Source organism: Streptomyces sp. NPDC004134, from assembly GCF_042874195.1.
GTDB lineage: Bacteria > Actinomycetota > Actinomycetes > Streptomycetales > Streptomycetaceae > Streptomyces.
Map to the genome: position 1 here is coordinate 227560 of NZ_JBIAMS010000005.1, position 111189 is coordinate 338748.

At 72.7% G+C, this 111189-nt stretch carries 102 protein-coding genes, 2 pseudogenes and 1 riboswitch (1 of these 105 only partly in view); of the genes and pseudogenes, 49 read left to right on the plus strand and 55 right to left on the minus strand.

What is annotated here, in order from left to right; all coding sequences use genetic code 11:
* Window positions 1-117: 117 nt before the first annotated feature.
* From ACFYVJ_RS09770 to hisC, 5 genes and pseudogenes are all read right to left on the minus strand, one after another.
* Window positions 118-1866: a GAF domain-containing protein gene (locus ACFYVJ_RS09770; RefSeq protein ID WP_388888291.1), complete on the minus strand. Its 1749-nt coding sequence runs from the start codon at window positions 1864-1866 to the stop codon at window positions 118-120.
* A complete protein-coding gene (gene cydD, locus ACFYVJ_RS09775) occupies window positions 1863-5747 on the minus strand; it encodes a thiol reductant ABC exporter subunit CydD (protein WP_388888294.1) in 3885 nt (1294 codons plus the stop codon). The genes ACFYVJ_RS09770 and cydD overlap by 4 nt, the downstream gene beginning before the upstream one ends.
* Window positions 5748-5928: 181 nt before the next feature.
* Window positions 5929-6930: pseudogene (cydB, locus tag ACFYVJ_RS09780) on the minus strand (cytochrome d ubiquinol oxidase subunit II); the annotation flags it as partial.
* A gap of 16 nt (window positions 6931-6946) precedes the next feature.
* Window positions 6947-8470, minus strand: coding sequence for a cytochrome ubiquinol oxidase subunit I (locus tag ACFYVJ_RS09785; RefSeq protein ID WP_388888296.1), 1524 nt, complete (start codon window positions 8468-8470; stop codon window positions 6947-6949).
* A 412-nt stretch (window positions 8471-8882) separates the two neighbouring features.
* The gene (gene hisC, locus ACFYVJ_RS09790; protein ID WP_388888594.1) at window positions 8883-9983 is read right to left on the minus strand and encodes a histidinol-phosphate transaminase; all 1101 of its coding nucleotides are present in this window, start codon (window positions 9981-9983) and stop codon (window positions 8883-8885) included.
* A 503-nt stretch (window positions 9984-10486) separates the two neighbouring features.
* On the opposite strand from hisC, the gene ACFYVJ_RS09795 reads away from it, so the two are divergent.
* From ACFYVJ_RS09795 to ACFYVJ_RS09810, 4 genes are all read left to right on the plus strand, one after another.
* On the plus strand, window positions 10487-11581 hold the full coding sequence (locus ACFYVJ_RS09795) for a LacI family DNA-binding transcriptional regulator (RefSeq protein WP_388888299.1): 1095 nt from the start codon (window positions 10487-10489) through the stop codon (window positions 11579-11581).
* Window positions 11582-12071: 490 nt separating this feature from the next.
* The gene (locus ACFYVJ_RS09800) at window positions 12072-13076 is read left to right on the plus strand and encodes a metallophosphoesterase (protein WP_199850484.1); all 1005 of its coding nucleotides are present in this window, start codon (window positions 12072-12074) and stop codon (window positions 13074-13076) included.
* A 176-nt stretch (window positions 13077-13252) separates the two neighbouring features.
* Window positions 13253-14149: a hypothetical protein gene (locus tag ACFYVJ_RS09805; RefSeq protein ID WP_388888302.1), complete on the plus strand. Its 897-nt coding sequence runs from the start codon at window positions 13253-13255 to the stop codon at window positions 14147-14149.
* Between the two features lie 100 nt (window positions 14150-14249).
* Window positions 14250-14882, plus strand: coding sequence for an HAD family hydrolase (locus ACFYVJ_RS09810; RefSeq protein ID WP_388888304.1), 633 nt, complete (start codon window positions 14250-14252; stop codon window positions 14880-14882).
* Between the two features lie 21 nt (window positions 14883-14903).
* On the opposite strand, the gene ACFYVJ_RS09815 is transcribed toward ACFYVJ_RS09810, so the two are convergent.
* The 6 genes from ACFYVJ_RS09815 to ACFYVJ_RS09840 form a co-directional block, all read right to left on the minus strand.
* A complete protein-coding gene (locus ACFYVJ_RS09815) occupies window positions 14904-15377 on the minus strand; it encodes an NUDIX domain-containing protein (protein WP_388888307.1) in 474 nt (157 codons plus the stop codon).
* 166 nt (window positions 15378-15543) lie between these two features.
* A complete protein-coding gene (locus tag ACFYVJ_RS09820) occupies window positions 15544-16275 on the minus strand; it encodes a WGxxGxxG family protein (protein ID WP_388888309.1) in 732 nt (243 codons plus the stop codon).
* A 153-nt stretch (window positions 16276-16428) separates the two neighbouring features.
* Window positions 16429-17601 carry a cystathionine gamma-lyase gene (locus ACFYVJ_RS09825; RefSeq protein ID WP_388888312.1) on the minus strand — a complete coding sequence of 391 codons (1173 nt, stop codon included), beginning with the start codon at window positions 17599-17601 and terminating at the stop codon, window positions 16429-16431.
* Window positions 17598-18617, minus strand: coding sequence for a fructosamine kinase family protein (locus tag ACFYVJ_RS09830; RefSeq protein WP_388888315.1), 1020 nt, complete (start codon window positions 18615-18617; stop codon window positions 17598-17600). The genes ACFYVJ_RS09825 and ACFYVJ_RS09830 overlap by 4 nt, the downstream gene beginning before the upstream one ends.
* A complete protein-coding gene (locus ACFYVJ_RS09835) occupies window positions 18614-19135 on the minus strand; it encodes a low molecular weight protein-tyrosine-phosphatase (RefSeq protein ID WP_388888317.1) in 522 nt (173 codons plus the stop codon). Before ACFYVJ_RS09835 ends, ACFYVJ_RS09830 begins: the two co-directional genes overlap by 4 nt.
* Before the next feature lie 101 nt (window positions 19136-19236).
* A complete protein-coding gene (locus ACFYVJ_RS09840; protein WP_388888319.1) occupies window positions 19237-19611 on the minus strand; it encodes a phage holin family protein in 375 nt (124 codons plus the stop codon).
* A gap of 56 nt (window positions 19612-19667) precedes the next feature.
* Between ACFYVJ_RS09840 and ACFYVJ_RS09845 the strand changes: the two genes are divergently transcribed.
* A complete protein-coding gene (locus ACFYVJ_RS09845; protein WP_101423481.1) occupies window positions 19668-19985 on the plus strand; it encodes a cupin domain-containing protein in 318 nt (105 codons plus the stop codon).
* 137 nt (window positions 19986-20122) lie between these two features.
* Window positions 20123-20335: a DUF5326 family protein gene (locus ACFYVJ_RS09850; RefSeq protein WP_047020110.1), complete on the plus strand. Its 213-nt coding sequence runs from the start codon at window positions 20123-20125 to the stop codon at window positions 20333-20335.
* A gap of 25 nt (window positions 20336-20360) precedes the next feature.
* Here ACFYVJ_RS09850 and ACFYVJ_RS09855 read toward each other — a convergent pair whose 3' ends face one another.
* Window positions 20361-21905: a YibE/F family protein gene (locus ACFYVJ_RS09855; protein ID WP_388888321.1), complete on the minus strand. Its 1545-nt coding sequence runs from the start codon at window positions 21903-21905 to the stop codon at window positions 20361-20363.
* Between the two features lie 73 nt (window positions 21906-21978).
* A riboswitch (TPP riboswitch) is annotated at window positions 21979-22110 on the plus strand.
* Here ACFYVJ_RS09855 and thiC point away from each other — a divergent pair.
* From thiC to ACFYVJ_RS09880, 5 genes are all read left to right on the plus strand, one after another.
* Window positions 22103-23902: a phosphomethylpyrimidine synthase ThiC gene (gene thiC, locus ACFYVJ_RS09860; protein ID WP_388888324.1), complete on the plus strand. Its 1800-nt coding sequence runs from the start codon at window positions 22103-22105 to the stop codon at window positions 23900-23902. It overlaps the preceding riboswitch by 8 nt.
* Window positions 23903-24068: 166 nt before the next feature.
* On the plus strand, window positions 24069-27125 hold the full coding sequence (locus tag ACFYVJ_RS09865; RefSeq protein ID WP_388888327.1) for an NACHT domain-containing protein: 3057 nt from the start codon (window positions 24069-24071) through the stop codon (window positions 27123-27125).
* A 216-nt stretch (window positions 27126-27341) separates the two neighbouring features.
* A complete protein-coding gene (locus ACFYVJ_RS09870) occupies window positions 27342-28811 on the plus strand; it encodes a serine/threonine-protein kinase (RefSeq protein ID WP_388888597.1) in 1470 nt (489 codons plus the stop codon).
* A complete protein-coding gene (locus tag ACFYVJ_RS09875) occupies window positions 28808-29164 on the plus strand; it encodes a hypothetical protein (RefSeq protein WP_388888329.1) in 357 nt (118 codons plus the stop codon). The genes ACFYVJ_RS09870 and ACFYVJ_RS09875 overlap by 4 nt, the downstream gene beginning before the upstream one ends.
* Window positions 29146-30489 carry a protein kinase gene (locus ACFYVJ_RS09880; RefSeq protein WP_388888332.1) on the plus strand — a complete coding sequence of 448 codons (1344 nt, stop codon included), beginning with the start codon at window positions 29146-29148 and terminating at the stop codon, window positions 30487-30489. Before ACFYVJ_RS09875 ends, ACFYVJ_RS09880 begins: the two co-directional genes overlap by 19 nt.
* A gap of 53 nt (window positions 30490-30542) precedes the next feature.
* On the opposite strand, the gene ACFYVJ_RS09885 is transcribed toward ACFYVJ_RS09880, so the two are convergent.
* Window positions 30543-31118: a DUF4240 domain-containing protein gene (locus ACFYVJ_RS09885; protein ID WP_388888335.1), complete on the minus strand. Its 576-nt coding sequence runs from the start codon at window positions 31116-31118 to the stop codon at window positions 30543-30545.
* Window positions 31119-31448: 330 nt separating this feature from the next.
* On the opposite strand from ACFYVJ_RS09885, the gene ACFYVJ_RS09890 reads away from it, so the two are divergent.
* A complete protein-coding gene (locus tag ACFYVJ_RS09890; RefSeq protein ID WP_388888337.1) occupies window positions 31449-32207 on the plus strand; it encodes a GNAT family N-acetyltransferase in 759 nt (252 codons plus the stop codon).
* Between the two features lie 39 nt (window positions 32208-32246).
* On the opposite strand, the gene ACFYVJ_RS09895 is transcribed toward ACFYVJ_RS09890, so the two are convergent.
* Both ACFYVJ_RS09895 and ACFYVJ_RS09900 read right to left on the minus strand, forming a co-directional pair.
* Window positions 32247-33002 carry a hypothetical protein gene (locus tag ACFYVJ_RS09895; RefSeq protein ID WP_388888340.1) on the minus strand — a complete coding sequence of 252 codons (756 nt, stop codon included), beginning with the start codon at window positions 33000-33002 and terminating at the stop codon, window positions 32247-32249.
* Window positions 33003-33227: 225 nt separating this feature from the next.
* The gene (locus ACFYVJ_RS09900) at window positions 33228-33845 is read right to left on the minus strand and encodes a Repetin (RefSeq protein ID WP_388888343.1); all 618 of its coding nucleotides are present in this window, start codon (window positions 33843-33845) and stop codon (window positions 33228-33230) included.
* Between the two features lie 309 nt (window positions 33846-34154).
* On the opposite strand from ACFYVJ_RS09900, the gene ACFYVJ_RS09905 reads away from it, so the two are divergent.
* Window positions 34155-35708 carry a VWA domain-containing protein gene (locus ACFYVJ_RS09905; protein ID WP_388888346.1) on the plus strand — a complete coding sequence of 518 codons (1554 nt, stop codon included), beginning with the start codon at window positions 34155-34157 and terminating at the stop codon, window positions 35706-35708.
* 194 nt (window positions 35709-35902) lie between these two features.
* On the opposite strand, the gene ACFYVJ_RS09910 is transcribed toward ACFYVJ_RS09905, so the two are convergent.
* Window positions 35903-36829: an alpha/beta fold hydrolase gene (locus tag ACFYVJ_RS09910; protein ID WP_388888349.1), complete on the minus strand. Its 927-nt coding sequence runs from the start codon at window positions 36827-36829 to the stop codon at window positions 35903-35905.
* Between the two features lie 102 nt (window positions 36830-36931).
* On the opposite strand from ACFYVJ_RS09910, the gene ACFYVJ_RS09915 reads away from it, so the two are divergent.
* The gene (locus ACFYVJ_RS09915) at window positions 36932-37597 is read left to right on the plus strand and encodes a winged helix-turn-helix transcriptional regulator (protein ID WP_388888352.1); all 666 of its coding nucleotides are present in this window, start codon (window positions 36932-36934) and stop codon (window positions 37595-37597) included.
* A gap of 109 nt (window positions 37598-37706) precedes the next feature.
* Here the strand turns inward: ACFYVJ_RS09915 and ACFYVJ_RS09920 are convergent, their stop codons facing one another.
* A complete protein-coding gene (locus ACFYVJ_RS09920; protein ID WP_388888355.1) occupies window positions 37707-38180 on the minus strand; it encodes a MarR family winged helix-turn-helix transcriptional regulator in 474 nt (157 codons plus the stop codon).
* Between the two features lie 69 nt (window positions 38181-38249).
* Here ACFYVJ_RS09920 and ACFYVJ_RS09925 point away from each other — a divergent pair, with 69 nt between their 5' ends.
* Window positions 38250-38627: a cupin domain-containing protein gene (locus tag ACFYVJ_RS09925; protein ID WP_388888357.1), complete on the plus strand. Its 378-nt coding sequence runs from the start codon at window positions 38250-38252 to the stop codon at window positions 38625-38627.
* On the opposite strand, the gene ACFYVJ_RS09930 is transcribed toward ACFYVJ_RS09925, so the two are convergent.
* Window positions 38584-39903: an MFS transporter gene (locus ACFYVJ_RS09930; RefSeq protein ID WP_388888360.1), complete on the minus strand. Its 1320-nt coding sequence runs from the start codon at window positions 39901-39903 to the stop codon at window positions 38584-38586. The two genes, ACFYVJ_RS09925 and ACFYVJ_RS09930, sit on opposite strands and share 44 nt — an antisense overlap.
* Before the next feature lie 166 nt (window positions 39904-40069).
* On the opposite strand from ACFYVJ_RS09930, the gene ACFYVJ_RS09935 reads away from it, so the two are divergent.
* From ACFYVJ_RS09935 to ACFYVJ_RS09945, 3 genes are all read left to right on the plus strand, one after another.
* Complete coding sequence (locus tag ACFYVJ_RS09935) at window positions 40070-40531, plus strand: MarR family winged helix-turn-helix transcriptional regulator (RefSeq protein WP_388888363.1); 462 nt, start codon at window positions 40070-40072, stop codon at window positions 40529-40531.
* Between the two features lie 89 nt (window positions 40532-40620).
* Window positions 40621-41073, plus strand: coding sequence for a GNAT family N-acetyltransferase (locus ACFYVJ_RS09940; RefSeq protein WP_388888365.1), 453 nt, complete (start codon window positions 40621-40623; stop codon window positions 41071-41073).
* A gap of 163 nt (window positions 41074-41236) precedes the next feature.
* On the plus strand, window positions 41237-42391 hold the full coding sequence (locus ACFYVJ_RS09945; RefSeq protein ID WP_388888368.1) for a winged helix DNA-binding domain-containing protein: 1155 nt from the start codon (window positions 41237-41239) through the stop codon (window positions 42389-42391).
* A 3-nt stretch (window positions 42392-42394) separates the two neighbouring features.
* Here ACFYVJ_RS09945 and ACFYVJ_RS09950 read toward each other — a convergent pair whose 3' ends face one another.
* The gene (locus ACFYVJ_RS09950) at window positions 42395-43765 is read right to left on the minus strand and encodes a serine hydrolase domain-containing protein (RefSeq protein ID WP_388888372.1); all 1371 of its coding nucleotides are present in this window, start codon (window positions 43763-43765) and stop codon (window positions 42395-42397) included.
* 10 nt (window positions 43766-43775) lie between these two features.
* Window positions 43776-44897 (minus strand): DMT family transporter, encoded by a 1122-nt coding sequence (locus tag ACFYVJ_RS09955; protein WP_388888375.1) that lies wholly within the window; start codon window positions 44895-44897, stop codon window positions 43776-43778.
* A gap of 73 nt (window positions 44898-44970) precedes the next feature.
* On the opposite strand from ACFYVJ_RS09955, the gene ACFYVJ_RS09960 reads away from it, so the two are divergent.
* Together ACFYVJ_RS09960 and ACFYVJ_RS09965 are read left to right on the plus strand one after the other, a co-directional pair.
* On the plus strand, window positions 44971-45936 hold the full coding sequence (locus ACFYVJ_RS09960) for a LysR family transcriptional regulator (protein ID WP_388888378.1): 966 nt from the start codon (window positions 44971-44973) through the stop codon (window positions 45934-45936).
* A gap of 64 nt (window positions 45937-46000) precedes the next feature.
* Window positions 46001-46558: a GNAT family N-acetyltransferase gene (locus tag ACFYVJ_RS09965; RefSeq protein WP_388888381.1), complete on the plus strand. Its 558-nt coding sequence runs from the start codon at window positions 46001-46003 to the stop codon at window positions 46556-46558.
* A gap of 3 nt (window positions 46559-46561) precedes the next feature.
* On the opposite strand, the gene ACFYVJ_RS09970 is transcribed toward ACFYVJ_RS09965, so the two are convergent.
* The 3 genes from ACFYVJ_RS09970 to ACFYVJ_RS09980 all read right to left on the minus strand — a co-directional run bounded on the left by ACFYVJ_RS09970 (window position 46562) and on the right by ACFYVJ_RS09980 (window position 49285).
* Window positions 46562-47269 carry an HAD family hydrolase gene (locus ACFYVJ_RS09970; RefSeq protein ID WP_388888384.1) on the minus strand — a complete coding sequence of 236 codons (708 nt, stop codon included), beginning with the start codon at window positions 47267-47269 and terminating at the stop codon, window positions 46562-46564.
* 70 nt (window positions 47270-47339) lie between these two features.
* A complete protein-coding gene (locus ACFYVJ_RS09975; protein WP_388888387.1) occupies window positions 47340-48032 on the minus strand; it encodes a response regulator in 693 nt (230 codons plus the stop codon).
* On the minus strand, window positions 48029-49285 hold the full coding sequence (locus ACFYVJ_RS09980; RefSeq protein WP_388888389.1) for a sensor histidine kinase: 1257 nt from the start codon (window positions 49283-49285) through the stop codon (window positions 48029-48031). Before ACFYVJ_RS09980 ends, ACFYVJ_RS09975 begins: the two co-directional genes overlap by 4 nt.
* Window positions 49286-49428: 143 nt before the next feature.
* Between ACFYVJ_RS09980 and ACFYVJ_RS09985 the strand changes: the two genes are divergently transcribed.
* The 3 genes from ACFYVJ_RS09985 to ACFYVJ_RS09995 all read left to right on the plus strand — a co-directional run bounded on the left by ACFYVJ_RS09985 (window position 49429) and on the right by ACFYVJ_RS09995 (window position 52896).
* Window positions 49429-50370, plus strand: coding sequence for an ABC transporter ATP-binding protein (locus ACFYVJ_RS09985; RefSeq protein ID WP_388888392.1), 942 nt, complete (start codon window positions 49429-49431; stop codon window positions 50368-50370).
* A 107-nt stretch (window positions 50371-50477) separates the two neighbouring features.
* Window positions 50478-52061, plus strand: coding sequence for an ABC transporter permease subunit (locus tag ACFYVJ_RS09990; RefSeq protein ID WP_388888395.1), 1584 nt, complete (start codon window positions 50478-50480; stop codon window positions 52059-52061).
* Complete coding sequence (locus tag ACFYVJ_RS09995) at window positions 52054-52896, plus strand: ABC transporter permease subunit (protein ID WP_388888398.1); 843 nt, start codon at window positions 52054-52056, stop codon at window positions 52894-52896. The genes ACFYVJ_RS09990 and ACFYVJ_RS09995 overlap by 8 nt, the downstream gene beginning before the upstream one ends.
* Before the next feature lie 192 nt (window positions 52897-53088).
* Here ACFYVJ_RS09995 and ACFYVJ_RS10000 read toward each other — a convergent pair whose 3' ends face one another.
* The 5 genes from ACFYVJ_RS10000 to ACFYVJ_RS10020 all read right to left on the minus strand — a co-directional run bounded on the left by ACFYVJ_RS10000 (window position 53089) and on the right by ACFYVJ_RS10020 (window position 58145).
* On the minus strand, window positions 53089-53991 hold the full coding sequence (locus ACFYVJ_RS10000) for an alpha/beta fold hydrolase (protein WP_388888401.1): 903 nt from the start codon (window positions 53989-53991) through the stop codon (window positions 53089-53091).
* 34 nt (window positions 53992-54025) lie between these two features.
* Window positions 54026-55663, minus strand: coding sequence for a PLP-dependent aminotransferase family protein (locus ACFYVJ_RS10005; RefSeq protein ID WP_388888404.1), 1638 nt, complete (start codon window positions 55661-55663; stop codon window positions 54026-54028).
* A 116-nt stretch (window positions 55664-55779) separates the two neighbouring features.
* A complete protein-coding gene (locus ACFYVJ_RS10010) occupies window positions 55780-56523 on the minus strand; it encodes a B3/4 domain-containing protein (protein ID WP_388888407.1) in 744 nt (247 codons plus the stop codon).
* A gap of 2 nt (window positions 56524-56525) precedes the next feature.
* Window positions 56526-57137, minus strand: coding sequence for a LysE family translocator (locus ACFYVJ_RS10015; protein WP_388888409.1), 612 nt, complete (start codon window positions 57135-57137; stop codon window positions 56526-56528).
* Between the two features lie 93 nt (window positions 57138-57230).
* Window positions 57231-58145: a LysR family transcriptional regulator gene (locus ACFYVJ_RS10020; RefSeq protein ID WP_388888411.1), complete on the minus strand. Its 915-nt coding sequence runs from the start codon at window positions 58143-58145 to the stop codon at window positions 57231-57233.
* Window positions 58146-58319: 174 nt separating this feature from the next.
* On the opposite strand from ACFYVJ_RS10020, the gene ACFYVJ_RS10025 reads away from it, so the two are divergent.
* Window positions 58320-59075: a sulfite exporter TauE/SafE family protein gene (locus ACFYVJ_RS10025; protein WP_388888600.1), complete on the plus strand. Its 756-nt coding sequence runs from the start codon at window positions 58320-58322 to the stop codon at window positions 59073-59075.
* Window positions 59076-59132: 57 nt separating this feature from the next.
* On the opposite strand, the gene ACFYVJ_RS10030 is transcribed toward ACFYVJ_RS10025, so the two are convergent.
* The 9 genes from ACFYVJ_RS10030 to ACFYVJ_RS10070 all read right to left on the minus strand — a co-directional run bounded on the left by ACFYVJ_RS10030 (window position 59133) and on the right by ACFYVJ_RS10070 (window position 69706).
* Window positions 59133-59942: an HAD family hydrolase gene (locus ACFYVJ_RS10030; protein ID WP_388888414.1), complete on the minus strand. Its 810-nt coding sequence runs from the start codon at window positions 59940-59942 to the stop codon at window positions 59133-59135.
* A gap of 82 nt (window positions 59943-60024) precedes the next feature.
* Complete coding sequence (serS, locus tag ACFYVJ_RS10035; RefSeq protein WP_388888417.1) at window positions 60025-61314, minus strand: serine--tRNA ligase; 1290 nt, start codon at window positions 61312-61314, stop codon at window positions 60025-60027.
* A gap of 518 nt (window positions 61315-61832) precedes the next feature.
* A complete protein-coding gene (gene pheA, locus ACFYVJ_RS10040) occupies window positions 61833-62768 on the minus strand; it encodes a prephenate dehydratase (protein WP_388888420.1) in 936 nt (311 codons plus the stop codon).
* A 221-nt stretch (window positions 62769-62989) separates the two neighbouring features.
* The gene (gene efeB, locus ACFYVJ_RS10045) at window positions 62990-64285 is read right to left on the minus strand and encodes an iron uptake transporter deferrochelatase/peroxidase subunit (RefSeq protein ID WP_388888423.1); all 1296 of its coding nucleotides are present in this window, start codon (window positions 64283-64285) and stop codon (window positions 62990-62992) included.
* Complete coding sequence (locus tag ACFYVJ_RS10050) at window positions 64282-66549, minus strand: copper resistance CopC/CopD family protein (protein ID WP_388888426.1); 2268 nt, start codon at window positions 66547-66549, stop codon at window positions 64282-64284. The genes efeB and ACFYVJ_RS10050 overlap by 4 nt, the downstream gene beginning before the upstream one ends.
* Before the next feature lie 10 nt (window positions 66550-66559).
* Window positions 66560-67099 carry a copper chaperone PCu(A)C gene (locus ACFYVJ_RS10055; protein WP_388888427.1) on the minus strand — a complete coding sequence of 180 codons (540 nt, stop codon included), beginning with the start codon at window positions 67097-67099 and terminating at the stop codon, window positions 66560-66562.
* Entirely contained in the window at window positions 67096-67761 is a 666-nt protein-coding gene (locus ACFYVJ_RS10060) for an SCO family protein (RefSeq protein WP_388888430.1), read from the minus strand. Before ACFYVJ_RS10060 ends, ACFYVJ_RS10055 begins: the two co-directional genes overlap by 4 nt.
* A gap of 91 nt (window positions 67762-67852) precedes the next feature.
* Window positions 67853-68632, minus strand: a complete 780-nt coding sequence (locus tag ACFYVJ_RS10065; RefSeq protein WP_388888602.1) for a YcnI family protein — start codon at window positions 68630-68632, stop codon at window positions 67853-67855.
* 171 nt (window positions 68633-68803) lie between these two features.
* Window positions 68804-69706: a hypothetical protein gene (locus tag ACFYVJ_RS10070; RefSeq protein WP_388888605.1), complete on the minus strand. Its 903-nt coding sequence runs from the start codon at window positions 69704-69706 to the stop codon at window positions 68804-68806.
* A 133-nt stretch (window positions 69707-69839) separates the two neighbouring features.
* Here ACFYVJ_RS10070 and ACFYVJ_RS10075 point away from each other — a divergent pair, with 133 nt between their 5' ends.
* Window positions 69840-70295: an ATP-binding protein gene (locus ACFYVJ_RS10075; RefSeq protein WP_388888433.1), complete on the plus strand. Its 456-nt coding sequence runs from the start codon at window positions 69840-69842 to the stop codon at window positions 70293-70295.
* Between the two features lie 22 nt (window positions 70296-70317).
* Here the strand turns inward: ACFYVJ_RS10075 and ACFYVJ_RS10080 are convergent, their stop codons facing one another.
* A complete protein-coding gene (locus ACFYVJ_RS10080; RefSeq protein WP_388888436.1) occupies window positions 70318-70977 on the minus strand; it encodes a hypothetical protein in 660 nt (219 codons plus the stop codon).
* 261 nt (window positions 70978-71238) lie between these two features.
* Between ACFYVJ_RS10080 and ACFYVJ_RS10085 the strand changes: the two genes are divergently transcribed.
* The 3 genes from ACFYVJ_RS10085 to ACFYVJ_RS10095 all read left to right on the plus strand — a co-directional run bounded on the left by ACFYVJ_RS10085 (window position 71239) and on the right by ACFYVJ_RS10095 (window position 74909).
* Window positions 71239-71979, plus strand: a complete 741-nt coding sequence (locus tag ACFYVJ_RS10085; RefSeq protein ID WP_388888439.1) for a hypothetical protein — start codon at window positions 71239-71241, stop codon at window positions 71977-71979.
* An 81-nt stretch (window positions 71980-72060) separates the two neighbouring features.
* Window positions 72061-73419, plus strand: a complete 1359-nt coding sequence (locus ACFYVJ_RS10090; RefSeq protein WP_388888442.1) for a P1 family peptidase — start codon at window positions 72061-72063, stop codon at window positions 73417-73419.
* Window positions 73420-73526: 107 nt separating this feature from the next.
* The gene (locus ACFYVJ_RS10095; protein WP_388888445.1) at window positions 73527-74909 is read left to right on the plus strand and encodes a glutamate decarboxylase; all 1383 of its coding nucleotides are present in this window, start codon (window positions 73527-73529) and stop codon (window positions 74907-74909) included.
* 156 nt (window positions 74910-75065) lie between these two features.
* On the opposite strand, the gene ACFYVJ_RS10100 is transcribed toward ACFYVJ_RS10095, so the two are convergent.
* From ACFYVJ_RS10100 to ACFYVJ_RS10110, 3 genes are all read right to left on the minus strand, one after another.
* Window positions 75066-76172, minus strand: a complete 1107-nt coding sequence (locus ACFYVJ_RS10100) for a DUF3533 domain-containing protein (RefSeq protein ID WP_388888448.1) — start codon at window positions 76170-76172, stop codon at window positions 75066-75068.
* Window positions 76173-76238: 66 nt separating this feature from the next.
* Complete coding sequence (locus ACFYVJ_RS10105; protein ID WP_388888451.1) at window positions 76239-77342, minus strand: calcium:proton antiporter; 1104 nt, start codon at window positions 77340-77342, stop codon at window positions 76239-76241.
* Between the two features lie 130 nt (window positions 77343-77472).
* The gene (locus ACFYVJ_RS10110) at window positions 77473-78414 is read right to left on the minus strand and encodes an AraC family transcriptional regulator (protein ID WP_388888454.1); all 942 of its coding nucleotides are present in this window, start codon (window positions 78412-78414) and stop codon (window positions 77473-77475) included.
* 81 nt (window positions 78415-78495) lie between these two features.
* Between ACFYVJ_RS10110 and ACFYVJ_RS10115 the strand changes: the two genes are divergently transcribed.
* Together ACFYVJ_RS10115 and ACFYVJ_RS10120 are read left to right on the plus strand one after the other, a co-directional pair.
* Window positions 78496-79329, plus strand: coding sequence for an NAD(P)H-binding protein (locus ACFYVJ_RS10115; protein ID WP_388888457.1), 834 nt, complete (start codon window positions 78496-78498; stop codon window positions 79327-79329).
* Window positions 79322-79837 carry a DUF1772 domain-containing protein gene (locus ACFYVJ_RS10120; protein WP_388888459.1) on the plus strand — a complete coding sequence of 172 codons (516 nt, stop codon included), beginning with the start codon at window positions 79322-79324 and terminating at the stop codon, window positions 79835-79837. The genes ACFYVJ_RS10115 and ACFYVJ_RS10120 overlap by 8 nt, the downstream gene beginning before the upstream one ends.
* A 349-nt stretch (window positions 79838-80186) precedes the next feature.
* Here ACFYVJ_RS10120 and ACFYVJ_RS10125 read toward each other — a convergent pair whose 3' ends face one another.
* On the minus strand, window positions 80187-80753 hold the full coding sequence (locus tag ACFYVJ_RS10125; protein WP_388888462.1) for a PepSY domain-containing protein: 567 nt from the start codon (window positions 80751-80753) through the stop codon (window positions 80187-80189).
* Between the two features lie 130 nt (window positions 80754-80883).
* Here ACFYVJ_RS10125 and ACFYVJ_RS10130 point away from each other — a divergent pair, with 130 nt between their 5' ends.
* Window positions 80884-81570 (plus strand): response regulator transcription factor, encoded by a 687-nt coding sequence (locus ACFYVJ_RS10130; protein WP_388888465.1) that lies wholly within the window; start codon window positions 80884-80886, stop codon window positions 81568-81570.
* A 553-nt stretch (window positions 81571-82123) separates the two neighbouring features.
* Window positions 82124-83233 (plus strand): annotated as a pseudogene (locus tag ACFYVJ_RS10135) (sensor histidine kinase); the annotation flags it as partial.
* A 256-nt stretch (window positions 83234-83489) separates the two neighbouring features.
* Here ACFYVJ_RS10135 and ACFYVJ_RS10140 read toward each other — a convergent pair.
* Window positions 83490-85073, minus strand: a complete 1584-nt coding sequence (locus ACFYVJ_RS10140) for an aminopeptidase P family protein (protein WP_388888468.1) — start codon at window positions 85071-85073, stop codon at window positions 83490-83492.
* Window positions 85074-85221: 148 nt separating this feature from the next.
* Complete coding sequence (locus ACFYVJ_RS10145) at window positions 85222-87177, minus strand: SpoIIE family protein phosphatase (protein ID WP_388888471.1); 1956 nt, start codon at window positions 87175-87177, stop codon at window positions 85222-85224.
* A 534-nt stretch (window positions 87178-87711) separates the two neighbouring features.
* Here ACFYVJ_RS10145 and ACFYVJ_RS10150 point away from each other — a divergent pair.
* The gene (locus ACFYVJ_RS10150; protein WP_388888473.1) at window positions 87712-88428 is read left to right on the plus strand and encodes a bifunctional DNA primase/polymerase; all 717 of its coding nucleotides are present in this window, start codon (window positions 87712-87714) and stop codon (window positions 88426-88428) included.
* A gap of 332 nt (window positions 88429-88760) precedes the next feature.
* On the opposite strand, the gene ACFYVJ_RS10155 is transcribed toward ACFYVJ_RS10150, so the two are convergent.
* The 3 genes from ACFYVJ_RS10155 to ACFYVJ_RS10165 form a co-directional block, all read right to left on the minus strand.
* Window positions 88761-89738 (minus strand): DUF5926 family protein, encoded by a 978-nt coding sequence (locus ACFYVJ_RS10155; RefSeq protein WP_388888476.1) that lies wholly within the window; start codon window positions 89736-89738, stop codon window positions 88761-88763.
* Between the two features lie 313 nt (window positions 89739-90051).
* Window positions 90052-90642 carry an ATP-binding protein gene (locus ACFYVJ_RS10160; protein WP_388888478.1) on the minus strand — a complete coding sequence of 197 codons (591 nt, stop codon included), beginning with the start codon at window positions 90640-90642 and terminating at the stop codon, window positions 90052-90054.
* Between the two features lie 134 nt (window positions 90643-90776).
* The gene (locus ACFYVJ_RS10165; protein WP_388888480.1) at window positions 90777-91721 is read right to left on the minus strand and encodes a glycerophosphodiester phosphodiesterase family protein; all 945 of its coding nucleotides are present in this window, start codon (window positions 91719-91721) and stop codon (window positions 90777-90779) included.
* A 196-nt stretch (window positions 91722-91917) separates the two neighbouring features.
* Between ACFYVJ_RS10165 and ACFYVJ_RS10170 the strand changes: the two genes are divergently transcribed.
* Window positions 91918-93555 carry a S1C family serine protease gene (locus ACFYVJ_RS10170; RefSeq protein ID WP_388888482.1) on the plus strand — a complete coding sequence of 546 codons (1638 nt, stop codon included), beginning with the start codon at window positions 91918-91920 and terminating at the stop codon, window positions 93553-93555.
* Window positions 93556-94004: 449 nt separating this feature from the next.
* Here the strand turns inward: ACFYVJ_RS10170 and ACFYVJ_RS10175 are convergent, their stop codons facing one another.
* Entirely contained in the window at window positions 94005-94262 is a 258-nt protein-coding gene (locus ACFYVJ_RS10175) for a hypothetical protein (protein ID WP_101423540.1), read from the minus strand.
* A gap of 334 nt (window positions 94263-94596) precedes the next feature.
* Here ACFYVJ_RS10175 and ACFYVJ_RS10180 point away from each other — a divergent pair, with 334 nt between their 5' ends.
* Window positions 94597-95577, plus strand: coding sequence for an aminoglycoside phosphotransferase family protein (locus tag ACFYVJ_RS10180; protein ID WP_388888485.1), 981 nt, complete (start codon window positions 94597-94599; stop codon window positions 95575-95577).
* Window positions 95578-95601: 24 nt separating this feature from the next.
* Window positions 95602-96057 (plus strand): GNAT family N-acetyltransferase, encoded by a 456-nt coding sequence (locus tag ACFYVJ_RS10185; protein ID WP_388888487.1) that lies wholly within the window; start codon window positions 95602-95604, stop codon window positions 96055-96057.
* A gap of 6 nt (window positions 96058-96063) precedes the next feature.
* Here the strand turns inward: ACFYVJ_RS10185 and ACFYVJ_RS10190 are convergent, their stop codons facing one another.
* The gene (locus tag ACFYVJ_RS10190) at window positions 96064-96540 is read right to left on the minus strand and encodes an ArsI/CadI family heavy metal resistance metalloenzyme (RefSeq protein ID WP_388888490.1); all 477 of its coding nucleotides are present in this window, start codon (window positions 96538-96540) and stop codon (window positions 96064-96066) included.
* Between the two features lie 80 nt (window positions 96541-96620).
* Here ACFYVJ_RS10190 and ACFYVJ_RS10195 point away from each other — a divergent pair, with 80 nt between their 5' ends.
* The 3 genes from ACFYVJ_RS10195 to ACFYVJ_RS10205 all read left to right on the plus strand — a co-directional run bounded on the left by ACFYVJ_RS10195 (window position 96621) and on the right by ACFYVJ_RS10205 (window position 97660).
* Complete coding sequence (locus tag ACFYVJ_RS10195) at window positions 96621-96995, plus strand: ArsR/SmtB family transcription factor (RefSeq protein WP_388888494.1); 375 nt, start codon at window positions 96621-96623, stop codon at window positions 96993-96995.
* A gap of 28 nt (window positions 96996-97023) precedes the next feature.
* Entirely contained in the window at window positions 97024-97464 is a 441-nt protein-coding gene (locus tag ACFYVJ_RS10200; protein ID WP_388888497.1) for a phosphotyrosine protein phosphatase, read from the plus strand.
* 67 nt (window positions 97465-97531) lie between these two features.
* Entirely contained in the window at window positions 97532-97660 is a 129-nt protein-coding gene (locus ACFYVJ_RS10205) for a hypothetical protein (RefSeq protein WP_388888608.1), read from the plus strand.
* 499 nt (window positions 97661-98159) lie between these two features.
* On the opposite strand, the gene ACFYVJ_RS10210 is transcribed toward ACFYVJ_RS10205, so the two are convergent.
* The 4 genes from ACFYVJ_RS10210 to ACFYVJ_RS10225 form a co-directional block, all read right to left on the minus strand.
* Window positions 98160-99464, minus strand: coding sequence for a restriction endonuclease (locus tag ACFYVJ_RS10210; protein ID WP_388888500.1), 1305 nt, complete (start codon window positions 99462-99464; stop codon window positions 98160-98162).
* A gap of 142 nt (window positions 99465-99606) precedes the next feature.
* A complete protein-coding gene (locus tag ACFYVJ_RS10215; RefSeq protein ID WP_388888503.1) occupies window positions 99607-100239 on the minus strand; it encodes an HNH endonuclease in 633 nt (210 codons plus the stop codon).
* Between the two features lie 395 nt (window positions 100240-100634).
* Window positions 100635-101792: a DNA cytosine methyltransferase gene (locus tag ACFYVJ_RS10220; RefSeq protein WP_388888506.1), complete on the minus strand. Its 1158-nt coding sequence runs from the start codon at window positions 101790-101792 to the stop codon at window positions 100635-100637.
* A 63-nt stretch (window positions 101793-101855) separates the two neighbouring features.
* On the minus strand, window positions 101856-102860 hold the full coding sequence (locus tag ACFYVJ_RS10225) for a NaeI family type II restriction endonuclease (RefSeq protein ID WP_388888508.1): 1005 nt from the start codon (window positions 102858-102860) through the stop codon (window positions 101856-101858).
* A 644-nt stretch (window positions 102861-103504) separates the two neighbouring features.
* Between ACFYVJ_RS10225 and ACFYVJ_RS10230 the strand changes: the two genes are divergently transcribed.
* The 4 genes from ACFYVJ_RS10230 (at window position 103505) to ACFYVJ_RS10245 (ending at window position 106986) form a co-directional block, all read left to right on the plus strand.
* Window positions 103505-104161, plus strand: coding sequence for a hypothetical protein (locus tag ACFYVJ_RS10230; RefSeq protein ID WP_388888511.1), 657 nt, complete (start codon window positions 103505-103507; stop codon window positions 104159-104161).
* A gap of 333 nt (window positions 104162-104494) precedes the next feature.
* The gene (locus ACFYVJ_RS10235; RefSeq protein WP_388888610.1) at window positions 104495-105349 is read left to right on the plus strand and encodes an ImmA/IrrE family metallo-endopeptidase; all 855 of its coding nucleotides are present in this window, start codon (window positions 104495-104497) and stop codon (window positions 105347-105349) included.
* Between the two features lie 606 nt (window positions 105350-105955).
* Window positions 105956-106405 (plus strand): winged helix-turn-helix domain-containing protein, encoded by a 450-nt coding sequence (locus ACFYVJ_RS10240; protein WP_388888514.1) that lies wholly within the window; start codon window positions 105956-105958, stop codon window positions 106403-106405.
* 2 nt (window positions 106406-106407) lie between these two features.
* Window positions 106408-106986 carry an HD domain-containing protein gene (locus ACFYVJ_RS10245; protein ID WP_388888517.1) on the plus strand — a complete coding sequence of 193 codons (579 nt, stop codon included), beginning with the start codon at window positions 106408-106410 and terminating at the stop codon, window positions 106984-106986.
* On the opposite strand, the gene ACFYVJ_RS10250 is transcribed toward ACFYVJ_RS10245, so the two are convergent.
* Together ACFYVJ_RS10250 and ACFYVJ_RS10255 are read right to left on the minus strand one after the other, a co-directional pair.
* Complete coding sequence (locus ACFYVJ_RS10250; RefSeq protein WP_388888520.1) at window positions 106974-107447, minus strand: NUDIX domain-containing protein; 474 nt, start codon at window positions 107445-107447, stop codon at window positions 106974-106976. The genes ACFYVJ_RS10245 and ACFYVJ_RS10250 overlap by 13 nt on opposite strands.
* Window positions 107447-108214 carry a helix-turn-helix domain-containing protein gene (locus tag ACFYVJ_RS10255; protein ID WP_388888523.1) on the minus strand — a complete coding sequence of 256 codons (768 nt, stop codon included), beginning with the start codon at window positions 108212-108214 and terminating at the stop codon, window positions 107447-107449. The genes ACFYVJ_RS10250 and ACFYVJ_RS10255 overlap by 1 nt, the downstream gene beginning before the upstream one ends.
* A 514-nt stretch (window positions 108215-108728) precedes the next feature.
* Between ACFYVJ_RS10255 and ACFYVJ_RS10260 the strand changes: the two genes are divergently transcribed.
* From ACFYVJ_RS10260 to ACFYVJ_RS10285, 6 genes are all read left to right on the plus strand, one after another.
* Complete coding sequence (locus tag ACFYVJ_RS10260; protein ID WP_388888526.1) at window positions 108729-109181, plus strand: protein kilB; 453 nt, start codon at window positions 108729-108731, stop codon at window positions 109179-109181.
* Between the two features lie 69 nt (window positions 109182-109250).
* Window positions 109251-109445: a hypothetical protein gene (locus ACFYVJ_RS10265; protein WP_388888529.1), complete on the plus strand. Its 195-nt coding sequence runs from the start codon at window positions 109251-109253 to the stop codon at window positions 109443-109445.
* Window positions 109446-109590: 145 nt separating this feature from the next.
* A complete protein-coding gene (locus tag ACFYVJ_RS10270) occupies window positions 109591-109884 on the plus strand; it encodes a hypothetical protein (RefSeq protein ID WP_388888531.1) in 294 nt (97 codons plus the stop codon).
* 38 nt (window positions 109885-109922) lie between these two features.
* Window positions 109923-110858: a hypothetical protein gene (locus ACFYVJ_RS10275; RefSeq protein ID WP_388888534.1), complete on the plus strand. Its 936-nt coding sequence runs from the start codon at window positions 109923-109925 to the stop codon at window positions 110856-110858.
* Complete coding sequence (locus ACFYVJ_RS10280; protein ID WP_388888537.1) at window positions 110779-111114, plus strand: hypothetical protein; 336 nt, start codon at window positions 110779-110781, stop codon at window positions 111112-111114. The genes ACFYVJ_RS10275 and ACFYVJ_RS10280 overlap by 80 nt, the downstream gene beginning before the upstream one ends.
* A 17-nt stretch (window positions 111115-111131) precedes the next feature.
* On the plus strand, window positions 111132-111189 hold the 5' portion of the coding sequence (locus tag ACFYVJ_RS10285; protein ID WP_388888539.1) for a hypothetical protein. It continues 1019 nt past the right edge of the window; only the first 58 of its 1077 coding nucleotides appear in the window; the start codon lies at window positions 111132-111134; its stop codon lies beyond the right edge, outside the window.

Here is a 111189-nt window from a genome sequence, read left to right on the forward strand (position 1 = left end):
AGTGATCCGTACGGTGAGCACCTGCACCGACCGCCGCTCCACACCGAGAGCACCGCTCTCCCCCGAGGGCACCGCTCTCGTCCGTGAACGGTGCTCCGTGTCCGGAGCACCCGTCCCCTACGCCGCGGCCGCCCCCGGCGCCCCAGGACCGCCGCCCGCCTCGCCCGCCGGGGCCGTCAGCGGGACCTCCCAGATCAGGGACGTCCCCCCGCCGCAGTCCCCCAGCCCCGGCCCGTACGTCGCCTGCCCGCCCAGTTCCTCCGCCCGGCGCTCGATGTTCCGCAGCCCGCTCCGCCGCCCGTCCGCGTCCGGTGGCAACCCCCGCCCGTCGTCCGCCACCGTCAGCCGCACCGCGTCCCGCCCGTCCGGCAGCTCCGCCGTCGCGTCGACCACCACCCCCACCTGCCCCGCCCCTGCGTGCCGCGACGCGTTCGACAGCCCCTCCCGCAGCGCCGCCAGCAGATGCCGCGCGGTCGGCTCGTCCACCCGCTCGTCCACCGCCCCCACGAAGCTCGTCGACGGCTGGAACCCCAGCGGCGCCGCCGCCGTCGCGACCTCCCGCAGCACCAGTGCCCGCAGCCCCGTAGGCGCCTGCGCCGGCTCCTGCTGCAGCGCGTAGATCGTGCCGCGGATCTCCTCGATCGTCAGCTCCAGCGCGTCGACCGCCGCGTCGATCCGCTGCCGTACCTCCGGCGCCCGCTCCAGCCGCTTCGCCCCCTGCAACTGCATGCCCGTCGCGAACAGCCGCTGGATCACCAGGTCGTGCAGGTCCCGCGCGATCCGGTCGCGGTCCTCGTACACCGCCAGCCGCTCCCGGTCCCGCTGCACCTCCGACAGCATCAGCGCCAGCGCCGCCTGCCCCGCGAACTGCGTCGCCGACTGCTTCTCCGACTCCCGGTACAGCCGGGCCCCCGGCGCCCGCGGCAGCGACAGCGCACCGAGCACCTTCTTCCCGCTCCGCAGCGGCAGCATCATGCACGGCCCGAAGCGTTCCGCGCCGTCGCTCACCGCCCGCGGGTCGGCGGCGGCGTCGTCGAGGAAGACCTCCTTGCCGGCGAGCAGCGCCCGCACCGTCGGGCTGTACGACGGCAGCACCCGCCCCACCAGGTCGTCCACCCCCTCCCCGGCCACCGCCACGACCTCCAGCCACTCCGGCCCGGCACCCCTGTCCGCAGCACCGGCACCACCCCGGCCGGCCGCACCGCCCGCACCACCCCCTCTCCCCGCGCCCCCCGTCACCTCGCCCCCCGACCGCGGCAGCAGCACCACGCCCGCCACCGCGTCCGCGAGCCCCCGCGCCTGCTCCGCGATCACCCCGAGCGCGTCCCGCGCGTCCGCGCTCGACAGCAGCGCGGTCGTCACGGCGTGCGCCCCGTCGATCCACCGCTCCCGCTGCCGCGTCTCCAGGTGCAGCCGCGCGTTGCCGATCGCGATGCCCGCCTCGGTGGCGATGATCCGGACGAGGTGCAGGTCGTCGTCCAGGAACCGGCCGCCGCCCTGCTTCTCCGACAGCACCAGGTCGCCGAAGTAGCGCCCGTCCACGTCGATCGGCACCGTCAGCGTCGTCCCCGGCGCGTCCGGGATCGCGTCGAGCCGTGCCCGGTCCACCTCGTCCACGCCGTACGACGCGAACTCGTCGAGATCACCGCTCTGCTCGTCGATCACCACGATCGACGCGTACCGCGCTCCCGCCAGCTCCGCCGCCGTCTGCGCGATCACGTCGAGCGTGGGGTGGAGCTGCAGCCCCGTGCCGATGGACCGCATGGCGGCCAGCAACTGCGTCACGCGCTCGGCCAGCTCGCTGGAGACCCCCTGGAGCCCGCGGGTGGCGCGGGCGGCGGCGTCCATGGAGTCGGCAGCGGTCATGTCCCGAGGGTAATAAGCGGCTCTCGGTGGGGAAAGTCGGGATTGTCGGTTACGCGGGGTGCGACCGGCGTGCCGCGGCCGTCCGCGGTCGCGTACGGGTACGGAGACGGGTGCGCCCGCTCCCGTAGCAGCGTGCGCCGGAACGGGCCGTCCGCCTCCGCCAGCTCCGCGTACGTCCCGCGCTGCACCACCCGGCCCCGCTCCAGCACCACGATCTCGTCCACCGCCTCCAGCCCCGTCAGCCGGTGCGTGATCAGCACCGTCGTCCGGCCCTCGGTGGCGGCGAGGAGGTCGGCGGTCAGGGCGTCGGCGGTGGGCAGGTCGAGGTGCTCGGCGGGCTCGTCGAGGACGAGCACGGGGAAGTCGGCGAGGAGCGCGCGGGCCAGGGCGAGGCGCTGGCGCTGGCCGCCGGAGAGCCGGGCGCCGTGTTCGCCGACCGGGGTGTCGAGGCCGAGCGGCAGGGTCTCGACCCAGTCGAGGAGGCGGGCGGCGGCGAGGGCTGCGCGCAGGACATCGTCGGTGGCGTCGTCGTCGGGGTTACCGCCCGTGCCGTTCGGGCTCGGGGGGAGGGCGAGGCGCAGGTTCTCGCGCAGGGTGCTGTCGAAGAGGTGGGCGTCCTGGGCGCAGAGGCCGACGAGGCGGCGTACGGCGTCGGGGTCGCAGGCGAGGGCGTCGGCGGTGCTCTCGTCGGGGAGCAGTGCACTCGCGGGAGAGCGGTGCTCTGCGGAGCGGTGCTCCGAAGCGAGAGCGGTGCTCTCCGCCTCTCCGCCCAGCCGGTACGCACCCGCCACCGGATCCAGGAACCGCAGCAGCACGTGCGCCAGCGTCGTCTTCCCCGAACCCGACGCACCCACCACCGCGACCCGCCGCCCCCGCGTCAGCGTCAGGTCCACCCCGTCCAGCGCGAGCCCGGCCTGCCCCGGATGCCGCGCCGACACCCCCGTCAGCGCCACCGGGTACGGATCCGCCGGCGGCCGGCCCGTACCCTCCGCGGCCGGCGGCGGCGCGTCCAGGATCTCGTCCACGCGCGCCGCGCTCCGGCGCACCCGGGCCCGCTGCTGCAGCGCCAGCGGCATCCCGTTCACCGCCTCGAACGCCGCGAGCGTCCCCAGCACCACCACCCCCAGCCACACACCGGGCAGCCGCCCCTCGTACACCGCCTGCGCCCCGGCAGCCGCCGCCCCCGCCACCGTCAGCCCGCAGATCAGCGCCGACAGCCCCGCGCCCAGCGCGAGCGCCGCGGCGCTGCGGGCGGCGATACGGGTCAGCCGGCGGTCGGCGTCGCGGAGTGCGGCGAGACGGCGGGGCAGGGCGCCGGCGACGGCGAGTTCCGCCGTGCCGGTGAGGACGTCGACGACCTCCGTCGCGAGCGCCGCCCGCGCCGGCGCGAGCCGGGCCTCCGTCCGCCGGGCCGTCGCCACGGCCAGCAGCGGCACCCCGACGCCCCCCGCCAGCAGCCCGGCCGCGAGCACGGCGCCCGCCTCGGGCAGCAGCACGGCCGCCATCCCCACGGACCCCGCGCCGACCAGCGCGGCGGCGGAGACCGGCAGCAGCCAGCGCAGGTAGCGGTCCTGCAACGTGTCGGTGTCCGCGACGAGCCGGGTCAGCAGGTCGCCGCGGCGGTGCGGGGCGAGGCCGGCGGGGGCGAGGCGTTCGAGCCGGGTGTACACGGCGACGCGGAGGTCCGCGAGGATCCGTAGCACGGCGTCGTGGGAGACGAGGCGCTCGGCGTAGCGGAAGACGGCGCGCCCGATGCCGAACGCGCGGGTGGCGGTCACCGCGACCATGAGGTAGAGCACCGGCGGCTGTTCGGATGCCCGGGAGATCAACCACCCCGAGACGCCCATGAGTCCCACGGCCGACGCCAGCGCCAGGGCACCGAGCAGCGCCGCGAGCGCCAGCCGCCCGCGGGCGGTGGTGGTACGGAGCGCGCTGCCGCCCCGGGGCGCCCCCTCCGGCTCGTACGAGCCGCTGCCTTCCGCGTACGCTCCCTCGCCGCCCCGCTCCGGTACGGAACGGGCCGCCGGCGCCGCCGCCCCGGCCCGTACCGTGTGCGTCCCGGCGGCCACCGGCGTACGGCCCTCCCCCAGCCGTACCACCCGGTCCGCCACCTCCAGCAGCGCCGGGCGGTGCGCCACGAGCAGCACGGTGCGGCCGCGGGCCAGCCGGGCGATCGCGGCGGTCACGGCGGCCTCGGTGTCGCCGTCGAGGGCGGCGGTCGGTTCGTCGAGGAGGACCACGGGCCGGTCGGCGAGGAACGCCCGTGCGAGCGCGACCCGTTGCCGCTGACCGGCGGAAAGGCCCGCGCCGCCCTCGCCGAGGACGGCGGCCGGGTCGAGGTCGCCGGCGGCGGCGTCGCTGAGTGCCCGCGCGACGTCGGCGTCGGTGGCGTCGGGGCGGGGGAGGCGGACGTTGTCGGCGATGGTGCCGGCGAAGAGCGCGGGCCGCTGCGGTACCCAGGCGACCTGCGCGTGCCAGCTCGGCAGGTCCAGTTCGGCGAGGTCGCGCCCGCCGACGAGGACCCGGCCGGACGCGGGCGGTACGAGGCCCAGGAGCGCGGCCAGCAGCGTCGACTTGCCGCCGCCGGAGGGCCCGGTGAGCGCCACGGTCTCGCCGGGGCGGAGGGCGAGGTCCGTACGCGGAAGGGAGTCCTCGGCCCGGCCCTCGTGCCGTACGACGAGACCGTCGAGGACGAGGTCGGCCCGGCGGGCGTCGGGGCAGGCGTCCGGGCGGGCGCTGTCGGTGGGGGCGCCTACCCTTGGGCGGGCGTGCGGGGTTGGGGTTGCGGTCGCGCTCGCAGTTGCGCTCGCGGTCGCGGTTGCGGCGGTCCGGGTTTCGCCGGGCTCGCCCCGTTCCAGGATCGCGAAGACCCTGTCCGCCGCCGCCAGGCCCTCCGCCGCCGCGTGGTAGTGCGTGCCGACCTGGCGCAGCGGCAGATACGCCTCCGGGGCCAGGATGAGCACGACCAGGCCGGTGTACAGGTCCAGTTCGCCGTGGACCAGCCGCATGCCGATGGTGACCGCGACCAGCGCCACCGAGATCGTCGCCAGCAACTCCAGCGCGAACGACGACAGGAAGGCGATCCGCAGCGTGCGCATCGTGGCGCGCCGGTAGTCGGCGGTGATGGTGCGGATGTTGTCGGCCTGCGCCTTCGCGCGGCCGAAGACCTTCAGCGTCGGCAGGCCCGAGACGACGTCGAGGAAGTGGGCGGAGAGCCGCGAGAGTGTGCGCCACTGGCGGTCGGTGGCGGCCTGGGTGGCCCAGCCGATGAGCACCATGAAGACCGGGATCAGCGGCAGGGTGCCGGCGATGATCGCGGCGGAGACCCAGTCGTCGGTGACGATGCGCGCGAGCACGGCGGCGGGGACGACGACGGCGAGGCCGAGTTGGGGCAGGTAGCGGGCGAAGTAGGCGTCCAGGGCGTCGATGCCGCGGGTCGCGAGTGCGGCGAGTTCGCCGGTACGGAGTTCGCCCCCGGCGGCGCCGTCCGCTTCCTGCGGCTCCGGGCCGTCCGTACCCCGCTTTGCGGGGTCGGCGGCGCCCGGTCCCTGCGGCGTACGGGAGCCTCCGATCCGTACCGCCTCCGTCAGCAGCCGCATCCGCAGCTCCGACTTGACCGCCGCGCTCGACCGGTGCGCGGCCAGCTCCGTCAGCCAGCTCACCACCGCCCGCCCCACGGCGACCGCCGCGAGCAGCAGCAGCGGCGTGCGCAGGTCGGCGGCCGACAGGCCGTCCTCGAAGGCGCCGACGACGATCTCCGCCATCAGCACCGCCTGCGCGATGACCAGCCCCGCACCGGCCGCGCCCAGCGCGACCGTGGCGAGCAGGAACAGCCGGGTGGCGCGGGCGTAGCGGGCCAGGCGCGGGTCGACGGGCTTCATCTCACCGGCCCGCCCCGCCGGTTCCCGTACCGCCCGTTCCCGTACCGCCCGTTCCCGTGCCGCCGGTCTCCGTGCCGTCCGAACCGGCAGGACCGTCCGCGCCCGCACCGCCCGCTCCGCCCGCACCGCCCGCTCCGCCCGCACCGCCCGCACCGCCCGCACCGCCCGCGGCGACCGCCGCGTGCGCCTCCGGTGCGATGTGCTGCGTGCCGATGCGCTTGCGGAACACCCAGTACGTCCACCCCTGGTACATCAGCACCACCGGTGTCGCGATCCCCGCGCACCACGTCATGATCTTCAACGTGTACGGCGTCGACGAGGCGTTCTCCGCCGTCAGGCTCCAAGCCGGGTTCAGGCTCGACGGCATCACGTCCGGGTACAGCGCCAGGAACAGCGTCGCGACCGTGGCCACGATGGTCACCCCGGAGTAGAGGAACGACCATCCCTCCCGGCCCGCCGCCACCGCGCCGATCGCGCAGAACAGCGCCGCCACCGCCACGATCAGCGTCACCAGGCTCCGCCCGTCGCCGGTGTCCGCCTGGAGCCACAGCAGGAAGCCGAGCGCCAGCGCGGCCGTCGCCGTACCGAGGACGGTGGCCAGCCGGCGCGCCCGCATCCGGATGTCGCCCACGGTCTTCAGCGCCGTGAACACCGCGCCGTGGAAGGTGAAGAGGAAGAGTGTCACCAGCCCGCCGAGCAGCGCGAAGGGGTTGAGCAGGTCGAAGACGTCGCCCACGTACTCCTTGTCGGGGCCGATCTGCACCCCGCGCACGATGTTGGCGAACGCCACGCCCCACAGGAACGCGGGCAGCAGGGAGGCCCAGAAGATGGCGAGTTCCCAGTTGCGCTGCCAGTGCTCCTCGGGGCGCTTGGCCCGGTACTCGAAGGCCACGCCGCGGACGATGAGGCAGACGAGGATGAGGAGAAGGGGCAGGTAGAAGCCGGAGAAGAGGGTGGCGTACCAGTCGGGGAAGGCGGCGAAGGTGGCGCCGCCCGCGGTGAGCAGCCAGACCTCGTTGCCGTCCCAGACGGGGCCGATGGTGTTGATGAGCACGCGCCGTTCGGCGCGGTCGCGGGCCAGCACCCGGGTGAGCACGCCGACGCCGAAGTCGAAGCCCTCCAGGAAGAAGTAGCCGGTCCACAGGACGGCGATCAGGACGAACCAGACGGTGTGCAGTTCCATGACGTGATCTCCCCCCTCAGTACGAGAAGGCCATGGGCCGGTCGGAGTCTTCGTGGTGGTGGCCGCCGATCTTCGTCGGCGGATTGCGGTCGGAGTCGGTGAGTTCGGGGGGTCCCGCCTTCACGTACTTGATCATCAGCTTGGCCTCGATGACGGCGAGGGCCGCGTACAGGAGGGTGTAGACGCTCAGCGAGGTGATGACCTCGCCCTGCGAGACGCCGGGGGAGACGGCGGAGGAGGTGGGCAGGACGCCGTAGACGACCCAGGGCTGGCGGCCCATCTCGGTGAAGATCCAGCCCCAGCAGTTGGCGATCAGGGGGAAGAGGAGGGTGTAGAGGGCGAGGCGCCAGTACCAGTTGCCGAGGCGGGGGCCGAGCTCGCGGTCCTTGGTGAGGGCGAGTCTGGGGACGTCGTCCTCGCCGGTACGGAGCCGGCCGGAGAGCCAGAAGCGGCGGCGGGTGAGCCAGAGTCCGAGGGCGCCAAGGGCGAGGGAGGACATCCCGAAGCCGATCATCCAGCGGAAACTCCAGTATGCGACGGGGATGTTGGGCCGGTAGTCGCCGAGGCCGAACTTGTCGTCGTACTTGTCCCTCAGCTCCTCGTTGGTGGGGTTGATGCCGGGGACCTCGTCGGAGAAGTTGTCGTGGGCGAGGAACGACAGCACGCCGGGGACCTCTATGGCGACCCTGTTGTGGCCCTTCTCGACGTCGCCGATGGCGAAGAGCGAGAAGGGCGCGGGCCCCTCGGTCTCCCACAGGGCCTCGGCGGAGGCCATCTTCATCGGCTGCTGCTCGTACATGATCTTGCCGAGCCGGTCGCCGGTGACCGCGGTCAGCAGCCCGGCGACGACCATCGTCATCAGGCCCAGCCGCAGCGAGCTGCGCATGACGGCGACGTGCCGGCCGCGCATGAGGTGGTACGCGGCGATGCCGACGACGAACGCGCCGCCGGTGAGGAAGGCCGCGGTGATGGTGTGGGAGAACTGCGCGACGGCGGTGTTCTGGGTGAGTACGTGCCAGAAGTCGGTCAGCTCGGCGCGGCCGGACTCCTCGTTTATGCGGTAGCCGACCGGGTGCTGCATCCAGGAGTTGGCGGCGAGGATGAAGTAGGCGGAGAGCACGGTGCCGACCGCGACCATCCAGATGCAGGCGAGGTGGATCTTCTGCGGCAGGCGGTCCCAGCCGAAGATCCAGAGGCCGATGAAGGTGGACTCGAAGAAGAAGGCGATCAGGGCTTCGAAGGCGAGGGGGGCGCCGAAGACGTCGCCGACGAAGCGGGAGTAGTCGGACCAGTTCATGCCGAACTGGAACTCCTGGAGGATGCCGGTCACCACGCCCATGGCGATGTTGATGAGGAAGAGCTTGCCCCAGAACTTCGTCGCCCTGAGGTACTTCTCGTTGCCGGTGCGCACCCAGGCCGTCTGCAGTCCGGCGACGAGGGAGGAGAGGGAGATCGTCAGGGGGACGAAGAGGAAGTGGTAGACGGTGGTGATGCCGAACTGCCAGCGCGCCAGGGTCTCCGGGGCGAGTGCCAGATCCACGAGGGCTCCTCTCCGCGATCACGGGCACGGCTCTGACGATGATCCATGCGCCGGTCGGCCGGGTGCGGCCGTGGCGACATGGCATACGGGGGTAAACCCCTACGAACAGCGCCGCTCGTGAATGCGTTCACATTCACAAGCCTCAGTGTGGCACAGCGGTTCTCCGGTCCTTCAGGGGGGTCCCCTACGTCTGGTTTCAGCAGGTCTAGGGGGTGATGCGAGGAGGGTGCGAGAGCAGTGCTCGCACGAGAGAGCGGTGCTCTGCGGGCGGTCTGGGTGCGGGGTGCGGGGGCGGTGCTCCGTACGGACATCACTGCTCGCGCGGGCGAGCGCCGCTCCGCTCCCACCCGGGCGGCCCCCGCCCCCGCCCAGGCGGCCGCCCGCCTCGCAGCCCCGCCTTCCAGCCCCCGCCCTACAGCTCCTTGCGGAACTCCTCCGCCACCGCCAGCAGGATGTCGTTCGCCTCGCGTTCGCCCACCGACGCCCGGACCCCGTCGCCCGCGAACGGCCGTACCACCGCGCCCGCCGCCTCGCACGCCGCCGCGAAGTCCATGCTCCGCTCCCCCAGCCGCAGCCAGACGAAGTTCGCGTGCGTCTCCGGCACCGTCCAGCCCTGCGCCAGCAGCCCCTCCCGCACCCGCGTGCGCTCCCCGACCAGCGCCTCCACCCGCTCCAGCAGCGCGTCCTCGCTCCGCAGCGACGCGATCGCCGCCTCCTGCGCGATCTGGCTCACCCCGAACGGCACCGCCGTCTTCCGCAGCGCCGCCGCCACCGGCTCGTGCGCCACCGCGAAGCCGACCCGCAGGCCCGCCAGCCCGTACGCCTTGCTGAAGGTGCGCAGCACGCACACGTTCGGCCGGTCCCGGTAGACCTCCAGCCCGTCCGGGATGCCCCCGTCCACGCCGTCGTCCCGGACGAACTGGCAGTACGCCTCGTCCAGCACCACCAGCACGTCCTCCGGCACCCGGTCGAGGAAGCGCTCCAGCTCCCCGCGGCGCACCGCCGTGCCCGTCGGGTTGTTCGGCGTGCAGACGAAGATCAGCCGGGTGGCGTCCGTCACCGCGTCCGCCATCGCGTCCAGGTCGTGCCGCTCCTCCGCCGTCAGCGGAACCTGCACCGACCGCGCGCCCGAGATCTGCGTGATGATCGGGTACGCCTCGAACGACCGCCAGGCGTAGATCACCTCGTCCCCGGGACCGGCCGTCGCCTGCAGCAACTGCTGTGCCACGCCCACGGAACCGGTGCCCGTGGCGATGTGCTCGGGCGGCACGCCGAGGCGTTCGGCGAGTTCCGCGGTGAGCGCGGCGCACGCCATGTCGGGGTAGCGGTTGAAGCTCCCGGCCGCCGCGACCGCCGCCTCCAGCACGCCGGGCAGCGGCGGGTAGGGGTTCTCGTTCGAGGAGAGCTTGTACGCCGCCGCCCCCGGCCCCGCACCCGGGCCCCCGGATCCCGGCCGCGCCGCCGCCGGCTTCCCCGGCTTGTACGTCGGAATGCCCGCCAGCGCGGCCCGCAGCCTGGGCGCCGCAGCAGCCCCGCCGGCCGCACCGGCCTCCGGAGTCTCAGCGGCCTCAGCAGCCCTGGGAGTCTTGTCGTTCGTCACCGCGGTCCTCCTCGACCGAGCCCGTACCCTGCCGTTACGCGCCGTTCCCGCCGGCCCGTTCCGCACGCCGCGGACGGGGCCGCACCCGCAGGGGGCGCATCCACCCTGGCGCGCACGGGTGGCGGACGCCATGGCGCGCATCACCCGTGAAGGTGACTGAGACCTCTTCGAGACCTTCGTACCATGGCAGGTGCCACCCAGCTTGCGCCATGGACCGATGGCCGACAATGGTGCAACCACTTGGCATTCCATGGTCGTTTGACCGTTGCGCTCCTGCAGAATCGTGCCTGTCAGTTACGGTTCGGATTCTCCCGCAATCGAGCCATCCGAGCCCTACTATCAGCTCGCGATGACAAGCCTGCCTGACTACGCGGCTTGCACGGGGGACCACGTACGTGCTTGAAGAAAGAAGGCGCATGACCGGCTCGATCCAACCGCAAGTGAGCCGGCCGCCCAGCCGCAAGCTGGCGCGGGCGGGCATCCGGGATGTCGCCGCCGCCGCGGGCGTCTCGATCACCACCGTCTCCGACGCGCTGAACGGGAAGGGACGGCTGCCGGAAGCGACCCGCCGGCACGTCCGGGAGGTCGCCGACCGCCTCGGCTACCGGCCGTCGGCAGCCGCCCGCGCGTTGCGCACCGGCAAGTCCGGACTCATCGGCTTAACGGTGACGACCTACGGGGAAGAACCGTTCACCTTCACGGAGTTCGCGTACTTCGCCGAGATGGCCCGCGCCGCGACCTCGGCCGCCCTCGCCCGCGGGTACGCGCTGGTGATCCTCCCCGCGACCTCGCGGCACGACGTGTGGTCCAACGTGGCCCTCGACGGCACGGTGGTCATCGACCCGGCGGAGGGCGACCCCGTCGTCAGCGAGATCGTCCGGCAGGGCATCCCCGTCGTCAGCGACGGCCGCCCCGGCGGCTCCCTGCCCGTCACCGCCTGGGTCGACAACGACCACCAGGCCGCCGTCCTCGACCTGCTCGACCACCTCGCCGAGGCCGGCGCCCGCCGCATCGGGCTGCTCACCGGCACCAGCACGGACACCTACACCCGGCTGTCCACCACCGCGTACCTCACCTGGTGCGAGCGCGTCGGGCAGGATCCGGTGTACGAGTCCTACCCCGCCCACGACCCCCGCGCGGGCGCCGTCGCCGCCGACCGGCTGCTCGCCCGCCCGGACCGCCCGGACGCCGTCTACGGCCTCTTCGACCCCAACGGCACCGACCTCCTCGCCGCCACCCGCCGCTACGGCCTGCGGGTGCCCGACGACCTGATGCTCGTCTGCTGCAGCGAGTCCCCGGGCTACGCCTCCACCGACCCGCCCATCACCACGCTGTCCCTGAAGCCGCGCCGTATCGGCACGGCGGTGGTCCAGCTCCTGATCGACGCCATCGAGGGAGTCGACGCGGGCCGGCCCATCGAGCAGGTCATACCGACGGATCTGATCGTGCGGGAGTCCTCGCAGCGCCGCCCGCCGCGCACGGTCGTCAGCGCCCCGCGCCGCCCGGCGTAGCGGAGCGCCCGGGCCGCGCGGAGGACGTACGCGACGGCCGTACGACCCGGCTCACCCCCGGGTTCGTACGGCCCCCCGCATCGCCGCCGCCGGACCCACGCCGTACGCCCCCTTCGCCACGCGCTGCGGCACGCCCCGGGCAACGCCCCCTTCACCGCGCGCCGGGGGCCGCCCCGCCGCGCTCGCCCCGTCACGGACCCGACCGCGCCCGCGTGCCGTACGGCAACTGAGGACCTCGCGCGGACCCCGCCCCCGTCCTTCCCGCGCCGGTCGTGCCCCGTTTGCCCGGTTCTGGTGGTCCGGCGGGCGCCGTCTTCCGCAGCCGGAGCCAATTGGCGGCCCCTGGTACCGCACAAGGCGCGACAGGCATTTCTATGATGGGCGCACGCACATCGCGGATCTCCTCCACCAGCACGGGGGAGCGGCACCTGGTCCCACGGCGGCCGGGTCGCGTCCCGGTGGCAGAACGGCTAGGCGGTGGAGGGGTTCGATGCAACAGGGGGCCGGTCAGACGCCGGGGCTGCGGACCACGGCTGGGGTGCCCGCCGGGGCGGCGCCTCCCGTCCCCGCGGCACCGGCCGCCGGTGACGCCTTCGGGCACGCCGACGACGGGTACACCCCGACCCAGGCCGACCTGCCGGTGATCAGGCGCGGCGAGAGCGGCGGCTACGGCCCGCTGTACGTCGTCGGCGACGTCCACGGCTATCTCGACGAGCTGCGCGCCGCCCTGCGCGCCCAGGGCATCATCGACGAGGCCGACCGCTGGATCGCCGGGAACACCCGCGTGTGGTTCCTCGGCGACTTCACCGACCGCGGCCCCGACGGCATCGGCGTCATCGACCTCGTCATGCGGCTGTCCGCCGAGGCCGCGGCCGCCGGCGGCTACTGCAAGGCGCTCATGGGCAACCACGAGCTGCTGCTGCTCGGCGCCAAGCGCTTCGGCGACACGCCGGTCAACTCCGGCGCCGGCACCGCCTCCTTCCAGGCCGCCTGGCTCCTCAACGGCGGCCAGCGCACCGACATGGAGCGGCTGGAGGACGTCCACCTCCAGTGGATGGCCCGGCTCGACGCCATCCACGAGGAGGACGACCACCTCCTGGTGCACTCCGACACCACCGCGTACCTCGACTACGGCGACTCCATCGAGGGCGTCAACGACACCATCCACGACATCCTCGCCCGCTCGGACGCGGACGAGGTATGGGATCTCTTCCGCAAGTTCACCAAGCGTTTCGCCTTCCGTGACGAGGAGACGGGACCCTCGGCGGTACGGGAACTGCTGGGCCGGTACGGCGGCGAGCGGCTGGTGCACGGACACAGCCCGATCCCGTATCTGCTCGGGGAAGTGCCCAGCGAGGACACCGACCCCGAGGAGCGCGGCGCCTCCGTGCAGGGGCCGCACATCTACGCAGACGACCTGGCCATCGCCATGGACGGGGGGGTCACCATGGCCGGAAAACTGCTTGTCGTGCGACTTCCGCTGGTCGGGCGGTAGCGCGCGTCCGCCCGGCGTGCTCTAATACGGAACCTCCTTTTCTGAAAAGACACTTATCCGCCATACGCGAAGCGCTCTACCATCGGTAATAGGCTCTGCCGCCCAGGGCCTAGCGCCGCAGGCACGCTCCGTCCCCGTTTGCCTTGTTGCCTGCCCATCCGGGGGAGCACAAGCACATGACCAGTGCGTCGCATCTGCTGACCGAGGACCGCCCGGAGTTCGAGCGGCTCCTCGATACCGCGCTGCACAATGCCGAGTTCACGGTCGGTGCCGGCCGCGGACGGCCCCTCAACCCCGAGCAGCTCCGCACCCGGGCCCTCGGCGCCACGGCCGAGATTTCCGCGAGCGCGTCGGCCGAATATGCGCGGTATGTAGAGCTGCGCACGGAGTTGCGCCGCCCCTCGGCGGGCGGCGGGACGCTGGGCGGTCCCGACGGAATCCGCTTCTCCGGCGCGCGGGGCGGCGCCCAGGGCGACAACTCCAGTGCGGGGGTGGCCGCGGCGGCGGCGGTGCTGGTGCCCGTGCTGGCCGGTACGGCGGCGGTGATCTTCCTTCTCGTCGGCTATCTGCTGCACTTGATGAACCCCGAGCCGTCCGTGGCCTCCTCGATGCGCCAGGCGGGCTGGATCTTCGCGATCCTCGCGGCCGCCGCCATCGTCATCTCGATGGTCGCGCTGCTGCTGACGGCGGTGCGCAACGGCTCGACGTCCATCAGGGCGGCGGCCAGCCGGGATCTGACCGAGCAGGTCGACCGCGCCCGCGAGGAGTGGCGCGCGGCGCTGCTCGAACGCGGCATCCAGCCCTTCATCGAGCAGGCGCTCGCCGGCGGCGCCGAGGGCGGCGGTCCCGACGCCGGCGGCCCGGACGCGGGGCCCGAGGGCGGTGGCCCCGGGGGCGGCGGGGCGTACCCCGCGGTGCGTACCGACCCGACCGTCACCCGCACCCCGCGGCTGGGCTACTCCCGCCCGGCGTTCTCCAGCCCCGACGACGGCCAGTCGAAGGACGGACCGAGCTATTCGAGCCCCGACTTCACCAGCCCCGACTACGGCGGCCCCGAACATGACCCGGACTGACCCCGGCCGGCCCGGGTGACGGCGCGGTTCTCCGTGCGGCTCCGGGTGCGGTGCGAGTAATCGTTTGTCCGCGGGCATGCGCACGTCCTAGCCTCACGCCATGTCCCGGCTGCACATCTTCGACATGGACGGCACCCTGCTGCACGGCTCCTCCGCGAACATCGAGATGGCGCGGCAACTGGACCTGGTCGCGGAGTTCCAGGCGCTGGACGCGGCGTTCGGCGCCGGCGAGATCGACACGTACGACTACGCGGAGCACGCCCACGGCATGTGGAGCAGCCTCACGCCCGAGATCCTGGGCCGCGCGTTCGCGGGCGCCCCGTGGCTCGCGGGGATCCGCGAGGTGTGGGCGGACATCACCGACCGCGGGGAGCACTGCGCGGTGATCTCCCTGGCGCCCGGGTTCTTCGTCGAACGGCTGCTGGAGTGGGGGGTGCACGCGGCGCACGGGTCGCGGTTCCCGGCGCTGCCGTTCCGCGAGCCGGTCGACATGGCGGGCATCCTGGGTCCGCCCGACAAGGTGCGGATCGCGGATCTGCTCTGCGCGGAGTACGGGTTGACGCGGGCGGACTGCGTCGCGTACGGGGACTCGATGTCGGACACCGACCTCTTCGCGGTGGTGCCGCGGTCGGTCGCCGTCAACGCCGACCACCATGTGAGCGGCCTCGCCTCGCACGCGTACAGCGGCCGGGACCTGCGGGAGGCGTACGCGCTGACGCGTACCGGCGGATGACGCGCCGCCGAGCCACGGGGCCTAGCCGAAGTCGTCGGCGAGGACGGCGAGGACGCCCTCGATGTTCGTGCGCAGATAGGCGCGCAGGCTCGGCGGTACGACGTCGACGGAGTCGACTCCTTCGCGGGTGAAGGGGATGCGCACCGTCTCGTACTCGCCGCAGGGCTCGTCGACTTCGGGGCCGTGGCGCCGGGCCGGGTCCATGGACGCCAGCCGGCAGGCGAAGAAGTGCTGGACCTTCACTCCCCGTCCGTCCTCGGGGACGGTGTCGACGAAGACGGGGACGACACCGGTGACGCGGGCGCCCAGCTCCTCGTCGACCTCGCGGTGCAGCGCGGCGACGACGGAGTCGTCGGCGGGCTCGACGCCGCCGCCGGGGGTGATCCAGTAGGGCTCGCGGCCCGGCTTGGTGCGCTTGATGAGCAGCATCTCGTCGCCGTCCAGAAGGACGGCGCGGGCGGTGCGCTTGACCACGGGCCGGTGGGACACGGTCATGGGATGTATGTGGCACGCGGGGCGGCGGTCGAAACCCGCGGCCGCCGGCGGAACGCGGCGGAGCGGTGCGTACGGCGGGAGCACCCCCGTCCCGCCGCGCCGGGCGCGCGCGGGGCGCGGGGGCGCGACGGGACGGGCGGGATCCGGCGGTGGGGCGCCTGGGCGGTCACCGCCGCTTGTCGTCGTCGCCGGGCATGGGCTCGTCCTTGCCGAAGACGCGGTGCGTGGTGCCGCTCTGTTCGGTGCCGGGCTTGCTCTCGTGCGCGGTGCCGCCGGTGATGTCGCTGTGCGTGGTGCGGCCGGGGTCGGGCGAGGGGGACGTACGGGACGCGCCGCCGGATTCGCCGCCCTTCATGCCGGACGAACCCGAAGTGCCGGACGTGTCACCGGACATGCCGGGCTTGTCGCCGTGCATCCCGTGCCTGCCGTGCTTGTCCCCGTGCTTGCCGTGCTCGCCATGCTTGCCGTGCTCGCCATGCTTGCCGTGCTTGCCGTGCTTGCCGTGCATCTCCTGCTCGCCGCCGGGCATGTCCTCGCCGGACTTGTTGCGCATCCGGCCGGCGTCCTTGCCGTGGCCGCGGGCGTGCCCGTGGGTGTCGTGCTCCATGCCGTACTCGCGGCGCGTGCCCGTCGTCTGGGCGGCGCGGTTGGAGACGTCGCCGCGGCGGCTGCCCGTGCCGGACTTCTTCGCCAGACCGGCGAGGCCGAGCAGGCCGGCCAGACCCAGCAGGCCCCAGTTGCTCGCGCTGTCGCCCTTCGGGCCGCGCGGGCCCTGATCCTGCTGGACCGTGGTCTGGGGGTTGTCCGCCGGGGTGGCGGCGGGCTGCGCGCTCGCGCCGGTCAGGGGAGCCAGGGCGATGATCCCGGCCGCGCCCAGTGTTGCGGCGATCTTACGCATGGTGTGATCTCCCTTGAGAGCTGTGCCGACGGGCGTCTCGACGCGGCTCTCGATCCGCGTGCCCGCGGCTCCCCCACACACCATGAACACACGCATTGCCGATTTACGCGAGTTTTATCCTTTTTGCCAGGCTTTTCCGGGGCGGGTGCGGCGTCAGCGGCCGAGCGCGTACGCGAGCGCTGCACGCAGGTCGGATACGAGGTCCGCGGTGTCCTCGACGCCCGCGGAGAACCTGACGAAGCCCTCCGGCACCGCGTCCCCGCCCCACCGCCCGCGCCGCTCCGCGGTCGAGCGCACGCCGCCGAAGCTCGTCGCCTCGTCGACCAGCCGCGCCGCGCCCAGGAACCGCTCCGCCGCCGCCCGGTCCGGCAGCGTGAACGCCACCACGCACCCGTACCGCCCGGCGCGCATCTGGCGCGCGGCGAGCGCGTGCGCGGGGTCGGACGGCAGACCGGGGTGGCGTACGTCCCGTACCCCCGGCGTCGCGCGCAGCGCCTCGGCCACGGCGAGGGCGTTCGCCGCCTGGCGCGCGGTACGCAGCTCCAGCGTCGCCAGCGAACGGTGCGCGAGCCACGCCTCCATCGGCCCGGGGATGGCGCCGGCGGTCTTCCGCCAGGTGCGCAGCCGGCGGGCGAGCGCGGGGTCGCGGGTGACGGCGTAGCCGAGGAGGACGTCGCCGTGGCCGGTGAGCGCCTTGGTGCCGCTGGCGACGGACAGGTCGGCGCCGAGTTCCAGAGGGCGCTGGCCGAGGGGGGTGGGCAGGGTGTTGTCGACGGCGACGAGCGCGCCCGCCGCGTGCGCGGCGGCGGCGAGGCGGCGAATGTCGCAGACGTCGAGGCCGGGGTTGGAGGGGGTCTCCAGCCACAGCAGGCGGGCGCCGTCGAGGTGCTCGGCCTGGGCGTCGCCGGCGGTGGGGGCGGTGCGCACGTCGGTGCCGTGCTCCTGGAGGAGGGCGCGGAGGCCGCCGGGGACGAGGTTGTAGCCGTCGGTGGGGAGGACGACGTGGCCGCGGGGCGCACCCCCGTCCTGCGGCGGTCCGGGGACGGCCATGAGGACGGCGGTGATCGCGGCCATGCCGGAGGCGAAGGCGACGGCCTCGGCGGGGACGCCGGGGGACTCCAGCTCGGCGAGGGCGGCTTCGAGGCGCGTCCAGGTGGGGTTGGCGTCGCGGCCGTAGTCGTAGGGGGCGGCGGTGATGTCGCCGGGGAGGTGGTAGTGGGCGGCGAAGACGGGGCCGGGGAGGGCGGGTTCGTACGGCTCGGGGGCGGGGAGGCCGGCGCGTACGACGCGGGTGGCGTCGGCGTGGGGAATGGCGTCCGGTGTCATCGGCCGGCTCCTTTCAGGGCCGCGCGCGCCGCGGCTCCGCACTGCGCGCCGTAGCCGGCGCCGAACAGCGCGGCGTGCACGAGCAGATGGTGGAGTTGGTACAGCGGCACCCGGCCGGGCCGGCCGGGCAGCGGGCGTACCTCCTCGTACGCCGCGAGCAGCCGCCCGAGCTGGGGGCAGCCGAACAGTTCCAGGAACGCGAGGTCCACCTCGGGGTGGCCGCCCTGCGCGGCGGGGTCGATGAGGTACGCGCGATCGCCCGCCGACCACTGCACGTTGCCGGACCACAGGTCGCCGTGGATGACGGCGGGCGGCTGCGGCGGGCCCGTGACCTCGTCGATCGCGTCGCAGAGGCGCTCGACGGCGCGGGTGTCGGCGGGCGTGAGGGCGCCGTTGTCAGTGGCGAGGCGTAGAAAGGGAAGCAGCCGGTGCCCGGCGTAGAAGGCGGGCCAGTCAGCGGGGGAGGCAGGCGCATGTCCGGTGTGCTCGGGGGGTGGTTCCGGAGCCGGATCCGGGGTGCCGGGGGTGTCCAGGGTGCCGGGCGGGCCCGGTGTGGCCGGTGCGCCAGGTGCGCCCGGGGACGGCAGCGGGAGCGAGCCGATGTAGGCGGGCCAGGGGGTGCCGAAGGCGGCGGCGGGGGTGGCGTGCAGCGCGGCGAGGTCGCGGCCGAGCCGCTCGGCCTGCGCGGGGGTCGCGGGCCCTGGCTCGATCCACTCCAGCAGGATCATTCCGGGCTCCTCGCCGAGCACGGCGGGGACGGGGACGGTGCCGGTGCCCGCGAGGAGGCGCAGGCCGTGCGCCTCGGCGGCGAAGAAGGCGGCGGGCGCGCCGGCGAGGGTCTTGGCGAAGACGCGGCGGCCGTCGGCGAGTTCGAGGCGGTGCGCGGCGGAGATGTCCCCGCCGCCGACGGGGCGCGCGGTCCGTACGGGAGCGCCGGCGAGCGCGGCGGCGCGGGCCTCGACGCCCCGGGGGGCGTCCGCGGCGCCCCGCGCGGCGCCGGGAGCCGGGGGGCTCACGGGCGGGCGGTGAGTTCGTCGCGTACGGCCAGCAGCAGGCCCTCGGCGGCGGTCTCGATCAGGTCCAGAGCCTCTTCGAAGCCGCGGGTGCCGCCGTAGTACGGGTCCTCGACGTCGGTCAGGTCGAGGTCGGGCGCGAAGGAGAGCAGCAGCCGCACCTTCTCGGCGTCGACGGGCGTCGGCGCGATCTTGAGCAGCCTGCGGACGTGCCCGCCGTCCAGGCCGAGGACGAGGTCGCGTTCCGCGAACCAGTCGGGGGTGAACTGCCGGGCGGTGTGCGCCAGCTCGTAGCCGTGCCCGGTGAGCACGGCGCCGGCGCGCGGGTCGGCGGCTTCGCCGACGTGCCAGCCGTCGGTGCCGGCGCTGTCCACCTCGATCTCGCCGGCGAGCCCCGCCTCCGCGACACGGGCGCGGAAGACGGCCTCGGCCATCGGCGAGCGGCAGATGTTGCCGGTGCAGACGAAGCAGACGCGGAAAGGCGCGGGGAGGGGGCGTTCGCTCGTTCGCATGCGGTCCATCCTGCCTCAGCCGGGGCGCGGGCGCCCGGTGCCGGTGGCCGGTTCCCGCACCGGTTCCCGCCCCCGGAGCCCGTCGCTCCGCATAGGGGCGCGCGCTGCCGTCAGTCCCGGTCGAGGGCCATGCTCGTCGCCCACGACACGATGCTGATCACCAGACCGCCGAGCACCGCCGTCCAGAATCCCTCCACATGGAAGCTCAAGTCCGCTTTGTCCGCGAGCCAGGAGGTGAGCATCAGCATCAACGCGTTGATCACGAGCGTGAAGAGCCCGAGCGTCAGCACCAGCAGCGGCAGCGACAGCAGTTGCACGAGGGGCTTGACGATGAAGTTCACGACGCCGAAGATCAACGCGACCAGCAGCAGTGTGACGACCTTGTCGGCGTTGTCGTGACCGGTCAGTCCTATGTCGGGGATCAGCCAGACCGCGACCGCGAGGGCGGCCGCGTTGGCGAGGGTCTTGATCAGGAAAGTCTTCATGGGTTGATCGTTCCAGAGGTAGTCGGGAGCACCATGGACGCGGAGGATGGAGCACGATGAAGGCATTCCGGCTGGACGACCTCGAGGCGGAGCGCCGTGCGAACGACGGAGCGTACCTGCAGTTCGTGCGCGAGCGGAACATGTCGGTGGGCCTCTACGCGCTGGACGCCGGAGCGCCCGATCCGCAGCAGCCCCATCGCCAGGACGAGGTCTACGTGATCATGAGCGGTCGCGGTTCCGTCACCGTCGGCGACGAGACCCTGCAGGTCGGCAGGGGCTGCGTCGTCTACGTACCGGCGGGCGTTCCGCATCGTTTCCACCACATCACCGAGGATCTCCGGGTTCTGGTGGTCTTCTCTCCACCCGAGGCGTGAATCAGTCCCTCAGGGTCGCCTCGGGGTTCGTTCCGGGATGGACGGGGGCAGGGGGCACTCCCATCCGCCCGCCCGGCGTCCTAGCATCGAAGGCACCGGGACAACCCCGGCGTACCGGAGGAGGAATGACCGTGTCCGTGAAAGAGATCACTGCGGGACTGCCGTGGTGGGTGACGTGGGTGCTGATCCCGGCGATCGTGCTGGTGGTCTTCGGCAGCCTGATCATGGCGCTGGTCGGCTTCATCATCGGCCTGCTCTTCAAGGTGCTGCTGGCCGCGGCGCTGATCGCAGGTGCGATCTTCCTGGTGCGGAAGTTCATGACCGCGTCGTCGTCGAAGAACGACTGGTAGCCGGCCGGCTCCGTCGTCTCCGGCGCTACTTCCGGCGTCGCCGTCCGCCGCCGCCCCGGCGGCGGGAGCGGCCCTCCGGGGGAGCCGCGGCAGCGCCGGAGCCCGTGCCTCCCCAGCCTCCGGGCCCCGCAGGGGCGCCCGGCTGCGATCCAGGGCCCATGCCGGCGCCCGGTCTCGGGCCTGATCCCGGCCCGGGTCCTGGCTGAGGCGCAGGTCCCGGTCCCGACCTCGTACGGGGAATCGGCCCCGTTCCCGTACCGGCACCCGATCCCGTACCCCCGCCAGGTCCCGTACCCCCGCCAGGGTCCGCGACCGGCACCGGTGCAGGACCCGATCCGTGGCGGCGGTCGGCGGAGACGACGAGCGCCGCGAGGCCCGTCGTCAGCGGCACCGACGCGACCAGCCCGATGCTGCCCACGAGGGTCCGTACGATCTCCTCCGCGACGAACTCGCTCGTCGCCACCGTGCCGACGCCCTGGTCGGCGATCGTGAAGAGCAGCAGCAGCGGCAGCGCCGCCCCCGCGTACGCGAGGACCAGCGTGTTCACCACCGACGCGATGTGATCGCGCCCGATCCGCATCGCGGACGCGTACAGCTTCCGCCACGGCGCCGACGGATCGGCCTGCCGCAGCTCCCACACCGCGGACGCCTGCGTCACCGTCACGTCGTCGAGCACCCCGAGCGAGCCGATCAGCACCCCCGCGAGCAGGAGCCCGCTCATGTCGATGTCCGGGTACTGGGTGTGGATGAGGCCCGTGAAGTCGTCGGTGTTCCCGGTCAGTTTCGACCAGCCGATGAACAGCGAGCCCAGCAGCCCGATCAGCAGCAGCGACGCGAGTGTGCCGAGTGCGGCCACCGACGTACGCACGTTGAAGCCGTGACACAGATAGAGCGCGATCAGCATGATGGCGCTGCCCCCGACCACCGCCACCACCAGCGGGTTCGACCCGTCGAGGATCGCCGGCAGGATGAACAGGATCAGGATCGCGAAGCTCACCGCCAGCGCCGCGAGCGCCGCCAGCCCGCGCAGCCGCCCCACGACGACCACCGCGACCGCGAACAGCAGCGCCAGCGCCGTCATCGGCACGGTGCGCACCACGTCCGAGACGGCGTACTGCAGCTCGCGCGGCGCCTTCGGCGAGTAGGAGACGACGAGTTCCTGCCCCACCTCGTACCGCCGGGACGCGTCGGGCGCGACGATCTCCGTGAAGGTCCGCCCGGCGTGCTTGCCCGACGTCACCTCGATCGTCGCCTGCTCGCACACCGCGTCCTGGTCGGGCCGCGGCTCGTCGGTGCCGCCACCGCCGCCCGGCGGCCCCTGCTCCTGGATCTGCGCGCCCACGTCCGCGCACTTCACTTCCTCGACCTTCGTGACCTTCGCCCGCTGCCGCTCCTGGTCGAAGCCGATGCCGCTGCGTTCGCCCGCCGGTTCACTCCCCGGCCACAGCGCGATCAGCCCGGCGAGCACCGCGAGCGCGAACGGGACGAGCACCGCGGCGATCACCCTGCGCAGCCGGTGCGAGGCGGGCGGGGCGGGGGCGCCGTGGTGGTGGCTGTGCGAATGTGTCACGGCCAGATCATCGCAGGAGTGCTCCGGGGCCCTCTTTCGTACCGGTGCGTGCAGCGGTTAGCGTGGTCGGCGAACTGCACACCGCGGGAGCTCGGAGCACCGGGCTGAGAGGGCGCTGACGGATCCGGATCCGGACCGAGGCTGCGCCGACCGCCGAACCTGTTACCGGGTAATGCCGGCGTAGGGAGTGGGTCTCCATGACCGTTTCGGATGCACGTACGCCCGCCACCGGGGACTCCGCGGAATCTGCGGAAGCCACCGCGATCGGCTGGCACAAGGACCACATCGAGCACCCCGCGCGGCCCGACATCAGGGTCCCGGTGCGGCGCGTGCACCTCACGAACGGCGACGACGTGACGCTGTACGACACGTCCGGGCCGTACACCGACCCGACCACCGACACCGACGTACGCCGCGGGCTCACCCCGCTGCGCGACAACTGGATCATCGCCCGCGGCGACACCGAGGAGTACCCGGGCCGTCCGCCCCGCCCCGAGGACGACGGCCTCAAGCACACCTCGCCCCGCGGCGGCCTGCGCAACCTCGACGCCGTCTTCCCCGGCCGCCCGCGCCAGCCGCGGCGCGCCCGCGGCGGCGCCGTGACGCAACTCGCGTACGCCAGACGCGGGGAGATCACCGCCGAGATGGAGTTCGTCGCGCTGCGCGAGCGCGTCGAGCCCGCCTTCGTACGCGACGAGATCGCGGCCGGCCGCGCCGTGCTCCCCGCGAACGTCAACCACCCCGAGTCAGAACCGATGATCATCGGGAAGAACTTCCTGGTGAAGGTGAACGCCAACATCGGCAACTCGGCCGTCACCTCCTCCATCGAGGAGGAGGTGGAGAAGATGACGTGGGCCACCCGCTGGGGCGCCGACACGGTCATGGACCTGTCCACCGGCCGCAACATCCACACCACCCGCGAGTGGATCCTGCGCAACTCCCCCGTGCCCATCGGCACCGTGCCGCTCTACCAGGCGCTGGAGAAGGTCGACGGCCGCGCCGAGGAACTGAGCTGGGACGTCTACAAGGACACCGTCCTCGAACAGTGCGAGCAGGGCGTCGACTACATGACCGTCCACGCCGGCGTCCTGCTGCGCTACGTCCCGCTCACCGCCCGCCGCAAGACGGGCATCGTCTCCCGCGGCGGCTCCATCATGGCCGCCTGGTGCCTGGCCCACCACCGGGAGTCGTTCCTCTACACCCACTTCGACGAGCTGTGCGAGATCCTCGCCGCGTACGACGTGACGTTCTCCCTCGGCGACGGCCTGCGGCCCGGCTCGATCGCCGACGCCAACGACGAGGCGCAGTTCGCCGAGCTGCGCACGCTCGGCGAACTCAACCGGATCGCGAAGTCCCACGGCGTGCAGACCATGATCGAGGGCCCGGGACACGTCCCGATGCACAAGATCAAGGAGAACGTCGACCTCCAGCAGGAGATCTGCGAAGAGGCCCCGTTCTACACCCTCGGCCCTCTGGCCACCGACATCGCGCCCGCCTACGACCACATCACCTCCGGCATCGGCGCGGCGATGATCGCCTGGTGGGGCACGGCGATGCTCTGCTACGTCACCCCGAAGGAACACCTGGGCCTCCCGGACCGCGACGACGTCAAGACCGGCGTCATCACGTACAAGATCGCCGCCCACGCCGCGGACCTCGCCAAGGGCCACCCGGGCGCCCAGGACTGGGACGACGCCCTGTCGGACGCCCGCTTCGAGTTCCGCTGGGAGGACCAGTTCAACCTGGCCCTGGACCCGGACACGGCCCGCGAGTTCCACGACGCGACCCTCCCGGCGGAGCCGGCGAAGACGGCGCACTTCTGCTCGATGTGCGGCCCGAAGTTCTGCTCGATGAAGATCAGCAGAAGCATCACGGAACGCTTCGGCTCGGACGACCAGGCGGAGTTGACGGCGGAGGAGATCGAACGGGGCATGCTGGAGAAGTCCAGGGAGTTCGCGGACGCGGGCAACCGCGTCTACCTGCCGTTGACCGACTGAGCCCGATGGCGGGAGGGGCAGGAGCCGTGCTCCTGCCCCTCCCGCCGGCATGGGCCCGAGGAGCGGACCGGCAAGCCGGCCCCGGTACGGTGAAAACCGGCGCCGATCCCGGTGGACGACAGGGCCTTCCGCCCGTGCGAACGAGCACATGCTTAGGAGTGTCAGCATGGAGGTGACCGCCGGGACCCTGGCAGCCAAGGCTGCCGGACCAGTGGCTGCTCGCTTGGTCAGCAAGCTCTTCACCGCTCCCGCGGGAGCAGGGTTGGTGGACAACCCCGTACGCATCGCGGGCAGGCTCACCTTCAAGGGGGAGAAGCGAACCCTCGCGGAGAAGGACATCCAAAGGCTTGTCAGTACGCTGGTGAAGCGCACGGTCGAGTCCATGCCGCGCGAAGTGTCGTCTGCCGTGACCGGAGAGCAGGACGCGGTGGCGGATCGCCTCACCCGAACTCTTCTCGTGCTGGGTGAGATCGATATGGACGACGTTCAGGCGGTGCAGCTCGGCTACGAGCAGTTCGCCGCAGAGCTGCGGCGCGCCGCCCCCCGCGCGGCCCTCAGTCTGTCCGCTTCCGGTGAAGCGATGTACGAGTCGCTGCTCGAACTGTCCTGCCTGCACATCCTCCAGTTCTTCTCCCAGCGCTCGTCGTTCATTCAGAGGACGCAGCTAGAGCAGTTCCGGGCCATAGCTGCACAAGCCCGTCAGATCGACCTGCTGCTGGATCGCATCCCCAGCCGGGATCGCGCAGACGTGAGCTTCGAGAGAGATTACGCAGAGGCCGTCAGAGCAGACCACGGGAAGGTGAGGATCTTCGGCCTCGACCTGGGCAGGGCGCACGGGCGCGGGTGGAACCTCGACACCGCGTATCTGACTCTGGAGGCTACTTCTTCCCGGGAGTCCGACGCAGGTGACCCGGAGATCCTGGCCGGCGAGCACGGACCCTCATCAGCGTCTCGGCACGACCGCCGGGAGCGGATAGATCAGTTGCTCGCCGACAAGTCCCGCATCCTGTTGCGCGGCCAGGCGGGCGCAGGGAAGTCGACACTGATCCAGTGGCTTGCTGTCGGTGCGGCAACCGGGTCCTTCGCAGAGGAGCTGTCTGCCCTCAACCACCGAGTCCCCTTCGTGCTACGGCTGCGCAAGATGTCTCGGCAGGGAATTCTGCAGCCACGCCCTTCTCAGTTCCTTGAGGTGGACGATTGCCTCAGAGCCGATAGTCAGCCGGACGGCTGGGCGGATCGCGTCCTTCGTGCCGGGCGGGCCCTGCTGCTCGTCGACGGCTTGGACGAGATCCCGCCGTTCGAGCGTGACGAGGCGAAGGAGTGGATGGCCCGCCTGCTGGAACTGTATCCGCGGACGCTGACGTTGGTGACGGTTCGGCCCTCTGCTGTCCCTGTCGGCTGGCTTGACGAATGGAATTTCGAGGAACTGTCCCTGTGCTCGATGAATGCAGAGGACAGGGAATTGTTCGTGGAGCGCTGGCATCGTGCTGCGCAGACCGTATCCGAAACCGACGGTACAGCCCTCGAGGCGGCGCGTGAGCGCCAGGAACTGACTCGCTTACGAGACGCTCTGCTACGCACCCTCGGTACTTCTCCCGACCTCTCCGCCCTGGCCGACAGCCCACTGCTGTGCGGAATGATATGCGCCCTCCACCGCGAGTGGGACGGCACCTTGCCGAAAAGGCGGATGGACGTCTACCGGGCCGCTCTCAGCATGCTTTTGGTGCGGCGGGACCAGCAGCGCCGGGTGGGGGCTTCCGAAGGCATGCGGCTGGCCGAGGAGGAGCAGCTCGCCATGCTGCAGCGCATAGCCTCCTGGCTCGTCCTGAACGGGCGGGTGGAAGGAGAGAAGAGCCACGCCGAGGGGCAGATGGCTCGACTGCTGCCCACGCTGCCCGAAGTCGAGCGGCAGTGCACGCCGCAGGATGCGTTCAACCACCTGCTGAACAGGACCGGCCTGCTGCGCGAGACCAGCGTGGATACCTTCGACTTCATCCACCGGACGTTTCAGGACTACCTGGCCGCCAAGGAGTTCAAAGAGGAGCGCAACTTCGGGCTACTCAGCAGCAAGGCAGGTGACGATCAATGGGCGGACGTCATCCGGATGGCGGTGGGACACTGCGATCCGAACGACCGCTCGCAACTGATGAAGGAGATCCTCGACCGCGGCGACAGCGTCGAGGAGGCCGAAGAAAAACGGCGAATCCATCTTCTGCTGGGCTCCTGCCTGCCGTATGCCTCCCGCCTGGACGGTGAGGTACGCAAGGCTGTTCTGAGCCGAGTGGGGAAGTCGTTGCCGCCTCGAGCGCAGGAATGGCTGCAATATGCCATGGTGGGGGAGCAGATCCTTCCCGAACTGCGCAAGTTCGCAGCCGAGCATACCGACTGGGGCTGGCTGCCGAGTACCGCCGTGCAGGCGGCGGGTAGCGACTCGCTGCCGCTGCTGAGGGACCTGATGTCGGTCTGCTCCTCTCGAATGCGCACCCGTATCGCCCACCAATGGCACAACTTCGATACGGCAACTTTCGCCTCGGAAATCCTTTCAGGCCGGGACCTTTCCTCTGTGCAGGTCGATGTCGGTAATGTGGAGCAGCTTGCCGAGATCCCCTCTCTCGGGCCCGTAGAAACCCTTATCTGCAATTCTTCCATCCCGCAGCGGGAGCTTTCTTCTCATCTGCTGCGTTCGCGCGTATCCTGGCTCGTGCTTGGCGACAATCAGGTGGTAAGCGATATTTCCTTCCTTGGCGACATGCCCGATCTTTGTTCGGTTACGATATTCGGATGCCCGCGCGTCGGTGACCTGTCGCCCTTGGCCGGTATCGGGCTTGGTAGCCTCTACCTCGATAGGCTGGGCGCAGAGGTCGACTGCGGTACCGTGATGGGCATTGCCCGGGGGATTGACCAGTTGCGAAACCTGGGTATGCAGATGCCCTCTCTCCGTGGATTGACGGGCATGTCGCCGATTCCGCAGGTCGAGCAGCTTCTTCTTTACGGTGTGCGGTCATACGAGGACGTCGGTCTCATTCTGCAGGCTTTTCCTGCAATTACTCGTTTGTTTATCCAACTCAAGGATCCCTGTGATCCCCTGGATCTCAGTCCGCTTGCGGTTCGGCCCGAATTGGACCTCGACATTCCGTCTGCCGGAACTGCAGGGATCGAAGTGCTCGGCCGGGAGAACTTTCCGGACGCACGGCTGTCGCTTGATCCTCCGGACGCATCGTAGGCATTCCGATCGCGGCGCCGTCGTCATACGGGGAGACGGTGTAGCACTCCGCGAGCGCGGTCGAGGCGTTGGCGGCACGGACTTCACCGGCGGAAGCCGCTCTCGTAGCGGGTGGCGGCCTGGTGTGACGATCCCTTGCCGCGGTCTCGGTTCGTGTCATGGCCGCGACTACACTTTCTCTCTTGCGAACGTGACCAGGGGGAGGGCCCGTTGGCCGTGGAGGGGGAGACGCCGGGCGGGTCCGCCGCGGGCGAGGGTGCGGACATCCGGCCCCTTCAGGAGGACGATCCGGCGGCGCTCGGCCCGTACACGCTGCTGGGGCGGCTCGCCACCGGCGGGATGGGGCGCGTCTTCCTCGCACGTTCCGCAGGCGACGGCTCCCTGGCCGCCGTCAAGACCCTGCTCGCCGAAGGCGAGATCGACGCCATCGTCCGGCGGCGCTTCGCGCGCGAAGTGAAGGTCGCCCGGCGGGCCGACGGCGTACGCACCGCGCGCGTCCTCGACGCCGACCCGGACGCGCCCTGGCCCTGGATGGCGACCGAGTACGTGCCCGCCCCCTCGGTGGCGGAACTCGTACGCCGTGCCGGGCCGCTGGCCGGGACCGGGGCCCGGTGGGTGACGCGGGGCGCGCTGGAGTCGCTGGCGGAGCTGCACCGGCAGGGCATCGTGCACCGGGACGTCAAACCGCAGAACCTGCTGCTCGAACTCGCCGGCCCCTGCCTCATCGACTTCGGTATCTCGCACGCCGCCGACCTGACCCGCACCCAGCTCACCCTGGGCACCGTCGCCTTCACCTCCCCCGAGCAGGCCGTCGGCGAACCGTCCACCGCGGCCTCCGACGTCTACTCCCTCGGCGCCACCCTCTTCCACCTCGCCGTCGGCCGCCCGCCCTATCCGGCGGACACCGAGATGCTGCTGCTGCTCACCTACGTGGCCGAGGGCCGGACCGACCTGGCCGGGTTACCGGACGAACTCGCCCCGGTGGTCCGCGCCTGCCTCGCGCTCTCCCCCGCCGACCGGCCGCGGACCAGGGAGCTGCTGGACCTCTTCACCTTCGAGCTGGCCGAGTTCCCGACGGTGCCGGACGCGAGCGGGTGGCTGCCGGCACCGTGGGCGCGGCTGATCCAGGGGTACGCGCGACAGGCGCGGACACTGGCGGCGGACCCGCGGGTGCTGCGGGAAGGCGGTGAGGGCCCGGAGTGGCCGGGGCCCGAGGGCGGGGGCCGGGCGCGCCGCAACTGCCGCCGGAGACGGTGCGGGAGGAGACCGTGCGGGGTGAGACCGTACGGGAGCCGGCGGGTACGGTGCCGGAGGCGACGGCCGTACGGGAAGCGCACCACCCCGGACCGCAGCCGGAGCCGGAGGCGCGGCGCGTTGCAGGTGGCGCGGGGGACGCACACGACGTGCCGGACGGGGAATCCGACGGGCCCGGCCGGGGCGCGCGGGTCTTCGTCCGCTCCGTGCAGGCACTCATGGCCTCACTCCTCCTGCTGCTCGCAGGCGTCGGCGCGTACAGCTACTACCGGTCCGAGCAGTCGCGCGAACCCGACGCCACGGACCGCGCGTTCGCCGACGTGGCGCCGGGCGAGTGCGTGCGTACCGGCCTGGACCCGGCGCGAGGCTGGACCGCCGAGGCTCCCGAGACCGCCGCCTGCGGCACGGGACCCGACGCGCCCTGGAAGGTGACCGCGACGGAGGACGGCGGCCTCGTCCAACGCTGCATGGGCACCGACGCGGCGGTGGCGTGGAGCCGGCAGAGCGACGCGGGTGTCGTCAGCATCTGCCTGGAGCGGCGGTTCACCGAGGGTGAGTGCGTGATCGGGGCCGCACCGCAGGACGGGTCCCTTCTCGACGTCACTCCCCTCACCGACGACGCGGTCTTCGCCACCACCGTCGGATGCGCCGACACCGTCCCGGAGGGCCGCGCGGTCCTGCGGGTACTGGCGCAGGTCCAGGGCGAGGACCGGTGCCCCGGGACGACGCAGGTGCGGTACCTCTTCACCGAACGGGGGCGGACGCTGTGCCTGACCTCGGCGTGACCCCCGGCCCGCTGCACCGGGCCGACCCGCGGCACCTCGGCCCGTACCGGCTCGTCGCCCGGCTCTCCGCGGGCGGCATGGGCCGCGTCTACCTCGCCGTCGAGACCGCCACCGGCGAACTGGCCGCCGTCAAGACCCTGCTGGCGGAGGGCGAGGCCGACGACGCGGACCGGGCACGGTTCGCCCGCGAGGTCGGCGTGGCACGCCGGGTGGCCGGGCGGCACACCGTGCGGGTACGTGCCGCCGACCCGGGGGCCCCGCGGCCGTGGCTGGCGACGGACTATGTATCGGCGCCCTCCCTCGGCGAACTCACCGCGCGCGGCGGTCCCGCCGACCCCGCCACGGTCGCCCGGCTCGCCGCCGACTGCGCGGCAGCCCTCCAGGCGCTGCACGACGTCGGCGTCGTGCACCGCGACCTGAAGCCGCAGAACGTGCTGCTGCCCGCCGACGGCATCCAGGTCATCGACTTCGGCATCTCGCACGCCACCGACCTGACGCGTACCCGGCTGACCCTCGGCACCCTCGCGTACATCGCCCCGGAACAGGCGCGCGGCGAGCCAGCGACCCCGGCGTGCGACGTCTACGCGCTCGGCGCCACGCTCTGCACCCTGGCCACCGGCCGGCCGCCGTGCCCGGACACCGGCGATCCGGTCCGGCTGCTGGCGCTCGTCGCGCGCGGCGCGGTGGACCTCGGCGCGGTGCCGGAGCCGCTGCTCGGCCTCGTGCGGCCCTGCCTGGCGCTCGACCCGGCGGCCCGGCCGGGCCCGGAGGCGCTGCGGGCGCTGGCGGAGGAGGCGGGCGCGGCCGCCGGTGCCCCCGGCTCGTCGTGGTCCGGCATGCCGGACCGGTGGGCGGGGATCGTGCTGGCGTACCAGCGGCAGGGACGGGAGCTGACGGAACGGTACGGGGCCGGGGATACGCGCGCGGCGCCGCCGCCGGGGGCGGGCGTTTCCGCTCCGGTGGCGACAGGGGGGCCCGTACGGGAGAAGCCGGCAGCGCGGGAGCCCACGCCGGAGGCGGCGGCCGTGGATCCCGGTGCCGCCGGAGACGGTGCCCGGGCCCCGCACCCGCAACCCGCCGGGCCCGCCGCGGCCTTGGAACCGGATCCCGGCCCGGGTCCCTGGCCGGGTCCCTGGCCGCGTCCCGGGCCGGATTCCGGGCTCCAGCCCCGTGCCGCGCGGCGCTTCGCGGGGCTGACGCCGCGGGGATGGCGGGCCGCCGGCAGCCTGGTCGGCAACTGCGCCGGGCTCGGCTTCCTCGTCCTCGGCCTCCTGGCCGTACTCGCCACGATCATCGCGATCGTGGTCGCCCTCGCCGCAGGGTGACCCGGCGGCCGGTGCGTCGGGCACGCCCGGAGGCGTACGCGCACGGGAGCCCACTACATCCGGTCCGCCGCCCGGAGATACAGGCCCGCGAGGCGCGGCAGGCGTTTGTGCATCTCCCCGTCGTCGTCGAAGTCGAAGTCCTCCCCCATGTCCGGTGCCGCGCCGACCTCGCCGTCCGCCGGCCGGTACTCCGCCCACGCCTCGTGGAAGGCGTCCCTGCTGCCCGTCAGGCGCTCGAAGGCGGTGCCCGCCGCGTAGTTCACCTCCTCGTGGAAGAGGATCTCGTCGTGGCCGTCCCGCGCGGCCTCGGCGACGGCCGGGTGCCCGGCAAGGCTGTCCGGCGCGGCCGCGGCGCGCTCGTACCACTCGCGGCCGAGGGATATCACCCCGGCGCGGAAGTCCATGAAGCTGTCGTCCGAGCAGCCCCCGCCGATGAGATACGCGGCCGCCCACACGTCCCAGCGGTACAGGGCACCGTGCACCTCGCCGAACCGCTCCGCATACGCCAGGATCTCCAGCCGGGGGAGCCCCGCGAGGAGTCCCACGAGCGCCTCGTCGAAGGGCACGCCGTCCGCCGCCGCGGAGGAGCGCGCCGATTCGACGAGATGCCAGAACCGGTCGATGTCCATGTCCCGTACTGTGGCACCGCCCACTGACATTCCGCTCTCATCCCGTAAACGCGTTGCATGGGCGCGGCCGGCGTGGGACATTGGCCGCCGTCCGCGCGCCCGCGGACGTATCCGCCGGCCGCCCGCCGGCGTACTCACGGTGAGGAACGAAGCCTTTGATCCCGGCGCCCGTCAGCGGCCGCCGTCGGCACCGAGTGGCCCGCCCGCTTCCGTAGCGGAGCCGCCCGCTCTCCCACGCCGGACACGCCCGTCCCGTACGGCGGCCCCACGCTCTCTTCTGTCTGCGCACGTCAGAGACTTCGTGAGGTCGATACCACCGTGGTCACGCCCATGGACGAGCAAGTCCAGAACTTCGCCGTCGCCCACCTCCGCCGCCGCCCCGAGGTCGTCGAGACCGGCGGCTTCGTCGCCGGCTTCGCCGTCGGCACCGACAGCCCCTACCTCAACTACGCAACCCCGCTGCCCGGCACCGCCCCCACCACCGGCGACGTCGCGGCGCTCGTCGGCGCGTTCCGGGAGCGGGGACTGCTGCCGCGGCTGGAGTTCGCGCCCCAGGCCGCGCCCCTGGTGGAGGGGGCGCTGCGGGCGGCGGGGTTCGAGGCGGAGGCGGTGCACGAGTACCTCGTCTGCACCCCGCATACGTACACCGATCCCCTGCCCGGCGGCAATCGCCCGCGGGTGGAAACACCCGCCACCGAGGCGGAGTTCCGGGCGCTGGACGCGGCGCTCGCGGAGGCGTTCGGCGGGGCGTTCGCCGCGTCGGCGGAAGGCGCGGCGCGGCTGCGGCGGCTGGGGGAGGACGGCGGGGAGGTGCGTTTCGTACGGGCCGCGGACGGCGGCTGCGCCGGCGGCGCGACGTGCTCGCCGCCGGCCGAGGACACCGCGGAACTCGCCGGCGTCGGCACCCGCCCCGCGCACCGGCGCCGCGGCGTCGCGGCGGCGGTGACGGCGGCGCTGACGGCGGCGATGTTCGACCGCGGGGCGGGGTCCGTGTGGCTGGAGTACTCCGGCGCGGGCTCGCGCGGCACGTACACCCGCGTCGGCTACCGCCCAGGCGGTACCCGGCTGTACGTCTCCCTGCCTGACTGACGGGGGCCGACGGGCCGGGAGCCCGGGGAGCCGGTGGGTTCATGTCTGGGGTGGGCGCATCAGGTGCAGGTCCTCGCCCCAGGCGTCGAGCACACCGCCGTGGCCCGCCCGCCGGGCCACCGGCTCGACCCGCGCGAACACGGCGCGCTGCAGGTCCGCGTCGCCGGTGCACGTGATGCGGTCGACGGCAGCGGGCAGTTCGTCGCCCGCCCAGCCGGGCAGCGGGTGCCGGGCCAGCTCCCAGCGCAGGTACTTGTTGTACGGGCGCGGGCGGCGCTCCAGCGTGAAGAGCAGCTCCAGCAGGTGGCGGGCGCTGTCGGCGGCGTCGAGACGGGCGGCGAGGGGGTGGCCGTCGCGGGTGTTCTTGACGGAGCGGTAGAGGGAGTTGGCGTACGCGTCCAGCAGCGCGGCGGCGTCGCGGTGCGCCTCGCCGGCGTCGAGCCGGGCGGCGGCGGCGAGGACGCGGGCGATGCCGCCGTCGAGGCGGTCGAGGACGACGTGAGCGCGGGCGAGGGCGTAGCGCTCGAAGCCGGGCGCGGCCCCGAGTTCGCGGAAGCCGGCGAGGGGGAGGACGAGGAGGTCGAGAGCGGCGGAGCGGTGGCCGTGGAGGCGGGTGAGGCCGCCGGCCGTACCGTCGGCGAGGACGACGTACAGGTCGTGGTCGGAGCGCTCGGTCGCCATGCCCTCGTGGGCGTGGGACCCCTTGAGGACGAGGCCGACGACGGCGGGGTCGGCGGTGGCGCGGGCGACGAAGTCGGCGTAGGCGAGAGGGTGCTGATGCTGTGCGGCGGTCATGCGGTGGTCTCCGGAGGGATCGGGGCGGGCAGGCCGGCCGGGCGGCTCCGCGCTGCCGGGAGCCGCCCGCGTCGTCCGCGGCGGGCCCGCGGCCACCGGCCGCGCTGCGGCAAGCGGCCGGCTGCCGCCGCCCGGAAGATCACCTCACCCCGGGACCGTACCGCGCGCGGGCACGCGGGGCACGACCCCGGGCGGGCGGCGTGACTCCGGTGAGAGCTCCGCCGGTCAGAGCTCCGGCTGCCAGGGCTGGACCCGGAAGTCGCCGGTGCCGCGCCTGACCTTCTCGAACGGCGCGGAACTCACGCACGGCGCAAGGTCCTTGTCCTCCACCGGGCTGCCCGTGCCCGCCCAGCTATAGCCGAGATGGTCGTTGCGGCCCTGGTCGTGCACGGTGACGCCGACGCGCACGCCCTTCGCGCCGGGGAGGTCGGTGTCGGTGATGACACCGGAGACGACCGCGACCTTGCCGCCGGTGACGAGGCAGTCGACGTCGGCCTCCGCCCACGCGCCCTCGCCGCCGAGGTAGTGGCTGAAGCGGAACGTGCCGGTCGCCTGGAGGGGGTCGTCGTTGTGCTTCGCGGCGAGGCGGGCGTCGAAGGAGAAGGTGATGTCGTCGCCGAGCGACCTGGTGAGCTTCGCCGTGCCGGTCAGGGAGGCGGCGGGCCGCTCCCCGCGGTCGGCGCCCCGGGCGGTATCCGCGCTGCCTGCGTCCTGGACGTTCCTGCCAGCGCGGTCGTCGGTACGGGAGTCGCCGGCCGCGGCGGCGGTACCGGCGGTGGCCGTCGCGAGCAGGGCGGCGGAGAGGGCGACGGCGCGAAGGCGGTTGCCGCGTACGTAGCGCAAGAGAACTGCTCCTCAAAGGCTGTTGGCCCGGACGATCCGGGTGCCAGCAGCCTCGCCCGCGGCGGGTGCGGACCGCGTCAGCCCGCGGCGGCAAGCGACGTACCCCCGTGGTCTGCCTCACCAACCGTCACCGCTACCTCCCCGGCATGACACGCTGTACCTGACCAGGGCAGGATCCCGGCCACCGGCCGCGGAACCACGCCGTGGCGCCGGGAGTTCCCCACGGAACCGCGGTGGGCGGTACGCAGCCCGCCGTACGCCACCACGACCGCAACGACAGCCCGACCGCACGGGAGAGGGACCGAGTCCATGGCCACCGCACCGCTCGCCAAAGGCGCCAACCTGCCCGTCGACGCCCCCGCGGTACGCGCCGAACTCTCCTGGTCCGAAGGTCCTGGCGTACCCGACGTCGACGCCTCGGCGCTGCTGCTCACCGCCGCCGGCCGGGTCCGCGACGACGGCGACTTCGTCTTCTACAACCAGCCGCAGCACACCTCCCAGTCGGTCACCCACCGCGGCAAGCAGCAGGCGGGCGGCCGCTACACCGACTCCGTCGAGGTACTGCTGAACTCGCTGGGTCCGGACATCGAACGCGTCGTCCTGTGCGCCTCGGCCGACGGCGGCACCTTCGGCCAGGTGCCCGGGCTGTCGCTGCGGCTCCTGGACGCCGCAACGGGCGGCGAACTGGCCCGCTTCGACATGGAGGCGACGACGGAGACGGCGTTCGTCGGCGGCGAACTGTATCTGCGGGGCGGCCGCTGGAAGTTCCGCGCGGTAGGCCAGGGCTACGCTTCCGGGCTTGCCGGCCTGGCCACCGACTTCGGCATCGCGGTCGACGATTCCCCGCCCTCTCCCTCCCCCACCCCGCCCGCGGCCCCGGCGGCACCCTCGCCCGCCCCGGCAGCCCCCACGCAGCCGCCCGCGGCCCCGCAGGCACCCGCATCCCCTGCCCCAACGCCGGCCCCCGCCCCGCAGGCACCCTTCGCGGCGCCACCTCCCGCGCCCTACCCGCCGGCTGCCCCCGCCGCCGCGCCACCCGCCCCTGGCACACACCCCGCCCCTGCACCTGCGGCCCCGCCCGCCGCGTCCGGCGGGCCGCGGCTGGTCAAGGGCGAGGAGAACCTGCCCGTCGACATGCGCAAGCGGCTGTCGCTCCGCAAGGAGCAGGTGGCCATCAGCCTGCGCAAGCACGGGGCCGCCGATGTCTCCGCGCGCGTCATCATCGTGCTGGACGCCTCCGGCTCCATGACCCGCCTCTACGCCCAAGGCGTCGTCGCCGACGTCGTCGAGCGAATGGCCGCGGTCGCCGCCGAGTTGGACGACGACGGGGCCATGCAGGCGTGGACGTTCGCCTCCCATCCGGCCCGGCTTCCGGACCTGCTCCTGGGGGATCTCCCCGAGTGGCTGCGACTGCACGTGCGGGTCGGGCAGCTCGCTCTCTTCCGCCCCCGCAAGAAGCGCAAGGGTCTGGAGAACGGCCAGGTCGACATGCGGACGGTCGGTATCCAGAACGAAGAGCAGAAGGTCATCGCCGAAGTCCGCGCCTACGTCCGCGAGAACCCCGCCCCCGATCCCACACTCGTGCTGTTCTTCTCCGATGGCGGCGTCTACCGCAACGCGGAGATCGAGCGCGAACTGCGCGAAGCGGTCGAGGAGCCGATCTTCTGGCAGTTCGTGGGTCTGGGAGCCGCCGACTACGGCGTACTGGAACGGCTGGACAGCCTCGGGGGCCGCCGGGTCGACAACGTCGGATTCTTCTCCGTCGACGACATCAGCGGACTCCCCGATCCGCAGCTCTACGACCGCCTCCTCTCCCAGTTCCCGGCCTGGATCACCGCCGCCCGCCGCGCACGCATCCTCTGACCTGTCTCACTCTGACCTGTCTCACTCCCGACTCCGCCATGGGGCAGCCCACTTGGCGTTCCATGGCCCGCCTCGGCATCACCGCGTCCCGGCGGGCCGGCCCGGCCTCCCAGCCCGGCGCTAGCACCCGCTCCCGCGGCCCGATCCGCTGAGCCGCCTCGCCTCGCCCCGCTCCGTTCGGGCCGTCGGGCCGGTCAGCGGGCGGTTGCGCCCGTGTGGGGGACGAGTTCGGCTATGACCGTGTCCCACAGCTCCGGGGGCGGCATCTGGTGGCCCATCCCCCGCAGCGGCACGAGCCTGGCCCCGGGGATCTCGCGGGCCAGCGCCTCGCCGTGGGCGTAGGGGAAAAGGGGGTCCTGCGTGCCGTGGAGCACCAGCGTCGGCGCTGTGATGTCGCCGAGGGACAGCGCGGCCTCTTCTTTCCCGTCGTCTTCTTTCCCGTCGTCTTCTTTCCCGTCGTCGAGCAGCCAGTGGTTGGCGGCCGCCGCGGGGACGGGACTGCGGTCGAAAGCCCGCCCGGCGACGCGGCGTACGCGCTGCTCGTCGACCGGGATGGCGCCGGCGAAGGTGTGCTCACCGGCGAGGAAGTAGGAGATGACCGATTCGCGGTCCGACCAGTCCGGCCCCGGCTGCGGCTCCGCGAACTTCCGGGCCAGTTCGTCGCTCATCGGCGGCAACTCGGGCCGGTCGGGGCCACCCGGTGCCGCGGGGCTCGTGGCGATCAGCGTCAACGAGGCGACCCGGCCGGGGTGCCGCGCCGCAATGGTCTGCGCCATGCCGCCGCCCATCGAGACGCCCACGAGGTGCGCGGAGTCGAGGCCGAGTGCGTCGAGCAGCCCGACCACGTCGGCGATCAGATCCTCGCCGCCGTACGTCGGCGCCCCGACCGGGAACGTCGTGGACCGGCCCGTATCGCGCGTATCAAAACGGACGACGTACCGCCCGGCCGCGGCCAGGCGTGAGCAGAAGCCGTCCTCCCACCAGTCCATCGACGCCTCCGCGCCCCCGATCAGCAGGATCGGCGGATCCGCCGCCGCGCCGAACGCCTGCGCGCAGATCTCCACCTCCCCGACCCGCACCAATCGCTCTGCCCCGGGCCGGACTTCCGCCGTGCCGTTCATGGCTCGCCTCCCTCACCTGGCTTTTTTGAAGGCTACTACATTCCTCGAAGTGTGTGCTACATTTTTCGTAGTGAATTTGGGAAGCATGGGAGGAGCGCGGAGATGGCGAGGGACGGCGGCGACAGGCGGACTTACGGGCAGGCGTGCCCGATCGCCCACGCGCTCGACATGATCGGTGAGCGCTGGGCTCTGCTGGTCGTACGCGAACTGCGCCTGGGCCCCCGCCGGTACGCGGACCTCCAGGCCGCGCTCCCCGGCATCGGGCCCAGCATGCTGTCCCAGCGCCTGCGCGATCTGGAGCGGTTCGGCGTGCTCGCCCGCCGCACGCTGCCGCCGCCCGCCTCGGCGAAGGTGTACGAGCTGACGGCGTGGGGCAGCGAGCTGGAGCCGGTCTTCGCCGCGCTGCGCACGTGGGGGCTGCGCTCCCCGGTGATACCGCTGGAGGGGGTGCTGACCTCCGACACCGTGCTGCTCGGGCTGCGCGCCTTCTTCCAGCCGCAGCCGCACGCCGCGTGGTCGGCGAGCTACCGCATAGAGCTGGAGCGCGAGGTGTACCGGCTGGAGGTCGCCGACGGCGAGTTGACCGCGGTGCGGCGCGGCGAGGAGCCGCCGTCCCCGGACGTCGCGGTGACCACCGACCACGACACGCTGCAGTCGGTGCTGTCCCACGAGCGCCCGCTGGCCGAGGCGGTCGAGGCGGGAGAGCTGACGGTCGAGGGCGACGGGGACGTGATGGAGCGCCTGGTGGCGGCGGTCCAGCGGAACTGAGGCCCCGGCCTGCTGCCTTACGCCAGACAGGCGCCGCCTCGGTCGCCGCCCCGATCGCCGGCCCTACGCCGGAACGACCGACGCCCGGCCCTGGGCGCCGGGCGCCGGGTCACCAGACGGGGCGCAGCGGGGGGAGGTCGTCGCCGGCCAGGCCGTGGACGAGGCGGAGGAGTTCGGCGCGGAGGAGGGGGGTGTCGGTGCCTGTGCGGCGGGCGAGTTCGGCTTCGAGGTCGTGCAGGAGGTCCCCGGCGATGCGGAGGTGCCTGCGGGCGGCGTCGGTGAGGACGACGAGCTTGCGGCGGCCGCCGGCGGGGTGGGCGGTGCGGAGTACGTAGCCGCGGCGCTCCAGGTCGTCGACGAGTTGGCCGGCGGCCTGTTTGGTGACGCCGAGCCGGGCGGCGAGTTCGCTGCTGGTGGCGCCGTCGGCGCCGAGGATCTGGAAGATCATGCCGTGCAGGGGGCGCAGGTCGGGGTAACCGGCGGCGGCCACCCGCTCGTTGAACTCGGTCAGCACGAGCTGGAAGGCCATGCCGAGCAGGAACAGCAGCTCGGGCGGCGGCGGGCTGTCGTGGTCGCGGGTCACGGGGACATCTTGACACGGTTGAGTAAATCTCCTTTACTCAATCCATTCGAGTAAAGGAGCTTTACACGCATGAAGGTCATCGCCCCCGCCACCGACCGCACCGTCACCACCCCGAACGCCTCCATGGAGTCCCTCGCCACTCCCTCCCAGGGCAGCACCGCGCTCAGCACCTGGCGGGTACGCATGGACGCGGGCCAGGCCGGGCCCGTGCACGCCATCGACCGCGAGCAGGTCTGGATGGTCGTATCCGGCTCCCTCACCGTGACCTGCGACGGCCGCACCGAGACCGCCTCCCCCGGGCAGGCGGTCCTGCTCCCGTCCGGCGTGCTGCGGCGGCTCGGCGCGGCCGAGGGCGCCGGCGCCGTCGAGGCGCTGGTGGCGATGGAAGCCGGCGGCAGCGCCGTCACCGAGGACGGCGCGCGGCACCCCCTGCCCTGGGCGGAGTAGGGGGCTCCGCTACGTCGGCGGAGCCGGCCGGTCGGTCCGGTCGGCGGCGTTCGGCGCTGCCCGCTACCCGTACCGTCCGTGAGGCGGCCGCCGGACCCGCGGTGCCTGCCGCGCGGCGCTCAAGTCGTGCGGAGAGGAGCGCGAGAGCCAGGCCGGAGGCGGCGAGGGCGGCGCCGACCCAGTTGGGGGCGGTGTAGCCGAGGCCGGCGGAGATGACGAGGCCGCCGAGCCAGGCGGCGATGGCGTTGCCGAGGTTGAACGCGCCGACGTTGACGGCCGAGGCGAGGGTGGGCGCGGCGGCGGCCTGGTCCAGCACCCGCTTCTGCAGGGGCGGCACCGTCGCGAAGCCGAAGAACCCGACGAGGAAGATGCTCACGGCCGCCGCCGGCTTGCTGTGCGCGGTGAGCGTGAACAGCGCCAGCGTCGCGGTCAGGGCGCTGAGTGCGACGTACAGCATCGGCATCAGGGCGCGGTCCGCGAAGCGCCCGCCGATCAGGTTGCCGCCGACCATGCCGAGGCCGAAGAGGGCGAGGAGCCAGGTGACGGAGCTGTCGGCGTAGCCGGCGACCTCGGTCATCATCGGTGCGATGTAGGTGATGGCGGCGAAGACGCCGCCGAATCCGACGACGGTCATGCCCATGGCCAGCAGCACCTGGACGTTGAGGAACGCGGCCAGTTCGCGCCGGAGACCGGTGGGGCCGGGGGAGGCGGGTCCCCCGGGCGGCTGCTGCGGCAGGTCCGGTACGAGCCTGGCCACACCTGCCAGCCCGACGACCCCGATCGCCGCCACCGCGAGGAACGTGGCCCGCCAGCCGACGGTCTGCCCGAGGAGCGTGCCGCCGGGGACGCCGACGACGTTGGCCACGGTCAGCCCCGTGAACATCATCGCGATGGCCCCGGCCCGCTTGTCCCTGGCGACCAGCCCGGCGGCGACGACCGCGCCGATGCCGAAGAACGCGCCGTGCGCGAGCGAGGCGACGATGCGGCCGGCGAGCATGATGCCGAAGGCGGGTGCGAGCGCGGAGATGACGTTGCCCGCGATGAACAGGCCCATGAGGCTCATCAGCATCCGCTTGCGCGGGACGCGGGTGCCGAGCGCGGTGAGCAGCGGGGCGCCGCCGAAGACGCCGAGGGCGTAGCCGGTGGTGAGCCAGCCGGCGGTGGGGACGGAGACGGAGAACTCGTCGGCCACCTCGGGCAGCAGGCCCATGACGACGAACTCCGTGGTGCCGATCCCGAAGGCGCCGATGGCCAGCGCGAGCAGCGCGAGAGGCATGCGGGGACTCCTGCGGTGGGTGCGAGGGGCTGCCATTTACCAAGCGCCCACAATAATTGCGTACGCCGATCCTTGCAAACGCGGGCTATTGCGATGGTGGAGTAAACTCGGGAGTCAGGACGGCGAACGCACGCACGCACTGCACTCACGGGACGCGGAGGCGCTCATGGCGGCCACAGCCGAGCAGCTCGACGAACTGGCCCGGGGCTGGTCGGCCCTGGCTTCCCTGCACGCCCGCATCGAGACCCACGTGGAGCGCACGCTCCAGCGCGCGCACCGGCTGAGCGCCCGCGAGTACTCCGTACTGGACGCCCTCGGCCGCCAGGACGACTTCCACCTGCGCATGAACCAGCTCGCCGACGCCGTCGTCCTCAGCCAGAGCGCCACCACCCGCCTCGTCACCCGCCTCGAGGACCGCGGCCTGCTCAGCCGCTACCTCTGCCCCGACGACCGCCGGGGGATCTACACCGAGGTCACCCCCGCCGGCCGCAGCCTCCTCGCCGAAGCCAGGCCGGGATACGAGGCATCCCTGCGCGCCGCGCTCGACGAGGCCGCGAAGCGGCCGGAACTGGCGCCGCTGGTGGCGGCAGTGGAGACGCTGGAGGCCCCTGCCGCGTACGCGCGGTAGAGCGCGTACGGCAGCGGGACGGCGCGCAGAGCGCGGAGGGGCGCGTACCGACTGGGGGGCGCCCCGGGGGCACGCATAGGGTCGGCGACATGACCGACCTGGCAATCCGGCACGCGACGGCCGCCGACGTCCCCGCCATCGTGGCGATGCTCGCCGACGACCCCCTGGGCGCCACCCGCGAGACACCCGACGACCTGGCCCCGTACGAGGACGCCTTCGGGCGCATCGAGGCCGACCCCGGCCAGCACCTGGTCGTCGCCGAACGCGACGGCCGCGTCGTCGGTACGGTCCAACTCACCGTCATCCCCGGGCTGTCGCGGCGGGGTGCGACGAGGGCGCTCATCGAGGCGGTGCGCGTGCACCGCGAGGAGCGCGGGGGCGGGCTGGGGACGCAGCTCGTCGAGTGGGCCGTCGAGGAGGCGCGACGGCGCGGGTGCGCGGTCGTGCAACTCACGTCGGACGCTACGCGCACGGACGCGCACCGCTTCTACGAGCGGCTGGGCTTCGCGGCGTCGCACGTGGGGTTCAAGCGGATGCTGTAGCGGCGGGCGGGGCCACTGCCCGGGGCCGGAGTAGCTCGCAACCTGGCCCGAGGAGCTACCCCCTTGCGTCGAGTCTTCCCTGGTCAGAAGAGTATCGGTGGGCAAGATCCGAAGTTTTCCACAGGCCCGAGCGGGCCGGCATGCGCTTCGGCATACTGCCACTATGCAGATCACGACAGAGCAGCGACGAGCCCGGATCGGCGTGCGGCATGCGCTGGCGCCGACCGCCCGCGCGGCCTCGCCCGTCGACGCGGCCGACGCCGTCGTCGCGCTGCATGCGACGGACGCGGCGACCGTCTTCCTCTCTGCCTGCGCGCGGATGAAGGAGCCAGGAGTCACCCCCGTAGAGCGCGCGCTCTACGAGGAAGTGGCTCTGGTGAAGCTGCTGTCCATGCGGCGCACGCTCTTCGCGGTCAGCCGCGAGCTGGCACCCGTCGTGGACGCGGCGGCGGCCCGCGCCATAGCGGCCCGCGAGCGCGCCACCTTCCTCAAGCACCTCAAGGACTGGAACGGCCTGGACGAGGCGTGGCTGCAGCGCGCCGAAGCCGCCGCGCTGGCCGTGCTCGAAGACAAGGGCGAGGCCACCGGCAGCGAGATATCCGCCGCCGAGCCGCTGCTGCGCACGAAGATCACGGTCTTCCCCGGCAGCCGCCAGGAGACGCAGCAGGGCGTGACGACGCGCGTGCTGCGCATGCTCGCCTGCGACGGGCACATACGCCGCGGGCACCCGCGCGGATCATGGACGTCGAGCCAGTTCCGATGGGCGCCCGGCGAGGACTTCGCCGGCATGGACGTCGCCGGAGCGCAGGCGGAGCTGACCAGACGCTGGCTGTACGCGTACGGGCCGGCCACCGAAGCGGACCTCGTGTGGTGGACCGGCTGGACGAAGACCGCCGCGCGCAAGGCCCTGGCCGCGACCGGCGCCGTGGCGGTGGAGCTGGACGAGGGCGCGGGGTACGTGCTGCCGGACGACACCGAGCCGGTCGCGCAGCCGGAGCCGTGGGCGGCGCTGCTCCCGGGGCTCGACCCGACACCGATGGGCTGGAAGGAACGCGACTGGCACCTCGACGCCGGCCACCGCAAGGCTCTGTTCGACGGCAGTGGAAACGTGGGACCGACGGTGTGGTGGAACGGCGAAGTCGTCGGCGGCTGGGCGCAACGACAGGACGGAGAGGTGGTGTGGCGGATGCTCACGGACGTGGGCGGCGACGCGGAACGCGCGGTGGCCGCGGAGGCCGAACGACTGGCGGCCTGGGTGGGCGACGCCCGGATAACGCCGAGGTTCCGCACGCCGCTGGAGAAGGAGTTGGCCGCATAGGGGTTACGTCCAGCCGCGGGTGCCGCCGGGGACGGGGGCGTCCGGGTCGTACGGTTCGCGGGTGAAGACGAAGGTGCCCAGGTCGAGATGCGACACCTCGCCGGTCGCCGAACGCTCCACGCGCAGCGTCTCACCGGCGCAGTAGCCGTCGACCGCCGTCCACGTGCCGTCTCCCTCCGGGCGTAGCCGGGAGGCGTAGCCGTTCCCGGTCAGCGGACTCAGGTCCAGCCACCGGTCCTCCTTCAGCCGCAGCACATGCGGGTTCGCGCCCCAGTACCACGGGCCCGTGAGAGCGAGCAGTTCCGGATCCACCGCGTCCGCGGCCAGCGGGCGCCACGGCTCGGGGATGCGCGGCTCGTGCCGCACCACGGTGCCGATCAGATCGGCCGCCAGGCCGGAGATGGACACACCGGAGGTGACGTTCGTGAGGGCGACCGCGCTCACGTCCTCGTCGACATCGGAGAGGAGGCAGGCGAGGAAGCCGGGCATGGAGCCGGTGTGGCCGGCGAGCATGGTGCCGTCGCGGCGGATGAGCTGCATGCCCAGCCCGTACCCGCTGTCCCACGACGCGGCCTCGGGGGCAATGGCGGGGGTGCGCATCTCCGCCAGCGTGCCGGCGCAGAGCACCCGCTCGTCGCCGCGCAGGAGGAAGGTCGCGAACCGGGCCAGGTCGCCGACCGTGGACCACAACTGGCCCGCGGGGCCCATCCGGCCGGTGTCGTGCAGCGGCTCGGGCTGCATGACGTCGGCCCACGGATGGACGGCGAACCCGCCGGCGTGCGGGGCCTCGGGCAGCAGCGTCGTACGCCGCAGCCCCAGCGGCTCCAGCAACTCGCGCCGCAGCACGTCGCCCCACGGTGCGCCGCGCAGTGCCTCGACGACCGCGCCGAGGTACGCGAAGCCGGGGTTGGAGTAGTGGTACCGGCGGCCCGCCGGGTGGCGGGTGGGGTCGCCGTCGAAGAGTTCACCGAGATCGGGGCGCAGCGTGCCCGGGGTCCGCTCCCACCAGGGACCGCGGGGTTCGGCGCCGACACCGGAACCGTGGGAGAGGAGTTGAGCGATGGTCGCCGCGGGGGCCTGAGTGCCGGGGACGTGCTTGCCCAGCGGATCGCCGAGGTCGAGAAGGCCCTCGTCGCGCAGCCGGAGCACCAGCACGGCGACGAACGTCTTGGTGATCGAGCCGATGCGGTACTGGGTCTCGGTGGTCGGCTCGTGCCCGTCGATCATCGAGCGGGCGCCGGACCAGACGGTCTCCCCGTCGCGTACGACGGCCGCGACGAGCGAAGGCGTACGCCCCGCGCTCTGCGCGACCGCGAGCCGGTGGTGCAGAGCGCGGGCGGTGGCGGGGAGCAGGGCGTCGTCATACGGCGGCATGGGGCGCAGCCTAGCCGCGGCCTTCGCCGCGGAGCGCGGGAGATTCTGCGCCGCGGCCGGCGGCGCCGCGGGTGGCGTACCAGACGGTGGCGATCACCAGTAGGGAGCCGGCGTACTGCGTCGCCGTGGGCCGTTCGCCGAGGAACGCGACGGCGGTGGCGATGGCGAGCACCGGCTGGAGCAGGAGCAGCGCCGCCCCGGTGGCCGGGGCGAGCCGGGGCAGAGCGGGGGTGATGAGGAGCAGGGCGAGGACCTGGCCGAGCGCGGCCAGCGCGGCCAGCCAGCCGAGGGCGGCGGGCTCGGGCATCGGATCGATACCGGTCCACAGCGCGCCGAGGACGCCGGAGGCGACGGCGGCGGAGAACGTCGCGGTGCACACCGGCACGGCGATGTGCGGGCGGGGAGAGGAGTGGGTGGGCGAGTCGGGGGCTGGGCCTCGGCGGGGACTTGTGCGGGGGTGGGTGCCGGCGAGGCGGGTGAGGAAGAGGTAGCCGGCGAAGGCGACGCCGGCGGCGGTGCCGTAGAGGATGCCGGTGACGGGGCTGCTGCCCGGTTCCGGGTTGCCGATCGCGCCGCCCGCGAGCGCGACCCCGGCGAGCAGTACCGGCGCCGTGAGCCAGAAGCCGCGCGGCAACGGCGTGCGGGTCAGCAGCCGTGCCAGCAGCGGGAAGACGAGCACCTGGATGTTGAGCAGCACGGTCGCGATGGACGCCCCGACATCCCTGATGCTCGCCGCCCAGAACACGAAGTCGACGCCGAGCAGCAGCCCTGCCGCCAGGTCCGTCAGCACCGGGCGCCGGGCCCGGGGGCCGAGGCGGCGGAGTTCGACGGCCGCCAGCGGGGCGAGCAGCAGCAGTGCCAGGAGGCAGCGCAGGAAGGCGGCGGTGCCGGCGTTCACGTCGGAGAGCTTCACGAAGATCGCCGACAGGGAGATGCACGCCGAGCCGCCGATGACCATCGTGGCCGGGGTGGCCAGCCGGGACAGCAGGCCCGGGGCGTAGTCCTGGGCGAGGCCCCCGGTAGGGCCCCGGTCGCGGCTCCACTCGCGGTTCCGGGTGGCGGAGTTGCCGGCCCGCCGGCTTTCGAACGGTATGTCGCCGTTGCTGTCCTGGCTCTCCCCGTCGACTCGCATGCTCCTCACTCTGCCTGCCCGGTCTCCCAAGAAAAAGCGATGATTCGTTAGCCGCAAGCATTAGCATCGCTTTGTGTTCAGCCTGGAGCGCCTCCGCGCCCTCGACGCCGTCGCCGTCCACGGCACCATCGCCCGTGCCGCCGAGTCGCTGCACGTCACCGCCTCCGGCGTCTCGCAGCAGCTCGCCAAGCTGGAACGCGAGTCCGGGCACCGGCTGCTGGAGCCGTACGGGCGCAGTGTCCGCCTCACCCACGCCGGCCAGGTGCTCGCCGCGCATGCGGCCCGGGTGTGTGCGCAGGTCGCCGAGGCCGAGGCGGATCTCGCCGATCTGCAGGACGAGATCCTCGGGCCGCTGCGCCTCGGCGGTGTCGGCAGTTCGCTGCGCGCCCTGCTGCCCGAGGTGCTGACCGCCCTCACCGCCTCCCATCCGCGGCTGGCCCCCACCGTCGTCGACGGCGAGGTCGTCGAGCTGGTGCCGCGGCTGGTCGGCGGGGAGCTGGATCTGCTGCTCATCGAGAGCTGGAGCAGCCGGCCGATCCGGTTGCCGCAGGGGCTGGCGGTGCGGACGCTGGTGGTCGAGGACGTGCAGTTGGCGGTGCCGGACGCGCATCCGCTGGCCGGCCGCGAGCGCGTCGGCCTCGCCGAGCTGGGCGGTCTCGCCCATCCGACCGGGGCGGCGGTGTGGGCGAGTTGTCCGGTCGGCACCGAGCCGTACGAGGGGCTGACGCAGGCGTTGCGCGAGGTGGGTCTGGAGCCGGAGGTGCGGTACCAGGTGACGGAGTACGCCACGCTGCTTGCCCTCGTGCGGGGCGGGTTGTGCGTGTCGCTCGTACCGGAGATGGCGCAGCGGCCGTGCCCGCCCGGGGTGCGGTTCCTGCCGGTGCGGCCGGCGGTGCGGCGTACGGTGCAGGCCGCGTGGCGGTCCCGGGGGGAGAGTCCGGCCGTACGGGCGTGTGTCGCCGCCCTCGCCGAGGCGGGGCAGGAGGAGGCGACGCGGGCGGGGGAGGTGGCGCGGGCAGAGCCTGTGGCGGGCGGATGACCTGCGCGGCCTGTCGGTGGCCCGTGCGAGGATCACCGTACGGAGCACAGCCACTGGAGGACCGATGTTCGCGATACCCCTGGGTGACGACGGCGCCGAGCTGCGTCCGCTGGAGCCGTGGCAGGCCGAGGAGTTCCTCGCCCACATCGACCGCGGTCGCGAGTTCATCGGCCGCCACGTCGGACTCCCCGATGCCGCCGCCGATCTCGACTCCGCCCGCGCCTGGCTCCGGTCGTACGCCGACAAGGCCGCTTCCGACTCCGGCCGCCTCTACGGGATCTGGCTCGACGGCCTCCTCGTCGGCGGCGTCCTCTTCCGTGTCTTCGACGCGCAGCAGCGCACCTGCGAGGCGGGTTGCTGGCTGGAGCCCGCGGCGGCCGGCCGCGGGCTGGTGACGCGCGCCGCCCGCGTGATCATCGACTGGGCGGTGCACGAGCGCGGCGTGGAGCGGGTGGAGTGGCTCGTGTCCGCGGAGAACACCCCGAGCATCAAGGTCGCCCAGCGCCTCGGCATGAGCCGCGACGCCGTGCTCCGCGCGAAGCACCCCTACCGCGGGGTGCGGCAGGACACCGAGGTGTGGTCGGTGCTGGCGTCCGAGTGGGGCAAGGGGCAGGAGGCGTAGCCGTCACTCCCGCGTGCTCGCCGTGCCCGCCGCGCCTGTCGTGCCTGTCGTGCCCGCCGTCTCCAGCAGGTCCGGCAGTTTGCGCATGTCGTCGAAGAGCACCGTGTCCGGCCCCGCCAGCCAGTCGGCCGGGGACAGCCCGCCGGTGAAGCCGTACGCGCGCATGCCCGCGGCGCGCGCCGCCTGTACGCCGTAGCGGCTGTCCTCCACCACCGCGCACGCCCGCGGCGCGTAGCCCATCTCCCGGGCCGCGTGCAGGAAGAGGTCGGGCGCGGGTTTGCCGCGGCCGCCGACGTCGGTGGCGGAGTAGATGCGTCCGGCGAAGCGGTCGTACAGCCCGGTGCGGCCGAGGGTGCGGCGCATCCGCTCGTGCCCGCCGCTCGACGCGACGCAGGTGGGCAGGCCGGCGGCGGCGATGGCGTCGAGTGCGCCGACGACGCCGGGTACGGCTTCGAGGCGGTCGAGCCCGGCGAAGAACTCCTCGTAGTAGCGGGTGCGCCAGGTCTCGTCGGTGCCCGGCCCGAGGCGTTCGACGACCATGGCGCCGACGGATTCCTGGGACTTGCCCATGAAGAGTTCTACGGCGTCGGCTTCGGTGAGCGGCCAGCCGAGTTCCGCCCCCACGGTGACCTGCGCGGCGGCGGCGATGCGCTCGGAGTCGACGAGGACTCCGTCGCAGTCGAATATCACGAGTTCGATGGCTCCGGGCATGGTCACGAGGCTAGCCGAGCCGCGCCGGCAAGAGCCGGGCGGCCGGAGCCCACGGCCGCGGCCGCGGGTGTCAGCGGGTGCCGGGGACGACGAGGCCCGTTTCGTACGCCATGACCACCGCCTGCGTACGGTCCCGCAGCCCCAGCTTCGCCAGCAGCCGGCTGACGTGCGTCTTCACCGTCTCCTCGCCGACGTGCAGGCGCGCGGCGAGTTCGGGGTTGGACAGGCCCTCGGCGAGGAGCCGCAGCACCTCCGTCTCGCGCGGCGTCAGCGCGGCCAGCGGCGCCGCCGCCCCGTCCCGTTCCGGCCGCGCCGCGCGCAGCCGCGCGAACTCGGCGATCAGCCGCCGCGTGACCCCCGGCGCGAGCAGCGCCTCGCCGGCCGCGACCACGCGCACCGCGTCGAACAGCCGCTCCGCCGTGACGTCCTTGAGCAGGAAGCCGCTGGCGCCGGCGGCGAGGGCGTCGTAGACGTACTCGTCGAGGTCGAAGGTGGTGAGGATCAGCACCTTGGGGTGCGGGGGTTCCGCCGTGAGGCGGGCGGTGGCCTCGATGCCGTCGACGCCGGGCATGCGGACGTCCATGAGGACGACGTCGGGCCGCCGGGCGCGGCAGACGCGGACCGCGTCGGCGCCGTCGTGCGCGGTGCCGACGACGTCGAAGTCCGGCTGGGTGGCGAGGAGTCCGGCGAAGCCGGCGCGTACGACTTCGTGGTCGTCGGCGACGACGACGCGCACGGTGTCCGTGTCCGCGGAGCCGGTCATGCGGCGGTTACCTCCCTGCTCGCGGGGGTCTGTGCGGGGAGCGTCGCTTCGAGGAGGAAGCCGCCGCCCGCGGCGGGGCCGCTGCGGAGCCGGCCGCCGACGGCGGCGGCGCGTTCGCGCATGCCGAGCAGCCCGTGCCCGCCGTCCGCGGAGCCGGTGCCGGGGCCGGTGCCGGGGTCGGGGCTGTGGCCCGGCCGCGGGCCGGGGCCGTTGTCGCGGATGCGCAGGCGCAGCGCGGCGTCGGTGTAGTGGAGTTCGACGTCGACGGCGGCGCCGGGGGCGTGCCGGCGGGCGTTGGTGAGGGCTTCCTGCACGATGCGGTACGCGGTGAGTTCGATGCCGGTGCCGAGGGGGCGTACGGCGCCGCTGACGATGAGCCGGACGGCGGCGCCCGCGGTGTCGCGGGCGCCGTCGAGGAGTTCGTTGAGCTGGGCGAGGCCGGGCGGGGGGCGGCGTTCCGCGGGGGCGGCGCCGGCGTCTTCGCGCAGTACGCCGAGGAGGCGGCGCATCTCGGTGAGGGCGGTGCGGGCGGTGTCGCCGATGTCGCGGAACCGGCGGGCGCCTTCGTCGGGAAGGCCGGGGGTGGTGAGGCGGGCGGTCTCCGCCTGCACGGAGATCATCGAGATGTGGTGGGCGACGACGTCGTGGAGTTCGCGGGCGATGCGGGCGCGTTCGCCGCGGGCGGCGTGTTCGTAGAGGGTGTGCGCGATGGCGCGTTCGGTGGCGCTGTGGGCGGCGGCCGTGCTGCGGGCGCGGCGGGCGAGGCCGGTGCCGGTGGCGGCGGCGAGGAGGACGGCGGCGGCTACGGCGAGCAGCCGGGCGGCGGCGTCGAGCCGGCCGCCTTCGGAGGCGCCGGGGTCGCCGATCGCGTAGCCGGCGAGCGGCAGCACGAGGAGGACGGCGAGGGTGCGGGCGCGGCGGGTGCCGTGGCGGGCGAGGCGGTGCAGGAGAAGCGCCTGCGCGACGACGCCGGCCGCGACGGGGGCGCCGAGGAGGACGGTGAGCGGGGCGTTCGCGGCGGTGGCGAGGACGGCGGCGGGGGTGGGGTGGGTGCGTAGCAGCGCGAGGGGCGCGGTGGCGCCGAAGGCGAGGAGCAGGGCGGCGGTGAGGCGGTCGCCGGCGCCGGCGCGCAGGACGGTGTCGACGGCGGCGAGGAGGGCGAGGAGCGCGGCGGCGGCGACGGGCCCGTCGGGGGAGGAGGCGAGGCGGCGCACGCCCCTGCCCCCCGCCCGCTCCCCCCGTGCTCCCGTCACCCCGCCATTGTCCCTGCGTACGCCCCCTCCGGCGTCCCTCCCGCCCTGGACGATCGCGTCCCCCACACGAGCTACCCCGCCGCCCGCAAGACTCCTCCCCCGCGTGACGACCGGCCCCCCGCCCGGTTCGTAGCCTCCTCACCATGGCAGCGTCAGAAGCAACCATCGAGGTCCGGGAGTTGCGCAAGCGCTTCGGACCCGTCGCCGCCGTGGACGGCCTGTCGTTCACGGTCGTGCCCGGTCAGGTCACCGGGTTCGTCGGCCCCAACGGGGCCGGGAAGTCCACCACCATGCGCATCGTCCTGGGCCTCGACGCCCCGAACGCGGGCAGCGCGCTGGTCGGCGGCCGCCCGTACGCGGCGCTGCGCCGCCCGCTGCAGCACGTCGGCGCCGCGCTGGACGCGGCGGCCGTACACCCCAGCCGGCGCGGGCGCGACCACCTGCTGTGGCTGGCGCACTCGCACGGACTGCCGCCGCGGCGCGTCGACGAGTTGCTGGAGCAGGTGGGTCTGGCGTCGGCGGGGCGGCGGCGGGCCGGCGGCTACTCGCTGGGGATGCGCCAGCGCCTCGGCATCGCCGCCGCGCTCCTCGGCGACCCGCCGGTGCTGCTCTTCGACGAGCCGGTCAACGGCCTTGATCCGGAGGGCATCCGCTGGATACGCGGCTTCCTGCGCAAGCTGGCGGCGGAGGGCCGGGCGGTGCTCGTCTCCAGCCATCTGATGAGCGAACTTCAGGACACCGCCGACCATCTCGTGGTCATCGGCCGCGGCCGGCTCGTCGCGGACATGCCGGTGGCCGAGGTGCTGGCCGCGGCGTCCGGCAGCCGGGTCGCGCTGCGTACGGGGGCGCGGGAGCGGGCGATGACGGTGCTGGCGGCGGCGGGGGCGACGGTGGCGGCGACGGGCCGGGAGTCGCTGACGGTGTCGGGACTGCCGGCGGAGCGGGTGGCGGAGCTGCTGGGCGCGGGGGCGGTGCCGTTCTCGGAACTGGCGGCGCACCGGGCGTCGCTGGAGGAGGCGTACATGGAGCTGACGCGCGGCGAGGCGGAGTTCGCCGCCGGGCCGGAGGGGGAGGGTCCGCAGTGAGTACGGGTACGGGCGCGGGTGTGGGTTCCGGTACGGGGACGGGTGCCGATTCGGGGGTCGGCACGGGTGCCGGGGGCGGCTCGGGGGCGCGGGCGGATGCCGGGGGTGTGGCCCCGTACCGCTCGAAGCTGCCGCCCGCTCGTGCCGGCTTCTGGCAGTTGTTGCGCGCCGAGTTCACGAAACTGCGCAGTGTCGACCGGTGGCTGCTCACGCTGCTTGCGGGTGTGGTCGTGACGGTGCTTGTGTCGCTGGTGTCGGCGGGCGGCAGCGAGACGGCCACGGCCGACGACGGCGGCGGCTCCGGTACGGAAGCGGCGGCGGCCCGGGTCGCGGACTCGTTCCGCTTCGTGCACCGGCCGCTGGCCGGTGACGGCAGCGTGACCGCGCGGGTGACGGACCTGACGCTGGGCGAGGGCACGGACGCGCCCTGGGCGAAGGCCGGTGTGATCGTGAAGGCGGGTACGGAGCCGGGGAGTCCGTATGTGGCCCTGATGCGCACGGCCGGGCACGGGGTGCGGCTGCAGTACGGGTTCGAGCACGACGTCGCCGGCCGTGCCGTGGCCGGGGACGCCCCGGTCTGGCTGCGGCTGGTGCGCGAGGGCGACCGGCTGACCGGCTACGAGTCCGCCGATGGCGAACGCTGGCGCGAGGTCGGCAGCGTGGCCGCCGCCGGGCTGCCGGACACGGCGCGGGCGGGGCTGTTCGTGGCGGCGCCGGAGACGGTGCGGGTGGAGCGGTCGTTCGGGTCGCTGAGCATCGGGGCGGGGCCGAGCGCGGCGACGGGGGTGTTCGACAACGTACGCCTCGAAGGCGGCGGTTCGGCCGGTTCGGCCGGTTCGGACCGTTCGGCAGGCTCGGCCGGCTCGGACGGCGGCGCGGGCGGCGGGGATGCGCGTACGGACTGGCGGGACGAGGCCGTGGGGCCGGCGTCCGGTCCGGCGGCGGCGAACGGCCCGGCCGGCGGCACCGAGCGCGCCGGCGGCACCTTCACCGTCACCGGCTCCGGCGACATCGGCCCGCTCCCGCCCGCCGGGGACCTGACGTGGATGAGCCTGGCGGGGGCGCAGGTCGGGCTGATCGCCTTCGCGGCGCTGGGCGTGCTGTTCATCACCGCCGAGTACAAGCGGGGCATGATCCGTACGACGTTCACCGCCGGGCCGCGCCGCGGGCGGGTGCTGGCGGCGAAGGGCACGGTGCTGGCGGCGGTGGCGTTCGCGGCGGGGCTGGCGAGCGCGGTGGTGTCGTTCCTGGTGGGGCAGCGGGCGTTGCGGGCGGGCGGGCACCGGCCGCCGCAGTTCCCGGAGGTGTCGCTGACCGACGGGCCCGCGCTGCGGGCGGTGGTGGGCACGGGGCTGCTGCTGGCGCTGGTGGCGCTGTTCGCGCTGGGGCTCGGGGCGCTGCTGCGGCACACGGCGGCGGCGGTGACGATCGTGGTGGTGCTGTTCGTGCTGCCGCTGGTGCTGGGCGGGGGACTGCCGCTGGGGGCGGTGGAGTGGCTGTTCCGGGTGACGCCGGTGGCGGGGTTCGGGGTGCAGAGCACGACGCCGCGGTACGCGCAGGTGGAGACGGTGTGCCTGCCGGAGGACGGGTGCATGCCGCAGGGGCCGTGGGCGGGGCTCGCGGTGCTGGCGGTGTGGGCGGCGGTGGCGCTGGCGCTGGCGGCGTGGCGGCTGCGGCGGCGCGATGCGTGACGGCGACCCGGGGCAGCGGGGGCGGTGGCATGTGCCCGGGGCCCGGGTGGCGTTCGGGGGCGTACGGGACGCGGGGTACGCGGCGCGGGCGGAGTGGACCAAGCTGCGTACCGTCTCCAGCACCTGGTGGCTCCTCCTCGCCGTCGCCGCCGTCACCGCGGCGGTCGGGGCGGGCGCGGTCAGCGGGCTGTCGACGGCGCACTGTCCGCCGGCGGGCTGCCGCGAGGACGTCGTCAAGACCAGCCTGGTGGGCGTGTGGGCCGGGCAGGCGGCGGTGGCGGTGCTCGCGTCGCTGGCGTTCACGGCGGAGTACGGCACGGGCACGATCCGTACGACGCTGACCGCCGTCCCCGGCCGGCTGCGGGTACTCGCGGCGAAGTCCGCGGTGGTCGGTGCCGCGGTGCTGGTCGCGGGCGGCGCGGGGGTGCTGGGCGCGCTGCTCGCGGGGCGGGCGCTGGTGCCGGCGGGCTTCACCGCGTACGACCTGGGGGCGGGGCCGGTGCTGCGGGCCGGCTTCGGGACGGCGCTGTACCTGGTGCTGGTCGCGCTGCTGGCACTGGGCCTGGGCGCGGCGCTGCGCGACACGGCGGGTGCGGTCGCGGCGTGCCTGGGGGTGCTGTACGCGTCGCCGCTGGTCGCGGGGATGCTGTCGGATCCGGAGTGGGCCGAGCGGTTCCAGCGCTACGGGCCGGCGTCGGCGGGTCTCGCGGTGCAGTCGACGGTGGACACGGGGGAGTTGCCCATCGGGCCGTGGGCGGGGCTCGGCGTAATGGCGGCGTGGTCGGCGGTGGCGCTGGCACTGGGCGCGGCGGTGCTGCACCGCCGGGACGCATGAGCCGGGTCCACCCCCCGCACGCTGCCAACCCCGCCCGCGTGCCCGGCGCCTACGAGACCCGCCGACCCGGGTCCGAGCACAGGGTCCGGCCGTACGAGCCTGGCGGGCCTGTCGTACGCGCCCGCCGGACTGCCCGCACGAGCCCTTGGGCCCGGCCGATCCGGCCGGCGACGGCTTGTACGAACCAGGCCGTCACCCCCGCACTCCTTCCAGGAACCCCCTCACCGCCTCCCCGAACTCCGCGGGCGCCTCCGACCACGGCAGGTGTCCCGCCCCGGCCAGCACTACCCGCTCCACCCGCGGCAACGCCGCCACCAGCGAATCCACCGCCGTCCGCGGCCGGATGTCCGACTCCCCGTCCACGACCAGCACCGGCACCTCCAACTCCGCACAGGCCCCGCGCAGTCCGGCCGACCCCAGCTCCTTCCCCTCCTCGGCGACCAGCGCCGCGTTCGCCTCGGCGTTCACCCCGAGGAAGGGCGCCGCCATCCGCTCCGCCTCCGCCACCGCCCGCGGACCCGCCGGCGGTACGAAGTCCGCCGACCACTGCAGCACGCACGCCTGGCGCTCCGCCGCCGTACCCCGGCCGCCGCCCCGCGCCGCCCGCGCCCACAACTCCCGCAGCACCGGCCCCTGCGCACTGAGCGCGGCGTCGAAGTTCCCGAGGAACCCGGGGCGCCAGGTCTCCTGCGGGTCGATGCCGGTGCCCGACACGTAGACGAGCCCGCTCACCCGCTCCGGGTGCGCCAGCGCGTACCGCAGGGCGAGGCTCGCGCCCCACGAGTGCCCGAGGAACACGGGCCGCGCCAGCCCGAAGTGCGCTCGCACGGCGTCGAGATCGGCGATCGCACGCGCCATCGTGAACGGCCCGTCCCGGCCCTCCGACCGCCCGCACCCGCGCTGGTCCCACCGGTACGAGGCCGCCGCCCCGGCCAGCAGCTCCGCTACGTCCCCGAGGGTGTCCCACAGCCCCGGCCCGCCGTGGCAGAGCACCACCGGCACCGCGCCGTCCCCCTGCCGCACGGCCCACAGCCGCGCCCCGTCCCCGGCGGCCACGACCCTGCCGCCCGTCCGTTCCGTGCTCTCACCACCCATCTCCGCACGCTATCCCCGCCGTTACTCCCGCCCGCTACTTCCCCCGCAGTGCCCGGCCCAGCAGTCGCACCCCCTCGGTCACGGCGTCGGGGTGGCTCGCCGCGTAGCCGAGGACGAGGCCGGGCGGGCCGGGCCGGAGGCGGTGCCAGGACAGGGGCTGCACCTTGACGCCGCAACTGAGCGCCGCCGCCGCCAACTCCGTATCGGTCACCCCCGCCAACCCCGCATCGGCCATCCCCGTCACCCCCGTCACCCCCGCCGACCCCGCCGACCCCGCATCGGCCGCCGCCTCCCCGCCCGGCCCGCGCCCGCCGTCCAGCCCGCGTCGCCCACCCGTCCCACGCCCCCCGTACGAACCGGAGCCGCCCGCCCCGTCGAACGTCACCGTCAGATGCAGCCCCGCCGCCGCCCCGTGGACCACCGCGCCCGGCAGGTGCTCCGCGATCGCCGCGATCATCGCGTCCCGCCGCCGCCGGTGCCGACCGCGGAGCAGCCGCAGGTGCCGCTCCAGCTCCCCCGACTCCATCAGCCGCGCCAGCACGAGCTGCGGCAGCACCGCGTTGCCCAGGTCGGTGAAGCGCTTGGCGTTCACCAGCGCGTCCCGGTACCCCGGCGGCGGCACCACCCAGCCCACCCGCAGCGCCGGCGCCAGCAGCTTCGAGACGCTGCCCATATAGCAGACGCGCTCCGCGAGCATCGCCCGCAGCGCGGGCACCGGCGGCCGGTCGTAGCGGTGCTCGGCGTCGTAGTCGTCCTCCAGCACGAGCCCGCCGCCGTCCTCCGCCCAGCGCAGCAGCTCGCGGCGCCGCTCGCCGCTGAGCACCGCCCCGGTCGGGAACTGGTGCGCCGGGGTGAGCAGCACCGCACGCGCGCCGCCGGCGCGCAGCGCGTCGACACGTATGCCGTCGGCGTCGACCGGCACCGGGAGGATGTCCAGCCCGCCGTTCTCCAGATGCTGGCGCGTGCCGAGCGAACCGGGGTCCTCCACCGCCACCGCCCCCATTCCGTCGGCGCGCAGCACCGGGTGCAGCAGGGTGAGCGCCTGGGCGGTGCCGGCGACGACGACGATGTCGTCGGGGTCGGCGCGGATGCCGCGGTTCCGGGCGAGCCAGCCGGAGACCGCCCGGCGCAGCGCGGGAGCGCCGTGCGGGTCGCCGTAGCCCAGGTCGGCGGCGGACAGCTCGGCGAGCACGGCCCGCTCCGCGCGCAGCCACGCGGCGCGCGGGAAGGCGGCGAGGTCCGGCAGCCCGGGGGTGAGGTCGATCGACGCCGGGGCGGCACGGAGGATCTCGAACGCCTCGGGCCCGGGCGCCGCGGGAAAGAACACGGCCGGCTGCTCCGGCCCGGCCGCCCGCGGCCCGGGACCCGCGTCCACCGGGGCCGCGACCACCACCGTGCCCCCGCGCCGCCGCCCCTCGACGTGCCCGTCCTCCGTCAGCCGCCGGTACGCCTCCGTGACCACCCCGCGCGACACCCGCAGCTCCGCCGCCAGCACCCGCGTCGGCGGCAGCCGGCCGCCCACCGCCAGCCGGCCGTCCGCGATCGCCTCCCGCAGCCGCCACGCCAGCCAGTCCGCCATCCCGCCCGCCGGTGCGTCCCCGACATCGAGCTGCAGGAAATCCGACCCGTACGCTTTGGACCTCTCGGAGGCCGTCTTCTCCACCCCGTTCATGGAGCCATCGTGGCACGGCCCACTGACAACGACCCTCCGAAGCCCGTTGCCCCAGCCCGGACCGGGTTCCTCCGCCGGCGCCCCGCCGTACGCACCGCGTGGCCCCACCCCGCGCCTCACTCCCCGAACACGAACTCCGGCTCCGCCGCCGTCAGCAGCGCCGCCTTCGGTGCCACGCCCCACAGCCGCTCCAGCTCCCCCTGGACCGCCGCCGTCAGCTCCGCCACATCCGCCGCGGCCGTCTCGTGCATGGCCTCCGCCACCACCAGTACCCGGCGCGTCGCCTCGCCGACCGCCGAATACCCGCTCTGCCGGTTCGTCCAGCGCCGCGCGTGCGCCCGCCCCGCCGAGTCGGCGAACGTCACCTCCCCCGCCGCCGGATGCTCGCTCCCGCCGCCGAACGTCGTGTACGTCTCGTCGCCCCGCGCCCGGCGCACCTCCAGCCACGGCTCCGCGATCCGGTCGACGTCCAGCACCGCGACGGGGATCGCATACGCCACGGAGACCGCGTTGCACAGGTCCACCACCGGGTGAATGCGCGGCAGCGACCCCTCCCGCCGCAGCCGCCGCAGCAGCGACTCCGACGCGCACCGGTACTGCGTCGGCCGCAGCCCCAGCCGCGTGTACGTCCGCCGCCAGGCCCGTACCTCGGGGAACTCCCCCTCCGTGCCCGCCGCCAGCCGCTCCCGCGCGACGTCCGTGTACGCCCCGACGCGCGCCTCCAGCTCCGCGCCCCCGCCCGGCCCGGGACCACCGCCGCCCGGCGCGGCCCCGGGAGCACCCCCGAACTCCCCGTACAGCACCCCCGCCGCCAGCTCCGGAAACTCCGCCCGCAGCTCCTCTGCATGCCCGAACCGCATCGTCACGCCACCGCCAGCTTCGCGCCCAGCCCCACGAACGACACCGCGAACACCCGGCGGATCCCCGCCATCACCCGCGGCCGCCCCAGCACATGCCCCCGTACGGCCGCCGCGCACAGCCCGTACGCCACGAACACCGCAAACGTCAATCCCATGAACACCGCGCTCAGCCGCAGCATCGCCGCCACCGACCCCTCCTGGCCCGCCGGCACGAACTGCGGCAGGAACGCCACGAAGAACATCGTCAGCTTCGGGTTGAGCACGTTGAGCAGCACGCCCGAGACGATCACCCGCCCCACCGGCTGCGGCCCGGCCGCCGCGGCGTCCTCGACGACCAGGGCCTCCTTGTCGCGCAGCGTCGACCACGCCATGTACAGCAGGTACGCGACGCCCAGGTACTTCACCACCTCGAACGCCACCGCGCTGGCATGCAGCAGCGCCGCCAGCCCGGTGACCGTCGCGACGACGTGCGGGACGGTACCGAGCGTGCAGGCGAACGCGGCGACCACGCTCGCCCGCCGGCCGTGGGACAGCCCGGCGGCGAGGGTGTACACCACGCCGGTGCCCGGCGTGACGACCACGACGAGCGTGGTCAGCAGGAAGGCGATGCTCACGGAGGGCCTCCGGCGGTGCGATTCGGCTACGGCGGAACGCCACCCAGCCTCACCCACCGATGGCCTGCCGGGCAGAGCCAAAGAGGACCGAGATCACGAGTCCATAATGACGGCCCCTTCAGCGTCCACCCCCGCCGCCACCATGTCCGCGAACGCCCGCGCCAGCGGCGACAGCGCCGCCCACCGCCGTACCGCCCACCCCGCCCACAGCGGCGGCAGCTCCGGTACGGGCACCAGCCGCACCCCCGGATGCCGCCCGTCCCGCCACCCCGGCAGCTCCGGTACGACGGCGTAGCCGAGCCCCAGCTCCGCCAGCAGGATCGCCGTGTCCCAGTCCGCGACCGACGTGTCGAACGCCGGCAGCCGCACCCCCGACTCCGCGAACCACGCCTCCAGATGCGCCCGCGAACTCGAGTTCCCCGGCAGCCCGATGAGCCGCACCGCCGCCAGGTCCGCCGCCCCCACCGCCGACCGCTCCGCCAGCGGATCCCCTTCCCGTACGGCCAGCACCCACCGCAGCTCCGCCGCGCGCCGCAGCTCCACGCCCCGTACCGGCGCGGCGATCGTGATCCACGCCAGGTCGGCGCCGCCCGCGGCCAGCGCGGCGACGCAGCCGCGGCTGGAGTTCTCCGTCTGGAACTCCAGGCTGACCTGCGGATACCGCTCGCGGAACGCGACGACCGCCGCCGACATGAAGTGCCGTACGGTCGTCGCCCCCGTCGTCACCCGCACCGAGCCGCCGTCCCCGCGCGCCAGGTCGCGCAGCCGCCGCAGCGCGTGGTCCACGCCGCCGATGCCCTCGGCGGCGGCGCCGCGCAGCAGCTCCCCGGCGTGCGTGGGCACCACGCCGCGCGGATGCCGCTCCATGAGGCTCAGGCCGACCTCCCGCTCCAGCCGCTTGACGTGCTGGCTGACGGCCGACTGCGTACAGCCCAGCTCCCGCGCCACCGCGCTCAGGCTCCCCGCCCGGCACACGGCGACGAACACCCGCAGGTCGTCCAGAGTCATGCGCGTCAAGCTAACCCTTGGGGACGTGCAAGAACACCCGAGGATTGACTTGGAGGTGCCGCCGCGCCCACGATGACCACGATCTTCGCTGTACGCACCATGCAGAACGGGGACCGCCCCGCACCCGCCGGGACCGCCCCGCCGGAACCGGCCCAACGGAACGAGGACGCCGCCGTGGAACCGCTCGAAGCCGCCGCGCTCGCCGGCGCCGGACTCGTCGCCGGCGGCATGAACGCGGTCGTCGGCTCCGGCACCCTGATCACCTTCCCCACGCTCCTCGCCCTCGGCTACCCGCCGGTCCTCGCGAACGTCTCCAACACCGTCGGCCTCGTCCCCGGCGTCGCCGGCGCCGTCTACGGCTACCGCCGCGAGCTGCGCGGCCAGCGCCGCCGCATACTGCGCTTCGGCACCGCCTCCCTCGTCGGGGGCCTAGCCGGCGCGCTGCTGCTCCTGCAACTGCCCGCGGAAGCGTTCCAGGCCGTGGTCCCCGTGCTGATCCTGACGGCCTGCGCGCTGGTCCTCCTCCAGCCGATCCTCGCCCGCCGCCTCGCCGAGCGCAGCGAGGACGACGACAAGGACGGCGGCACCCCGATGTGGATCGGCGTCCTCGGTACGGGCGTCTACGGCGGCTACTTCGGGGCCGCCCAGGGCGTCATCCTCATGGGCCTGTTCGGCACCTTCGTCCGCGACGACCTGCAGCGCCTCAACGCCGTCAAGAACGTCCTCGCCGCACTCGTCAACGCGGTCGCGTCGATCGTCTTCATCATCGTCACCGACGTGGACTGGACGGCGGCCGGCATCATCGCCATCGGCTCCACGGCCGGCGGCTTCCTCGGCGCCCACCTGGGCCGCAAGCTCACCCCGACCCTGATGCGCACGATCATCGTCACCGTCGGGACCACGGCGGCGCTCATCATGATCATCCGCTGACCGCCGCGCCGCGGCCGACGGGAGGCCCTCAGGGGCGCGGCCCCCGCGGGTGCGCGCCTAGCCGAACAGCCGGTCCAGCACCGTCGCGATGCCGTCCTCGTCGTTCGACCCCGTCACCTCGTCCGCCACCGCGAGCAGCTCCGGGTGCGCCCCCGCCATCGCGACCCCGTGGCCGGCCCAGCGGAACATCGGTATGTCGTTGGGCATGTCCCCGAAGGCGATCGTCTCCGCGCCCTTGACCCCCAGGCGGCGGGCCGCGAGCGACAGGCCCGTGGCCTTGTTCAGCCCGAGGGGCAGCACCTCGACGGTGTCGGCGCCGGCCAGGACGACCTCGACGAGGCCGCCGACCGTGTCGCGGGCCGCGGCCGTCAGCGCGTCGTCGTCCAGCTCCGGGTGCTGGATGTAGAGCTTGCCGATCGGCTGGGCCCACAGCTCGGCGCGCTCCGCCACCCGGCGGACCGGCAGGTCCTCCCGGGCCACCGCGCGGAAGCCGGGGCCGAAGAGCACCTCGCCCGCGAGCCCGTCCGCGCTGGCGGCCACCGCGACCTTGCCCACCTCGGCCTCCAGCTTCGCCACCGCATCGGCGGCGAGGCGCCGGTCGAGGGTCACGGAGGTCAGCAGCCGGTGCGCGCCCGCGTCGTACACCTGCGCGCCCTGGCCGCAGACCGCCAGGCCCTCGTAGCCCAGCTCGTCCAGTATGTGCCGGGTCCAGGCCACGGCCCTGCCGGTGACGACGATGTGCGCCGCGCCCCGCGCGCACGCCGCGTCGATCGCCGCGCGCGTGCGCGGCGAGACCGTCTCGTCGCTGCGCAGCAGCGTGCCGTCGAGGTCGGTCGCGATGAGCCGGTACGGAAGCGCGCCGCTCATGCCGCCCGGCCCCCGCCGCACGCCCGTGCCGTACGCGCCCCGCCGCCCGGTGCCTGTGTCCTGCGCACCCCGCCCCCGCCGCTCATTTCGCGACCGGCTCCAGCAGCTCGCGCCCGCCCAGGTACGGCCGCAGCACCTCCGGCACCGCCACCGAGCCGTCCGGCTGCTGGTGGGTCTCCAGGATCGCCACGATCGTGCGCGGCACCGCGCACAGCGTCCCGTTCAGCGTCGCCAGCGGGCGGGCCGCCTTCTTCTGGCCCTGGCCGTCGCGCATCCGTACCGACAGCCGCCGCGCCTGGAACTCCCCGCAGTTCGACGTCGACGTCAGCTCCCGGTACTTGCCCTGCGTCGGGATCCACGCCTCGCAGTCGTACTTCCGCGCCGCCGACGCGCCCAGGTCGCCCGAGGCCACGTCGATCACCCGGTACGCCAGGCCGAGCGCCGACAGCCACTGCTTCTCCCAGTCCAGCAGCCGCGCGTGCTCCGCCTCCGCGTCCTCCGGGGCCACGTACGAGAACATCTCGACCTTGTCGAACTGGTGCACCCGGATGATGCCGCGGGTGTCCTTGCCGTGCGAGCCCGCCTCGCGGCGGAAGCAGGGCGAGAACCCCGCGTAGCGCAGGGGCAGCCGGTCGGCCTCGATGATCTCGTCCATGTGGTACGCCGCGAGCGTGACCTCCGAGGTGCCGACGAGGTAGAAGTCGTCGCGCTCCAGGTAGTACACGTCCTCGGCGGCCTGGCCGAGGAAGCCCGTGCCCTCCATGGCGCGCGGCTTGACCAGCGCGGGCGTGAGCATCGGGGTGAAGCCGGCGGCGGTGGCCTGGGCGATGGCCGCATTGACCAGCGCCAGCTCCAGCAGGGCGCCGACGCCCGTCAGGTAGTAGAACCGCGAGCCGGAGACCTTCGCGGCGCGCTCGGTGTCGATGGCGCCGAGGATGCGACCCAGCTCCAGGTGGTCGCGCGGCTCGAAGCCCTCGGCGGCGAAGTCGCGCGGGGTGCCGACGGTCTCCAGCAGCGTGAAGTCGTCCTCGCCGCCCACGGGCACCTCGGGATGCACCACGTTCGCCAGGCGCAGCAGCAGGGCCTGCGTCTCGGCGGCGGCCTCGTCCTGCGCGGCGTCGGCGGCCTTGACGGCGGCGGACAGCTCGCCGGTGCGCCGCAGCAGCTCCTGCTTCTCCTCGCCCTGCGCGCGCGGGATCAGCTTGCCGAGCTGCTTCTGCTCGGCCCGCAGCTCGTCGAAGCGCGAGCTGGACGACCTGCGCCGCTCGTCGGCGGAGAGCAGCGCGTCGACGAGGCCGACGTCCTCTCCACGGGCGCGCTGCGACGCACGCACTCGGTCGGGGTCCTCACGGAGCAGGCGAAGGTCAATCACGCGAGCCAGGTTACCGGGGTACGCGGACCGGCTCGACGCCGATTTCCACCCCTGTGGATTTCTCGGCGCTTTGCTGTGAATAGCCGGTTTCGCGGAGCACGCTTCCCGCCGTGTGGAGAAAAGGTGCGGGATGGTGCAATCAGGACATAAAGTCGACGTACGTCCGCGGTGCGCACGGCAGTTGGGGAATCCTTTTCCACAGGTGGCCGCGGATCCCCAAAGTTATCCACAGGCGGGGGAGGCGGCCTGTGGAAGTCGGGGAAGATCGTTCCGCCGGCCCGGTGCTGGCGCAGGAATTCCCCGATACGCCCCCGGCTACACACCCTTTGGAGCGGAATTGCCTACCGCCTTAGAGTGGATCAAGGGAATTGCCGTGACGAGTAACCATCTGAGCAGTTGGACGCCGGAAATCAGTCACTAGACAGATTTGTCGACATTGCCCGTTCGGGCTGCGGAGTTATACACAGCCGACGCGGACAGCCTGTGGATAACTCTGCGAACTGTGCACAGACCCCAGGTCAGGCCCGGCCGTCCAGACACCGCGTCAGCCAGTCCGACGCCTCCACGAAGGCCGTGTCCGACGTCCCCGCCCGCAGCGGCTGCACGTCCGCCGGTGCCAGCCCCGCGCGGGGGTACGAACCGAGGAACCGCACCCGCGGGCAGACCCGCTTCAGCCCCATCATCGCCTCGCCCACCCGGCGGTCGGTGATGTGCCCCTCGCAGTCGACCGAGAAGCAGTACCGCCCGATGCCCTCGCCCGTCGGCCGCGACTCGATGCGCAGCAGGTTGACGCCGCGCACCGCGTACTCCTGGAGCAGCTCCATCAGCGCGCCCGGGTGGTCGTCGCCGAGCCAGATCACGACCGAGGTCTTGTCCGCGCCCGTCGGCGCCGCCGGCCGCGCCGGGCGGCCGACGAGGACGAACCGGGTCTCCGCGTTCTCCGCGTCGTGGATGTCGGAGACCAGCGGCTCCAGCCCGTACACCGACGCCGCGAACTCGCCCGCGAACGCCCCGTCCACCCGGCCCTCCTGCACCTGGCGCGCGCCGTCCGCGTTCGACGCCGACGACTCCCACACCGCGTCCGGCAGATGCCCCGCCAGCCAGCGCCGCACCTGCGGCTGCGCCACCGGGTGCCCGGTGACGGTCTTGATGTCCGCCAGCTTCGTCCCCGGCCGCACCAGCAGCGCGAACGCGATCGGCAGCAGCACCTCGCGGTAGATCATCAGCGGCTCGCCGAGCGCCAGCTCGTCGAGCGTGGCGGTCACGCCGCCCTCCACGGAGTTCTCGATCGGCACCAGCGCGCCCGCGGCACCCCCGCTGCGCACCGAGTCCAGCACCGCCGGCACCGAGACCATCGGCACCAGCTCGCGCGTCGCCGCCTCCGGGAGGGTGCGCAGCGCGGCCTCGGTGAAGGTGCCCTCGGGGCCGAGATAGGTGAAGCGGCTGGCGGACATGGGGGCGGCTCCTCGTGGGCGGTCGGCGAGACGGCCACGATACCCACGGCCACGGTGCGGGGGGTGCCGGTCCGGGGAACGGACGATCATGGACCGGCCCCGGTACGGGAGCCCGGCGCCCGTCCCGACGAAGGGGGGCGGGCCCCGCTCCGTACGGGCGGGGCGGCCCTGTCCCGTACGAAGGGGGGCTGCCCCAGCCGTACGCACCCGACCGCCTGCGCTCAGCCCTCCAGCAGCCGCTGTCCCACGTACTCGCCCTCCGCCGCCCCGCCCGGCACCGCGAACAGCCCGCTCGCCTCGTGCCGCAGGAAGCGCGAAAGCCCGTCGCCCCGGTCCAGCTTGCGCTGCACCGGCACGAACCCCTTCAGCGGATCCGCCTGCCAGGCGACGAACAGCAGCCCGGCATCGGGCACCGGTCCGTCCCTGGTGTCCAGATAGCCGTCGTGGTACGAGAACGAGCGGCGCAGCATCGTCGCCCCGCCGTTCGACTCCGGCGCCGCCACCCGTACATGCGCGTCCCCCGCGATGGCAAGGGAGCCGTCCGCGAGTTGCTTGTTCATGTCCACCGGCGTCGTCTCTTCCCCGCCCGACAGCGGGGCACCGTCCGACCTGCGGCGCCCGATGACGCGCTCCTGCCGCTCCGGCGACAGGTGGTCCCAGGTGTCGAGCAGCATCCGGATCCGGCGGAACACGGCGTACGAGCCGCCCGCCAGCCACTCCTGCGCGCCGCCGGCGGACGCGGGCACGAAGACGTGCTTGCCGAAGTCCGGGTCCTCGGGCTTCGGGTTGTTGGTGCCGTCGACCTGCCCCATCAGGTTGCGTGCCGTACGGGGCCTGTCGGTGGCGCCCGGGGTGCGGTTGAAGCCGCTCATCTGCCAGCGCAGCACCGCCGCGTCGCCCGCCCGGCGCTGGAGCGTGCGCAGCGCGTCGAACGCCACCAGCGCGTCGTCCGCGCCGATCTGCAGCCACAGGTCGCCGTCGCTGCGCCGCGCGTCCAGCGCGTCGGCGGAGAACGGCGGCAGCGGGGCGAGCCCGTCCGGGCGCCGGGCGGCCAGTCCCGTGCGGTCGAAGAACGTGCGCCCGAAGCCGAACGTCACGGTGAGCGCCGCGGGCCCGGCGTCGAGCGCGCTGCCGGTGCCGGCCGCCGCTCCCTTGCCCTCGCTCAGCTCTCGGGCCGTCGCCGACCACCGCTTGAGCAGCGCGGCGGCCTCCTTGCGCCCCGCGCCCGGGGCCAGGTCGAAGGCGGCGAAGTGGCCCGCGGCCTGCAGCGGGGTGGTGATGCCCGCCTGGTGCGTGCCGTGGAACGGCACCCCCGTCGCGCCGATCGACGTCAGCGGTGTGGGGGGCGCGTCCCGCAGCGCCTCGGCGGCGGCCGCGCCGGAGGCGCCGCCGGCGAGGAGCCCCGCCGCCCCGGCGGCCCCCGCCGCGCCGACGAGGCGGCGGCGGGAGACCGGGTGCCGGGGGGCTGCTGCCGTCTCTGTCTCCGGTGCGGTACGGGCGGAACGTGTCGAACTCACGGGATCGTCAACTTCTTCTCTTCTGTCACCTGGTCGATGGGCGAGGTGCGCACGGTCATCCGGAGGGTCCACTCCCCGGGCATCGGGAGCTGCACGCCGGTGGCGGCCCAGTGCCCGTTCTCGACGGGGGTGGGCGTGACGTCGAGCGGGCCGACGTTCTTCTCCTCCAGGGTGAAGGAGAGCCGTACCTCGGGGACGTTGAGGAGCTGGTTGTTGGCGTCCGTGAGGTAGATGTGCAGTTGGTTGTCGCCGGTACGCCCCGGGTCCACGGTGATCTCCGCGGTCCCGGCGCCGCCCTGGCCGCCCGTGTCGTACGGGATCTTCACCTTGACCGGCCCGGCCGGCTGCCGCTGCGCGGACTCGGCCGCGGCCTGCTCGGTCTCGGCCCTGCCGGGCTGGGTCCCCGTCAGGAGCGTCACGACGGAGAGCAGTACGACGGCGAGAACGGTCTCGACAAGGACCGACTGGCGCAGGCCCCGGCGCACGGGGTCGGAGTCGCGCTCCTTGCGCGCGCGGGTCGCGTCGACGGCGGCCCGCTGACGGGCGAGCTGCTCGGCACGGCCGGGGTCGTCGCCGGCGCGGGGCTCGGCCCCGCCGCCGGACTCGGCGTCCTCGTCGGGCCCGTCGTCGGAGGGGTCGTCGCCGGAGGGGTCGTCGTCCGGTATGGAGCCGGAGCCGGAACCCGCACCGGAGCCCTGCGCCGGCACCGTCACGCCGTCCGGAGCGCCGCCGGAGGCGGCCGCCGCCGTGCCGGTACTGCCCGTACCGCCCGCGTCCGCGGTGGCGCCGGCGTGCACGAGCTGCGCCTCCGCCGGCTCGCCCGCCTCTTCCGCGCGCGCCGCGAGGCCCGAACCGGCCAGCCGCTGCGTCCAGCGCCGCGACGTCCAGCCCGCGGTGATCAGCACCGCGACCAGCCCCAGCTTCACCAGCAGCAACTGCCCGTACGACGTGTCCGTCAGCGCGCCCCAGCTCCCCAGCCCGCGCCACGCCTGGTAGAGCCCCGTCGCGGCGAGCACCGACACCGACGTCAGCGCCAGCCGCGAGAAGCGGCGTATGACGTACGACGGGACCCGCGGCCCGAGCCGCAGGCTCAGCGCCAGCGAGGTGAGGCCGCCGAGCCAGACGGCGACGGCCAGCAGGTGCAGCATCGTCATCGGCACGGCCAGCCACGGCTGGATGCCGGTGGAGGCGTGCTCGGCCATGCCCCACGTCGCGGCGAGGCCGACGGCGACCACGCCGCCGCCGAGCCCGAGGCCGATGGCCAGGTCGCGGCTGCGCGCGGCGTCGTCCCCCGCGGCCGCGGACCGCGCGGCAGACGAGTCGGCGGGCTCGGCCGGCTCGGTGGCCGGCTCGGCGGCGTCCGGGCCCGTACCCGCACCGGTCCCCGCGCCCGCTTCCGCCTCCGCCTCCGCGCCCTTCGCGTCCGGCGCGGTCTCCCGCCCGTACACCCCGAACAGCACCGCCAGCACCACCGCCGCCGCGCCCAGCAGCAGCAGCCGCGACAGCAGCGCGGTGCCCGGCCGGGTCTCCAGCACGTCGCGCAGCGAGTCGAGCCCGAAGTCCGCGCCCGTGTACGGCCCGCGCAGCAGCAGCAGCGCCACGGTGGCGGCGAACAGCAGCGCCCAGCCGCCGGTCGCCACCCGGCGCACGACCCGGTTGCGCCCGCCGCACACGCCCGCGAACACGGCGCCGCCGACGAGCAGCACGAAGCCCGCGTACGCCACGTAGCGCCCGGTGTCGTACAGCGCCTTGGCGCTGCCGTTGTCCTCGCCCGCCTCGGACACCGCCACCGTCGTCTTCGACGGCTTGCCCACGGAGAACGTGAAGGCGCCGGAGATCGGGTGGCTGTCGGCGGACACGGTCTTCCAGACCACGGTGAACGTGCCGTCCGGCAGCCCGGGGCGCAGCGCGGTCGTCGCCGTCTTGGCGTTGCCGTCGACGTGGGCGGCACCGCCCTTGGTGACGTCGTTGCCGTCGGGGTCGAGGACGCGGATGGCGTCGTCGGCCAACTGGACGCCCTCGGAGAAGTCGAGCGTGACGGCCTGCGGCGCCTCCTGGACGACCGAGCCCTCGGCGGGGTCGGTGCCGGTGAGCGCGGCGTGCGCGGCGGCCGGGGTGGCGCCGGGCACGAGGACGCACACCACGGCGGCGACGGCGGCGCACAACGCCCCGAGCGCACGCCTGCGATGCGCGCCCCTGCGGTGCATCGACCGCCGGCGGATCGATGCGCGAAGGGCTCGGTGGAGCTGTCCGGTTGGGGTCATGACACGCCTCTCACTCCGCGGGGCGGTACGTCGTCGGCTGCACCGGCACCTCGACCTCGATCGGCTCCGACTCGGCGAAGTGCAGCACGAAGGACACCTTCTCGCCAACCTCCGGTTTGCGATCCAGCTTCTCCAGCATCAGATGGTCGCCGCCGCGGGCGAGGGTCAGCTCGCCGCCCGCGGGCACGTCGAAGCCGTCGACGGCGCGCATCCGCTCGCCCTCGGTGGTGTGCATGGTGACGTCGTCGGCGAGGTCGGTGCTGACGGCGGTGAGCCGGTCGTCGGCCGCGCCGTCGTTGCGTACGGTCAGATAGCCGGCGGCGAGGTCCTTCATCACCGGCTGCGGTACGAAGCCGGCCTCGGCGCGCAGCCGGGGCCCGGAGCCGGGTCCGGAGCCCGGCCCCGAGCCGGAGCCGGTGCCGGAGCCGTCGCCGGACTGCCCCTTCGTCCCCGTACCGGAGTCGTCACCGGAACATGCGCCCAGGCCGAGGCCGAGGGCGAGGGACAGGGCGGCGGCAGTGACTGCTGACACCCGTCGCCCGCGGCTCACGGGTTCTGCCCCTTCACCAGCTTCGGCATGTCCTTCGCGTACTGCTCCGCCGTCACCCCGGCCAGATACAGCACGTGCGCCTTGTCGTCCTTCGGCGAGTACGCCAGCACCTCCGCGCCGTGGCTGACGGTGATGCTGCCGTCCTTCTCCTTCACCGGCTTCTCCAGGTGCACGCCGATGCTCCGCGCGGCGTCCTCGACCGCGGCGAAGTCCCCGGTCAGGCCGATGAAGTCCTTGTCCTGTGCGTCGAGCCACTCGCCCATGCGCTTCGGGGTGTCGCGCTTCGGGTCGGTGCTGACCATGACGACCTGCAGCTCGTCCTGCTCGGCGCGGGGCAGCTTCTGCTTGGCGATGGCGATGTCGCTCATCGTCGTCGGGCAGACGTCGGGGCAGTTGGTGTAGCCGAAGAAGAGGAGGGTGGGCTTGCCCGCCGTCTCGGCGACGAGGTCGTACTCCTCGCCCTCCGTGTCGGTCAGGACGAGGTCCGGTTTCTCCTTGGGGGTGTCGAGGACGACACCGGGTTTGCTGCTGCCGCCGGAGATCTCCACGGCGGGTTTGGCGCTGTCGTCGCCGGAGTCGGAGCCGCAGGCGGTGAGGGTGAGGGCCGCGGCGGCGGCGAGGGCCGCGGCGGCGTAGACGGTGGTCGTACGGGTTGTGCGCATGCCGTGCTTCCTTGAGGGCTCGCGGGTGGCCCGCCCGGTGCTGCCGGCCGGGCCACCCCTTGCGTATACGTGCCGGGTGCGGGTGCCGCGCCTACTGCGCCGAGGAGGAGCCGCCCGCGCTGCCGCCGCCCGCGCCGCGGCGCCGCGACTGCACGCCGAACGCGACGCCGGCGACGCCGAGCGCGATGCCGACGATGCCCAGCGTGCGGGCCATGGTGTCGGAGGAGCCGTCGTCGTCGGCGGCGCTGTCGCCGGTGCCCTCGCCCTCGTCCTCGGCGGCGGCCTGTTCGGCGTCGTCGCCGTTCCCGGCGTCGTCGTCGGAGTCGCCCCCTCCGCCGTGGCCGCCGTCCTCCGCGGGCGTCAGGGCCAGCACGGGCGCCGGGCTCTCCGGCTCCTCGCCGCCCTCCTCCGGGACCTCGATCCAGCGGACGACCTCGTCGTTGTCGTACGTCTGGACCGCCTTGAACACCAACTGGTCGGCGTCCTCGGGCAGCGCGCCCATGGAGACCGGGAACCGCTGGAACGTCCCCGGCTCGACCTTCCCGCCGGACCACGTGACCTTGCTGACCGCCTCGGTGATCTTCTCGCCGTGCGACTCGATCGGGGTGTCGAGCTTGGCCTGCTCCACCTTCACGTCCCAGCCGGGCACGGGCTCCGGCATGACGGACGTCAGCGGGTGGTCGGTCGGCAGGGTGACCTCCAGCTTGATCGTGGAGGCGTCGTCGCGCTCGTTGGGCACCTTGAAGTTGACGGTGGCGTACCCGCCCTGCTCCGCCTCGCCGGGGTCGATGCTGACGTGCGCGGCGGCCGGCCCGGCGAGGAACAGGACGGCACCGGCGGCGACGGCCGTGCTGACGGACATTCGCCGCATACGGGATGACTTCATGACTGACACACTCCGGTGGGTGTGGATGGATTGGGGGTTGGCGCGCGTGCGGCAGCGGCGCGACCACCCGCTCACCCGAAGCCTTGCGCCCGCGTTCGCCCGTGTCGTATGGGGCGTGCGGCGCGTGGGCCGTAAGCCGGAAGGGGTGCCGTCGCGTCAGGCCGCGAGGGCGAAGGCCGGGGGCCCGCGGCGTACGACGGTGTGCTGCAGTTCGCGTACGGTACGGGCGCTCCGCTCGTCGTACGCGGTCGCCGCCCCGGGGCGCACGGCCGGCCGGCCCGCGCCGTCGAACCCGGCGTCGAGGGCCCGCCGGTAGCGCACGGCGGCGCGCAGCGGGGCGAGGCCGGCGCCGGTGGCGAGGTGCAGCAGGGTCGTCAGCGCGGCGTCGCCGCGGCGCAGCAGCCACCCTGCGGTGAGGGCGGCGAGGAGGTGGCCGAGGACCATCGGCAGGGAGTACGTGGACAGGTCGAACGCGGCGCCGAGGCCGTCACCGATCCCGCCGCCGTGCGCGGCGTGGGCGGCGCCCGTACCGGCGCCGGCGTCCGGGTCGAGCCCGGCGTTGGTGACGATCTCCCGGGCGCGGCCCTCGGTGAGGTCCATCGCGGCGTCGTTGCACAGCAGCCGCCGGGCGAGGTCGACGGCGGTGCTGCCGCCCTCGCCACCGGAGCCGCCCGCGTGCGCACCGCCGTGGCCTCCCGCCGCGACGGCGCCGACGGCGCAGTGCTGACCGAGCCCGAAGACCCCGTGCAGCCCGATCTGCCCCACCGCCAGCAGCCCCGCGATCCCGGGCAGCGACCGCTCCCGCCCGGCCAGTGGCACGGCCACCGCGAACACCAGCGCCGCGGCGACGCCGAGCGTCCACAGCGGCACCGTCTCGTTCGAGGCCAGCACGTGCCCGCCCGCGGACAGCACGACGCAGACCGCGGTGAACACCGCGGCCCGCAGAAGGCGCAGCTCCGCACTGGCGGGAGCGTGAGAGGCAGCCATGGCGGGCGCCATCATCTCACCGCACGGCCGTACGGACCCCGCCGGGGCGCCGATCGACCGGATCCGGGCCAGTTCATCTCCCACCCCGAAAGGCGGAAGAAACCCCTCCGCCGAATGAGGGTTCTCACGCAACTCGCGTGCTTACGGTGCCGACACAAGGGTTATACGTACCGTATGTCGGGGTGGCGGCCAGGAGGCTGAACGCATGAGCATGTGGTGGTCCCTGCGACTGCGCCGGGAGGCGGCCAGCGTCCCGCTCGCCCGCCGCCTGCTGGTCGGCGCGATGGAGACGGCCGGGGTGGACCCGGACGTCGCCTTCGACCTCTCCCTCGCCCTCACCGAAGCGTGTGCCAACGCCGTCGAACACGGCGGCGCGGCCCCCGGCGAGGACTACCGCGTCACCGCCCACTTCGACGGCGACCGCTGCCACATCGAGGTCATCGACTCCGGCCCCGGCTTCGCCACCCCCACCCCACATCCCGACTCCCCCGCCACGCCCCCGCCCCTGACCGACACGGGCGCGGAGGGCGGCCGCGGCCTCTTCCTGATCGCGGAGCTGAGCGACCACGTCGACATCCGCGACCGCCCGGGCCGCGGCGCGGTGGTGAGCTTCGACAAGATCCTCAAATGGCGCGAGGACGCTCCTCTGCAGGCGGCGTGACGCCGCCGGGGCGGCCCGGGGGCTATTCGAAGGTCACCTTGCCGTGGTCGTCCGTGCGGACGGGGAGGTCGTTCCAGGTGAAGTCGAAGTCGCCGCTGCGGCATGACCACAGGACGTCCTGGCAGAAGTAGCCCGTGTCCTCGCCCGGTGGTGCGGTGAAGACGTCCGGGAGGCGGTCGCAGCGCGGGTCGCGGGGGGCCAGGGGGCCGTCGGCGTCGCTGCGGGCCACGTGGCGGGCGTACGCCGCGTAGACGGCCTGGGCGGTGTGGACGCCGGTGACGGGGGCGGTGTCGTAGCGGGGGCGGGAGTCGGGGGTGGTGCCGGTGCGCTTCACCTTCCAGGGCACCTCCACGTCCGCGTAGAAGACGGTGCAGCGGGTGGTGGCTCCGGCGCGGACGGGGAGGGCGCCGGTGCAGCGGCCCGGGCGGACGGGGCGGAGGTCGTCGGCCATGAGGAGGGTCTCGCGCTGCAGGCGGACGAGGAGCCGGTCGGTGCCGTCCGCGCCGCGGCCCGCCGCCGGTACGGCGCGCGCGGCGGCGGCCGTGGTCAGGGCGGGGGACCCGCCGCCGGGGCGGATCTCGACGGGGCGCCGCAGACCGCCGACGTCGGAGGGCTCGGGGCGGTCGTCGCAGCGGTGCGACGTCTCCGTACAGCCTGATAACAGGGTCACCACGGCTGTCACGGCTGTCACGGTGGGGGCCAGGGCGCGGCTCATTACTCCGTTCTACCTCCGGACACCCTTCTGAAAGAACGGTGCGCCCCGTTCACCCCGGCGTACGCCCCGGCGGCTCCCCCCGCGCGCCCCCGCGGATCGGCGTGGTTCCAGGCGTGTCCGGGGGTGGGTCCGCAGGGGGCGTACCATCGGCGGCTGCCCCGGCCGTGCGACCGCTTTGCCCTGAATGTACGATTCTGGCGTTGCTGTTCCCTCCTGGAAGGAACTCCGATGCCCCGTACTCGGAAAGCGACCCTCGGCGCCCTCGGCGCCACGCTTTGCGCGACCGCTCTGGTCGGTACCGCAGGAACCGCCCACGCACAGGACGACAACGGCGTCGCCAAGAAGAGCGCCACGGACATAGCCAACCGCGCCGTGTCGTCGTTCAACGACGCCAGGTCCCTGCACGTCACCACGGAGAGGACGGGGTCCGGCCTCGGCCGTACGGACGTGACCAGCCTCGACGTCAGCGCCGACCGCGACAACAACTGCGTCGGCACCGTCGGCTTCGCCGCCGACGGCGGCAGCCTGGAGGTCATCCGGCACGGCGACAAGATATGGGTCAAGGCCAACGCCGCCTGGCTGCGGAACAACCTCCCTTCCGGCCAGTCGAAGGACGTGCAGAAGCTGGAGGGCAAGTTCCTCCAGGGCACCGCCCAGGACCAGGGCCTTTCCGATCTCGCCAGGATCTGCAGCATCAACGAGTTCCGCGACACCCTCAAGGACGCCACCTCCATGGGCACCCTGAAGAAGGGCAGCGAGACGACCGCCGACGGCAAGCCCGTCATCGACGTCACCAGCAAGCACAAGGGGGTGGACATGACCCTGTCGGTCTCCACCCAGGGCAAGCCGTTCCCGGTGCGCGCGACCTCGAAGGGCGACGGCGATTCGCAGACCACGAACTTCACCTTCGACCAGCCCGTCCCGGACAAGACCCCGCCGGCCGGCGAGACGGTCCCCTGGGGCCGCTGACGCACCCCGGCAGAGCCGGTCCCGCTGCCCGTCCGCGTTCGCGTCGCCGCGATGTCAGTCCCCGGTGTGAGACTGGTGCCCATGAGCGAAGAGCGCGGGCGGGCACGGGATTTCGGCATCCCGCTGACCGGCGAGCCGGGGGAGTGGAACGCGATCACGGACGTCCCGGGCGTCCAGGTCGGGTACGTGACGCTGACCGGGGGCGACGACGTACGGACCGGGGTCACGGCACTGCTGCCGCGCGGGCGCGACGGCGTCGGCACGCCGTGCGCGGCCGGGTGGCACTCGCTCAACGGCAACGGCGAGATGACCGGCACGGCGTGGCTGGAGGAGAGCGGCTCGCTGGCGGTGCCGGTGCTCCTCACCAACACGTACGCGGTCGGGCCGGTGCACCGCGGCGTGGTCGAGTGGGTGCGTACGCACCGCAGGGACATGGCGCCGGAGTGGCTGCTGCCTGTGGTAACCGAGACGTGGGACGGATACCTGCACGACATCCACGGGGCGCACGTCACCCCGGCGCACGCGGGCGCGGCGATCGACGCGGCGGCGGGCGGGCCGGTCGCGGAGGGCGGCGTCGGGGGCGGCACGGGCATGCGGTGCTACGGGTACAAGGGCGGCTCGGGCACGGCGTCGCGCGTGGTGCGGTACGGGGCGGAGAGGTACACGGTCGGGGTCTTCGTGCAGGCCAACTTCGGGGCGCGACGGGAACTGGTGGTGGCGGGGGCGCCGCTGGGGCGGGAGCTGTCGGAGGCGGCACGCGGGGACGGGGGCGGTAGCGGTAGCGGCGGCAGTGGGGGTGCGGCCGGTACGGGCGCGGGCGGCGGGCCGGATGCCGGTACGGGGCGGGGGGACGGTTCGTACGAGAGCGGGGAGGGGCCCGGGGATCCGGAGGATCCCGTGGACTCCGTGAGCCCCGTGGACTCCGCGAGCCCCGTGGACTCCGCAAGGCCCGTGAGTCCCGCGGACTCCGTCGGCCCCGTGCGGTCCCCGAGCCCCGTGGATCCCGAGCGGCCCGTGCCGCCCGGGGCCGGGTCCGTCATCGTCGTCGTCGCGACCGACGCGCCGCTGCTGCCCGGCCAGTGCAAGGCCCTCGCCCGGCGGGTGCCGCTGGGCCTGGCCCGTACGGGCACCACCGGCAGCCACTTCTCCGGCGATCTCTTCCTCGCCTTCTCCACCGCCAACCCGGGCGCCCTCACCAGCACGTTCCCGCCCCGCCCCGCCGCGGAAGGGGACGCCGGTGAGGACGCTCCGTACGAGACGCTGCGCTTCATACCCTGGGGCCGCGTCGACCCCTTCCACACGGCCGTCGTCGAAGCAGTCGAGGAGGCCGTGCTCAACGTGCTGACCGCCGCCGAGCCGATGACCGGGCGCGACGGGCACCATGTGCCCGCGTTCCCGCTCGCGGCCCTCGCCGGGCTGCGGCAGGCGCGTACGGGCTGAGCCGGATGCCGCACCCGGCCCCCCGCGGGCCGCGGGCGGCGTGTCGGTCCGTGCCCCGCCGCCCGGGGTGCCCACGATGGGTGCGCCGAGGCGAGAGGATCCGCACCGTGGCCCTGCACCAGACCGACCGCGGCGTCGCCGGACCGTACGACGACGTCTACGCGATGCCCATCAGCGAGCACGCGCTGCCCAAGTACTTCATGCCCGAGGAGGTGTCCGACCCGCGCGCCGTCAAAGCGCTCATCCGCGACGAGCTGGCCCTCGACGGCAACGCGGCGCAGAACCTGGCGACGTTCTGCACCACCTGGGCCGAGGACGAGGTGCACAGCCTCATGGACGAGTGCATCGGCAAGAACATGGTCGACAAGGACGAGTACCCGCAGACCGCGGACATCGAGAACCGCTGCGTGCACATCCTCGCCGACCTGTGGCATTCCCCGCACGGCGAGACGACCATGGGCTGCTCGACCACCGGCTCCAGCGAGGCCGCGATGCTCGGCGGCCTGGCGCTCAAGTGGCGCTGGCGCCGGCGCCGCGAGGCCGAGGGCAAGCCCGCCGACCGGCCGAACCTGGTGTGCGGCCCCGTGCAGGTGTGCTGGGAGAAGTTCGCCCGGTACTTCGACGTCGAGCTGCGCCAGGTGCCGCTGGAGCCGGACGCCACCGGGCTGCGCCCGCACCAACTGCGCGAGTACGTCGACGAGAACACCATCGGCGTCGTCGCCATCCTCGGTGTCACCTACACGTGCGACTACGAGCCGGTCAAGGAGATCGCCGCCGAACTCGACGCGATCCAGGCCGACACGGGCCTGGACGTGCCCGTGCACGTGGACGCCGCCAGCGGCGGCTTCGTCGCCCCGTTCCTCCGCCCCGAGCTGGAGTGGGACTTCCGGGTGGAGCGGGTGGCGTCCATCAACTCCTCGGGACACAAGTACGGCATGGCGCCCCTGGGCGTCGGCTGGGCGATCTGGCGCACCGCCGATCTGCTGCCCGAGGACCTGATCTTCCGCGTCAGCTACCTCGGCGGCGACATGCCGACGTTCGCGCTGAACTTCTCCCGGCCCGGCGGCGAGGTCGTCGCGCAGTACTACAACCTGCTGCGGCTGGGCCGCGCGGGCTACCGCCGCATCTACCGCGCGGCGGCCGGCAGCGCCGAGTGGCTGGGCGAGCAGATCGCCGGCATGGGCCCGTTCACGCTGCTGTACGACGGGCGCGGCGCGCTGCCGGCGGTGTCGTGGACGCTGACGGACCCGGCGGCCGCGGGCTTCACGCTGTACGACGTGACGGAGCAACTGCGGCTGCGCGGCTGGCAGGTGCCGTCGTACCCGCTGCCGCCGCGGCGGCAGGAGACGGTCATCCAGCGGGTGCTGATCAGGCACGGGATCAGCCACGACAAGATCGAGCTGCTGGCGGCGGACGTACGCGAGGCGCTGGGCCGGCTGAAGGACGGGGCGGGGACCCCGGCGCCGCACCAGCCGGGCTTCCACCACTGAGCCGCGGGACGGGGTCACCGGCCGGCGGCAGGTACGTGTCACGGCAGGGCAAGGCAACGTACGTGTCGCGGCAGGCAGGCAGGCAGGCAGGCAGGCAGGCAGGCAGGCAGGCAGGCAGGGCAGGTGCGGGTCGGCCGAGTCGGCCCGGCCCGCCCCTCAGACCAGGCGGCGGGCGTCCGACTTGTGGATACGGGCGAACACCAGCGTCAGCACCGCCCCGCCCACCGCCCACGCCGCGAGCACCAGCAGCGGCCCCGTCACCGCCCGCCCGTCGAAGTACGCGATCGAGCGCGCCGTCCACGTCCCCGCCCCCGGGATCAGCGCAGGACCGATCTCCCGCCAGAACGGCGGCAGCAGCGGATACGGATACGCCCCGCCCGCGCTCGGGTTGCCCGCGATGACGATCACCAGCACCGTCATCCCGATGCCGAGAATGCCCAGCATCCCCTGGAACGCGAACGTCGTCGCCCCCGCCGCGGCCACCACCAGCGCCCCCAGCGCCGCAAGACCCAGCACGCTGCCCGGCAGCGCCCCCAGCACCGGACCGATCACCACCGCACCCAGCACCCCCAGCGCGATCGAATGCAGTGCCAGCACCCCCAGCCGGATCACCGCCCGCCGCTGGTCCGCCGGGCGCGACCCGTAGCTGACCGCGAGGATCGCCGCGCACAGATACCCGCCGACCGACCACCCCACCACCAGGTAGAACGACGACAGCCCCCGCGCGTCCTGCGGGTCCGCCGGCGCCACGTCCACCGTCCGTACGGACCGGCCCTCCGCCCGCTCCGCCGCCGTCACGACCTTCCGTACCGCGTCCGACAGCGACTGCCCGCCGCCGCTCGCGACCAGCAGCAGGTCCGTCGACCCCCGCGGGGCCACGACCAGCGCGCCGTCCAGCCTGCGGTCCCTGATCCGGTCCACCGCCGCCGCCCGCGACGCCGCCGCCCGCGCCGACAGCGGCGAGCCCGGCAGCCCGTTCAGCCCGTCGACCACCTTCCCCCGCACCTGCGCCGGGGCGACCACCCCGACCGGCACGTCCTTGGGCTTCGGCGCGTGGAACGCACCCGCGTACGAGGTGATGAACAGCACCCCCAACGCCAGCACCCCCAGCAACAGCACCGCCGACCGCGGCGTCACCGCATCCTTCACCTGACGCCGGAAACTCTCCCCGCCCGCCGGCCCCCCGTCCGCCGAACCGCCCCCGGGCACCCCGCCGTCAGCCGCCCCGCTGCCCCCCAGGCCGTCCCCGTCGTCCAGACGCATGCCCCCAGCCTCCGCGACACCCCCCGCCCCCGCACCGCGGATACACCCGAACGAGCCGTACCCCACTCACGGCATCACCGCCAGCACCAGATACGCCGCGAACAGCGCCAGATGCACCCCGCCCTGCTGCAACGTCGCCCGCCCGTGCGTCACCGTCAGCGTCCCCACCACCACCGTCATCGTCAGCAGCACCAACTGACTGCTCCCCAGACCCAGCTTCAGCGGCCCCTCCAGCCAGATCGACGCGATCGCCACCGTCGGGATCGTCAGCCCGATGCTCGCGATCGCCGACCCGTACGCCAGGTTCAGACTCGTCTGCACCCGGTCCCGGCCCGCCTCCCGCACCGCCGCGATCGACTCCGGCAGCAGCACCAGCAGCGCGATCGCCGCACCCACCGCGGAACGCGGCAGCCCCGCCGCGTCCAGCCCGTCCTCGATCGCGGGCGACACCCCCTTCGCCAGCCCCACCACACACACCAGCGCCAGCAGCAGCAGCCCCAGACCCCACCGCGCCGTACGCTTCGACGGCCGGTGCGCCGGGTCGTCCATGTCGTCGATCACCTCGCCGCCCGGCGTCACCGGCAGGAACTTCTCCCGGTGCCGCACCGTCTGCGTCGCCACGAAGACCCCGTACAGCGCGATCGACGCCAGCGCGGCGAACGCCAACTGCCCCGTCGCGAACACCGGGCCCGGCTCGCTCGTCGTGAACTTCGGCAGTACCAGACTCAGCCCCGCCAGCGTCGTCACCGTCGCCAACTGCGTCCCCGTACCCTCCGCGCTGAAGAACGCCTCCCCGCGGCGCAGCGCGACCAGCAGCAGACTGAGGCCCACGATCCCGTTGCACGTGATCATCACCGCGGCGAACACCGTGTCCCGGGCCAGCGCGCTCGACTTCTCGCCCCCGTCGACCATCATCGTGACGATCAGCGCCACCTCGATGACCGTCACCGCCACCGCCAGCACCAGCGCCCCGTACGGCTGCCCGATCCGCTCCGCCACCACCTCCGCGTGATGCACGGCGGCCAGCACCGCGGCGATGAGGAAGAAGGAGACGACGCCGTTCAGGACGCCCGAGAGCGGACGCTGCCACGTGAAGGCCAGCACCACGGCGGCAGCCGGCGGCACGACGACCGACCAGTGCAGGCGCCGGGAAGCCGTGCGGACGGTCATGTTCCGACACTCGCACGCGGCGCGCGCCCCTGCTCATCATGCGCGGCCGGACGGCTGTCCCGAACGCCCCGGCCCACCTCCCCGAACGCCCCGCCGTACCTCCCCGCACGCCCCGGGCATACCGCCCGTACTACGCCCCCGCCGCCGCCAGCCGGTGCTCCTGCGGACTCACCCCGTGCACCCGCTTGAACGCCGTACTCAGCGCAAACGGGCTCCCATACCCCACCCGCCGCGCCACCGCACCCACCGTCGCCTCCGGCTCCCGCAGCAGATCCGCCGCCAACGCCAGCCGCCACCCCGTCAGATACGTCATCGGCGGCTCCCCCACCAGCTCCGCGAACCGCCGCGCCAGCGCCGCCCGCGACACCCCCGCCCGCACCGCCAGCTCCGCCACCGTCCACGGATGCGCCGGATTGTTGTGCAGCAACTTCAGCGCCCGCCCCACCACCGGATCCCCCTGCGCCCGGTACCAGCCAGGCGCCCGCGCCTCCGGCCGCGCGAACCACGCCCGCAGCGCCGCCACCACCAGCAGATCCAGCAGCCGGTCCAGCACCACCCGCTGCGCGGGCCCGTTCCGCCCGATCTCCTCCTCCAGCACCGGCAGCACCGGGCAGTCGCACATGTCCTTCGTCACCACCACCAGCCGCGGCAGCGCGTCCAGCAGCCGCGCACCGATCTCGCCCGTGTTCTCGTACGACCCGATGAGCATCCGCGCCGAACCGCCGCCACCGTGCGCCCACGTCCGCACATCCGCATCCAGCTCGTCCGCCAGACTCCGCCCGTCCGGCGTCTCACAGCGCCCGCCCGCGTGGATCAGCGCCTGCGGCTCCGTCGCCGGATCGTCCGAGAAGACATACGGATCAGGGCCACGCATGATCGCGATCTCACCCTCCCCCACCCGCACCGGCTCCGCGTCGTCATACGACACCCACGCCGAACCGCTCGCCAGCGCCACGATCGACAACGGCGCCCGGTCCACCACCCGCACCGACCACGGCGGCTCCAGCAGCGCACGGATCATCAACGCGCCGTGCGCCCGCGGACTGTCCAGAAGACCGGCAATCGAATCCATACCCGCCAGCGTAGACGCTCACGTATGCCGGCGAGCCTTTCAGCCATGGAGCGTCCAGCCGCCCGCCGGTTCACTGGCCCTATGACAAACAACGACCAGAACGACATCCACCTCGTCATCGGCGGCACCGGCAAGACCGGCCGCCACGTCACCGAGACCCTCACCGCCCGCGGCCACGCCGTACGCGCCGTCTCCCGCCGAAGCGACACCCCCTTCGACTGGCACGCCCCCGACACCTGGACCCCCGCACTCCGCGGCGTCCGCACCGCCTACCTCACCTACGCCCCCGACCTCGCCGACCCCGCCGCCGCCCCCGCCATCCGCGCCTTCACCGAGACGGCCGTACGCGCCGGCGTCCAGCGCCTCGTCCTCCTCTCCGGCCGCGGCGAACCCGAATGCCACCCCAGCGAGGACGCCGTCAAGGAATCCGGCGCCCAGTGGACCATCGTCCGCTGCGCCTGGTTCATGCAGAACTTCGACGAGGACTTCCTCCTCGAACCCGTACTCTCCGGCGAACTCGTCCTCCCCGCCGCCGACGTCCCCGAGCCCTTCCTCGACACCCGCGACATCGCCGACGTCGTGGTCGCGGCCCTCACCGAAGACGGGCACAGTGGGACCACGTACGAACTGAGCGGCCCCCGCCTCCTCACCTTCGGCGACGCCGCCGCCGAGATCGGCAAGGCCACCGGCCGCGACGTGCGCTACGTGCCCGTCACCCCCGAACAGTTCCGGAAATCCGCCGCCGGACACCTCCCGGCCGACGTCGTCGAGATCTTCGCCGAACTCTTCACCCGCATACTCGACGGCCGCAACGCCCACCTCACCGACGGCGTCCGGAAGGCCCTGGGACGCGCCCCCCGCGACTTCACCGACTTCGTGCGCGAAGCGGCCGGAAGAGGAGCCTGGAATGTCTGACTTCCGCACCGCCGCGCTGTTCGCGGCCGTCCTCACCACGGGACTGAGCGCCGGCCTCTTCTACGTCTGGTCGTACTCGGTGATGCCCGGCCTCGCCCGCGCCTCCGACCGCACCTTCGTCGAGAGCTTCCAGCAGATGAACCGCGCCATGATGAACGGCTGGTTCGCCCTCACCTTCGGCGGCGCCTTCGTCCTCCTCCTGCTCGCCGGCGGACTGCTCCTCGGCGCCGACGGCGACCAGCGGTCCAAGCCGCTGCCGTGGCTCATCGCCGCCCTCGTCCTCTACGTCGCCATGCTCGCCATCACCTTCGCCATCAACGTGCCGATGAACAACGAACTCGACGCCGCCGGCGCCGTCGACCAGATCAAGGACCTGGCCGGGCTGCGCGAGCGGGTGGAGGACAGGTGGGTGCGCTGGAACAACGTCCGCTCCGTCGTCATGGTGCTCTCCTTCGGCAGCGTGAGCTGGGCCCTGCTGCAGTACGGACGCGCCACCGGCAAGGGATAGCCGGGTGGCGGGACGGGGCCGGCACCGGGGGCACGGGGCTCCGGGGCCGGCCTTCGTCATGCGCGGAGTGCGGTGCGGCGGGGTGCCGTGCGACGGGGGTGCGGTGCGGCGGGGTGCCGTGCGACGGGGGTGCGGTGCGGCGGGGTGTGCCGTGCGGCGGGGGTGCGGTGCGGCGAGCGCGGTACGGAAGGGGACATACCCGCGGACAGGGAAAGCCCCGGCGGGACCGCCTCCGTGTGAACTGGGGAGTATCACGGAGCGGCACCCGCCGGGGGCCGGGAGGATGGATCAGGGAAGGAGCGGGGCGTACGGACCAGCCGGTGGGCCGGCCCGTAGCTCAGCCGGTGGCTCAGCCGTCCGAGCGGTCGTCGCCGTCGTCGTCGGAGCCGTCGTCACCGGAGTCGTCGCTCTGGTCGTCGCTGTCGTCGTCCTTGCCGTCGTCACTGTCGTCGTCGTCCGACTGACCGTTGTCGTCCCCGCGGTCCGCGACGATGTCACCGCTGGCCGCGTCGACGTTCACCTCGTACCACTTGCCGTCCTCGCCGAGGACCTCGATCTCCCACTTGCTGGCCTCGCTCTTGCCGTCGTCGTCCGCGGCGTCGAACTCGGCGGAACCCACCGTCCCCGCGTGCTCCTGCAGCGCCGCCGCGATCGCGTCGTCCACGCTCACCTTCGCCGCGGCGAGCGCCTCCGCCTCGGCCCGGTCGTCGTCCTGGCCGTCGTCGTCCCGGTCGTCCCTGCCGTCGTCGTCCCGGCCGTCATCCTTGCCGTTGTCGTCGCCCACCTGCACGTCCGCCGGCACCGAGGCCGCGTCCGCCCCACTGTCGCCGCCGTTCGAGGCCGCGACCGCGGTCACCGTGCCGCCGGTGATCAGAGCGGCCGACGCGACGGCGGCGATGACGATGTTGCGCTTCATGAGGGTTCCTCCTGCTGTCGACGGCTCGTGCCGCTGTCTGCTGACAGAGACCAAGCTGCCTGAGCGACCCTGAAGGCATCCTGAAGGCACCTGAAGGGTTCTTCAGGTTCGGTTTGCGACCCTTAGGGGCATGCGACTGCTGATCGTCGAGGACGAGCGACGCCTCGCCACCTCCCTCGCCCGCGGGCTCGCCGCCGAGGGCTTCGCCGTGGACGTCGTCCACGACGGCGTCGAGGGCCTGCACCGGGCCACCGAGACCGACTACGACCTCATCGTCCTCGACATCATGCTCCCCGGCCTCAACGGCTACCGCGTCTGCGCCGCCCTCCGCGCCGCGGGCGACGAGACCCCCATCCTCATGCTCACCGCCAAGGACGGCGAATACGACGAAGCCGAGGGCCTCGACACCGGCGCCGACGACTACCTCACCAAGCCCTTCAGCTACGTCGTCCTCCTCGCCCGCGTCCGCGCCCTCCTGCGCCGCCGCGGCCGCACCGCCGCCCCCGTCCTGCGCGTCGGCGCCCTCGCCGTCGACCCCGCCGCGCGCCGGGTCCACGTCGCCGACACCGAGGTGACGCTGACGACCAAGGAGTTCGCGGTCCTCGAAGTGCTCGCCCAGCGCGCCGGGGAGGTCGTCGCCAAGTCCGAGATCCTCGACCACGCCTGGGACTTCGCCTACGACGGCGACCCCAACATCGTCGAGGTCTACGTCAGCGCCCTGCGCCGCAAACTCGGCGCCCGCACCATCCAGACCGTACGCGGCGCCGGCTACCGCCTCGCCGACCCCGACGCGTCCGGCGGCAGCGCCCGTGCGTAGCCCCTTCTCCTCCGTACGCGCCAAGGCCGCGGTCGGTGCGACGGCCGTCGTCGCCCTGGCGCTCGTCGCCGCCGGGGTCGCCGTCCTGCTCGTACTCCGCTCCAACCTGCACGACCAGGCCGAACTGCGCGCCGAGGTCAACGCCCGCCGCATCGCGACGGAACTGAGCAACGGCATCCCGCTCGCCGACCTCGACCTGCCCGACGACAACCCCACGGTCGTACGCAACGACAGGGACCGGCTCGTGCTCACCAGCGAGGAGCTCGGCAGCATCACCGGCGCCGGTGACGGCCCGACCAAGCCGCCGGCCGCAAGCCGCGCGGAGAGCCCGCCGCCGAGCCCTTCGCCGACACCGACGCCGAGCCCGACGGGGGACTCGGACGACTCCGGGGACTCCGGGGACTCCGGGGACGACAACGGCGGGGACCGCGACGACGACGCGGACGACGACGCCGAGGACGAAGCGGACGACGCCGCGGACGACTCGGCCGACGACTCATCCGACTCATCCGACTCGGCCGACGACTCCGGCGACGACTCCGGCAGCTCCGGCGACGACGACCCGGCGCCGCGCCGCGGCGAGGTCGAGGACGAACCGGAGAACCGCACCGGCACCGCCGTACTCGACGGCGAAAGAGCCGACTACCGCTTCGCCGGACTCAAGGTCACCTCCCCCGACGGCCAGACCTACACCGTCTGGGCCGGCGTCCCCCTCGACACCGAACAGAACGCCGTCGGCACCGTCGGCCGCGCCATGCTCGCCGGACTGGTACCGCTGCTCGCCGTCGTGGCCGGGGTGACCTGGCTCGTCACGCGGCGCGCGCTGCGGCCGGTCGAGGGCATCCGCGGAGAGATGGCCGCGATCACCGCCTCCACGGACCTCTCCCGCCGGGTGCCGGAACCCGCCACCCACGACGAGGTCGCCCGGCTGGCCCGTACCACCAACGAGACCCTGACCGCGCTGGAGAAGTCCGTCGAACGCCAGCGCCGCTTCGTCGCCGACGCCTCCCACGAGCTGCGCAGCCCCATCGCCTCGCTCCGCACCCAACTGGAGGTCGCCGCCGCCCACCCCGAACTGCTCGACCTGGACGGCGCGGTGGCGGACACCGTACGGCTCCAGCACCTCGCCGCGGACCTGCTGCTGCTGGCCCGGCTGGACGCCGGGGAGGAGCCTTTGGGCAAGCCGGTCGCGCTGGGCGCGCTGGTGCGGGAGACTGTGGAACGCCGCGCCGCGGAGGGCCGGGAAGGCACCGGTCCGCGGCGCGGGGTGGCGGTCGTGGCCGGGGAACCGGCGGACGCGACGGTGGCCGGCTCACGCAGCCAACTGGAGCGCGTCCTCGGCAACCTGCTGGACAACGCGGTACGGCACGCCGCCGGCCGGGTCGACGTCACCGTGCGCCGCGAGGGTGCGTGGGCGGTGCTGGAGGTCGCGGACGACGGCGCGGGTGTGCCGCCGGCGGACCGGGAGCGGATCTTCGAGCGGTTCGTCCGCCTCGACGACGCCCGCAGCCGCGACGAGGGCGGCGCGGGCCTGGGCCTGGCGATCGTCCGGGACGTGGTCGTACGCCACGGGGGGACGATCGGCGTCGGCGAGGCGGCGGGCGGCGGGGCGCTGTTCACCGTACGGCTGCCGCTGAGCGGACCGACGGCGGACGGCGACTGACGACCGGATGGCCTGAGGACCGATGGCTGAAGGACCGTTGCCTGTGACGGCTCAGGGGTAACGGCCCACGGTTCAACGATTGACGGCTGACAGATTTCAAAATCTGTCATCCGTCAATCGATAATCGTCACGCATCAACCAGCCGGGCGGGGCGCCGAATTCGTGCAAACCTTCCGCGCCCCGGCTGCGTCTTCTCCAGTGCACCGGCCGGTGTCCGCCCGTACGCGCCGGCCGGTGCTCCGTTCCGTCCCGCGGATCAGGCCCGCACGCGCGCCATCCACGCCTCGACCTCGTCCGCCTGCCGCGGCAGCCCGTCCGACAGGTTCCGGCAGCCGTCCTCCGTCACCAGGATGTCGTCCTCGATCCGCACGCCGATCCCCCGGTACTCCTCCGGCACCGTCAGGTCGTCCGCCTGGAAGTACAGCCCCGGCTCCACCGTCAGGCACATCCCCGCCCGCAGCGTGCCGCCCACGTACTCCTCGGTGCGGGCCGCGGCGCAGTCGTGGACGTCGATGCCGAGCATGTGCCCCGTGCCGTGCAGCGTCCAGCGCCGCTGGAGCCCCAGCTCCAGCACCTTGTCCACGTCCTCGACCTGGAGCAGCCCCCACTCGATGAGCTTCGCCGCCAGCACCCGCTGCGACGCGTCGTGGAAGTCGCGGTACGCCGCCCCCGGCCGGACGGCGGCGATGCCCGCCTCCTGCGCCTCGTACACGGCGTCGTAGATCCGCCGCTGCAGCGGCGTGTAGGTGCCGTCGATGGGGAGGGTGCGGGTGACGTCGGCGGTGTAGAGGTTGCGGGTCTCGACGCCGGCGTCGAGCAGGAGCAGTTCGCCGGAGCGGACGGCGCCGTCGTTGCGTACCCAGTGCAGCGTCGTGGCGTGCGGTCCTGAGGCGCAGATGGAGCTGTAGCCGACGTCGTTGCCCTCGACGCGCGCGCGGAGGAAGAACGTGCCCTCGATGTAGCGCTCGCTGGTGGCCTCGGCCCGGTCGAGGATCTTCACGACGTCCTCGAAGCCGCGCGCGGTCGACTCGCAGGCGTACTCCAGCTCCGCGATCTCGAACTCGTCCTTGACGAGCCGCATCTCGGAGAGGAAGACGCGGAACTCCTCGTCCCGCTCGCCGGTGACCTTGTCGTCGAGCGCCTTGTCGACGGCGGCGTCGTAGCCGCGCAGCAGCCGTACGGGGCCGGCGGCCTCCGCCAGGTGCTCGGTCAGCGTGCGGACGTCCTTGACAGGGAGGCCGAGCAGCTTCTCGTTCTCGGTGAGGCTGTTGCGCCGGCCGACCCACAGTTCGCCCTGGCCGGAGAGCCAGAACTCGCCGTTGGTGCGGTCGGAGCGCGGCAGCAGGTACGCGGTCGCCTCGTGTCCCGGGGTGCCGTCGCCGGTGGTGACGGGCTCCAGGACGAGCACGCCGTCTTCGGTCTGGTCGCCGGTGAGGTAGGCGTAGTCGGAGGAGGGCCGGAAGGGGTATTCGGTGTCGTTGGCCCGGACCTTGAGGTTGCCGGCGGGGATGACGAGGCGTTCGCCGGGGAAGCGCGCGGAGAGCGCGGCGCGGCGCTCCGCGGCGTACGGGGCCTGGGGGAGGGGCTGGAGGTCGTGGCGCTCGGTGTCGGCCCAGCCGGACTTCATGTTCTCGGCGAGTTCGTCGGAGAGGGCCCCGTAGAGGCCGTTCTTGCGCTGCTTGACGGGCTTCTCCTCGGCGCCCTCGGCCTCGGTGCCTTCCGCGCCCTCGGCGCCTCCCGCGGTCGCTCCGGGCGCGGTCTCCGCGGTCTCCGCGGGTACCGCGGTCTCCGCGGTCTCCGCGGTCTCGGGCGTCCGGGTCTGCGGCTGCTCCTGGGTCACGGCTTCCTCCTCTGCGATGCGTCGGCCGCTCCCAGCGTACGGCCGGGGGCGCGCCGCGAAGACCCCGCGAGCAGTGACGTTTCGAACGACGCGGCCCGAGCCGCCGTCCGCCGGGCGGCCGCCCCGCGCCCCGGCAGGCGGCAGGCGGTCAGCCGGTGAGCTGTACGGCGAGCAGGACGACGTCCTCGGGATGGTCGGCCCCGTCGTGCGGGCCGGCGGGCAGCAGCCGGGCGAGGACGTGGTCGGTGAGCGCTTCGGGGTCGTCGCGTACGGGTGCGGGGGCGGTGGCGGCGGCGTGGTGGAGGCGGGTCATGGCCTGGTCGGTGGGCCGGCCGGTGCGGTGGAGGAGGCCGTCGGTGTAGAGCAGGACGGTTTCTCCTGGCGCCGGGTCGATGGTGACGCTGGGCGCTTCCCAGCAGGTGAGCATGCCGAGCGGCGCGGACAGAGTGGTCTCGGCGTACTCGGTGCGCCAGGGGCCGGTGACGAGTGGCGGGCAGTGTCCGGCGCCGGCGACGACGATGCTGCCGCGGCCGGGCGGTGCGTAGGCGAAGAGGGCGGTGGCGCGGCGGCCGGGTTCGGTGAGCCGCATGAGGAGTTCGAGGTCGGAGAGGACGGCGACGGGGTCTTCGCCTTCCATGACGGCGTACGCGCGCAGCCCGGCCCGCAACTGGCCCATGGCGGCGACGGCGGCGGGTCCGCCGCCGCCCGCGGAGCCGACGGCGAGGCCGAGGGCGCCGTCGGGGAGGGGGAGGACGTCGTAGAAGTCGCCGCCGCCGAGGGGTCCGGTGCGGTGCCGGACGGCGACGCGGGCGCCGGGGACGCGGGGGAGGCGGGCGGGGAGCAGGGCGGCGCGGACGCCGTCGGCGGCGGTGCGGGCGCGGGCGAGGTCGAGGAGCCGGGCGAGGTGGTCGCCGGCGTGGCGGGTGTAGAGGCCGGCGATGCGGCGCTGCCGGTCGGTGGGGCGGGCGGGTCCGTCGTAGAGCCACTCGACGGCGCCGAGGAGGGCGGGGGGCGCGGCGGCCGCGGGGGCGGGGCGGGCGCCGGTGCGGTAGGCGGGTGGGCCGGCTGGTTCGGGTCCCGGTGTCTCGGGGTGTACGGGTCCGGGGGTGCCCCCGGACTGTCCCGGCAGCGACTGCCCGGTGTACGGCTGCCCGGCATGCGGCTGCCCGGTGGGCGACTGCCCGGCGTACGGCTGTCCGGGGTGCGGGTGCGGCAGACCCGGTGCGGGGTGTCCGGGGGCCGGTGGCCGGGGGCCCGCGGGCCCGTGGTCGGGCTGCCCGTTGTGGTCCGTCTGCGCGGGTCCGGGCGCCGCGGGTCCCTGCGCCCCGTAGCCGGCGTGCCCGGCATTCGGGTGCCCCGCTCCCGGGTACTCCGCGCCTGGATGCCCCGCGCCCGGATGTCCCGCCTCCGGTTGCGCCGTTCCCGGATGCGCCGCTCCCGGAGGTGTGCGCTGTCCGGTTCCCGTCTGGCCCGGTTGTGCCATACCGCCCTGGTCCGGTTGTCCCGGCCCCGGGCGTCCCTGTCCCGCCGCCGCGCCGCCCGCGGGACCCCCGTCGCCCTCCGGCGCGGCCGGGCCCGGAGCCCGCACGGCTCCCGTCCCGGCCCCCGCCGCCCCTGCCCCGGCGCCCGTGGCCGCGAGCGGTACGGCGTAGCCCGCCCCGTAGCCGAGGCGCATGGCGACATCGCGGTGGCGGGGGTGGAGGTCGGGTTCGGCGGCGAGGTCGGGGCGGCAGACGTCGGTGGGGCGGGTGGCGGCGGGGGCGTCGAGGATGCGGCCGTACGACGTGGACGCGCGTGGCACGGTCTCCATGGCGCCGAGTTCCGCGGCGCCGATGCCGTATCCGACGCGGGCGTCGGGGCCGCGGCCGTCGGCGGGTTGCAGGACGGCGAATCCCCGGCGCGCGCCGAGGAGTTCCGCGCCGGCGCGGAGGATCTCGTGGAGCGCCTGTTCCAACTCCGTGGTGCGGGCGAGTCGTCCGGTGAGTTCGTGGAGTGCGGTGAGGTCGCCGGCCCAGGCGGAGAGGCGGTCGTAGGAGGCCGCGGGGGACTCGGCGGGGTGCGCGATGGCGGGCCGTAGCAGCCGCTGCAGCTCAATTCCGGCCACATTCGGGAACGGTGGGGTGCTCACCGTCGGCGGCTTTCGCGCAGGGGTTCCGCACCCGCGGCCCGCGCTCCGGCGCGGCCCGTCCGTACGGGCCTGACCGGCACAGGCATCGCGCTCAACAGCATTGCAGACCCCCATCTCATGCTGTACCACTCGCAATAGATCCACATTTACACGGACTGGTGATGCGATGTCCAGTGTTGTCGGCCCGGGCATGGTGGTGTCCGCGGGGCATCTGTGTTTGGCTGAAAACCGATGGGTGCTCTGTTCAACTGCGGTCGACTGGATTTCGACACGGAGGTCCCCACACAAGCCGGCAACGGCAGGAACCCGCCCAGGCGGCAGTGCGTCCTACTGAACAGAGCCCGGGCCCCGCCGACGCGTGGCGCGCCATCGCACGACCGACGCACGCACCGACGCACCGATGTAGCGCACCGATGCAGCACAGACACCGCACCGAGACCGCAGTGACTGTATGACCCTCGCAAGGTGAATCGGCCAGCAGACCCTGGTGCCACGGAAGGATGAGCGCTTATGCGCGAATATCCCGGAAAGCGGCGCAGGCGTAACGAGCAGCGGGCGCTGCCGGACGCGGCGCTGACGTTCGCTTCGCAGTGGCAGTGGCCCGTCGTACCCGGAGCGGGCCTGGAACCGCAGCGGCGCAGCCGCCGGGACCGGACGCAGGACAGGACACAGGAGACGACCGCGCAGCCGCGTGACCGCGGCTGCGCGTGCCCCTACGCGGAGTGCGCCGTACCCGGCGCACATCCCTACGACCCCGGCGTGCTCGCCGCCACGACGGATCCGCGCATGGTGCGCTGGTGGTGGGAGCGGCAGCCGGACGCGCCGGTGCTGCTCGCCACCGGCGGCCGCGCGCCGAGCGCGGTGAGCCTGCCCGCGGTGACCGCGGCGCGGGCGCTGGCGCGGCTTGACCGGCTCGGTGTGCGTACGGGCCCGGTGGTGGCCACGCCGGAGCGCTGGGCGCTGCTGGTGGCCGGCTACGGCTACGAGGAGCTGGGCGAGCTGCTAGGCGAGCACGGCTGGGTGCCGGCGGCGCTCGGCTTCCACGGCGAGGGCGGCTATCTGGCGCTGCCGCCGTCGCAGACGGGCGCGGGCCGGGTCCGCTGGGAGCGGGCGCCGCGGCCGGCGCCGGACGGCGGTGCGCCGTGGCTGCCGCCGGTGGCGTCGGTGGTCGACGTACTGGTGGCGGCGGTGGCCGCGGCTCCGGGCGGCGGCAGGTTCGTCGGCTGAACAGGCGCCGGGCCGCGGGGCCCGGCGGGGTGCACGAGTGGTGGAGCGGTGCGTACGGGCAGGCACGCCGCGAGGCGGTCCGTACGCACCGTCAGCCTGCCCCGCGCCGCCGAAATGGCGCTCTTCCCCCGCCTTCAGGGCTTCGCGGCACGGTGGGAAATGCCGGTGGGCCGTCCGGTGTCCGGGCATGTAAAGACCCGGCCGCTGGCGACGGGGGATGCACCAGCGACCGGGCTACAAGCGACGGTAACAACACTTTGGCGTTTCGCAAATTCGAACGTCGTAATTCCCGTCAAATGATGGACACGTCATACCGCACGGTATGCAGGTGATCAGCTCAGCGTCACCTGGCGGTTGGCGAGTCCGCCGCGGGCCTTGCGTTCCGTGGCCGTCAGGGGCTCGGTGGCGGCCAGCGCCTCCGCGAGCCGCTCGCCGAACTCGGCGGCGGGCTTCTCGCAGTCCTCCGCGGCCATCGACGACGGCAGGTCCCACACCGGCACCACGAGCCCGTGCGCGCGGAACGAGCCGACGAGGCGGGTGTCCTCCGCGAGCGGGGAGTGGCCGGCGGCGTGCAGCCGGGCGAGGGCGTCGAGGAGCTTCTCCTCGGGGTGGGGCATGACCCAGCGCAGGTGGTTCTTCTCCGGCGCCTCGCACCAGTACGCGGCCTCGACGCCGTCGAGGCGGGCGGTGGGGATGGCGGCGGCGTTGGCGCGCTCCAGGGAGGCGGCGACCTCGCCGGAGGCCGACGCGGCGTCGTCCAGCCAGAACTCGAACCCGTCGTGCACCACGGGCCGCAGGGCCGCGGAGGTGTCGAGGAGGTCCTGGAGCCGCGGGCCTTCGCCGGTGCCGGTGAGCGCGGCGGGTTCGACGGGGTTGCCGGGGGTGGCGGTCAGCGCGCGGGTGAGGACGTCGGCGAGGTCGCGGCTGATGTCGCCGGAGGCGGTGTCGTTCTGCAGCCCGAGGAGCACCGTGCCGTCGTCGCGGCGCAGCGCGGGCCAGGCCATGGGCAGCACGGTGGCGAGGGTGAGCGACGGCACGTCGTCGGGGAGGCCGGCGGCGAGGGTGAGTTCGGCGGTGCCGGCGGGGACGAGTTCGCGCAGCGCCACCCAGTCGCATTCGCCGGGCAGTCCCTCGAAGGGGCGGCGGACCAGCTCGGTGACGGCCTGCGCGGCGGCGCGGCCGTGGCATGCCTTGTACCGCCGGCCGGAGCCGCACGGGCAGGGCTCGCGGGCGCCGACGACGGGGATGTCGCCGTCGGGCACGGCGGCGGGCTGGGATGCCTTCGTACGGGGGCGGCGCTTCTTCGCCATGGCTGGAATGCTCCGTTCGGGGCGCGGACGGTGTCACGTACCGCCGGAGCCTAGTCCCAGCGCGGGGCCGCCGGGCGCACCGCCCGGGGACGGCCCGGGGAGCGGCGCGGGGGCCGGTGCGGCGTCGGCGCGGGATGCTGGGCGGGATCTGGGCGTGTCCGGGGCGGGATCGGGACGCGTCCGGCGCGGGATCCGGGCGGGTCCGGTGCGGGGCACGGGCGGGGTCCGGTGCGGGATCTTCGCGGGTCCGGCCCGGGTCCGGCCCGGGTCCGGCCCGGGTTCGGGGCAGGATCCGGGCGGGTCCTGCGCCCGGTCAGTGGCCGGGCAGGGAGGCCCAGACGGTGACCTCGCCGAGGGGGCCCGCGTCGTAGCGCACGCCCCAGTCGCAGGCCAGGGAGGAGATGATGGCCAGCCCGCGGCCGCCCTTGGCGGTGACCGAGGGTGTGGCGGGAAGTGGTCGGGTGGGTCCGCCACCGTCCGTGACGGCGACGGTGACGCGGCCGTCCGGATCGATGTGCCAGTCGGCCCGTACGCGCGTGTCCGCGGTACCGGGGCCGGGGGCGGCGGGCGGCTCCTCCGCGGCCTGGGCGGCGGCGGGCGCGGCGTCCGCGCCGGGCGCCGGGTCCTGGCCGCGCCCGGCGGCGGGGCGGGGGTCCGTCCGGCCGCGTACGAGCACTTCCGCGTCGGCGGTCGCCGCCTCCGTGGCCAGCGGTCTGGCGTGCCTGCACGCGTTGCTGAGCAGCTCGGACAGGACGAGCACGGCGTCGTCCACGGTCGTCTCCGCGGTGCCCCGGGCGCGCAGGTCCGCGCGCAGCCGGCGGCGTGCGAGCCCCACCCCGTCCGGGCCGTGGGGAACGGCCATGGACGAAGCCGGCGCCTGCTGTGCCACCACGAACATCACCACCCCCAGCGATCTCCTCGCCCCGCAACAGGGAGTCAATGCCCCCGCGGGGTGGATCGGAAACCGGCCAACCGGCGACCGTTGACGGACTCGTTACGTAACCGAACGCAGTGCGCGCGCCGCCGTACTACGCGTAGTCACTCATCGCCGGTCGGCGGTGTGTCGTAGCCGATGCGGTCCAGTTGCGCCCGGACCTGGCGGGGGCGGTTGGTGATGACGGCCTCGACGCCGAGGCGGGCGCACATGGCGACGTCGTCGGGTTCGTCGACGGTCCAGACGTGGACGCGGTGGCCGGCGCGGTGGAGGCGGGCGACGTAGCCGGGGTTGCCGCGGACGATGCGCACGCTCGGTCCCGCGATGGTGACGCCGCGGGGCAGCCGGCCGTCGCGGAAGCGGGGGAGGAGGAACTGCATGAGGAAGACGGTGGGGACGGCGGGCGCGGCGGCGTGGACGCGGTGCAGGGAGCGGGCGGAGAAGCTCATCACCCGGACGAGGGAGGGCTCGCCGCCGGCCTCGTGGCGGCCGGCCGCGGTGAGGGGCGCGGCGCCCTTGGCGGGCGGGGCCGCCGGGCCGGCGAGGCCGAAGCGGCGCAGCAGCTCGACCAGTTTCTCTTCCACCTGGCCGGCCCAGCGGGTGGGGTGCTTGGTCTCGATGGCGAGCTCCACCCGGCGGCCGGCGTCGGTCACCAGCTCCAGCAGGCGTTCCAGGGTGAGTACCGAGGTGCGTTCCCAGTCGGGCTCCTCCGGCGTCTCGCGCTGGCGCCGGCCGATCTCGTCGCGGCGGGCCTCGCGGGCCTTCCAGGAGCCGAAGTCGAGGGCGGCGAGGTCGGCGAGCTCCAAAGCGGAGACGGCGCCGCGCCCGTCGGAGGTACGGTTGACGCGCCTGTCGTGGACACAGACGAGATGGCCGTCGGCGGTGAGCCGCACGTCGCACTCCAGGGCGTCGGCGCCTTCCTCGATGGCCCTGCGGTACGCGGCGAGCGTGTGCTCCGGCGCCTCCTCGGACGCACCCCGGTGCGCGACGACGGCGGGCGGACCCGGCTCCGTACGCCCGTATGGCCGATCCGCTGGTGCTTGGCTCACCGGCTCATCGTGCCACCCGGCGCGCCGGGTGGCCCGGCCCTCGTCTGCCGCCCAGGGGATGCGCCGGGAATGTCCGAAGTAAAGGATGTCAGCCAAAGACTAGGTGCGGTTTACCGTCCGCTGACAAGCGGTGCGCGACCCTGGTTGGGCGGGTAGGCGCAACTGGCACCTGGCGTGAAACGTGAAGGAGAGAGCTGTGAGTACCGAGAACGACGGCGCGACGCCCCGGCGGCCGGATTTCCCGCCGCCGGACGCGGGAGCGAGGTCTCCGGTCGAGTCTCCTGAGCGCGCGAGCGGCGGAGCCGGCGGCGCCTGGCCGACGGGACCGGAGAGGCCGGGTGGTTCGGACGCTGCCGGCCCTCCGGGTGGCCCGGGTGCCGGGGGGCACGGTGGGGCGCGTACGGAGCAGTTCGCCGCGGTCGGCGCCGCGGGCGGTACGGGCTCCGGCGGCCACACCGGTCCTCCCGGAGGTCAGGCCGGGCCCAGCGGCGCCGCCGGTCCCCCCGGCGGCGCCGGCCCGCAGTGGCCCCCGCCCCCGCTGTCGGCGGACACCTCCCCGGCGGGCGCCGCACCGGCGGGCCCCGGCCCGGCGGCCTCGCCGCCCCCCATCCAGCCCGGCTGGGGCAGCGCCCCGCCGCCCGGCGGCACCGGCTGGGACCAGGCCCCCAGGCCCGCGGGGAACGGCGGCCGGCGCGTGGGCACGGTGGTCATGGCCACCCTCGTCGCCGCGCTGCTCGGCGGCGGCATCGGCGGCGGCATCGGGTACTGGGCGGCCGAGGGCGACGACTCCGGCAGCACGTCCACGACCGTGTCCGGCACGCAGGACGGCCAGAAGATCGAGAACCCGCCCGGCTCGGTCGCCGGCATCGCCGGCAACGCGCTGCCCAGCGTCGTGACCATCGAGGCCAGCGGCGGCGGCGGTGACGGCGCCTCCGGCGAGGAGGGCGCGGCCACCGGCACCGGCTTCGTCTACGACAAGCAGGGCCACATCCTCACGAACAACCACGTCGTGGCGGGCGCCGAGGGCAGCGGGTCACTGACGGCGACGTTCTCCAACGGCAAGACGTACGACGCCGAGGTCGTCGGCCAGGCCAGCGGCTACGACGTCGCGGTCATCAAGCTCACCGACGCCTCCGGCGCCAAGCTGACGCCGCTGCCGCTCGGCGACTCCGACAAGGTCGACGTCGGTGACCAGACCATCGCCATCGGCTCGCCGTTCGGCCTGTCGGGCACGGTCACCACCGGCATCGTGAGCGCCAAGAACCGCCCGGTGGCCTCCGGCGACGCGAGCGGCCAGCAGGAGTCGTACATGAACGCCCTGCAGACCGACGCCTCCATCAACCCCGGCAACTCCGGCGGCCCGCTGCTCGATCACGACGGCAACGTCATCGGCATCAACTCCGCGATCCGCCCGGCGGACAGCGGCAGCCCGTTCGGCGGCGGCCAGGGCGGCAGCATCGGCCTCGGCTTCGCGATCCCCATCAACCAGGCGGACCGGGTCGCGCAGAACCTCATCGAGACCGGCGAGCCGGTGTACGCGATCATCGGCGTCTCCGTCGACAACTCTTACCAGGGCAAGGGCGCGAAGGTCAGCGAGTCGGGCAGCGACTCGACGGGCGACCCGGTGACGCCGGGCGGGCCCGCGGCCGACGCGGGGCTGCAGCCGGGCGACGTGATCACGAAGCTGGACGACACGATCGTCGACAGCGGACCCACGCTCATCGCCCAACTGTGGGCGCACGAGCCGGGCGACAAGGTGGAGATCACCTACGAGCGCGGCGGCGACCAGAAGACGACGCAGCTCACCCTCGGCGAACGCGAGGGCGACGACTGACCCACCAGTGCCGCACCCCGGCGGCCGGTCACCCCCGAGCGGGTGCCCGGCCGCCGTTGCGTGTGCGGGGGGAGGGGCCGGGGGCTTCGGCGGTACGGGGCGGAGAGTTGCCGGGGCCGTGCGCGGGCTGCCGGGACGGGGCCGTCGGCGGTCACGGGCGACGGCGGGCGCGTGCGCGGTGCGTGGTACCTCGCCGTGCTTCGTGCCTGCGGTGCTTCGTGCCTGCGGTGCTTCGTGCCTGCGGTGCGGCGTACGCCGCAGCGTCGTAGCCGCAGGGCGTCGTGCCCGCGGGGTGGGGGTCCGGGCCGGGTGTTCGGGGCCGTCCCTCGTCGGCCCCGCCCCTCACCCGGCCCGGACCGGCTCGGCCCGGGGCCCGTCACTGCCCCGGCCTGAACCTCCCCGCACCGGCCCGGCCGCTCACCGGCCCGGCCGGCCGCCGGACTCGCCGGTCAGCCCTTGCGGGCGGCGGCCTCGGCGCGCACCTCCGCCCACGCGGCCTCCTTCAGCGCCATCCGGGCCGCCGGCAGCCGGCCGCCCGTCGTCTGCCAGTACGGATGCGTGGACACCCGCACCGACAGCCGCAGCAATCGCCGCCGCAGGACCGCCGTTTCGCTGGCGCTGTGCCGGGGCTCTTCGGCAAGCCTGCGGTACACCGCGTACCAGTCGCGCTGGGTCTGGACGAGGTCTTCGGGGAAGGTGTGGGTCACGCAGTTATTCTGACACGTGTTCGATTTTCGAGTCACGCGTATTCACCGGATCCCCTCCCGCCACCGCCGCCCGCCGCCCCGCCGCGATCGCCGGCATCTCCGTCGCCGACGCGCTGACCTGCCCGTACTCCCCTGTCATCGGAACCCCCGCCCGCCGCCCGGGACATGAACCCGCGCCACGCCCGGCGCGCCGCTCCGTCCGGCCGCGGGACGGCCCGCCGGCGGGCGCGCGGCGCGGGCGCGGCCGGCGGCGGGGCGCGGCAGAAAACCGTTCGACAGCGCGGGCGTCCGGGGGATGGGATGAGGCGGACCGCAGGCCGGGAGGAGAGTTCGTTTGCCGTCCGAGACCACCGCCGGCGCCACCGCAGCCACCGGAGCCGTCACAGGCGCCGTCGCCGGCGGAGCAGCCGCAGCCGCGGACAGCGCCGACGGCACCCCCGCCGTCGACGAGGCGCTGGCCGGGCGCCTGTTGGCGGCGCAGTTCCCGCGCTGGGCGCATCTACCGCTGCGCCCCCTGCACCCCGGCGGCTCGGACCACGTGATCTTCCGGCTCGGCGACGCCATGTCCGTACGCCTCCCGCGCGGCGACTGGGCCGCGGGCCAGGCCGAGAAGGAACTCCTCTGGCTGCCCCGCCTCGCCCCGCACCTGCCGCTGGCCGTGCCCGCGCCGCTGGAGGTCGGCGAGCCGGCGTTCGGCTACCCGTGGCACTGGTCGGTGTCCCGCTGGCTCGACGGCCGGACGGCGACCCCCGACGGCCTGGCGGACCCGGTGGAGGCGGCGGCGGACGTGGCGGCGTTCCTGGGCGCGTTGCAGGGCCTTGCGCTGCCTTCCGACGCGTCGTACGGGCTGCTCTCCCCCGCGGTGCCGCTGCGGGACCGCGACCGTACGACGAGGGCGGCGATCGCGGCGGTGGGCGCGGCCGGGGCGTTCGACGCCCGCGCGCTGACGGCGGTGTGGGAGGCGGCCGTCGAGGCGGGGGACCGGGACGGGCCGCCGGTGTGGTTCCACGGCGACATGCACAACGGCAACCTCCTGACCCGCGCGGGCCAGTTGAGCGCCGTCCTCGACTTCGGCGGCCTGGGCGTCGGCGACCCGGCCTGCGACCTGGTCATCGCCTGGACCCTGTTCGACGCCGGCCCGCGCGCGGCGTTCCGCGAGGCGCTGGGCGCGGACGACGCGGCGTGGGCACGGGGGCGGGGGTGGGCGCTGACGACGGCGCTCAGCGCGTACACCGCGTACGCGGCGACGAACCCGCTCGTCGCCCGGAACACGACCCGCCAGATCACCGAGGCCCTGGCGGACACCACGCCGTGACCGCGGCTGCGAGGAGCGACACGCATGGGCACTGACGGGACGCACATCGAGCCGGCGGGCGTGGCGGACTTCCACCGGGTGCTCGCAGAACACCCCCGCTACTGGGGCGAGCGCGACATGCGCGCGCTGCATCTGCTGGCGATGGTGCAGGAGTTCGGCGACACCTGCCTGGTCGCCCGCGCCGCGGACGGCATCCGCGGCTACGTCTTCGGCTTCGTCACCCCGTCCCGTACGGGATACGTCCACCTGATCGCCACCCGCGACGACGCCCGCGGCACGGGACTGGGGCGGCGGCTGTACGGCGCGTTCGCGGCGGCGGCGGCGCGGCAGGGGGCGGAGCGGCTGAAGGCGATCACGTCGGTGGCCAACACGGGATCGCAGGCGTTCCACCGCGGGCTGGGCTTCTCGGCGCGGGTGGCGGAGGACTACGACGGGGAGGGGCGGGCGATGGTGGTGTTCACCCGGGACCTGCCGCTGTAGCGGGTCTCAACTCCCGCAGCAGGAGCCGGCGCCGCGGGAGCCGGTGTCGGGGCCGGCATCGCAGCCGGAATCGGGGCCGACGCCGGAGCCGGAGCCGGCGTCCTTGGCGAGCCGTTCGGCGTCGCCCTTGACGACGTACACCTCCCAGGGCTCACGGCCGGGCCCGTGCACCCAGACCTTGTCCTGGAGGGCGTAGCAGCAGGAGGTGTCGCTCTCCTCGAACGCGGCCAGGCCCGCGTCCCGTAGCCGGGAGGTCGCGGCGGTGACCTGCCCGGCGGTCTCGACCTCGATGCCGAGATGGTCGAGCCGGGTGTCCTCGCCGGGCTCGCCTTCGATGAGGACGAGCTTGAGCGGGGGCTCGGCGATGGCGAAGTTGGCGTAGCCGGGGCGGCGCTTGGCGGGTTCGGTGCCGAAGAGCCTGGCGTAGAAGGCGACGGAGCCGTCGAGGTCGGCGACGCGGAGGGCGAGCTGGGCGCGGGGCATGGGTGCCTCCCGTGGTGAGCTGTATCGATATCTGTCGATGTAGTATTGCCAGGTGATTCGAAGAGTGTCAACATAGAGAAATGTCGAAACAAGAGCTGGTGCTGCTCGACGGGAACACCGGCACCTGCTGCCCGGAGCTGACGGCCGCGCCGCTCTCCGAAGAGAAGGCCACCAACCTGGCGAAGGCGTTCAAGGCGCTGGGGGACCCGGTGCGGCTGCGGCTGCTGTCGATGATCGCGAGCGAGGAGGGCGGCGAGGTCTGCGTCTGCAACCTGACGCCGGCCTTCGACCTCTCCCAGCCGACGATCTCCCACCACCTCAAGCTGCTACGGGAAGCGGGGCTGATCGCCGGCGAACGCCGCGGGACGTGGGTGTACTACCGCCTTATCCCCGAAACGACGGACCGCCTCGCCGCCCTCCTGGCCCGCCCCGCGCCCGACTCCCCCACCATCTGAGCCCCCTGAACCCCCGGAGCCCGCGCCGATGACCTCCCCCACGTACCCCACGGTCCTCTTCGTCTGCGTCCACAACGCCGGCCGCTCCCAGATGGCCGCCGCCTACCTCACCCACCACACCGCCCACCGCATCGCAGCCCACTCCGCCGGCTCCGCCCCGGCGGCCGCGGTCAATCCGGCGGCGGTGGCGGCGATGGCCGAGGTCGGCATCGACCTCTCCACGGCCACCCCGAAGCGCCTCACACCGGAGGCGGTCCAGGCGGCGGACGTGGTCATCACCATGGGCTGCGGCGACGCCTGCCCGGTCCTCCCGGGCACGCGCTACGTCGACTGGCAACTCCCGGACCCGGCGGGGCAGGACGTGGCGGGGGTGCGGCCCATCCGCGACGAGATCGAGAAGCGCGTGCGGGCACTGATCGCCGAACTGACCGCGGAGAGCGGGCCGGCAGGGGCGTCACGAGCCGGTTGAACCGGCCCACGCCAGGTTCCTCGGGGACTCGTGCCGGCACTGCGACTACTGCGTACGCGGCGAGCAGATCCCCTGCCCCGCGAAGCGGATCACGGGCATCGTCATGGACGGCGGCTACACCGAGTACGCCGTCCTCAAGGCCGACGTCGTCACGCCGCTCCCCGAGGGGCCGGACCCGGTGGGGCGGCGCCGCTGATGTGCGCGGGGCTGATGGCGCCCTGCTGCGCGGCGTCGGGTGCGCGGTCGCCCGTGCCACGACGGTGCCGCTTCTGACCTGCGGGGATGGGGGTTCTCGGCGGAGAGTGTGGGATTCGAACCCACGGTGACGCAGGACGCCACGCCGGTTTTCAAGACCGCCAGGGTTCACGTACTGCGATGCTTGCTGACCTGCGTCTACGGGTCTCGTTATCACCCCTCCTGAGCCATCTTGGCCAGAGGATGGCCGCAGGCTTTCAGTACGAGCACTCCGGAAGACCACCCTGCGGGTGCGAGAGGGCTGGACATCGCGGCACGCACGCTTTCCAACTGTCCGTATGGCCGTCCGGGGGCGTCCGTGGAGGTTCAAGAGGCCAGGTCAGACGGGGCGCGCGTACGACGGTGAACGACATCGTCCCGCAGCGGACTGGACAAGGACCAAGACAACGACGACCGTGCTCGATACTTCGTGGGCACCATGTTCCCTGAGAGAGGGCATGCTATTGGAGAAGGATCTCCTCGGGACGTCGGTTGGTGACCGCGGTCTCTTTGCTGTCCACGATGTGCTTGACGCAGGCCAAGAGGTCCCCACCGTGGTTGTCGCGGGCTGTGGCACGGACTTCTCGGGCGAGACCCATGCCGTTGACGAGGACGATCGGGTACTGGTCCTCGACCATCTCCGTCTGTGCTGGCTCCGAGTAGGCTCCGGTCGTCACGTAGATGCCGATCCAACCCCGGCGCAGCCGTGCCACCACTCGGGCGATCTGCTCGGCGGTGATAAGGGTGCCAGGTTTGACGCACTTGGCTTGCCCCAGTACCACGAGGCCAGTCCCTGCTAGACCACCGCCGAGGTCGAGGCGCCCGACGAAGTCTGCGCCTCCGTCTCCTGAGCGCCGCGTCAACCACCCCTCCACATACCGCTGATGACCTCGGCCCAGTACCTTTGCAGCAACGGCTGCGGCCAACGCCTCGAAGTCGTGCTTGCGCCCGTCGAAGTGCCGGTAGATCAGGTCGAGGTCTGTGGCTGCACTGCTACCCGCCTGGGGGCGTTGGTCGCGCACCTTCACTACGCGGGCGCGAGCCACACGCCGGCGCAGTCTGGGTAGCACCGAGCTTCCATGCTTGACCCACTCCCGCCACGCCCGAGGTGCGAGCTCGAGGGTTTGACGATGAGTGAGGTCCAGGTCCCTGCGGGCGTGGATCCAGTCCCAGGTCACTGCGTCGTCCTCGGCAGTCAAGTCGATGAGTGCGAGGTCGTAGACGTAGTTGACGAACGTCGTGTGGTCGCGACCTCCCCACTGGACCAATCGTTCGGCTCGTTCAATAATGCCTATTCCACAGAACTCCACGTGGCCCTTGGGTTGCCCATTGCGCGAGACAGCGCGGAAGAGAAGCAGCGGAGCTGCCGTAGCGCGTTCCTCTGGCGTCGGTCCCTGATGGGTTGTAAAGGCGTCGAGCAAGGCCGCGTTGCCGGTGGTGGTACCGGGAGTGACGCTCAATCCTGCCTTGTGGTCGCCAAAGTAGCGGACGTGTCCGTTGTCCATGTCGAACACGTCGTGCCAGGGTGTCTGCTCCGTGCCCGCTTTCCAAGGGCTTGATCGGATCAGGATCGCTGGTCTACGTACCCCGCCACCCGGAACCTTGACCCTGGCCATGCCGTTGATGCCAGCCTCCAGGAGTGCACGTTTCAGACCCTCGGAATGAGTCACGTGGTGGAAGTTGGGGTAACCATCGAGTGTCGGCGGCTTGGGGTCTTTGCTGCTCGAGTAGCGGTATACCTGACCAACTTTCAACCTTCCGCCCATGACTGTACCCCTCGGTATGAGAACGGACGACGACGCGAAGTCGACCTTACAGGCGCATACTGACACTCACACAGAGGGCCAGCCCGAACTGCGCTCTGCGCCCTTCTCGATCCGTTCGGACGAAGTTGCCATCTCTAGGTATCTATTCTTCCGAGAGGTCGATCTCTTGATCCGGGTTGAGCAATTCGTCTCGCGGTGACTCGCCCATTAGTGCATGGCGGCCTGCGTGGCAGTTTGAGCAAAGCGTGACGAGATTCTGTGGGTCATTGTTGCCGCCTTGATGCACTGGCAATTTGTGGTGGACTTGAAGCGCGATGCCCTGCGCAGGAGTGGCGCCGCAGTCCTGACATGTTCTGTCGTCCCTGTCGAGGATCTGGTAGCGGAGCTTGATTGCTTCGCGTACGCGCGGTGGACGCTTGTCCAGGGTGGGGAGCCGGTATGAGCCGGCAGGAAGAGACGGATCGTCGACGTTCGAGACGATCTGCCAGCCTTCTTCCTCCAACTCGCGCATCCGGCGAGGCCACTCCTGAATCTTGGCAACGTACGCCAACTGCTCCTTGTCAGCCGGACGAGGAGAGATTGCTTTGAGATAGTGGAGCAGACGATCCTTCCCTGACGTACTTCCGCCCCCTAGCTTCTTGAGGTTCCGGGTGTCCTTGGCGAGACGCCAACGTTCGGCCAAGTCGGTGTCAGGCTCAGCGGCGGCTAGTCGGTAGTGGTCGTGGGGCAAGTCGTCACAGTTGACAGCGGACTCGATCGGCCAGCCGTGCTCCACCCGGAGCTCACGGACCCGTCTCGGCCACTCTGCGATCCCAGAGACGCCAGCGAGTGCATCGGCAGGTACGGATGTGCCGACGTGGTTTTGCAGGTACTGCAAGATGGCGTCCCGAGCGGATGTAAGACCGAAGGCCCTGTTCACCCCAGAAGTGGCACGCCGAACCTCCCCAGACAACAGGCCCAGTTGTGCTGCGGCATCCAACCACGCATCTTGAGTCAGAGAATCCGCCGGAACCTGGTTAACGGCCTCCAAGTACTCCCCGACGGTGTTCCTAAATATCGACAGAGCCTCTGTAGGTGGCTCGTTGGCGCCTGTGGCTGCCGTCACTATCCCTCCCTGAGGCACGGCTCGTTCGCGTGATTAATTCTGCGGATGGTTTCGCGCACCCGAGCCTAGCTGTTCAGATAGAACAGTTCCTCGGTGGCCGACAAATTTGCGTGCCTTTCTGATCCCCAGGTTTCGAGCCTTTTTAGGATGGCTTCCGATGGGGGTTCCCAACCGAAGGCTGCACTGAGGATGTGCATGGCCAGGCGAGGGGGGACGGCGTTCCCGATTTGCTGCCCGACATCGCGGCCTGACCACGGATAGTCCCAGGGGAAGGTCTGCAGCCGACCTGCCTCCGAAAAAGAGAAGCGCTCAAGTTCGATGCCATCCAAGGAAACGACCCGGTTGCGAGAGATTTTCCCGGTGACCGTGGCTGATGGCTCCGAAGATGTGCGACGGCCCCGTGCCTTGGGGTTGCCACCGGTGCCGTAGTTGGAGATGACCACGAACTCCGACCCTCGGTGAAGCACATCGGCCATGGTCGTCCAAGGGGACAAGTCAGGGTCGCCGGCTTGGCGCGCAACTCCCTTCCTGTAGGTTCGGTGCGTTGGGGCTGGAAGGTTCACGGGGGCACTTCCCATGCGTGCGATGAGAACGGCCCTTTTGCGGGTCTGTGGGACTCCGTACGCCTCCGTGCGCAGGAGTCCACAGTCCACGGAGTAACCCTCACTCTCCAGTGCCACGGCATAGGCTTCCCAGACGGGTAGCACTTCCGGAACCTGCTCAAGGACGATCGCGCGGTACGGGCGGCCGTGGTCATCGATCGCTTCGAGTGCCCACCGCAGTGGCTCCAACACCAACCCGGTCCGCTCGTCCTCGATATCCGCGAGATCATCCCTGATCTGCTCGCGATCTTCCCGGGCGACCATGCGCTTGGCGAACTCCAGGACGTCGTCCAGGGCCTTGCGCCCCGCTCCCGCGCCAGCGACGGTGAACGTCTGGCACGGTGGGCCACCGGCCAGCACGTCAGCGTCGGGGAAGTGCGCTGGCCCGTACTGCCGGACGTCATCCTCCTTGGTCACCAGGCGAGCGGCACGACGTGTGGCACAGGCCGCCGGGTCCCACTCCAGTCCCACCGTAGGGACTCCGAGCTTCTCGGCTGCGACGTCAAGTCCGCCCGGGCCGGCGAACAGATCCACAATCTGGACGGGATGCACTCGATCTCCAGGTCGCGTCAATGTGAGGTTGCCGCTGTCACAGGCGGCCAGGGGCTTCTTGCCTGGCACCGCTCCACAGTGGTCCCACAGGCTATCGCGTGCCTCGGACAATCAACGGGCACGTCGAGCGCGCTACTCATCTGTGGCATGGATGATCGGCGCTGCTACCGACGCATCTCCCCCTCTCCAGAGGCCGTACCTACTGCCGTTGATCACTGTGGCTCGGCGAGGATCGTCATCCGTGACACGGGCCAGCCGAGCGGAGACCCAGGATCCGTTACGGGGGGTGGGCAGTCCGAGGTCGCTGGCGATTTGAGGCGCTGGTTTCAGATGTCCCAACACCACCAGGCCCTCAGGCCGGAGGTGCAGGCGCGCATCGCGTGCGCGCTTGGGTCCGTCATGCTGAGTGGCAACTGTCACCACCGTGGTCCTGTCAACGAGTTGCCCCGGTACTTGTCGAAACAGCTCGTTCACCCGAAGTTGTCCGCCATTGCCGCCGCCCCTGTAGTTGGCGGAGGCCCCGAAGATGGCCCGGACCTTCTCTGGCGCTTCCTTCTCCAGGTTCAGGAGGAAATTTACAGGCAGTTTGCCGCCCTTCACGATCCAACGAATCTTCTTCCTGCCACTCTTTGAGACACCCCGCTTCTGGTCGAGATTCGAACCTGGCCTCAGAACATCGTCCGTGATTCGCAGCAAACCAACATCAAAGGATCCCGCCACGTCGTCTGCTTGCATCAGCAAGCAGATATGACCCTGCGCTTCCCTCGGTATCGACCAGCTATCTCCCATAGTCCACTTTGCGTCGACTTGCTGGCCGGCAATCATGTAGTCCATCGACGGACCGAATCCGAGATCGAATTCCGCTCGCGCAACGATTTCAACTTTCGTTCCGAGATACGTTCTTTCGGTCTTCTCTACCCGTCCAACACCCTCATTCTCGTACAGGTTGTACCGGCCGGTTCGCTGGCCATCCAGAACCTCGTCGATTGATTTACGAAGTACCTGGCCAAAGCGCTCCGAATAATCTTTCTGTGCAATGAACCAAGACTGCACCGACTCCAAATTTGGATCATCGGACGCGTCTGATGGGCGCGGCAGGATGGACTCTTCGGGGAACAATGACTCATCCTGGGTCATGACGTGATCATATAAGTGTGTACTGCGTCTCTAAACCCTGTGCAGATAAACCGTGCTATATTGGATCAAATCTGGGGAGAATGCCTCATTTTGGGCCATCGTGGGCTCGTGAGTCACGATGGGGCACTTTGCAAATCCACACATTACGAGTTGTCCGATCTTGTTTCGCAGGCGTCCGTGGACGTCCGCGCCCCCGCTGTCACGGCCGGTCTCCTGGGGTGCCGGAAGCGCACGGACGGTGGTGCACCAACCCGGACTACGAAGTGATCGAGACCACAAGTGAGACCGGGTTGGCGCTGACCAAGGGCGGCCGCTGTAGGCCGGGGGTCAGCGGGGCCTGCTGGAATGCTGCCGGAGCCACGTGGGCGGAGCGGTGACCGACGAACAGCGGGACCTGATTGGACAGATCGGGAAGGTTCAGCCGGCCCAGCGGAGAACGGGACGGCCGCTGCATCGTCACCTGTTACTGCTGTGGCTGTGGCCCAAGCCGTACATGGCCAGCCGCGCGAGCAGCCCTGGCCCAAGGCCCGGGTCACTCTTGGACGATTGTGACGAACCATCAGAGAACTTCATATAAAGCTACCAACTACACAATCGTCAACTCGACTTGACGCGAGTGTGGGTTGGCTGCTGAAATTTCTGCCATGAACCCACAGATGTGGTCCGATGCGTTCGTGGAGCGCAACGCCGTGGACCTTGCGCAACTGCGTGAGGTCCTGGAGGACTCCTTGGCCAACGCTTCGAACTTGGAACGCAAGAAGCGGCCACACCCTCAACCCATGCAGGGTGCCGTCATCTCAATGGATGTGCGGGACAGGGTGCTGCTCTCCGTGGGTAACCCGGCGGCTGCATCCGGACGGTTTCGGTTTCATGCAGGACCGAACAGGTCCGTGCAGGTGCAGGAGCGCTCAAGCGGCACGACGCTACGTGTGCGCAAGATTATGGGAAACGCCGCGTATCAACCGTTTCAGCCCAAGCCGCCCGTTGTTCACCAGCCGAGACTGTATGACAATGCGGCGGGCGAGCTGGATGAGGGGTGCGTCCCGTTCCTTGTGTGGTCGATCGACCCAAGTGACCTACTTGGGGACTGTCTCGTTGTCGTGTTGGCAGACGAGAAGGACCTCCAGCGCTCGCCATTGGTTGTGTGCGCCAGGACTGAGATTCCGCAGTTGGCCTCGCTGCCGCGCGATACTGTGAAACAGCACGTCTCGGTGGGAGACGACGACTTCGGCAACTTGGTTGCTCCGCGTCGGCCGAAGCGCGGGGCTGGAGGGGTGAACGATGCGCCGCCCAGCGTCTAGCCCCGATGCGACGTTTGGAGATGGTCTGCTGTGGTTGACACGCTTGAGGTATACGGGGCTCGCGTTCGACAGGCCAGGACGATTCGCCGCAGTCCCATCAAACCCCTCGCTGAACTTTTGGGCATGTCCCCATCGACGTGGTCCGCCATGGAGCGCTCAGGGACTTATTCGATGTCGAGACACCAGGCGCGAGCACTTTCTTTGTCACTACGCTTTCCGGCTCGATTCTTCGAGTTGGAGCCTGGCACATCGATTCATAGAGGCTCTCTCTTGTTTCGGGCGAAGAAATCAATAAGAATGTCGGAAGTTGACGCCCTGACGAGTTTCGCGGAGATGTTGTACGAATTGCTGTGGGCATTGGCCAAGCATGCAACTCGACCTCCGTTGAGAATCCCAGATAGGTTGCACCCTGGAGTTTCACCCGAAAAAGCCGCAGGTCTTACTCGTGCAGCTTTGGACCTACCTGAGGGTGAACCTATTTCTCATGTAATTCACACCGTTGAACGTGCAGGGGTTCCCGTGATTGTTGCGGATGTGGGCACCCCAGATGCGCGGCACGACGCATTCAGCGTCTGGGGGGGTGATTTTCATGAGCAACCACTTGTGGTCGTTAAACCCGTTAATTCATGGGAGCGGACTCGCTGGTCAGTGGCACATGAGCTAGGGCATCTTCTGCTACATCGCAGTTCTGTAGGGGAGGTTAACGAAGAGGAGGCCAATCGGTTTGCCAACGAATTCCTTTTCCCGTCACGGTCGCTGAAGGAAGAGTGGCCAGCGGCAGTTACATTGTCGACTCTCATGCCCTTGAAGCGGCGGTGGCAAATGTCGTTGGCCGCCCTAATAAAGCATGGCCAATGGAACGGGCTGATCGAAGACCATCGTGTAACTGGTCTTTATAAGCAATTGTCATCGCGGAGGGATCCAAATACCGGCGTGACATGGAGGGTCCAAGAGCCTGGTTGGTCTGACCAGGATCCGGAACGGCCGCGCCTCATTTCCGCAATGGCCGAACGTGGGCTCGAAACTATGCCCACGGCTGAACTGCTTTGCTCGATGACGGGGTGGGCCGAGGACTTGTTGGGAGATGTCCTTGGAGGGCAGCGTCCGGCCCCGGCAGTCCAGCGGGAACAGGTCAAGAGGGATCAAGCCAACGCCCCTAGTAACGTGATTGCTTTGCGGCGCGCATAGATCCCTTCAACAATCAGCCTCAGTGCATAGCGGTGGCGCTGATCCACACTGCTGATCGCGCCACGCTCGCCGCCGATCACGTTGGTGCCGTATATACACGGACACCGCCTACGCGCTGGCGCACGGCGCGGCCGGCCTGGCGAGGCTGCGCAGCAGAGGACCAGCCCCCGAGAGCTCCGGGAGCCGGTCGCGTCGTGCAGCCGAGGTGGATCTACATGGCCGTGTAGTTGCCCACCACGTCGGTTACGCCGTACATCCACTGAGCGATCCCCACGCCAACACAAACCGTGATCGCGCAAGCGAGGTTCCTGATGCCCTTCACGGAGCTCCTTGGGGTTCACGTTCTAGTCGCGCCCCGTAGATCAGGAGCGCAGAGGGGACGCTACTCGGGCCCTGAGGTCATCGCGTCACGTACCGGAAGGTAATACGATCTTCGCTCCAAACGCTACCAAGACGACCCTCTGACGGCGCTGTCACGCTGTGGCTACGCAGTTGTTTTTCCGCACCTCGGCCAGACTGCGTGCTGCTCAGCCGCGGCCTCGCACCGTGTCACTCGGACGTGGGATCCTTGGCGTTGAGCGATGGAGTCGACGCGAAGGAGCGGAAGTGCCGGAGGCCAGTCCGCGCGGAACCTACCTCGTCATCGCAGACGCACTGCGGACCGAGATTGAAGAGGGGGAGGACATCGACACCCTTCCGTCCGAAGCGGCCCTGATGCAGACACACGGCGTCGGCCGCAACACGATCCGTCGCGCGCTCAAGGCCCTGGAAGCTGATGGTGTCGTGGAGTCGGCGCCGGGGATTGGCTGGCGTGTCGCCCAGGGCGGGGCATCACGGTCTCTCTCCGAGCGAATGGCTGACGTGATCACAGACGACTCACTGTCGGCGGGCGATCGGTACCCGTCCGAAGCGAGTCTCTGTGCGCGGTTCGGCGCTTCCCGTACTGCCGTCCGTCGCGTGCTCGCCCAGATGGAGGGGAAGGGCCTGCTCGCCACAGCCCATGGCAAGGGCCGAACCGTACTTGCCGTCCCGCCTGCCCCCATGGGTCGGCGGTAGCCATGGCCGCCGTGGGATTGACCGGGTGGGCGTACTCGCTCTCCGAAGCGCTGCTATCTGATCCCCTCCCGCGTCGGTGGGCTCATTCGCTCGGGGTCGCCGAGCGCGCCCGCTCCTTGGGTCCGATTCTTGGGCGTGACGCGGAGCTGCTGGAAGCAGCCGCGGTGCTCCATGACATTGGCTACTCGCCAGCCGCGGCCACTACCGGCTTCCACCCGCTGGACGGCGCGCGTTTTCTCCGGGATCACGAACAAGCGGATGGGCGAGTTGTCCGTCTCGTCGCTCACCACTCCTGTGCTCTGCTGGAAGCCGAGGAGCGCGGACTGAGGCAGGAGCTAGAGGGAGAGTTCGAGCTGGAGCATCCGGAGCTAGTCGACGCCCTGGTGTACTGCGACATGACCACGACGCCGGACGGGACGCCAACTACATCGGAGGAACGGCTGGACGAGATCGTGCGGCGGTACGGCCCTGACACGATCGTCGGGCGTTTCATTCAGCGCGCCGCCCCCGAGATCCACGCGGCGACGAAGCGGGTTGCAGCCCGGTTGGCACAGGTCTCTGCCGAGGGTCAGCCGATATAGGGATCGCGCCGCGAGTCGTCGAGACCGTGCCTGATGCGCATCATCATCGACGGGTGAATGTCCAGCCCCTCAAGGTCCGCGGGGTCAACCCAGCGGACTTCCTTTGACTCGCTGCTCGTACGCAGGGAACCGCCGACCGGCCGGGCTCGGAAGCAGATGGAGAACTGCTGCCGCACCTCTCCGTCGTCGTACGCGAGCACATGCTCAGGGTCGGTGTAGAGCCCGACGATGCTGTCTACTTCGACGTCGATCCCGGTCTCTTCCTTGACCTCGCGAACCGCGGTGTCGGCGATGCGCTCGCCGATGTCGTGGCCGCCGCCAGGCACCGCCCACAGGTCGTTGTCCGTCTTGTGGATGAGCAGAAGTCGTCCCGAGTCGTCCCGGACAATCGCCGTGACCGAGGGCACAACGGAGTTGGCCTTGGGGGCGTTCGGGTCGCGGAAGTGATCGATACGGCCCATCAGTGCGTGCCTTCCCAGTCGGTGGGCGAGGAGATCGGCCGGCCGGTCTCCCAGACTCGCTCCACACTCTCAGCGTAGGCGTCGAAGAGTTCACCACCGGGCACGCGCCGCAGGTGCAGTACGGGGGCCATGTAAGCCCCGACGCCGAAGATGTGCCCGTTCGCCAGCATCTCGTCATCAGCGCGATAGATCGAGTTGTACAGGGTCGTGCTGTGCAGCCGGAACTCAACGCCAGGCAGACCGAACAGCGGAGAGTAGTTGACCAGCGCGTTCCGGATCTTCGCCGCCATCGCCGCACCGATCCCCTCATCGTCCCCGCGCACGGCGACGGCTGGCGAAGAGGGCTCACCCAACAGGAAGCGGATCGGTACCCCCTCGGCTGACTTCTCCTTGACGATGCGGTGGAACGTGGCGTCTTCGGTGAGCCAGAAACCCGAGTACACCAGCACGTCGAACTGGCGGCGCGACTTGGAGTAGAGGTCCGTCCAGAGGGTCTGCATCACGACGGAGCGGTGCGGATAGAGCCTGACCACCTCAGCGTTTCCGGACGCGGTGACCTCGGCCGACGTGCGTTCGTCGGGCCACAGGTACGACACCTCACACTTCAGCAGCGAGGCTGTGGCGTACTGGAAGCGTCGGTACGGCTTGCGTTCGGGATCGTTGATCCATCGTTCGACGGTCTTGGGTGCGACTCCGAGCCGTTGGGCCACCTCATCGAGGGTCAGGCCCAAGTCCACTATGGCGCCGCGTAACCGTTCGTTCGCCACTCCAACCTCCACCCAGGTGGGACGACTTGATACGACTTCACGCTAGCTAAGAACGACTCAAGTCGTACAGGTGCGAAGTCGATCGTCGGGGTCCGGGGCGCCACTCTGTAGGTACATCGAGCGGCAGGGCCCGCAGAACTCCAACAGACGCAGGGCTTGACGGGGCGTATCCCTCCATGCACGATGAGGGACATGTAATACATGTTCTGCTTGTTCGGGTCGTGCGACCCGAAGCGCAGGCCCTTTGAGACCTCCATAGCGTGCCGACCCAGCCACCTGAACAGGGTGGTCGATGGGTGCGGGTCATCACCCCGACCGCCCATGTCGGGCCGGGTGACCTGCCCGGATCCGCCCTTCGGGGCGGTGACGGCATTGCCTGATCTGGGATCCGAAGCACCTTCGCGAGGGTCCCCCTCGCTCACGGCTCAGCGGCCGGGTGCCGCTGTCGGCTGCCTCCGCTGCTCGACTCGTACGAGCAGCGCTGAGGGGAGCCGGAACCCCAAGGAGAAAGTTCATGACCACCACACTCATCGCTGTTCTGGGCACGCTCGCCGGGGCGATCGTCGCCGGGCTCATGCAGCACCTCACCGCCACGCGCAACGCACGGACCGCGGCGGCCGAGCGGCGCCGGCAGGTGCTCGCCAACGCCGTTCCCGCGCTGCTCGCCGCGGTCGTGACCCACCGCGAACACCAGTGGCTCAAGGTCGCGGCCCGGCGCGACGGACAGCCCGACACGACTGAGGCGCGGCAGGCCCGTTACGCCGCTCGGTCGGCGGTGACCAGCGCGATGGACGTGCTGCACATGACCACCACCAGCCGCACTCTGCTGGCCACGGCGCAGGAAGCGGTCAACGCGGCGATGGACATCGGCGACGTGCCGGACGACGAGCGGGACGCGGCCGGGCTGCGGGCCCGCCAGGCACACACCGCGCTGCGCGAAGCCGGCGCCAAAGCGCTCTACGGCTGACCGGCTGCCCGATCCGCCCGACGCTGCGCGGGCGGTGAGGGGAGCCGGAATCAACCTGGGGAGTTCACCATGCTCGACGTTCCTTTCGCACAGCAGCGCATCTTGGTCCGTGCCGCGCGCCGGCCGGACCGGCGGGTGTCGAGCCGTAACGCCGATGCGCTGATGAGCCTTTACGCGGCCGATCTGGTGTCGCGTGACGCGCTCACCCCCGCGGGGTTCGCGCTGGCCCGCCGCCTGCTGGAGGCGGACCCCTCCCTGCGCTGAGCACCAGCCTTCACGACCGCCGACAGCGGCACTGCTGTCGGCGGTCGTGGCTGCTCGTGCACGAGCGAGAGCCCTACCGATCACGGCGCGCGCCCCCGGGCTTCGTGGGGTGGCAGCGGGCCGTTCCACCGTCAGGAGAGAGCTGATGAAGTACATCGTTGCCGGTCAGCAAGCCGTCACGGAGGCGGAATTCGCGGAACTGGCGCTGGGCACCCCGGTTGAGCTGTGGCTCGGGGTGGAGGGCGAGAGCGACGAGGAGCGGGCGGCGCGTCTGGACGCGGCGCGCGACATCCTCGCCGACCCCGAGTACCGCGACCTGCCCGACGACCTGATCCGCCTGGCGGCCCGGGTTGTCGAGAACCGCCCGGACCTGTTCAACGTCGTCCCGCTGGCTCGCCCCGCCTCCCCGCGGCCCGCGTGGCGGGGAGTTGCGGCGTGAGCGCGCCTCGTCTGCGGGTGCTGTCACTGGGTGCCGGTGTGCAGTCCACCGCGCTGTTGCTGCTGGCCGCTGAGGGCCGGTTACCGAAGTGGGACGCGGCGATCTTCGCCGATGTCGGCTGGGAACCCAAGTCGGTCTACGACCACCTCGACCGCCTGTGCCGGGAGGTCGCCGAGCCGGCCGGTATCCCGGTCTACCGGGTGCGTCACAAGCCCCGCGGCGGCGGGGAGCGCATCAGCGGCAACCTGCGCGCTGATTCGCTGACGCCGGGTGCGTTCGTGCGGATGCCGGTGTTCGTCCGTAACCGGGAGGGCTCCGGCGCGGCGATGGTGCGTCGGCAGTGCACGGACGAGTACAAGGTCAAGCCGGTCAAGGCGAAGATCCGGGCGCTGCTGGGCTATCCGCACCCCACGCCGGTGCCGGCCGGGGTGTTCGTGGAGCAGGCGATCGGTATCAGCCGGGATGAGTTCACCCGGGCCAAGGACGCCGACGTTCGGTATCTGCGCAACGTCTTCCCGCTGCTGGACCTCGACGGCGCGGCCGATGGCCGACCCGGCTGGACCCGTACCGACTGCCTGCGCTACCTGCGCGCCCACGGCTGGGGGCAGACGCCCAAGAGCGCGTGCATCGGGTGCCCGTTCCACGGCAACCGCCAGTGGCGCGAGCTGCGCGATGAACACCCGCAGGAGTGGGCGGATGCGGTCGACTTCGACCGCCAGCTTCGCACCCTGCAACTACGCGGCATCAAGGAAGCGCCGTACCTGCACCGCAGCCTCATCCCGCTGGAGAGGGCTCCCATCGACCGCGTGACGGCCGGTGAGTGGGCGGAGCGACAGGGCGACCTGTTCGACGCCGCTGGTCCTGCCGCGGCGACACCGGAGAGGAGCAGGCGGCATGAGCGCCCCAATCGTGGGCGCCGCCCTGTTCCGCGCCGTCATCGCTGCGGCCGGCGGACGCTGCCACTGCACCGGTGAATGCGGCCAGCCGCACGCCAAGGGTGATGGCCGCTGCCAGCGTGAGCACGACCGCTACGCGAGCAAGCACAAGGGTCCGGTGCGGCTGATGGCCGCCCCCGCCGACCCGCTCACCCCTCCGCACATCGCCACGGCCCTTCCGCCGTGCGAGCTGCGCGCCTGGTGCCCGCCGTGCTTCGACGGCACCCGCCGGACCGCGGAACGGGCGCGGAAGTCGGCGCCCAACCCGGACCAGAACCGCCTGTTCGAGCTGTAGTCACGAGGGAGGATCTGATGAGCAACACCCCTGAAAGGGCCCTGAGCAGGGGTCAGACGATCGTGCTGGGTGCCG

Excerpts from the sequence above, each read along its gene's own strand:
- ACFYVJ_RS09825 (WP_388888312.1), bottom strand. The coding sequence starts at position 17,601 with ATGACACCGGACGCCATTCCCCACGCCGACGCCACCCGCGTCGTACGC.
- thiC (WP_388888324.1), top strand. The coding sequence starts at position 22,103 with ATGACCGTTTCGGATGCACGTACGCCCGCCACCGGGGACTCCGCGGAA.
- ACFYVJ_RS10230 (WP_388888511.1), top strand. The coding sequence starts at position 103,505 with ATGAACCCACAGATGTGGTCCGATGCGTTCGTGGAGCGCAACGCCGTG.
- ACFYVJ_RS09995 (WP_388888398.1), top strand. The coding sequence starts at position 52,054 with ATGCGTGACGGCGACCCGGGGCAGCGGGGGCGGTGGCATGTGCCCGGG.
- ACFYVJ_RS09865 (WP_388888327.1), top strand. The coding sequence starts at position 24,069 with ATGGAGGTGACCGCCGGGACCCTGGCAGCCAAGGCTGCCGGACCAGTG.
- ACFYVJ_RS09940 (WP_388888365.1), top strand. The coding sequence starts at position 40,621 with ATGACCGACCTGGCAATCCGGCACGCGACGGCCGCCGACGTCCCCGCC.
- ACFYVJ_RS09930 (WP_388888360.1), bottom strand. The coding sequence starts at position 39,903 with ATGCCTCTCGCGCTGCTCGCGCTGGCCATCGGCGCCTTCGGGATCGGC.
- ACFYVJ_RS09965 (WP_388888381.1), top strand. The coding sequence starts at position 46,001 with ATGTTCGCGATACCCCTGGGTGACGACGGCGCCGAGCTGCGTCCGCTG.
- ACFYVJ_RS10225 (WP_388888508.1), bottom strand. The coding sequence starts at position 102,860 with ATGACCCAGGATGAGTCATTGTTCCCCGAAGAGTCCATCCTGCCGCGC.
- ACFYVJ_RS09820 (WP_388888309.1), bottom strand. The coding sequence starts at position 16,275 with ATGCGTAAGATCGCCGCAACACTGGGCGCGGCCGGGATCATCGCCCTG.
- ACFYVJ_RS10265 (WP_388888529.1), top strand. The coding sequence starts at position 109,251 with ATGCTCGACGTTCCTTTCGCACAGCAGCGCATCTTGGTCCGTGCCGCG.
- ACFYVJ_RS10115 (WP_388888457.1), top strand. The coding sequence starts at position 78,496 with ATGACAAACAACGACCAGAACGACATCCACCTCGTCATCGGCGGCACC.
- ACFYVJ_RS09975 (WP_388888387.1), bottom strand. The coding sequence starts at position 48,032 with ATGACCGGCTCCGCGGACACGGACACCGTGCGCGTCGTCGTCGCCGAC.
- ACFYVJ_RS10060 (WP_388888430.1), bottom strand. The coding sequence starts at position 67,761 with ATGCGCACAACCCGTACGACCACCGTCTACGCCGCCGCGGCCCTCGCC.
- ACFYVJ_RS09810 (WP_388888304.1), top strand. The coding sequence starts at position 14,250 with ATGTCCCGGCTGCACATCTTCGACATGGACGGCACCCTGCTGCACGGC.
- ACFYVJ_RS09840 (WP_388888319.1), bottom strand. The coding sequence starts at position 19,611 with ATGAAGACTTTCCTGATCAAGACCCTCGCCAACGCGGCCGCCCTCGCG.
- ACFYVJ_RS10245 (WP_388888517.1), top strand. The coding sequence starts at position 106,408 with ATGGCCGCCGTGGGATTGACCGGGTGGGCGTACTCGCTCTCCGAAGCG.
- ACFYVJ_RS09985 (WP_388888392.1), top strand. The coding sequence starts at position 49,429 with ATGGCAGCGTCAGAAGCAACCATCGAGGTCCGGGAGTTGCGCAAGCGC.
- ACFYVJ_RS10125 (WP_388888462.1), bottom strand. The coding sequence starts at position 80,753 with ATGAAGCGCAACATCGTCATCGCCGCCGTCGCGTCGGCCGCTCTGATC.
- ACFYVJ_RS10130 (WP_388888465.1), top strand. The coding sequence starts at position 80,884 with ATGCGACTGCTGATCGTCGAGGACGAGCGACGCCTCGCCACCTCCCTC.
- ACFYVJ_RS10210 (WP_388888500.1), bottom strand. The coding sequence starts at position 99,464 with ATGGGCGGAAGGTTGAAAGTTGGTCAGGTATACCGCTACTCGAGCAGC.
- ACFYVJ_RS09945 (WP_388888368.1), top strand. The coding sequence starts at position 41,237 with ATGCAGATCACGACAGAGCAGCGACGAGCCCGGATCGGCGTGCGGCAT.
- ACFYVJ_RS09950 (WP_388888372.1), bottom strand. The coding sequence starts at position 43,765 with ATGCCGCCGTATGACGACGCCCTGCTCCCCGCCACCGCCCGCGCTCTG.
- ACFYVJ_RS10195 (WP_388888494.1), top strand. The coding sequence starts at position 96,621 with ATGTCGAAACAAGAGCTGGTGCTGCTCGACGGGAACACCGGCACCTGC.
- ACFYVJ_RS09970 (WP_388888384.1), bottom strand. The coding sequence starts at position 47,269 with ATGCCCGGAGCCATCGAACTCGTGATATTCGACTGCGACGGAGTCCTC.
- ACFYVJ_RS09800 (WP_199850484.1), top strand. The coding sequence starts at position 12,072 with ATGCAACAGGGGGCCGGTCAGACGCCGGGGCTGCGGACCACGGCTGGG.
- cydD (WP_388888294.1), bottom strand. The coding sequence starts at position 5,747 with ATGAAGCCCGTCGACCCGCGCCTGGCCCGCTACGCCCGCGCCACCCGG.
- ACFYVJ_RS10250 (WP_388888520.1), bottom strand. The coding sequence starts at position 107,447 with ATGGGCCGTATCGATCACTTCCGCGACCCGAACGCCCCCAAGGCCAAC.
- ACFYVJ_RS09795 (WP_388888299.1), top strand. The coding sequence starts at position 10,487 with ATGACCGGCTCGATCCAACCGCAAGTGAGCCGGCCGCCCAGCCGCAAG.
- ACFYVJ_RS09955 (WP_388888375.1), bottom strand. The coding sequence starts at position 44,897 with ATGCGAGTCGACGGGGAGAGCCAGGACAGCAACGGCGACATACCGTTC.
- ACFYVJ_RS09805 (WP_388888302.1), top strand. The coding sequence starts at position 13,253 with ATGACCAGTGCGTCGCATCTGCTGACCGAGGACCGCCCGGAGTTCGAG.
- ACFYVJ_RS09895 (WP_388888340.1), bottom strand. The coding sequence starts at position 33,002 with ATGACCGCCGCACAGCATCAGCACCCTCTCGCCTACGCCGACTTCGTC.
- ACFYVJ_RS10005 (WP_388888404.1), bottom strand. The coding sequence starts at position 55,663 with ATGAACGGGGTGGAGAAGACGGCCTCCGAGAGGTCCAAAGCGTACGGG.
- ACFYVJ_RS10050 (WP_388888426.1), bottom strand. The coding sequence starts at position 66,549 with ATGACCCCAACCGGACAGCTCCACCGAGCCCTTCGCGCATCGATCCGC.
- ACFYVJ_RS10100 (WP_388888448.1), bottom strand. The coding sequence starts at position 76,172 with ATGCGTCTGGACGACGGGGACGGCCTGGGGGGCAGCGGGGCGGCTGAC.
- ACFYVJ_RS10120 (WP_388888459.1), top strand. The coding sequence starts at position 79,322 with ATGTCTGACTTCCGCACCGCCGCGCTGTTCGCGGCCGTCCTCACCACG.
- ACFYVJ_RS09905 (WP_388888346.1), top strand. The coding sequence starts at position 34,155 with ATGGCCACCGCACCGCTCGCCAAAGGCGCCAACCTGCCCGTCGACGCC.
- ACFYVJ_RS10235 (WP_388888610.1), top strand. The coding sequence starts at position 104,495 with ATGTTGTACGAATTGCTGTGGGCATTGGCCAAGCATGCAACTCGACCT.
- ACFYVJ_RS09885 (WP_388888335.1), bottom strand. The coding sequence starts at position 31,118 with ATGGACATCGACCGGTTCTGGCATCTCGTCGAATCGGCGCGCTCCTCC.
- ACFYVJ_RS10075 (WP_388888433.1), top strand. The coding sequence starts at position 69,840 with ATGAGCATGTGGTGGTCCCTGCGACTGCGCCGGGAGGCGGCCAGCGTC.
- ACFYVJ_RS10090 (WP_388888442.1), top strand. The coding sequence starts at position 72,061 with ATGAGCGAAGAGCGCGGGCGGGCACGGGATTTCGGCATCCCGCTGACC.
- ACFYVJ_RS10280 (WP_388888537.1), top strand. The coding sequence starts at position 110,779 with ATGAGCGCCCCAATCGTGGGCGCCGCCCTGTTCCGCGCCGTCATCGCT.
- ACFYVJ_RS10030 (WP_388888414.1), bottom strand. The coding sequence starts at position 59,942 with ATGAGCGGCGCGCTTCCGTACCGGCTCATCGCGACCGACCTCGACGGC.
- ACFYVJ_RS10150 (WP_388888473.1), top strand. The coding sequence starts at position 87,712 with ATGCGCGAATATCCCGGAAAGCGGCGCAGGCGTAACGAGCAGCGGGCG.
- ACFYVJ_RS09770 (WP_388888291.1), bottom strand. The coding sequence starts at position 1,866 with ATGACCGCTGCCGACTCCATGGACGCCGCCGCCCGCGCCACCCGCGGG.
- ACFYVJ_RS10105 (WP_388888451.1), bottom strand. The coding sequence starts at position 77,342 with ATGACCGTCCGCACGGCTTCCCGGCGCCTGCACTGGTCGGTCGTCGTG.
- ACFYVJ_RS09815 (WP_388888307.1), bottom strand. The coding sequence starts at position 15,377 with ATGACCGTGTCCCACCGGCCCGTGGTCAAGCGCACCGCCCGCGCCGTC.
- ACFYVJ_RS10085 (WP_388888439.1), top strand. The coding sequence starts at position 71,239 with ATGCCCCGTACTCGGAAAGCGACCCTCGGCGCCCTCGGCGCCACGCTT.
- ACFYVJ_RS10010 (WP_388888407.1), bottom strand. The coding sequence starts at position 56,523 with ATGCGGTTCGGGCATGCAGAGGAGCTGCGGGCGGAGTTTCCGGAGCTG.
- ACFYVJ_RS09925 (WP_388888357.1), top strand. The coding sequence starts at position 38,250 with ATGAAGGTCATCGCCCCCGCCACCGACCGCACCGTCACCACCCCGAAC.
- ACFYVJ_RS10190 (WP_388888490.1), bottom strand. The coding sequence starts at position 96,540 with ATGCCCCGCGCCCAGCTCGCCCTCCGCGTCGCCGACCTCGACGGCTCC.
- ACFYVJ_RS10000 (WP_388888401.1), bottom strand. The coding sequence starts at position 53,991 with ATGGGTGGTGAGAGCACGGAACGGACGGGCGGCAGGGTCGTGGCCGCC.
- ACFYVJ_RS10260 (WP_388888526.1), top strand. The coding sequence starts at position 108,729 with ATGACCACCACACTCATCGCTGTTCTGGGCACGCTCGCCGGGGCGATC.
- ACFYVJ_RS10065 (WP_388888602.1), bottom strand. The coding sequence starts at position 68,632 with ATGCGGCGAATGTCCGTCAGCACGGCCGTCGCCGCCGGTGCCGTCCTG.
- ACFYVJ_RS10200 (WP_388888497.1), top strand. The coding sequence starts at position 97,024 with ATGACCTCCCCCACGTACCCCACGGTCCTCTTCGTCTGCGTCCACAAC.
- ACFYVJ_RS09910 (WP_388888349.1), bottom strand. The coding sequence starts at position 36,829 with ATGAACGGCACGGCGGAAGTCCGGCCCGGGGCAGAGCGATTGGTGCGG.
- ACFYVJ_RS10155 (WP_388888476.1), bottom strand. The coding sequence starts at position 89,738 with ATGGCGAAGAAGCGCCGCCCCCGTACGAAGGCATCCCAGCCCGCCGCC.
- ACFYVJ_RS09835 (WP_388888317.1), bottom strand. The coding sequence starts at position 19,135 with ATGGACCGCATGCGAACGAGCGAACGCCCCCTCCCCGCGCCTTTCCGC.
- ACFYVJ_RS10020 (WP_388888411.1), bottom strand. The coding sequence starts at position 58,145 with ATGACTCTGGACGACCTGCGGGTGTTCGTCGCCGTGTGCCGGGCGGGG.
- ACFYVJ_RS09915 (WP_388888352.1), top strand. The coding sequence starts at position 36,932 with ATGGCGAGGGACGGCGGCGACAGGCGGACTTACGGGCAGGCGTGCCCG.
- ACFYVJ_RS09845 (WP_101423481.1), top strand. The coding sequence starts at position 19,668 with ATGAAGGCATTCCGGCTGGACGACCTCGAGGCGGAGCGCCGTGCGAAC.
- ACFYVJ_RS10110 (WP_388888454.1), bottom strand. The coding sequence starts at position 78,414 with ATGGATTCGATTGCCGGTCTTCTGGACAGTCCGCGGGCGCACGGCGCG.
- ACFYVJ_RS09890 (WP_388888337.1), top strand. The coding sequence starts at position 31,449 with ATGGACGAGCAAGTCCAGAACTTCGCCGTCGCCCACCTCCGCCGCCGC.
- pheA (WP_388888420.1), bottom strand. The coding sequence starts at position 62,768 with ATGTCCGCCAGCCGCTTCACCTATCTCGGCCCCGAGGGCACCTTCACC.
- ACFYVJ_RS10185 (WP_388888487.1), top strand. The coding sequence starts at position 95,602 with ATGGGCACTGACGGGACGCACATCGAGCCGGCGGGCGTGGCGGACTTC.
- ACFYVJ_RS09935 (WP_388888363.1), top strand. The coding sequence starts at position 40,070 with ATGGCGGCCACAGCCGAGCAGCTCGACGAACTGGCCCGGGGCTGGTCG.
- ACFYVJ_RS10270 (WP_388888531.1), top strand. The coding sequence starts at position 109,591 with ATGAAGTACATCGTTGCCGGTCAGCAAGCCGTCACGGAGGCGGAATTC.